The organism is Lactobacillus sp. WILCCON 0059, assembly GCF_057197985.1.
Genome location: NZ_JBUBHN010000001.1, coordinates 453,451 through 567,689, shown reverse-complemented (window position 1 = coordinate 567,689; position 114,239 = coordinate 453,451). Strand labels below are relative to the sequence as shown.

Annotated in this window: 106 protein-coding genes, 1 tRNA gene, 2 pseudogenes and 1 riboswitch (2 of these 110 only partly in view); of the genes and pseudogenes, 18 read left to right on the top strand and 91 right to left on the bottom strand. The window is 49.6% G+C overall.

Annotated features, from left to right (window positions below):
• From ACYVUT_RS02775 to ACYVUT_RS02675, 21 genes are all read right to left on the bottom strand, one after another.
• A protein-coding gene (locus tag ACYVUT_RS02775; RefSeq protein ID WP_484501442.1) for a class C sortase crosses the window boundary here: on the bottom strand, positions 1 to 160 show its beginning. Its footprint begins 749 nt before the window's first position; only the first 160 of its 909 coding nucleotides appear in the window; it begins with the start codon at positions 158 to 160; the stop codon falls past the left edge of the window.
• Positions 161 to 171: 11 nt separating this feature from the next.
• Positions 172 to 1,173 carry an MSCRAMM family protein gene (locus ACYVUT_RS02770; protein ID WP_484501441.1) on the bottom strand — a complete coding sequence of 334 codons (1,002 nt, stop codon included), beginning with the start codon at positions 1,171 to 1,173 and terminating at the stop codon, positions 172 to 174.
• 223 nt (positions 1,174 to 1,396) lie between these two features.
• Complete coding sequence (locus ACYVUT_RS02765) at positions 1,397 to 2,998, bottom strand: SpaH/EbpB family LPXTG-anchored major pilin (RefSeq protein ID WP_484499890.1); 1,602 nt, start codon at positions 2,996 to 2,998, stop codon at positions 1,397 to 1,399.
• A gap of 384 nt (positions 2,999 to 3,382) precedes the next feature.
• On the bottom strand, positions 3,383 to 7,684 hold the full coding sequence (locus ACYVUT_RS02760) for a prealbumin-like fold domain-containing protein (RefSeq protein ID WP_484499889.1): 4,302 nt from the start codon (positions 7,682 to 7,684) through the stop codon (positions 3,383 to 3,385).
• Between the two features lie 238 nt (positions 7,685 to 7,922).
• Positions 7,923 to 10,325 carry a phosphoketolase family protein gene (locus ACYVUT_RS02755; protein WP_484501440.1) on the bottom strand — a complete coding sequence of 801 codons (2,403 nt, stop codon included), beginning with the start codon at positions 10,323 to 10,325 and terminating at the stop codon, positions 7,923 to 7,925.
• A gap of 206 nt (positions 10,326 to 10,531) precedes the next feature.
• Positions 10,532 to 11,254: a GntR family transcriptional regulator gene (locus ACYVUT_RS02750; RefSeq protein WP_439775759.1), complete on the bottom strand. Its 723-nt coding sequence runs from the start codon at positions 11,252 to 11,254 to the stop codon at positions 10,532 to 10,534.
• Between the two features lie 9 nt (positions 11,255 to 11,263).
• Positions 11,264 to 12,199, bottom strand: a complete 936-nt coding sequence (locus ACYVUT_RS02745; RefSeq protein WP_484501439.1) for a nucleoside hydrolase — start codon at positions 12,197 to 12,199, stop codon at positions 11,264 to 11,266.
• Positions 12,200 to 12,294: 95 nt separating this feature from the next.
• A complete protein-coding gene (gene rpiA / locus ACYVUT_RS02740; protein WP_484501438.1) occupies positions 12,295 to 12,987 on the bottom strand; it encodes a ribose-5-phosphate isomerase RpiA in 693 nt (230 codons plus the stop codon).
• A gap of 11 nt (positions 12,988 to 12,998) precedes the next feature.
• Positions 12,999 to 13,649: a ribulose-phosphate 3-epimerase gene (gene rpe, locus ACYVUT_RS02735; RefSeq protein ID WP_484501437.1), complete on the bottom strand. Its 651-nt coding sequence runs from the start codon at positions 13,647 to 13,649 to the stop codon at positions 12,999 to 13,001.
• Between the two features lie 15 nt (positions 13,650 to 13,664).
• Positions 13,665 to 14,585 carry a ribokinase gene (rbsK, locus tag ACYVUT_RS02730; protein WP_484501436.1) on the bottom strand — a complete coding sequence of 307 codons (921 nt, stop codon included), beginning with the start codon at positions 14,583 to 14,585 and terminating at the stop codon, positions 13,665 to 13,667.
• A gap of 66 nt (positions 14,586 to 14,651) precedes the next feature.
• The gene (locus tag ACYVUT_RS02725) at positions 14,652 to 15,149 is read right to left on the bottom strand and encodes a hypothetical protein (RefSeq protein WP_484501435.1); all 498 of its coding nucleotides are present in this window, start codon (positions 15,147 to 15,149) and stop codon (positions 14,652 to 14,654) included.
• A gap of 145 nt (positions 15,150 to 15,294) precedes the next feature.
• Positions 15,295 to 15,540 carry a hypothetical protein gene (locus tag ACYVUT_RS02720; protein ID WP_439775765.1) on the bottom strand — a complete coding sequence of 82 codons (246 nt, stop codon included), beginning with the start codon at positions 15,538 to 15,540 and terminating at the stop codon, positions 15,295 to 15,297.
• 146 nt (positions 15,541 to 15,686) lie between these two features.
• Complete coding sequence (locus ACYVUT_RS02715; RefSeq protein ID WP_484501434.1) at positions 15,687 to 16,604, bottom strand: hypothetical protein; 918 nt, start codon at positions 16,602 to 16,604, stop codon at positions 15,687 to 15,689.
• Entirely contained in the window at positions 16,601 to 17,998 is a 1,398-nt protein-coding gene (locus tag ACYVUT_RS02710; protein WP_484501433.1) for a DUF2252 domain-containing protein, read from the bottom strand. Before ACYVUT_RS02710 ends, ACYVUT_RS02715 begins: the two co-directional genes overlap by 4 nt.
• A gap of 8 nt (positions 17,999 to 18,006) precedes the next feature.
• Positions 18,007 to 20,172 carry an RNA degradosome polyphosphate kinase gene (locus ACYVUT_RS02705; RefSeq protein ID WP_484501432.1) on the bottom strand — a complete coding sequence of 722 codons (2,166 nt, stop codon included), beginning with the start codon at positions 20,170 to 20,172 and terminating at the stop codon, positions 18,007 to 18,009.
• A gap of 3 nt (positions 20,173 to 20,175) precedes the next feature.
• On the bottom strand, positions 20,176 to 21,687 hold the full coding sequence (locus tag ACYVUT_RS02700; protein WP_484501431.1) for an exopolyphosphatase: 1,512 nt from the start codon (positions 21,685 to 21,687) through the stop codon (positions 20,176 to 20,178).
• 207 nt (positions 21,688 to 21,894) lie between these two features.
• Entirely contained in the window at positions 21,895 to 22,740 is an 846-nt protein-coding gene (locus tag ACYVUT_RS02695) for a transporter substrate-binding domain-containing protein (protein ID WP_439774731.1), read from the bottom strand.
• A gap of 24 nt (positions 22,741 to 22,764) precedes the next feature.
• On the bottom strand, positions 22,765 to 23,433 hold the full coding sequence (locus ACYVUT_RS02690) for an amino acid ABC transporter permease (RefSeq protein ID WP_439774730.1): 669 nt from the start codon (positions 23,431 to 23,433) through the stop codon (positions 22,765 to 22,767).
• An 11-nt stretch (positions 23,434 to 23,444) separates the two neighbouring features.
• Positions 23,445 to 24,086, bottom strand: coding sequence for an amino acid ABC transporter permease (locus ACYVUT_RS02685; protein ID WP_439774729.1), 642 nt, complete (start codon positions 24,084 to 24,086; stop codon positions 23,445 to 23,447).
• A complete protein-coding gene (locus tag ACYVUT_RS02680; protein WP_484499872.1) occupies positions 24,086 to 24,925 on the bottom strand; it encodes a glutamate ABC transporter substrate-binding protein in 840 nt (279 codons plus the stop codon). Before ACYVUT_RS02680 ends, ACYVUT_RS02685 begins: the two co-directional genes overlap by 1 nt.
• Before the next feature lie 21 nt (positions 24,926 to 24,946).
• Positions 24,947 to 25,687, bottom strand: a complete 741-nt coding sequence (locus ACYVUT_RS02675) for an amino acid ABC transporter ATP-binding protein (protein ID WP_439774727.1) — start codon at positions 25,685 to 25,687, stop codon at positions 24,947 to 24,949.
• A 546-nt stretch (positions 25,688 to 26,233) separates the two neighbouring features.
• Between ACYVUT_RS02675 and udk (ACYVUT_RS02670) the strand changes: the two genes are divergently transcribed.
• Both udk (ACYVUT_RS02670) and udk (ACYVUT_RS02665) read left to right on the top strand, forming a co-directional pair.
• Positions 26,234 to 26,890: a uridine kinase gene (gene udk, locus ACYVUT_RS02670; RefSeq protein WP_484501430.1), complete on the top strand. Its 657-nt coding sequence runs from the start codon at positions 26,234 to 26,236 to the stop codon at positions 26,888 to 26,890.
• Complete coding sequence (gene udk / locus ACYVUT_RS02665) at positions 26,890 to 27,516, top strand: uridine kinase (protein WP_484501429.1); 627 nt, start codon at positions 26,890 to 26,892, stop codon at positions 27,514 to 27,516. The genes udk (ACYVUT_RS02670) and udk (ACYVUT_RS02665) overlap by 1 nt, the downstream gene beginning before the upstream one ends.
• Before the next feature lie 131 nt (positions 27,517 to 27,647).
• Here the strand turns inward: udk (ACYVUT_RS02665) and ACYVUT_RS02660 are convergent, their stop codons facing one another.
• From ACYVUT_RS02660 to murI, 4 genes are all read right to left on the bottom strand, one after another.
• Positions 27,648 to 28,217: an ECF transporter S component gene (locus ACYVUT_RS02660; RefSeq protein ID WP_439774724.1), complete on the bottom strand. Its 570-nt coding sequence runs from the start codon at positions 28,215 to 28,217 to the stop codon at positions 27,648 to 27,650.
• 45 nt (positions 28,218 to 28,262) lie between these two features.
• A riboswitch (TPP riboswitch) is annotated at positions 28,263 to 28,359 on the bottom strand.
• Positions 28,360 to 28,425: 66 nt separating this feature from the next.
• Positions 28,426 to 29,511, bottom strand: a complete 1,086-nt coding sequence (locus tag ACYVUT_RS02655; protein ID WP_439774723.1) for a M42 family metallopeptidase — start codon at positions 29,509 to 29,511, stop codon at positions 28,426 to 28,428.
• 12 nt (positions 29,512 to 29,523) lie between these two features.
• The gene (locus ACYVUT_RS02650; protein ID WP_439774722.1) at positions 29,524 to 30,945 is read right to left on the bottom strand and encodes a C69 family dipeptidase; all 1,422 of its coding nucleotides are present in this window, start codon (positions 30,943 to 30,945) and stop codon (positions 29,524 to 29,526) included.
• A 77-nt stretch (positions 30,946 to 31,022) separates the two neighbouring features.
• Positions 31,023 to 31,808, bottom strand: coding sequence for a glutamate racemase (gene murI / locus ACYVUT_RS02645; RefSeq protein WP_484499870.1), 786 nt, complete (start codon positions 31,806 to 31,808; stop codon positions 31,023 to 31,025).
• A 256-nt stretch (positions 31,809 to 32,064) separates the two neighbouring features.
• On the opposite strand from murI, the gene ACYVUT_RS02640 reads away from it, so the two are divergent.
• The 3 genes from ACYVUT_RS02640 (at position 32,065) to ACYVUT_RS02630 (ending at position 35,836) form a co-directional block, all read left to right on the top strand.
• Positions 32,065 to 32,778, top strand: a complete 714-nt coding sequence (locus ACYVUT_RS02640) for a Bax inhibitor-1/YccA family protein (protein ID WP_484501428.1) — start codon at positions 32,065 to 32,067, stop codon at positions 32,776 to 32,778.
• Positions 32,779 to 32,995: 217 nt separating this feature from the next.
• Positions 32,996 to 34,363: an IS4 family transposase gene (locus ACYVUT_RS02635; RefSeq protein ID WP_484499632.1), complete on the top strand. Its 1,368-nt coding sequence runs from the start codon at positions 32,996 to 32,998 to the stop codon at positions 34,361 to 34,363.
• A 273-nt stretch (positions 34,364 to 34,636) separates the two neighbouring features.
• Positions 34,637 to 35,836 (top strand): MFS transporter, encoded by a 1,200-nt coding sequence (locus ACYVUT_RS02630; protein ID WP_439774719.1) that lies wholly within the window; start codon positions 34,637 to 34,639, stop codon positions 35,834 to 35,836.
• 54 nt (positions 35,837 to 35,890) lie between these two features.
• On the opposite strand, the gene ACYVUT_RS02625 is transcribed toward ACYVUT_RS02630, so the two are convergent.
• Positions 35,891 to 36,469, bottom strand: coding sequence for a hypothetical protein (locus ACYVUT_RS02625; protein ID WP_484501427.1), 579 nt, complete (start codon positions 36,467 to 36,469; stop codon positions 35,891 to 35,893).
• Positions 36,470 to 36,576: 107 nt separating this feature from the next.
• Entirely contained in the window at positions 36,577 to 37,272 is a 696-nt protein-coding gene (locus ACYVUT_RS02620; protein WP_484501426.1) for a hypothetical protein, read from the bottom strand.
• 240 nt (positions 37,273 to 37,512) lie between these two features.
• On the opposite strand from ACYVUT_RS02620, the gene ACYVUT_RS02615 reads away from it, so the two are divergent.
• On the top strand, positions 37,513 to 37,878 hold the full coding sequence (locus tag ACYVUT_RS02615) for a hypothetical protein (RefSeq protein ID WP_484499866.1): 366 nt from the start codon (positions 37,513 to 37,515) through the stop codon (positions 37,876 to 37,878).
• Between the two features lie 56 nt (positions 37,879 to 37,934).
• Here the strand turns inward: ACYVUT_RS02615 and ACYVUT_RS02610 are convergent, their stop codons facing one another.
• The gene (locus tag ACYVUT_RS02610) at positions 37,935 to 39,698 is read right to left on the bottom strand and encodes a sensor domain-containing diguanylate cyclase (protein ID WP_484499865.1); all 1,764 of its coding nucleotides are present in this window, start codon (positions 39,696 to 39,698) and stop codon (positions 37,935 to 37,937) included.
• Between the two features lie 370 nt (positions 39,699 to 40,068).
• On the opposite strand from ACYVUT_RS02610, the gene ACYVUT_RS02605 reads away from it, so the two are divergent.
• Positions 40,069 to 41,376, top strand: coding sequence for an MFS transporter (locus ACYVUT_RS02605; RefSeq protein WP_484499864.1), 1,308 nt, complete (start codon positions 40,069 to 40,071; stop codon positions 41,374 to 41,376).
• A gap of 71 nt (positions 41,377 to 41,447) precedes the next feature.
• Here the strand turns inward: ACYVUT_RS02605 and ACYVUT_RS02600 are convergent, their stop codons facing one another.
• The gene (locus tag ACYVUT_RS02600) at positions 41,448 to 43,070 is read right to left on the bottom strand and encodes an ABC-F family ATP-binding cassette domain-containing protein (protein WP_439775520.1); all 1,623 of its coding nucleotides are present in this window, start codon (positions 43,068 to 43,070) and stop codon (positions 41,448 to 41,450) included.
• Between the two features lie 181 nt (positions 43,071 to 43,251).
• Here ACYVUT_RS02600 and ACYVUT_RS02595 point away from each other — a divergent pair, with 181 nt between their 5' ends.
• Both ACYVUT_RS02595 and ppc read left to right on the top strand, forming a co-directional pair.
• Positions 43,252 to 44,196: an AEC family transporter gene (locus ACYVUT_RS02595; protein ID WP_484499863.1), complete on the top strand. Its 945-nt coding sequence runs from the start codon at positions 43,252 to 43,254 to the stop codon at positions 44,194 to 44,196.
• A 170-nt stretch (positions 44,197 to 44,366) separates the two neighbouring features.
• Positions 44,367 to 47,096: a phosphoenolpyruvate carboxylase gene (gene ppc, locus ACYVUT_RS02590; protein WP_484501425.1), complete on the top strand. Its 2,730-nt coding sequence runs from the start codon at positions 44,367 to 44,369 to the stop codon at positions 47,094 to 47,096.
• A gap of 129 nt (positions 47,097 to 47,225) precedes the next feature.
• Here the strand turns inward: ppc and ACYVUT_RS02585 are convergent, their stop codons facing one another.
• From ACYVUT_RS02585 to ACYVUT_RS02535, 11 genes are all read right to left on the bottom strand, one after another.
• Positions 47,226 to 48,371, bottom strand: a complete 1,146-nt coding sequence (locus tag ACYVUT_RS02585; protein WP_439776219.1) for a mannitol-1-phosphate 5-dehydrogenase — start codon at positions 48,369 to 48,371, stop codon at positions 47,226 to 47,228.
• Between the two features lie 2 nt (positions 48,372 to 48,373).
• Complete coding sequence (locus tag ACYVUT_RS02580) at positions 48,374 to 48,823, bottom strand: PTS mannitol transporter subunit IIA (protein WP_439776218.1); 450 nt, start codon at positions 48,821 to 48,823, stop codon at positions 48,374 to 48,376.
• Between the two features lie 13 nt (positions 48,824 to 48,836).
• Positions 48,837 to 50,708, bottom strand: coding sequence for a PTS mannitol transporter subunit IIBC (locus tag ACYVUT_RS02575; RefSeq protein ID WP_484499861.1), 1,872 nt, complete (start codon positions 50,706 to 50,708; stop codon positions 48,837 to 48,839).
• Positions 50,709 to 50,873: 165 nt separating this feature from the next.
• Positions 50,874 to 52,940, bottom strand: a complete 2,067-nt coding sequence (locus ACYVUT_RS02570) for a BglG family transcription antiterminator (protein ID WP_484501424.1) — start codon at positions 52,938 to 52,940, stop codon at positions 50,874 to 50,876.
• 148 nt (positions 52,941 to 53,088) lie between these two features.
• Complete coding sequence (gene glmS / locus ACYVUT_RS02565; RefSeq protein ID WP_484499859.1) at positions 53,089 to 54,900, bottom strand: glutamine--fructose-6-phosphate transaminase (isomerizing); 1,812 nt, start codon at positions 54,898 to 54,900, stop codon at positions 53,089 to 53,091.
• Positions 54,901 to 55,109: 209 nt separating this feature from the next.
• A complete protein-coding gene (locus ACYVUT_RS02560; RefSeq protein WP_439775698.1) occupies positions 55,110 to 55,595 on the bottom strand; it encodes an Lrp/AsnC family transcriptional regulator in 486 nt (161 codons plus the stop codon).
• Positions 55,596 to 55,721: 126 nt separating this feature from the next.
• Positions 55,722 to 56,078: a DUF1304 domain-containing protein gene (locus ACYVUT_RS02555; RefSeq protein ID WP_484499858.1), complete on the bottom strand. Its 357-nt coding sequence runs from the start codon at positions 56,076 to 56,078 to the stop codon at positions 55,722 to 55,724.
• Between the two features lie 89 nt (positions 56,079 to 56,167).
• On the bottom strand, positions 56,168 to 56,734 hold the full coding sequence (locus tag ACYVUT_RS02550) for a DapH/DapD/GlmU-related protein (RefSeq protein ID WP_484499857.1): 567 nt from the start codon (positions 56,732 to 56,734) through the stop codon (positions 56,168 to 56,170).
• 91 nt (positions 56,735 to 56,825) lie between these two features.
• Positions 56,826 to 58,982, bottom strand: coding sequence for a sensor domain-containing diguanylate cyclase (locus ACYVUT_RS02545; protein ID WP_484501423.1), 2,157 nt, complete (start codon positions 58,980 to 58,982; stop codon positions 56,826 to 56,828).
• 284 nt (positions 58,983 to 59,266) lie between these two features.
• Positions 59,267 to 59,779 carry an NAD(+) diphosphatase gene (locus ACYVUT_RS02540; RefSeq protein WP_484501422.1) on the bottom strand — a complete coding sequence of 171 codons (513 nt, stop codon included), beginning with the start codon at positions 59,777 to 59,779 and terminating at the stop codon, positions 59,267 to 59,269.
• 54 nt (positions 59,780 to 59,833) lie between these two features.
• The gene (locus tag ACYVUT_RS02535) at positions 59,834 to 60,505 is read right to left on the bottom strand and encodes a DNA alkylation repair protein (RefSeq protein ID WP_484501421.1); all 672 of its coding nucleotides are present in this window, start codon (positions 60,503 to 60,505) and stop codon (positions 59,834 to 59,836) included.
• Positions 60,506 to 60,647: 142 nt separating this feature from the next.
• Between ACYVUT_RS02535 and brnQ the strand changes: the two genes are divergently transcribed.
• The gene (gene brnQ / locus ACYVUT_RS02530) at positions 60,648 to 61,988 is read left to right on the top strand and encodes a branched-chain amino acid transport system II carrier protein (RefSeq protein ID WP_484501420.1); all 1,341 of its coding nucleotides are present in this window, start codon (positions 60,648 to 60,650) and stop codon (positions 61,986 to 61,988) included.
• Between the two features lie 43 nt (positions 61,989 to 62,031).
• Here the strand turns inward: brnQ and ACYVUT_RS02525 are convergent, their stop codons facing one another.
• Positions 62,032 to 62,358, bottom strand: coding sequence for a putative quinol monooxygenase (locus ACYVUT_RS02525; protein ID WP_484501419.1), 327 nt, complete (start codon positions 62,356 to 62,358; stop codon positions 62,032 to 62,034).
• 31 nt (positions 62,359 to 62,389) lie between these two features.
• On the bottom strand, positions 62,390 to 62,821 hold the full coding sequence (locus tag ACYVUT_RS02520; RefSeq protein ID WP_484501418.1) for a winged helix-turn-helix transcriptional regulator: 432 nt from the start codon (positions 62,819 to 62,821) through the stop codon (positions 62,390 to 62,392).
• Between the two features lie 154 nt (positions 62,822 to 62,975).
• On the opposite strand from ACYVUT_RS02520, the gene ACYVUT_RS02515 reads away from it, so the two are divergent.
• A complete protein-coding gene (locus ACYVUT_RS02515) occupies positions 62,976 to 63,626 on the top strand; it encodes a nitroreductase (RefSeq protein WP_484501417.1) in 651 nt (216 codons plus the stop codon).
• Between the two features lie 73 nt (positions 63,627 to 63,699).
• Here ACYVUT_RS02515 and ACYVUT_RS02510 read toward each other — a convergent pair whose 3' ends face one another.
• Positions 63,700 to 64,257: a DNA-3-methyladenine glycosylase I gene (locus ACYVUT_RS02510; protein WP_484499849.1), complete on the bottom strand. Its 558-nt coding sequence runs from the start codon at positions 64,255 to 64,257 to the stop codon at positions 63,700 to 63,702.
• Positions 64,258 to 64,305: 48 nt separating this feature from the next.
• Complete coding sequence (locus tag ACYVUT_RS02505; RefSeq protein WP_439775707.1) at positions 64,306 to 65,424, bottom strand: helix-turn-helix transcriptional regulator; 1,119 nt, start codon at positions 65,422 to 65,424, stop codon at positions 64,306 to 64,308.
• A 143-nt stretch (positions 65,425 to 65,567) separates the two neighbouring features.
• Between ACYVUT_RS02505 and ACYVUT_RS02500 the strand changes: the two genes are divergently transcribed.
• Genes ACYVUT_RS02500 through ACYVUT_RS02480 form a run of 5 tightly spaced genes read left to right on the top strand, consistent with a single transcriptional unit; the run spans position 65,568 to position 71,604 of the window.
• Entirely contained in the window at positions 65,568 to 68,330 is a 2,763-nt protein-coding gene (locus ACYVUT_RS02500) for a family 78 glycoside hydrolase catalytic domain (protein WP_484499848.1), read from the top strand.
• Positions 68,327 to 69,553, top strand: coding sequence for an MFS transporter (locus ACYVUT_RS02495; protein WP_439775709.1), 1,227 nt, complete (start codon positions 68,327 to 68,329; stop codon positions 69,551 to 69,553). The genes ACYVUT_RS02500 and ACYVUT_RS02495 overlap by 4 nt, the downstream gene beginning before the upstream one ends.
• Entirely contained in the window at positions 69,546 to 70,421 is an 876-nt protein-coding gene (locus tag ACYVUT_RS02490; protein ID WP_484501416.1) for an alpha/beta hydrolase, read from the top strand. The genes ACYVUT_RS02495 and ACYVUT_RS02490 overlap by 8 nt, the downstream gene beginning before the upstream one ends.
• 9 nt (positions 70,422 to 70,430) lie before the next feature.
• The gene (locus tag ACYVUT_RS02485; RefSeq protein ID WP_439775711.1) at positions 70,431 to 71,354 is read left to right on the top strand and encodes an ROK family protein; all 924 of its coding nucleotides are present in this window, start codon (positions 70,431 to 70,433) and stop codon (positions 71,352 to 71,354) included.
• On the top strand, positions 71,344 to 71,604 hold the full coding sequence (locus tag ACYVUT_RS02480) for a SemiSWEET family transporter (RefSeq protein WP_439775712.1): 261 nt from the start codon (positions 71,344 to 71,346) through the stop codon (positions 71,602 to 71,604). Before ACYVUT_RS02485 ends, ACYVUT_RS02480 begins: the two co-directional genes overlap by 11 nt.
• A gap of 104 nt (positions 71,605 to 71,708) precedes the next feature.
• Here ACYVUT_RS02480 and ACYVUT_RS02475 read toward each other — a convergent pair whose 3' ends face one another.
• From ACYVUT_RS02475 to ACYVUT_RS02430, 10 genes are all read right to left on the bottom strand, one after another.
• Complete coding sequence (locus ACYVUT_RS02475; protein WP_484499846.1) at positions 71,709 to 72,359, bottom strand: Crp/Fnr family transcriptional regulator; 651 nt, start codon at positions 72,357 to 72,359, stop codon at positions 71,709 to 71,711.
• A gap of 24 nt (positions 72,360 to 72,383) precedes the next feature.
• Positions 72,384 to 72,665: an iron-sulfur cluster repair di-iron protein, ric gene (locus ACYVUT_RS02470; RefSeq protein ID WP_484499845.1), complete on the bottom strand. Its 282-nt coding sequence runs from the start codon at positions 72,663 to 72,665 to the stop codon at positions 72,384 to 72,386.
• A 66-nt stretch (positions 72,666 to 72,731) separates the two neighbouring features.
• The gene (locus tag ACYVUT_RS02465) at positions 72,732 to 72,959 is read right to left on the bottom strand and encodes a heavy-metal-associated domain-containing protein (protein WP_484499844.1); all 228 of its coding nucleotides are present in this window, start codon (positions 72,957 to 72,959) and stop codon (positions 72,732 to 72,734) included.
• A gap of 20 nt (positions 72,960 to 72,979) precedes the next feature.
• The gene (locus ACYVUT_RS02460) at positions 72,980 to 74,908 is read right to left on the bottom strand and encodes a heavy metal translocating P-type ATPase (protein WP_484499843.1); all 1,929 of its coding nucleotides are present in this window, start codon (positions 74,906 to 74,908) and stop codon (positions 72,980 to 72,982) included.
• A gap of 146 nt (positions 74,909 to 75,054) precedes the next feature.
• On the bottom strand, positions 75,055 to 75,807 hold the full coding sequence (locus ACYVUT_RS02455; RefSeq protein WP_484499842.1) for a carboxymuconolactone decarboxylase family protein: 753 nt from the start codon (positions 75,805 to 75,807) through the stop codon (positions 75,055 to 75,057).
• A gap of 20 nt (positions 75,808 to 75,827) precedes the next feature.
• The gene (locus ACYVUT_RS02450; protein ID WP_484499841.1) at positions 75,828 to 76,175 is read right to left on the bottom strand and encodes a cyclophilin-like fold protein; all 348 of its coding nucleotides are present in this window, start codon (positions 76,173 to 76,175) and stop codon (positions 75,828 to 75,830) included.
• 83 nt (positions 76,176 to 76,258) lie between these two features.
• A complete protein-coding gene (locus ACYVUT_RS02445; protein ID WP_484499840.1) occupies positions 76,259 to 77,128 on the bottom strand; it encodes a LysR family transcriptional regulator in 870 nt (289 codons plus the stop codon).
• Positions 77,129 to 77,329: 201 nt separating this feature from the next.
• Entirely contained in the window at positions 77,330 to 77,890 is a 561-nt protein-coding gene (locus tag ACYVUT_RS02440; protein WP_484499839.1) for a hypothetical protein, read from the bottom strand.
• A 166-nt stretch (positions 77,891 to 78,056) separates the two neighbouring features.
• Positions 78,057 to 78,608, bottom strand: a complete 552-nt coding sequence (locus ACYVUT_RS02435) for a GNAT family N-acetyltransferase (protein WP_484499838.1) — start codon at positions 78,606 to 78,608, stop codon at positions 78,057 to 78,059.
• A gap of 27 nt (positions 78,609 to 78,635) precedes the next feature.
• Positions 78,636 to 79,697, bottom strand: coding sequence for a Fic family protein (locus ACYVUT_RS02430; RefSeq protein WP_484499837.1), 1,062 nt, complete (start codon positions 79,695 to 79,697; stop codon positions 78,636 to 78,638).
• A gap of 89 nt (positions 79,698 to 79,786) precedes the next feature.
• On the opposite strand from ACYVUT_RS02430, the pseudogene ACYVUT_RS02425 reads away from it, so the two are divergent.
• Positions 79,787 to 80,564 (top strand): annotated as a pseudogene (locus ACYVUT_RS02425) (IS30 family transposase); the annotation flags it as partial.
• Between the two features lie 66 nt (positions 80,565 to 80,630).
• Here ACYVUT_RS02425 and ACYVUT_RS02420 read toward each other — a convergent pair.
• The 6 genes from ACYVUT_RS02420 to ACYVUT_RS02395 all read right to left on the bottom strand — a co-directional run bounded on the left by ACYVUT_RS02420 (position 80,631) and on the right by ACYVUT_RS02395 (position 84,295).
• Entirely contained in the window at positions 80,631 to 81,164 is a 534-nt protein-coding gene (locus ACYVUT_RS02420) for an ImmA/IrrE family metallo-endopeptidase (protein ID WP_484501415.1), read from the bottom strand.
• Positions 81,148 to 81,510 (bottom strand): helix-turn-helix domain-containing protein, encoded by a 363-nt coding sequence (locus ACYVUT_RS02415; RefSeq protein ID WP_484499833.1) that lies wholly within the window; start codon positions 81,508 to 81,510, stop codon positions 81,148 to 81,150. The genes ACYVUT_RS02420 and ACYVUT_RS02415 overlap by 17 nt, the downstream gene beginning before the upstream one ends.
• 45 nt (positions 81,511 to 81,555) lie before the next feature.
• Positions 81,556 to 81,936, bottom strand: coding sequence for a hypothetical protein (locus ACYVUT_RS02410; RefSeq protein WP_484499832.1), 381 nt, complete (start codon positions 81,934 to 81,936; stop codon positions 81,556 to 81,558).
• On the bottom strand, positions 81,936 to 82,349 hold the full coding sequence (locus ACYVUT_RS02405) for a hypothetical protein (protein WP_484499831.1): 414 nt from the start codon (positions 82,347 to 82,349) through the stop codon (positions 81,936 to 81,938). The genes ACYVUT_RS02410 and ACYVUT_RS02405 overlap by 1 nt, the downstream gene beginning before the upstream one ends.
• Entirely contained in the window at positions 82,349 to 82,975 is a 627-nt protein-coding gene (locus ACYVUT_RS02400) for a DUF4417 domain-containing protein (protein WP_484499830.1), read from the bottom strand. Before ACYVUT_RS02400 ends, ACYVUT_RS02405 begins: the two co-directional genes overlap by 1 nt.
• Positions 82,976 to 83,428: 453 nt before the next feature.
• Positions 83,429 to 84,295: an ATP-grasp domain-containing protein gene (locus tag ACYVUT_RS02395; RefSeq protein WP_484499829.1), complete on the bottom strand. Its 867-nt coding sequence runs from the start codon at positions 84,293 to 84,295 to the stop codon at positions 83,429 to 83,431.
• 111 nt (positions 84,296 to 84,406) lie between these two features.
• On the opposite strand from ACYVUT_RS02395, the gene ACYVUT_RS02390 reads away from it, so the two are divergent.
• Positions 84,407 to 84,721: a hypothetical protein gene (locus ACYVUT_RS02390; RefSeq protein ID WP_484499828.1), complete on the top strand. Its 315-nt coding sequence runs from the start codon at positions 84,407 to 84,409 to the stop codon at positions 84,719 to 84,721.
• Between the two features lie 95 nt (positions 84,722 to 84,816).
• Here the strand turns inward: ACYVUT_RS02390 and ACYVUT_RS02385 are convergent, their stop codons facing one another.
• The 31 genes and pseudogenes from ACYVUT_RS02385 to ACYVUT_RS02235 all read right to left on the bottom strand — a co-directional run.
• The gene (locus ACYVUT_RS02385; protein ID WP_484499780.1) at positions 84,817 to 86,160 is read right to left on the bottom strand and encodes an IS66-like element short variant transposase; all 1,344 of its coding nucleotides are present in this window, start codon (positions 86,158 to 86,160) and stop codon (positions 84,817 to 84,819) included.
• Positions 86,117 to 86,371, bottom strand: coding sequence for a transposase domain-containing protein (locus ACYVUT_RS02380; RefSeq protein ID WP_484499045.1), 255 nt, complete (start codon positions 86,369 to 86,371; stop codon positions 86,117 to 86,119). Before ACYVUT_RS02380 ends, ACYVUT_RS02385 begins: the two co-directional genes overlap by 44 nt.
• A gap of 55 nt (positions 86,372 to 86,426) precedes the next feature.
• Positions 86,427 to 86,774 carry an IS66 family insertion sequence element accessory protein TnpB gene (tnpB, locus tag ACYVUT_RS02375; protein WP_484499044.1) on the bottom strand — a complete coding sequence of 116 codons (348 nt, stop codon included), beginning with the start codon at positions 86,772 to 86,774 and terminating at the stop codon, positions 86,427 to 86,429.
• Complete coding sequence (locus tag ACYVUT_RS02370; protein ID WP_484499779.1) at positions 86,767 to 86,949, bottom strand: hypothetical protein; 183 nt, start codon at positions 86,947 to 86,949, stop codon at positions 86,767 to 86,769. The genes tnpB and ACYVUT_RS02370 overlap by 8 nt, the downstream gene beginning before the upstream one ends.
• 273 nt (positions 86,950 to 87,222) lie before the next feature.
• Positions 87,223 to 87,288: pseudogene (locus tag ACYVUT_RS02365) on the bottom strand (Fic family protein); the annotation flags it as partial.
• A 375-nt stretch (positions 87,289 to 87,663) separates the two neighbouring features.
• Positions 87,664 to 89,262, bottom strand: coding sequence for an RNA-guided endonuclease TnpB family protein (locus tag ACYVUT_RS02360; RefSeq protein ID WP_484499827.1), 1,599 nt, complete (start codon positions 89,260 to 89,262; stop codon positions 87,664 to 87,666).
• A complete protein-coding gene (locus tag ACYVUT_RS02355; RefSeq protein WP_484499261.1) occupies positions 89,186 to 89,845 on the bottom strand; it encodes an IS607 family transposase in 660 nt (219 codons plus the stop codon). Before ACYVUT_RS02355 ends, ACYVUT_RS02360 begins: the two co-directional genes overlap by 77 nt.
• Before the next feature lie 90 nt (positions 89,846 to 89,935).
• On the bottom strand, positions 89,936 to 90,865 hold the full coding sequence (locus tag ACYVUT_RS02350) for a Fic family protein (RefSeq protein ID WP_484499826.1): 930 nt from the start codon (positions 90,863 to 90,865) through the stop codon (positions 89,936 to 89,938).
• Between the two features lie 67 nt (positions 90,866 to 90,932).
• Positions 90,933 to 92,279: a 23S rRNA (uracil(1939)-C(5))-methyltransferase RlmD gene (gene rlmD / locus ACYVUT_RS02345; RefSeq protein WP_484499825.1), complete on the bottom strand. Its 1,347-nt coding sequence runs from the start codon at positions 92,277 to 92,279 to the stop codon at positions 90,933 to 90,935.
• A 2-nt stretch (positions 92,280 to 92,281) separates the two neighbouring features.
• Positions 92,282 to 93,004 (bottom strand): TMEM175 family protein, encoded by a 723-nt coding sequence (locus tag ACYVUT_RS02340; RefSeq protein WP_484499824.1) that lies wholly within the window; start codon positions 93,002 to 93,004, stop codon positions 92,282 to 92,284.
• A gap of 60 nt (positions 93,005 to 93,064) precedes the next feature.
• Entirely contained in the window at positions 93,065 to 93,991 is a 927-nt protein-coding gene (locus ACYVUT_RS02335; protein WP_439774761.1) for a diacylglycerol kinase family lipid kinase, read from the bottom strand.
• A gap of 35 nt (positions 93,992 to 94,026) precedes the next feature.
• Positions 94,027 to 95,457 (bottom strand): Asp-tRNA(Asn)/Glu-tRNA(Gln) amidotransferase subunit GatB, encoded by a 1,431-nt coding sequence (gene gatB / locus ACYVUT_RS02330; protein WP_439774762.1) that lies wholly within the window; start codon positions 95,455 to 95,457, stop codon positions 94,027 to 94,029.
• Positions 95,458 to 95,462: 5 nt separating this feature from the next.
• Complete coding sequence (gatA, locus tag ACYVUT_RS02325; protein WP_484499823.1) at positions 95,463 to 96,905, bottom strand: Asp-tRNA(Asn)/Glu-tRNA(Gln) amidotransferase subunit GatA; 1,443 nt, start codon at positions 96,903 to 96,905, stop codon at positions 95,463 to 95,465.
• Positions 96,905 to 97,210 carry an Asp-tRNA(Asn)/Glu-tRNA(Gln) amidotransferase subunit GatC gene (gene gatC / locus ACYVUT_RS02320; RefSeq protein WP_003620937.1) on the bottom strand — a complete coding sequence of 102 codons (306 nt, stop codon included), beginning with the start codon at positions 97,208 to 97,210 and terminating at the stop codon, positions 96,905 to 96,907. Before gatC ends, gatA begins: the two co-directional genes overlap by 1 nt.
• A gap of 12 nt (positions 97,211 to 97,222) precedes the next feature.
• Positions 97,223 to 98,368 (bottom strand): CamS family sex pheromone protein, encoded by a 1,146-nt coding sequence (locus ACYVUT_RS02315; RefSeq protein ID WP_439774764.1) that lies wholly within the window; start codon positions 98,366 to 98,368, stop codon positions 97,223 to 97,225.
• The gene (gene ligA / locus ACYVUT_RS02310; protein WP_484499822.1) at positions 98,365 to 100,380 is read right to left on the bottom strand and encodes an NAD-dependent DNA ligase LigA; all 2,016 of its coding nucleotides are present in this window, start codon (positions 100,378 to 100,380) and stop codon (positions 98,365 to 98,367) included. Before ligA ends, ACYVUT_RS02315 begins: the two co-directional genes overlap by 4 nt.
• A gap of 10 nt (positions 100,381 to 100,390) precedes the next feature.
• On the bottom strand, positions 100,391 to 102,646 hold the full coding sequence (pcrA, locus tag ACYVUT_RS02305) for a DNA helicase PcrA (protein ID WP_484499821.1): 2,256 nt from the start codon (positions 102,644 to 102,646) through the stop codon (positions 100,391 to 100,393).
• 90 nt (positions 102,647 to 102,736) lie between these two features.
• Positions 102,737 to 103,390, bottom strand: coding sequence for a glycoside hydrolase family 73 protein (locus ACYVUT_RS02300; protein WP_439774767.1), 654 nt, complete (start codon positions 103,388 to 103,390; stop codon positions 102,737 to 102,739).
• 13 nt (positions 103,391 to 103,403) lie between these two features.
• On the bottom strand, positions 103,404 to 104,021 hold the full coding sequence (locus tag ACYVUT_RS02295; RefSeq protein WP_484499820.1) for an ECF transporter S component: 618 nt from the start codon (positions 104,019 to 104,021) through the stop codon (positions 103,404 to 103,406).
• Between the two features lie 117 nt (positions 104,022 to 104,138).
• A tRNA-Leu gene (locus tag ACYVUT_RS02290) sits at positions 104,139 to 104,224 on the bottom strand.
• 31 nt (positions 104,225 to 104,255) lie between these two features.
• Positions 104,256 to 104,717 (bottom strand): SprT family protein, encoded by a 462-nt coding sequence (locus tag ACYVUT_RS02285; protein ID WP_484499374.1) that lies wholly within the window; start codon positions 104,715 to 104,717, stop codon positions 104,256 to 104,258.
• A 39-nt stretch (positions 104,718 to 104,756) separates the two neighbouring features.
• Positions 104,757 to 105,359 carry an ABC transporter ATP-binding protein gene (locus ACYVUT_RS02280; protein WP_439776338.1) on the bottom strand — a complete coding sequence of 201 codons (603 nt, stop codon included), beginning with the start codon at positions 105,357 to 105,359 and terminating at the stop codon, positions 104,757 to 104,759.
• Positions 105,360 to 105,376: 17 nt separating this feature from the next.
• Positions 105,377 to 105,847 (bottom strand): hypothetical protein, encoded by a 471-nt coding sequence (locus tag ACYVUT_RS02275; protein ID WP_439776354.1) that lies wholly within the window; start codon positions 105,845 to 105,847, stop codon positions 105,377 to 105,379.
• Positions 105,848 to 105,958: 111 nt separating this feature from the next.
• Entirely contained in the window at positions 105,959 to 106,774 is an 816-nt protein-coding gene (locus ACYVUT_RS02270; protein ID WP_484499819.1) for a hypothetical protein, read from the bottom strand.
• Positions 106,775 to 106,842: 68 nt separating this feature from the next.
• Entirely contained in the window at positions 106,843 to 107,253 is a 411-nt protein-coding gene (locus tag ACYVUT_RS02265; RefSeq protein ID WP_439776340.1) for a choline-binding protein, read from the bottom strand.
• A 198-nt stretch (positions 107,254 to 107,451) separates the two neighbouring features.
• Positions 107,452 to 108,267: a hypothetical protein gene (locus tag ACYVUT_RS02260; RefSeq protein ID WP_484499818.1), complete on the bottom strand. Its 816-nt coding sequence runs from the start codon at positions 108,265 to 108,267 to the stop codon at positions 107,452 to 107,454.
• 327 nt (positions 108,268 to 108,594) lie between these two features.
• Positions 108,595 to 111,279, bottom strand: a complete 2,685-nt coding sequence (locus tag ACYVUT_RS02255) for a calcium-translocating P-type ATPase, PMCA-type (RefSeq protein ID WP_484499817.1) — start codon at positions 111,277 to 111,279, stop codon at positions 108,595 to 108,597.
• A gap of 188 nt (positions 111,280 to 111,467) precedes the next feature.
• Positions 111,468 to 112,298: an ammonia-dependent NAD(+) synthetase gene (nadE, locus tag ACYVUT_RS02250; RefSeq protein WP_439776344.1), complete on the bottom strand. Its 831-nt coding sequence runs from the start codon at positions 112,296 to 112,298 to the stop codon at positions 111,468 to 111,470.
• 104 nt (positions 112,299 to 112,402) lie between these two features.
• On the bottom strand, positions 112,403 to 113,104 hold the full coding sequence (locus ACYVUT_RS02245; RefSeq protein WP_484499816.1) for a glycosyltransferase family 32 protein: 702 nt from the start codon (positions 113,102 to 113,104) through the stop codon (positions 112,403 to 112,405).
• Complete coding sequence (locus tag ACYVUT_RS02240; protein ID WP_484499815.1) at positions 113,101 to 114,201, bottom strand: glycosyltransferase; 1,101 nt, start codon at positions 114,199 to 114,201, stop codon at positions 113,101 to 113,103. Before ACYVUT_RS02240 ends, ACYVUT_RS02245 begins: the two co-directional genes overlap by 4 nt.
• Positions 114,201 to 114,239: the final stretch of a WecB/TagA/CpsF family glycosyltransferase gene (locus ACYVUT_RS02235; protein ID WP_484499814.1), read on the bottom strand. It continues 696 nt past the right edge of the window; only the last 39 of its 735 coding nucleotides appear in the window; its start codon lies beyond the right edge, outside the window — the gene reads right to left on this strand; it ends in the stop codon at positions 114,201 to 114,203. The genes ACYVUT_RS02240 and ACYVUT_RS02235 overlap by 1 nt, the downstream gene beginning before the upstream one ends.

The window sequence follows — 114,239 nt, the reverse complement described above, 5'->3', positions numbered from 1 at the left end:
CCTTCTGGTGAGACAGCCAAAAGTTGTAGACCTGAGTCGACAAAGGATAAGCCAAAAGACCCAAGCCGACCAGTAAAAGCAAAATAAAGGGCCAGATTGGCCCCTTTTTCTTATTTTGCTGCTTTTGTTTATTTGCCTGCTTTTTTGCTTCTTTTTTCATTTCCGTAAATCCTATTGGTCATTTTTCCGCCGGCTCTTCACAGCTAAGAAGAGGCCAAAGACGAGGAGGACCAGGCCGGCAAAGACGGCCAGCCAGCTGACGATTTCCCCGGTCTGCGGCAGGAAGCCCTTCTTCTTTTGGCTAGGAACGTTAGGCTTTTGCGGCTGAGTCGGTACCCTTGGCTTGCTTGAGCTTGAGCTGGAACTTGAACTAGAGCTCGAGCTAGAGCTGGAACTCTTTGGCACGGTCGGCTTCTGCGGCTGAGTCGGCACGGTCGGCCGGTAGTTCTTTACAGTCACGTAGGCCGTTTCCCCGGCTTTGACCGTAAAGTGCTGCGGGCTGGAATTTTTCACGTATCCAGACAGGGTCGCCTGTTCAACGAAGTAGTAGTTGCCGGCTGGCAGGCCGGTCACCTTGATCAGCCCATTTTTGTCAGTCAAAAGGAGGCGGGAATCCCGGTCGTCTGTTGACAATTTGCCTAAAGCATCAACTCGCAAGGGAAGATTATTGCCTTCTTGATAAAGGTAGAAACTAACTCCGGCCAGGGCCTTGCCTTTGGCTGAAGCGCTGGCATAGCCCAGCTTGGTCAGCTGGACCTGGCCAGTGATGGCTTCAGTCTTTAAGTAGACCGTTAGCTGGTTACTGCCGTTTCTAGGTAAAGTCAAAAGAAGCGGCTGGACCGTCACCCCTGGCTTGGTCAATTCTCTTATGTAGTAGCGGCCGGGATCCAGGGAAAGCTTTAATTGGCTCTGGCCGGCAGTCATTTTTTCCTGGAAAACGGCCTGGCTGGACTGGTCCAGTTCTTCGCTGGTCTGCTTGTTTAGGTCCGCCAGCTTAGCCTGGTCATCAACCTTCCAGCCTTTAAAGACGAAACTGGTCGCTTGGTTTGGACTAGGGTTGACCAAGGTCAGGTCTTGGCTGGCGGCCTGAGCCCGGCCAGCCGTAAATAGCAGACTGAGCAAAGCCAAAAGCCAGGCAAAAGCCAAGTGGCCGCGCCGTAAATGAGTCGCCATAAGTTGTTCTCCCTTCTCGCCCTTCTTATACTCTACACTCTGCACTGTTTTTCTTCCACAATGCAGCCATTTATTATTTTTAAAGACTAACCTTTCTAAAGCAGGCAAGCTCAGGGCCAGCTCCCCTGCTTTAGAAAAGCGGAAAGCCAATTGAATTTCCAATTGACTTTCCCGCTTCAAAAAGTAACAAATTGTGATCAACAAATCAACTAAGTTTAGTCAATTAGGCTTGACGACGCTTCTTGATTTCGTAGAAGGCGAAGCCTACAGCTGCCAAACCAGTCAGAGCGAAGATCAGGGCACCGATGCCACCAGTCATTGGCAGGTTTGGAGTCTTGTTGTTCAGGATTTCTACAGGATCAGCTGCTACAGCATCAACTGCAGTTGGGTCCTTGTAGTAGGAAGTTGCGTTGACAGTCACAGTAGTAGTGGCATTGTCTGGCAGGTTGTAGCCTTCTGGGGCTTGAACTTCCTTAAGAACGTACTTAGTTGCAGAATCATCGTTGTTCTTGCCAGTTTCGCCGTACTTCAGGCCCTTGATTTCAAAAGTGCCGTCTTTCTTTGAAACAAGCTTAACTTGGTTGCCAACTGCTTGGTCCTTGAAGCCAGTTGAACCGTTGGCATCGATCATGGCTTGAGTCCACTTAACTGGAGTAGTGCCGTCTGCTTCGTACAGTTCGAATACTGCGCCTTCCAGAACGTTCTTGTTAACGGCGTCCTTCTTAACGAAGCGGATACCACCGGTGTGAACTTCTGGAGTGTCAGATTCTGGCTTGCCAGAAACGCTGCCGCCGTTGTGGTAGTTCAAGACAACCTTGTTGTCGATGGTCTTGCCCATTACGGCCTTTTCGTTGATAGTAGTTGCAAATTCAACTTCGATGAATGGGTTTTCGGCAGTGTTCTTGGCGATGTCCTTGATTTCTTCAGCGCTTGGAGTTTGGCCAGCTGCTTGGTAAGCTTCGTAGGCCATCTTCTTACCTGATTCAGTCAAGGTAACCTTGAAGACATTGCTGTCAGCAGTTGGTTCAGTTACCGTGTAATCTTCGCCGGCAGTCAAAGTCTTAGTGCCGACAGTAACTACTGGAGTGAAGGACTTGTCGTAAGTCAAAGCTGAATCCAAAGTATCGATAAATTCGTAAGTTTGGTAAGTGTCGATATCGGCAGGAATAGTACCCTTCAAGTACCACTTAACTTGGTCGCCGACCTTGGCTGAGTCGTCGTTGTTGCCCAGGCTGCTGACGTCCTTGCCCGGAGTTGGGGTGGTAACCTTGTTCTTCGGGTAAACGTTCATGGTCTTAGCGTAACCCTTGCCGGAAATGTATGATGGAACTTCCAGCAGGAATGGTGCAGTTTCAAAGGCTGAGTCAGTCTTGGTTACTTCGACAAAGTAGTACTTGCCGTAGTCAGCTTCTGGAATAACCTTAGTTGCCAAACCAGAAGCGTCAGTAGTCATCTCGCCGTTAGTTGAGTAAGCTGCTTCCAGTTCCTTAACTGACTTCTTGGCCAAGTCTGCCAGCTTGTCGCTGTCATTGACCTTGAAGTATTTAAACTTGACATTAGCCATTGGCTCCAGGTTGTCACTGTCGCTAAGGCCCAGCAAGTTCTTCAAGTCGCTGGTTGACTTGGTGTCAAAGTCAGCGTTTTGCTTGGTCTTGCCTGACAAGTCACTGGTGGTCTTGTACTTGTGGATGGCCACAGTTACTTCGTTAGGCTTAGTAGTCGTATAGTTGTCTTCGGCGGCGCTTACCAGGCCAGCGCTAGACAGGATAGGTGCGGCTGCCAAAGTAAAGGCAGCCAGCAAAGTTGCTAATTTTCCTCTTTTCATGGTCTTTTCTCCGTCTCTTTTAATTCACACTAATTATCAGCAATCTCCGTCTTTTTCCTAAAAGTCCTGTCACCTCCTAAAAGTGGCTTAGTGCTTGGTCTAGCGCGGGCGTGTGATGGAAAATACCCGCCAATGGCATCTCGTTTTCGTGAACAAGTTGGATCAGCAATTCTGCTTACCTGCGATTGCAGGCCGAAAGCCACCAGCTAGATCTTTCGCTAATTGTTCTTTTGTTATTTCTTCATTTCCTTGAATCTATCATAATTATATCATCGGGTTATAAAAAGTTCAATATAAGATCATTAGTTTTTCTATACTTCTTTACTAATAGGGCAAAAAAGCGTTGCGCCTTAGAGGAACAACGCTTTCAGTCCATTTTGTACATTAGTGTTTTGTAATACTATAATTTCTTAAGCCCAAACCAGCCAGCAAGAGCATGATCAAACCTAACAAGATAAAGATCAAAGCACCTGGTCCACCGGTTTGCGGCAGAATTGGCTGCTTTTGGTTGTATACCGTGACAGCCGCTTGACTGGTCTGGTAGCTGGCCTTTACCGCGTGCGGGGTAGAATCCAGCTGGTAGCCGTCTAACGCCTTCGTTTCTACTGCATAGTAGGTCTGGCCGCTCTTAAGGCCGGTGAAGAGCAATTGCCCGTTGTCATCACTCTTTAAGACATAGTCCTGGCCGGAAGAGTAGTTAGAATCACTTGGCGCGACAACCTTGCCGTCTACCAGACGGAGGAACTTGCCTGCCTTGGCGTTAGCTTCACTGTCCGCCAGCTTAAATTCAACGCCCGACAGAGTCTTGCCGGAAGCAGCGTCCTTCTTGATGATCGCCGCTGACGCGTCCTCAAGTACCACCCCAACTCTGGCTGGTTCAACTGGAAGCAGGTTGTTGGTAGTGACCGCAAAACTATTCCAGGCTGCCCGGCTGCTTTCATCCGTATTTGGATTAAGCAAAGTCTGCAGCTGACTTGCTGTTAAGTCAGTCCGCTTTGGCGCCTGCATGGTGAACTCGATGGTTGTGGTTTGGCCTGCCTTGATCATTTGCCCGCTCTTCAAGCTGATCGTAAAGGACCGGATCTTGGACCAGTCAGTCACTTGATCTTGTGTCAGCCAAGTTGGGCTTTCAGCCCCGGATGGGTCCTGCAGCTTTTGGGCGCCAGATGGCCAGTTAGCTACTGAGTTGTTCAAAAGCTCCCGGCTTGGCTTACTGGAAGTTGAGTACTTGATCTCTAGGTTGGAGTTGCTCAAGGTAATTGGGCCGGTCAATACCGGAGTAAATTGGCTGCCCCGGTCAACATTGTCAGTAATGCCTAAGTCGCCAGTAGTTGGCAAAACGTCCAACAGGGTCAGCTTGGTGATGGCTTGGCCATCAGTATTGCTAAACTTGAGCCGGTAGGAAATCTGCCCGCCCAAGCTGGCATGAGCCATGCTGGAGTAGTCTGAGTCCAAGTCACCCTTGACTTCTTTTTGAGTCTTCAACTCATCATAGTTTGACACGCTGTAAGATTGCTGACTGGCAACAGCCACCTTCAAGTTGCCATCCCCAAAGAGGTCGGCGACTTCTCTGTAGGCTTCGCCGTCTTTGACCTTATCAGAACCCTTGTCCGTGATCAGGGAGTAACCCGTTGGAGCCAGCAGCTTCTGGCTATAGGAAGCACCGTAAGCCTTCAAGGTTACTGGTCCACTGACATCTCCAACATTGACGTTGAATTCACCACGGATGTGGTAACCCGGCTGCAGGCCCCCTTGTCCTTCACCCATAACAAACTTAACGTATTGCTGGCCAGTATCAACGCTGTCCGCATTTTTCAAGGTCTGCTTGTAATTGAAAGCGCCAGACCAGTTGCCGGCTGAACCCCATCTCTCTAAGAGCGTCTCTTGGCCGGTGGCGTCATTGACCAGGTACATCTTGACATCGGTATTGGCGTTGTCAACCGTCACCCCTTTTGGCAAAAGAACTGACAAAACCGTTGGTGACTTCGTAGCGATCGGGGAGTTGGTCACATTGTAGAAGTCAGCAATAACCCGGTTGGAGGAGTTCTTCTGAATAACAGTTTCTCCGTCTTTAGCATGTTGAGCAAAGGAAACGTCAGTCCGACCGATCGGCGTACTGCTTGGCTTTTCAATGACTTGAACTGACCGTGGACCAATCGGGCTGAATTCGCCGCTGCTGGTCTTCTGGTTAGTCGTTGACTCGTGGACATACTTGGTCCCGTCTTTGGTTACGATGTAGGCTTGGGTAGTTATCGTAGCCTTGCCAACATAGCCTTCCTCAACGCCGCCACGCATGTAGACCGCCCCAGACGTTTTGGTATTGATCAGCTGGCTGGTATCTTCGTACTGAATGCTGAAATCTGCGCTAACCAGGCGTTCATTGTCTTTAACGCCAAAGTCTGACAGTGGAATCTGGCCGTTTTTAGTCACATACTTGGTGATCGTTCTAAGAGCCCCAGTTTCCATATTTCTGACATACAAAGTTGCCAGAGTCCCCGGAGCCGTCCCGCTTGGGTAGCTGGTTGAACCTTCAGAAACATAAAGTTGCAGCCATGGGGTAGCGAATTCCAAGGTCTTGATGATAATGTGGGAATCAATGTCGTAGTGAACGACTGACTTTTGCAAGCCAGTGTTAAGCAGACCATTGATAATTGAACCGTTAAAAGTTCCAGAATCGATATTGCTTTTAATTTTTCTGCCGTTGCTGTTGTATTGGTCAGTAGTTGCAATCCCATCAGTTCCAGTAAAGTACTGGCTGGCAAAAAGCAGGCTGGCCGTGTCATAAACAGTCGTTAGGGCATTAAGGCCCATATTGCCTTCACCATCGCTTGGCCCGTAGAAGTTCGGGTAAAGAACATCACCGTTAGAATTTACATTACCGTTGATGACTTGGCCGATTTGACCAGTTGCGCTGCTTTGAACCGAAATCGTATTATTCTGCAGATTTTTCGCTGTCAGTGTTGCCGTATTAGTAATTACTTCATTGGCAGTCCATCTGGAAAAAATACTATTGCCAGGCTTGGTGTAAACAATAAAGGACCCTGACACCAGTGGCTGGCCGCTGGCTAGGCTGGCTGCCTGTTCCTCAATAGATGGCGTTGGTATTTCCCAGGTAATAGTTTTTCCGTTAGTGCCAACATATGTCACATTGCCATCCGGATCCGTAATGCCGGCATAAACGCCATCCTGCATCAAATAGCTGATTTGCAGTTTTTGGGTTGGGTCTAAGAAGTTGAGACCAGTCTTATTCGGAATCGAGTAGCTGATCCGCCAAGCCAGAGTGTCCCCTCTGCCAGGAGCAGTGTTCAATGAGCCATTCTTTGCACCCAAAAAGGTCGTGCTGATTGAGGCACTGGTAGTTGCGGCAACTTGGGTGTAGGCACTGGCTTTTGTTTCATAGCCAGTGTTGTCCTTGAAGCTGCCGGCGAGTTCTAATGAAGTAGCATGATTGATGTAGCCGTTGTCAGTGTTGACAGCCAGTTTGAAGCTGTAGGACTGACCTGCCTTAAGGTCGGACTTTTGGAAAGTATAGATGACCTTGCCGTCAGAAACAGTCGGCTTAACGCCAGCAACTTCTGGCAGGACATCAGTTTTCAGCTTCAAGTGACCATTGGCATTGCCCGTCAAATTAAAGGTCAGCGTGGCCGGCCAGCGGTCAGCCTCATCATAGCGTGAGCCAGAAACCTTGAAGTTGATCGTAAACAAAGCCGTATCGCCTGACCAAACCATGTACCCGTTGTTATCAGACGAAATTGCCAAGTCAGCGTTAGCCTTGCTTGTTACCGTAGTGCTGGCCAGCAGATTGCTGGTAAACAGACGAGCGTTGATAGCGCTGAAGGCAGACTTCGCCTGGCTCAGGTTGGTAGTCAGCGTATTAGTAGAGTCAGTGACTGTTTTTTCAGAATTAATTGAACTAGTTGCAGATTTTTCTGAACTGGATGTACTAGTTGCTGTCTTTGCTGAAGAAACTGAGCTGCTAGAAGTACTTGCAGAACTCTTTGAACTGTCTTTTGCAGAAGACTGCGTGCTTGAGCTCTGAGTTTGTGAGCTTTGTTTTTCTTCTGCAGAACTAGCTGAAGAAGTACTTACTGAAGTATTACCTGCTGCTGATGATGAAGAAGCAGAAGATGACGTAGATGAAGAAGATGATGATTCTTCAGTATCTTCATTCTCCACCTTGACCACCAGCGGATAGCTGGAATAGTCCTTGCCATCTTCCTGGTAAGTCGCGATCAGCTGACCGCTGCCGACTTCTTTGCCAGTCAGCGTAAACTTCAGCTCGCTCTGCCCTTTGGCAAAGTGCAGCAAAAGGTGCCGGCTTTCTTTTTCAGAAGCGGCTACTTCTTTGACAGCCTCTTCCGGCTTGTCAATCTTCAATTCTTTATTGGCCTTGTCCGTGGCGGTTTTATCCAAATCTACCAAGTCTGGCAGACTGACTTTTACCTCCAGGTCGGCCTCATCTTTGCTCCGCTTGAGCGTGAGTGTTTCTTGACCACTCAGCTTCAAATTTAAGGGATCATTTTTATCTTTACCAGTCAGCTCTTTCTGTCCTTGCATGAAGACGAGCTGGTCACTGACCTCACTGGCAGCGGCCTGACTCACTCCCGCAAAGGAAGGCAAAATAAGCTGCAGAATCAACACTGCAGCCAGCAAAAAAGCTCTGGATTTTTTCATAATCTGCATCATGTTAGGTTCTCCCGTTGCAATTTAATATTTCCTGTACCAATTGGCACGTATTAATTGCATCCTTCCATCGAGATGCCAGATCCGTTTGCCTATCCTTATTAAAGTTTAAAAATAAGAATATAGCTATCTTGTTCAAACTACATTTTATCACATTTAATCCTTTTCAGCTAGTAAAAATAAAAATATCGTCCCTTTTGGAACGATATCTGCTAATTCTGTAATTATTATTTTTCTCTTCTTACTTGTCCAGGCCAGTCCACTTCCAAGAAGTTACTTCTGGAATGTCTTCACCGTGGTCCCGGATGTAAGCGTGGTGCTTAGACAGCAGGCTGTCCATCTTGTCAATGAAGGCCGCGCTCTTGTCCTTCAAGGCTGGAATTTGCTCAACCGCGTCCTTGGCCAGGTCGAAGCGGTCAAGGTGGTTCAAGACCCGCATGTCAAATGGCGTGGTAATATCACCATTTTCTTCATAGCAGTGAATTGAAACATTGTAACGCTTGCGGGCAAACCAGATGGATTCCATCATGGTCTTGTAGCCGTGCCATGCGAAGATGGTCGGTACGTCAGTTGGGAAGAGGCGGTCAAATTCTTCTTGAGAAATAGCGGCCGGGTTATCCTTCGGTGCCATCAGCTTCATCACGTCAACCACGTTGATATAGCGGATCTTCAAGTCTGGGAAGTTCTGGTGCAGGATGTCGATAGCTGCCAAAGTTTCCATGGTCGGTTCAGTTTCAGTTGAAGCGAAGACCACGTCCGGCTTGGCATCCTTGTCAGTTGAAGCCCAGTCGATGTAGCCCAGGCCATTGTCAACCAGCTTGGCTGCTTCTTCAGGAGTGAACCATTGCGGCCGTTCCTGCTTGGAAGTTACCAAAAGGTTGATCCCTTCCCGGTCGCGGAAGGCCTTGTCAGCAACAGCCAGCAAGGTGTTGGTGTCACTTGGCAGGTATTCGTGGATCATGTCCGGCCGGTTCTTTTCAAACAGGTGGGTCAAAAGACCTGGATCCTGGTGAGTGTAGCCGTTGTGGTCCTGCTGGAAGACAGTTGAAGTAGCAACGAAGTTCAATGACGGGTAATCGCGGCGCCAGTATTGTTCCTTAGCCTTCCGCAGCCACTTCATGTGCTGGGTCAGCATAGAGTCAACCACCCGGCCAAAGGCTTCGTAAGTCGCGAAGAAGCCGTGGCGGCCAGTCAATACGTAGCCTTCCAGCATCCCTTCGTCTTGGTGCTCTGACAATTGCGAGTCAATCAAGCGCCCTTGCGCAGCCAGGTTTTCATCATTTGGCTCATGGATTTCGCTTTCCCATTGCCGCTTTTCGCTGTCCAGGAAGTCAAAGAGCCGGTTGGACTTGGATTCATCCGGACCAAAGCCGCGGAAAGTAGTCGGGTTCAGTTCTGCCACCTTGGTCAAGTACTTGGCCCATTCCACCATGTCCTGGGCATTCTTTGAACCAGGCTTGCCAACTTCAAAGGCAAAGTCGCGCCAGTCTGGCAGGTTCAAGCGCTTAGGGTTGATCCCGCCGTTGGTGACCGGGTTCATGGCCATTCTCTGATCGCCGTGAACCGCGTTTTCCAGAACCAGTTCAGTTGGGTAGCCGTTTTCGTCAAACAGTTCTTCTGGCTTGTAGCTCTTCAGCCAGTCAAGCAAAAGTTCCTTGTGGTCCATGTGCTTCTGGTCAACCGGAAGCGGAATCTGGTGGGCCCGGAAGGAGTTTTCAATCGGGTTGCCATCCAGATCGGCCTTAGGACCAGTCCAGCCCTTCGGGCATTGGAAGATCAAGAGCGGCCAGTGGGCAAATGATTCATCACCGTTTTCACGGGCGTTCTTTTGAATGGCCTTGATGTCTTCAATGATAGCGTCCAGAGTCTTGGCCATTTCTTCGTGAATCTGGTCAATGTCCTTCATCCCGTCAAAGCGTCCGCCCTTGAAGGTTGAAACGAAGTAAGGCTTCCAGCCCATGCCTTCAAAGTACTTGGTCAGTTCTTCATCGCTCATGCGGGAAGTGATGGTCGGGTTGGAGATCTTAAAGCCGTTGACTTGCAAGATTGGCAAAACAGCCCCGTCCTTAACCGGGTTGATGAAGCGGTTGGAGAACCAGCCAGCTGCCAGCGGGCCAGTTTCAGCTTCCCCGTCGCCGATTTCCGTAGCCGCGATTACATCCGGGTTGTCCAAGATCGCGCCAGTCGCATGGGAAAGTGAGTAGCCCAGTTCCCCGCCTTCGTGGATTGAACCTGGGGTTTCTGGAGCCGCGTGGGATGCCACCCCGCCCGGGAAGCTGAAGCGCTTGAAAAGCTTGGTCATCCCGGCTTCATCTTGAGTAATTTCCGGGTAGATTTCAGTGTAGGATCCGTCCAGGTATGAGTTGGAAACCATAACCTGGCCGCCGTGGCCTGAACCTTCAATGTAGAACATGTTCAAGTCATACTTCTTGATGACCCGGTTTAAGTGGGCGTAGATGAAGTTTTGCGGCGCGATCGTACCCCAGTGACCAACTGGCTTGATCTTAACGTCATCAGCCGTCAGTTCTTCCTTAAGCAAAGGGTTCTTAAGCAAAAAGAGTTGCCCAACTGATAAGTAATTTGCGGCCCGCCACCAAGCATCAACACTCTTTAAGTATTCTTTTGAATCGTAATCTACTGCCATCTTTTTACTCCTTTGAGGAAACTTGTTTTCTTTATTTGCTTTAATCATACCATTTGCCAAAAATAAGTCAACTAATTTATTAATTGGATCCTACCAATTTTACAAATCCTTAAAATACTTTGCAAAGAGGAAGAATAGATAGGAATGATAGAAATAGTGAAAAATAAAACGGACAGGTATCACCTGTCCGCATATATCTTTTGCTCTTAATTCAAATTGACAAAGCTGTTGAAGCGCATGTACTTGTAGTGAACCCGCATGCTGGAGACTTCAAATGGCGTTCCGTCATCCAAAAAGAAGATCCCGTCCATCACGCCGACTGGCTCTGTAGCCTTGAGCTGCAGCTCTTCTTGGTCTTCTTTGCTTGACGGGGAAACCGTAATAGTCAAATAGGACCGGGTAACCGCCTTATTTTGCGCGTCTTCCAAGTAGTTGAACAAGGACCCCTGCAGAATCTCTTCTTTAAGCTCCGGCAGGATCTTGATCGGCACGAAGCCTTCTTCAATCAAGAAGGGCTGGCCATCCAAAAGGCGGAGGCGCTTAAACTGGTAGACGAAGTCATTTTCACTCAAGAAGAGGTCCTGGGCAGTTTCAGGACTGGCCTTAACCACTTTAAATTCCAGCAGCTTGATCCCCTGCTTCTTGCCTGGAACCAAAAAGCTGTCCGTAAGGCCCAGATTGGACCCTTCATAGCGAAACATCGCCTGGTTCTTCAGGTACAAAGGATTGATAAAAGTCCCGCTGCCCCGCTTCTTAAACACAATGCCCTGCTGGGCAAGGAGTTCCAGGGCCCGCTTCATCGACGACCGGCTGACCTGGTACTGTTCGGCCAGGCTGCGCTCGTCGGGCAGCCGCATCCCCTCATATTCGCCCGCTAAAATCCGGCGCTTGATGTCATGCATGACCGTCTTGTAAACATAATCAGCCATTCAGTTCACCTACTTTGCCTGGGCAATCGCGGCCAGGAACCAGTCCTTGAAGGCTTGGCGGTCAACCTTGACCGCGATCTTGGCATTGGCCTTTTGCCCAAAGAAGCCATCAAAGTCCATGACTGAAGCCCCATAAGTGTATGGGCCCTTGGTGTCTACTGCCACATAAGCTTCCTTGATTTCAAACAGGTCTGGAGCCAGCAGCATGGCCGCCGTCAAGGCGTCATAGATCCGCTTGCCCTTGTCCGCGTCAGCATCGTTTAATTCGTATTGAGAGTTAAGGCCGTAGATCATTTCCCCAACCCGGCCCAAAGCCTTGATTTCTTCCAGGCTGGCCGCGTCAACGAAGGCCTGGTTGCCGACTTCCAGAGGAGCCACATAGATGTCCAGGCCCTTGGCGCCTAAGTCAAAGACGATCTTAGCTGCTTCCGGGTCCCCGGAAACGTTGTATTCGTCGTAAGGACCGTAGTTGCCCCGGCCCAAGGCCCCGCCCATGATGTAGAGGCGGTCGATCTTATCCAGGTCTTCTGGATATTGGCGGAAGTAAAGGGCAAAGTCCGTAGCTGGCCCGATCTGCATCAAGGTCACCTTTTCTGAACTTTGACTGACTACTTCGTGGATCTTGGTTGCAGCCAGGCCCTCTACCAAAAGGCTCCGGTCAGCTTCCGGGAAGTCAAAGCCGTCCATCCCGCTTGCCCCGTGCACTTCAGAAGCATCGATGGCTTCCTTGACCAAAGGCAGCTTGGCCCCAGCCACAACCGGCACCTTGGTGCCCAGGAAGGCTTGCAGGCGCAGGGTGTTGTTCAAAGTCTTCTCCAAAGAAACGTTGCCCCAGGTTGGCACGATCATCTTTACGTCCAGTTCCTTGGCGAACAGGGCGATCGTTAAGCAGACCGCGTCGTCGATCCCGGGATCAGTTGAAATAATTAAGGGTTTCTTGTTCATTAATCGTTCTCCATTTTTCAGAATAGCTTTATTCTATCATTTCGCCCAGCAAATAAAAAGAAAAGAAGCGGTTGCTTCTTTTCTAAAAAAATTTCTTACCGGCTGCGGACTTCGATCTCCCCGTTGTCACGGGCAATGATGACCTGATCGCAGATGTTCAAAAAGAGCCCGTGCTCAACTACCCCGACCGTGTGATCCAGGTAGTCAGCCAGACCACTTGGCACTGGAATCCGGTCCAGCTTGAGGTCCAGAATGTAGTTTCCATAGTGGGTCTTAAGGCGCTGGCCGTCAGCTTCTAAGCGGAATTCCGGCTTAAGGCCTTCGTCTTCCAGGCGCTTTTTAACCTGCATGCAGGAGATTGGCAAAACTTCTACTGGCAGGGCAAAACCGCTGAGGTGGTCAACGACCTTGCTTTCATCCACGATCCAGACATTCTTCTTGGAGTTGACGGCCACGTTCTTTTCCAAAGTCAAGGCGGCCCCGCCTCCCTTGATTCCGTTTAACTGGCTGTCCACCCTGTCTGCCCCGTCAACCGTCAGGTCGACCTGGTCAACTTCGCTGAGGGGGCTGACGGTAAAGCCATAGCCTTCCAGCTGCTTTTGGCTGCGGCTGGAGGTGGTCACGACCGCCTTGAGAGTCAAACCTTCTTCTTTCTTCTTGCCCAGTTCATCGATGAAAAACTTCACCGTTGACCCAGTGCCAACGCCCAAAACCATGCCGTCTTCCACCAAAGCAGCTGCCTTCTTGGCAGCAGCCTTTTTCAATTCATCTTGCTTTGCTTGGTCCATTTTTGCCTCCGCTATTTTTCCAAAATGCTTGTCAGTTCAGCTACCTGCTTAGCCACTGAGTCACGGCCGAAGATATAAGAGCCAGCGACAAAGACATCAGCTCCGGCATCTTTAGCAAGCTTAGCTGTCTGATCATTAATCCCGCCATCTACTTCGATTGGAAGATCCGGCAGAATTGCCCGGGCGGCCTTGATCCGCTCTGGCGCTTCTTCCATAAACTTCTGCCCGCCAAAGCCCGGGTAAACCGTCATCAAAAGAACTTGGTCAACCTTGTCTTTGTAGCGCTCCAGCACCTTAATATCAGTATCCGGGCTAAGGACTAACCCGCGGGAGACGCCCTGCTCCTTTAAGTAGCCCAGCCAGTGGTCAATTCTGTTTGGATAGTCGGCTTCATAGTGAATTTCAATCAAGTCGCTGCCTGCTTTGACAAAAGCCGGCAAAAGGTCGGGCAGGTTGTTGCTCATCAAGTGCACTTCCGCGGTCAAGTCCGGGAACTGCTTTTTAAAATCACTCACCAGCTGGGGGCCATATGACAAGTTAGGCACGAAATGCCCGTCCATCACGTCGATGTGGAAACGGCGGATTCCGCTGTCGGCTGCTTCTTGAATCTGCTGGCCCAAGTGCAGGTTGTCGGCGTTGAGAATTGATGGTGCAATAATCATTTTTTCACCCATCCTTTACTCAGCTAAAGCAGCTGCAACGCTGGCCCGGTCCGGAATTGACGGCTGAGCCCCCATCTTCTGTACGGCCAAAGATGAGGCCCGGTTGGCAAAGCGGGCTGCCTCATGCAGGTTGCTGAAGTCGCTGGCCAATTCCCCAGCCAAAAAGCCTAAGAAGGTGTCGCCAGCCGCCGTCGTGTCCACCGCCTTGACCTTGAAGGCTGGTACTAAGCCCGTAAAGACTGGGGAAGACAGGTAAGCCCCCTTGCTGCCGTAGGTGATGATTACGTGCTCAACGCCTAATTCATGCAGCTTGGCCGCGTTTTTTTCCAAATCAGCCTCTTCTTCAACTGGCAAAGAAGTCAGCAAAGCACTTTCCGTTTCGTTTGGCGTGATCAAGTCAGTCACGGCTAAAAGATCAGCTGGCAGGTCCTTGATAGCGGGAGCCGGATTCAAGATGGTCACCTTGCCAGCCGCCTTGGCCAGTTTGAAGGCAGCGATAGTTGCTTCAAGCGGTGTTTCCAGCTGGGCGATGACGCAGTCGGCACCTTCAATAACGTCTTTAGCCGCCAAAACATCAGCTTCAGTCAAGCTGTAGTTGGCCCCGTGGTCGATGATAATGTCATTTTGCCCTTCAGCGTTCAAGGTAATGTAGGCATGGCCTGTCTTAACGCCAGCGGTTGGCAAAACATAGTCTGTCTTGACCCCGTAGCCGGCCAGTTGCTCCTTCATCCAGCTTCCGTATGAGTCTTCGCCGACTCTAGAGATGAAGATGGTCTCCGCCCCGCTCTTAGCAGCCGCGACTGCTTGGTTGGCCCCCTTGCCGCCGCCAGCCTCGCTGACCTTGTTGGCGTTGATAGTTTCGCCTGGCTTTGGGAAGTTTTCTACATGCAGGGTCGTGTCCACGTTGCTGGACCCGATTACTACGATTTTTTTCATGTAAGTTTTCTCCTTGCTTTAATCCTAAGTCAATTATAACTATTCCCGCTCTTTTAAAAAAGCGCTTTAGCCGACCAGCTGGTAGGCAATCTTGAAGCGGCTGAGATTATAGCGGTCATACAGATCAGCCAGGACAACGTTAAAGTTCTGGATCCTGGTATTTGGGTCTGGATTCTTTGAGTCAAAACGCTCTGCCAAAGAAGCTAAGGCCTGGCTTCTGACCGCCTCGTAGTCGCTCAGCTGGTCCACCCGGCCGCGCAAGTCCCGGCAAAGGGCGCTGAGGGTGAAGTCTGACTCCGCCGCTAAAAAATTCAGCTGGCTGTCAAAGACTAACTTGTAACGGTAAGCCTTCCGGCCGGGGAAGTCCTGGGAATTGAACAAGTCCAAATACAAGACCAGTTTCTGCTTTGCCAGGCTGGCCAGGTCCTTACCTTGACTGAGGCACTTAAACTTTAGAAAGTTGACAAAATAGTCGTAAAAGTCCCCGTAAAAATCTTCCTCAAAATGTTCGATGCTTGGGTCTTCCGCCAGCAGCTGCTTTTCCAGCACTTCTTCAATCGTCATTTGCAATGCCCCTCTTCTAATTTTTTGCCTTCTGCTACGTTTACAGTCATCTAAGAAAAATTATACCCGGGCTGCTGCTTGAAATATAGTTCCAATTTACTAACAAAAAAGCGCGTCAACTGACGCGCCTTTTTGATCAACTGTTTTATGGATTTAACTTAATGTAGATGCATAAGCCGGCAACTAAGAGTAAAAAGCCAACACAGGACAGGAAAATCACCTTTTGCCAGCCTTTGGCAAGGTGGTCACTTGCAAAGGAAAACAGCCACCAAGCTAATGTCGCAACGGCTGACATCCATAAATTGTGCTGGCCGCTCGCAAGATCAATAATCATGAATACTGCCACTAAAAGTACCGGTGGAAGCAGGTACCAAGTCAACTTTTTACTCATTCAAATCCCTCCCTAATTAAAAATTCTTTCATTGTAGCTCCTCCATATCATTTTTATTAAAAAAATAATAACGGCAAAATGTGAAGACGTCAACCCTTTAGTTACAAAAAAGCGCGTCAACTGACGCGCCTTTTTGATCAACTGTTTTATTGTTCTTGATCATCTTTTGACTTTTTGTCTTGCTCATTGAAGTCTTGCAAAAAGCTGTGGTTAAACAATTCTTCCTTAATCTGTTCCATCCGCTGCTCAGACTGCTTCTGCCAGTCCGTCTGCAGGTTCCGGTGATACCTCAAGTAATTGGCCATCCGACCGGTCCGGCTCAAAAAAGCCTGCTGCATTTTGCTGGAATCCAGGAAACGCTGGTCAACTTCTTTTTCAAGCAAATTCCCTTGGTCGTCAAAGCGGTAGCCGCCCCACATGTGCTGCTTGATGGGGTTCATGGGCAGGCTGTCAACATAGTGCAGCTTGCCAACCATCCGCTTGCTGGCCGTATAACCCAAGGTCACCGGGTCATAGATGTCAACATAGCTGTTGATTTTGCCCCGCAACTGAGCCACTAGCTGCCGCTCTTTATGAGTCAAGAGCCGCCAGATGTTGGTGCCTTCATAAAGATATGCTCCGGCGATCTGATCTGGAAAGCGGCAATTGGCCAAGGCGTATTCAGCATTGATCGCCCCCAGGGAATGCCCGTAGATGTAGAAACGCCCATCTGGGAATTCCTCCAGCCAGCGGTTAAGATAGCGGCTGGCCGTTATCAAAGCGCTGGGCACCTGCCGTTGATCCGTCAGCATGGCCAGAAAAATCGGCCAGTTGGTCTTCAGCCACTCGTCGCGCCAGGTAGTCGCGTTGCCTTTTTTAAAGCCATAAGAGCCCTTGAACAAGACTGTGATCTCGTTTCCGTTTTCGATCAAAAAAGCCTGCATCCCGTCCTTGGCATAAACGTCCCGGGTTAATTGCCCGATCGTCTTACCAGCGACTTTGACTGTCTCGCCCACGTTCAGCGCCTCATAAGACAGCTTGGTCAGCTCGACCCGGTCCCGGTCGGTCAATTCTTCATTGATCATTCTTCGTCTTCCTCGCCTTGCAAGTACTTGGCAAAGCGGGCATAATCGGCTTCCATTTGGTCGGCATACTTGACGGCCCACTGAGCCAGACCGGTGTCCAGCTCTTTTTGCTTATGAACATAGCCATAGATCATCGGTGCCGTCGGGCTTTGGTAGTGGGCAACGGCCAAAATGAAGGAGCACATCTGACAATAGGCGGAAAAGCTTTCCTGGTCCAGCTTGAGCGGGTCAATCGAGTCTTTCATATCCCGGAACTGGCGGACGTAAAAGCTTCTGCCGCCAGCTTCCATGGCCCCTAAGAAAGGATCATGGTAGGTCTGCAGAACCCGCTGGGCAGTGATGATTCGCTTGCCTTCGCCCTTGCCTTGAGCCTGGCTTTCTTCAACCGTCAAGGCCGACAGGTTGTAGCGAAGCGGCAGGGCTTCTTTAATCTGCAAGACCAGGTGGCTGCCATCCTTGCCGGTGAGCAGGGCCAGGTAGCAGCGGGTTCCCCAGCTGCCGACGCCCACGCTGTAGCGAATGATGTCAGTCACTTCATAATTGATCAAAAGGACACGGACATCGTCATTTACGCTCTTCTGGTACTCTTCCAGACCAGCCAAAAGCTCGTCATAGATTTTTTGAGTGACATGCCGGGCCCGGGGCGGATTGTCCTTGAAGCGCAGGCGCCCGTCTTCCGTCTTTTCCGTGAACTTCTTGACCACAGCATCAGAATTGTTCTTCGGTGCCCGGTTAGCCACCTTCAAAAGAACCCGCTTCATTTGTTCGTTATCCGTCATTTGGCCTAAAAGGTCATCAACGTTGTAAGACAAGTTGAAACGTTCAAGCAAGGTCAAGGAATTAGCGTACTTGATCCCCCGCCGGTAAGCGTGGACGCTCTCCGCCAAAATGCTATCCAGCTGCTCTTTTGGGTAGCCATTGATCCGGCCAGTCAAAACCACGCTGGTTAAAAGGCGCTTAAGGTCAAATTCCCAGTTGCCGATCCGGGCTTCGTCAAAATCGTTCAAGCCAAAAAGAAGCTGACGCTCCGGAGAAGCAAAAAAGCCAAAATTGGTCAAGTGGGAGTCCCCGCAGATGATCACTGGAATATGGGACTGGCCTTCTGGAAACTGGCGCAGGTCCTTTTCCATGATCCCGGCCGTGGCCCGGAAATAGGAAAAGGGGTTCTGCATCATCCGCTTGTGCCGCATGCCGAGCAGCTCAGGGATCATTTTCTCCTCAGTCAGCTTGATCAGCTGGACCACGTCCCGCTTGACCGGGTTGAAGGTACTGATCGCCGCGATTGGATGTTCCTTAAGACGGCCTTCTCCCTGCTTGATCAGCTCTTCCTGGCTGTCGCCGATAAACATTTGATCGATTTTAAAAGTTTCGATTTCGTGGCGGTCTTTTTCCATTTTTCAGCCTACTTTTCTTCGTCTTCCAATTCGCTTTCCTGCGGCTTCATGGCCTCAAAAGCGTCTTTCTTCTTAGCCTTCTCTTCTTCTTCCTCTTCTTCAACGATCCGCACCTTTTCAGCTGCTTCAGCGATGAAGTATTCCTGGCTGTTAAATGGCGTCTGCCCCCGCCGGTCGGCATGAACCCACTCGGTCTTGTGCAGGATCCGGGCCTGGACATTGTCCTGCCACATCTTGGCAAAAATGTCCAAAACTCTTTCCTTCAAGTCTTCTTGCAAAACCGGGAAGAGAGTTTCCACCCGCCGGTTCAAGTTCCGCCGCATCATGTCGGCGCTGGCCAGGTAGACTTCTTCCTTGCCGTCATTGTAGAAGTAGTAGATCCGGCTGTGTTCCAGGAAGCGGCCGACAATCGAGTGCACCTCGATGTTGTCGCTGACGCCTGGGATTTCCGTCTTCAAGCAGCAGATCCCCCGGACGATCAAGTGGATCTTGACCCCGGCAGCGGAAGCTTCATAAAGCTTGGCGATCACATCCGGGTCAGACAGGGAGTTCATCTTCATGTGAATTTCAGCATGCCGGCCAGCCTTGGCAATAGCAATTTCATTGTCGATCTTTTCGTAAATAAACTGCCGGATCAACTTTGGTGAAATCCGCAGCTTGCTGAAGTAAGGCGGCTTGGAGTAGCCAGACAGCATGTTGAAGAGATTGGTGGCGTCAACGCCCAGGTCCCGGTCACAGGTGAAGAGGCCCAGGTCGGTGTAGAAGTGAGCAGTAACATCGTTGTAGTTACCAGTCCCCAAGTGCAGGTAGCGGCGGATCCCGTCTTCATCGCGGCGAATGACCAGGGTTACCTTGGTGTGAGTCTTCAGGCCCACCAGCCCGTAGATAACGTGACAGCCCATCTGTTCCAGGGTTCTGGCCCAGTGAACGTTGTTTGACTCGTCAAAACGGGCCTTGACTTCCACCAGAACCGTAACTTGCTTGCCGGCTTTAGCCGCCTGGCCCAGGTACTTGATGATCGGAGAATTGCCGGAAACCCGGTACAGGGTCATCTTGATAGCCAGTACATCTGGGTCCTTGGCGGCCTGCTTGACGAAGTTCAAGACAGCATCAAAGCTGTCGTAAGGGTGCTGAACCAGGTAGTCCTTTTCCCGGATTGAGTCAAAAATATTGTGGTCGCTTCTCAAAGCCGGGTCAATAAAGGCCTGCATCGGCTTGTAGCGGAGGTCTTCGTGGCCTTCAACCATCCCTGGCAGCTTCTTGAGGAAGGTCAAGTCGATCGGACCGTTGATGCTGAAGACGCTGCTTTCTTCCACGTTCAGCCGTTTCATCAAGTGCTTGAGCAGCTTGGTGTTCATGCTGCTTTCAACTTCCAGCCGGGTCACGTGCCCGTGCTCGCGGTCTTCCAGCTGCTTTTTAACCGCCAAAAGGAAGTCGGAAGTGTCGCTTTCTGAAACGTCAAGGTCCATGTCCCGGGTAACCCGGTAGCAGGCAGCCTGACGGATTTCGTAGCCATCAAAAAGCCGGTCGGCGAAAATCTTGATAATGTCTTCCAGCATGATGAAGTCGTTGTCGCCATCAGGCAATTTGACCAAGCGCGGGAAAATGTTCGGCACTCTGAGCGTGGCAAACTTGTGCTCGCCGCTTTCCCGGTCCTTAAGACGCAAAGCGATGTTCAAGGAGTTGTTGTTGATAAATGGGAATGGCCGGGACTGGTCGTCAGCCATCGGGGTCAAAACCGGGTAAAGTTCATTTGCAAAGTAGCGGCGAATGTATTCTTCCTGGTCTTCAGAAAGTTCGTCGCCTTCCAAGATGTTGATGCCATTCTTGCGCAAAAGCGGCATCAAGGACCGGGAGTAAGTTGAGTAGCGCTTTTCAACTACCTCGTGTTCCTTTTGGTTGATGGCCGTCAATTGTTCAAGTGGTGTCAAGCCGCTGGCATCGTGGCTCTTAACGCCGGCTGCCACCAGCTTGCTCAAGGAAGCCACCCGGACCATGTAGAATTCATCAACGTTGGACTGGGTGATCCCCAGGAAGTTGGCTCTTTCCAAAAGCGGTTCATCGGGGTTTCTGGCCTCATCCAGGCAGCGGTCGTTGAAGTCCAACCAGCTCAGTTCCCGGTTGGCATAATAACTAGGATCGGTGAATTTATTTTTGTTCTTAGCAATCGTCATTTTTTACTTTCCCCTCTTCTGCTTCATGGCAATCTTCATGCCGAAGACGGCTTCAGCCAAATTGACATTCTTTTCAAAAACCCAGCGTTCCAGGGTCAGGTCCCGCTTGCTGGTCACCGTGATCAGCATCTGGTCATCCTTGATGGAAACCACAATCTTGCTGATCTTCTGCTTGCGAGAAGCATCCAGGCTGTTGGCCAGGCGCAGGATAGCGGCCAATTTGGCTACCCGGACCTGCAAGGCTGGATCAAGGTGGCGGTATTCACGTTCATCAGCATTCAGGTTGGTAATGTCCTGGTGCTTCAAAATGCTCAAGAGCATTTCATTTTCCCGGTCAGACAAGCCGATGATCTGGTTGGCCCCCACAATGTAAGCAGCATGCTCATAGTGGTTGTGGAAGTTGATGAAGTTGCCGATATCATGCAAGCGGGCCGCAATTTCCAAAAGCTGCCGGTCATCACGGTCAACCATGCCGGCGTGGGCCAGGCGGTCAAAAATATGCAGGGCAAACTTGTTGGACAAGTTGCTGTGCTTGCCGCCTGATTCGTAGCGGCGGGCGATGTTTTTGGTCGCCGTCAAAACGATAGTTGAGTATTCGTCCGGCCGGTACTTCAATTTGGCAGCTTCCTGGATCATCAAACCGGTGATGGCTGAAGACTGAGTCAGTGTCATCATGTGCGGCTTGATGATCTTGACCAGCTGGTTGATCAAAACGATAGTTGGCTTCATCCGGGCCAGGGAGTCAGTATCCAGCTGGTACTTTTCCATCAAGTACTGGTCTGGGGCTTCTCTGAAGTCATCATAAACACCGGCAAACTGCTTAAGGTCGATGAGCCGGGCCTTTTCTTGCGGCCGCAGGCTCTGCTCGCCTCTGCCGGAGACATGCTGGATGATGATCCGGGCCCTGCCAGTCGGCTTTTCAATTGTCTTGAAGCTGACCAGCTTGCGGGAAATATAGTCGCCGATGATGTCGATCGGATCGCTTGGCGTGTCCCGGGTCATGGCTGACATTTCTTCAATTTCTTCCGGACCCAGGGCAAAGTTCCAGGTTGACAGGTAGTGCTGGCCCTTGAACAAGGTGAGGTTGAGCATGGCGCTGCCCATGCTGAGCAAGTAAGTAAATTCATCATCCTTCAGTTCTGAGAACTGCGGCAGGGCCATCCCGGCAATGATCTTGTAGTAAGCGATCTGGGCCCCGTTCAGCCATTCGATTTCCAGACCAGTTCTGACCTTGATCTGGTCGGCCAGATAGCGGGCGGAAATTTTGTCCAAAAGCTGCCGGTTGCCGTAAACCTTGTAGTTGTCGATCCCGTATTCCGCGATCTTCCGCTTGAAACCGATCAAGGCGTCAGTCAAGCGGGGCAGTTCGCTTTCATAAACTTCAAACTTCTTGCCGCCTTGGACAAACTGGGCAGAGCTCAGCTGCTCAATGATTGACAGTTTCTTCAAGTCAACGATAAACAGACGGGCTTGATATGATGATATGTAAATTAGACCAAATTGTCTTTTGCTCATATGTCTCTCCTCTGGTTGTTTTCACATAGTTTTCAAAATGAGCTTTAAAATTCAGCTGTAAGCGCTGAGTCACCTATTTCAATTGTACAAAAAATCTGCCCCTTCGGCGTGTTTTTCCAGGTAAAAATCCATTTTTTAACACAATTTAACCTGGAAGTAAAAAAACAGTGCGTTCAAAAACGAACGCACTGCTTAAGTTGCTTTAAATTATTCGCTTGCCTTCAAGCGGGAAGAAGCTTTGATGTTGAAGCCTGGAACGCCGCTGAACCATTTCTTCATCAAACGGGCGTAAGTCCCGTTCTTGCGGAGTTCTTTCAAGGCCTGGTTGACCTCAGCCGTAAACTTGTCTTCCCCCTTCTTGATGCCGATCCCGTACGGCTCAACCGTAAAGGTGTCGCTCAGCATCTTGAACTTGTCCTTGTCATTGGAAATCAAGCCGGCCAAAACGGCATTGTCGCTGACCATGGCATTGGCCTTGCCGGCCTTTAAGGCATTGTAGCAAGAGCCATAGTCATCATAGAAAATGACCCGGGCTTTTGGGGCATACTTGTGGACGTCACTGTCAGCAGTTGACCCCTTGACGGCCGCGATGGAGTACTTAGAAGTATTGAAGTCCTTGATGGAATTCAGCTTGCTCTTTTTCGGCACGATCAAAGTTTCCCCGGCCATGAAGTAAGTGTCGGAAAAATTAATGATCTTGCGCCGGTCAGCCGTGTTGGTCATGGTAGCCATAACGGCATCGACGTTGCCGATCTTGAGGTCCATGATCCGGGACTTTTCACTGATGTATTCAATCTTCATCTTGCCTTTAGGGCCAAGAATCTGCTTGGTAATGGCCCGGGCCAGGTCGACTTCAAAGCCGGTGGCCTTGCCGCTGTCCACGTCCATCATGCTGAACAGGCGGGTGTCGGCCCGCATCCCCCAGGTGATGGTGTTTGTTTGCTTAACCCGGTCATAGGTGCTGCTGGATTGACTATGCGAACAAGCGGTAAAAACTAATGATAACAGCAAAACCGCCATAAAGGCGGTCAGCTTCCTCAGTTTGCGTGCCATTTTTCCTCCTTGGCAAAAAAGCTGCTAATACTTGATTCTCTTGCTCAAGTAGTTGGCAAAGCTGGACAAGGCGAAGCAGATGATAAAGTACATCACTGCCACGGCCAGGTACATTGGAATCATGTAATTGGTGTTTTGGTTGTAGATGATTTCAGCGTGGTAGAGCAGTTCCGGCAAAACGATGATCGTCGCCAGGGAAGTATCCTTGATCAAGGACACGAACTGTGACAAAAGGGCCGGAATCATTTTGGTCAAGGCCTGGGGCAAAACGACGTGGGTCATGGCCTGCATGTAGGTCATCCCGTTTGACCGGGCCCCTTCCATCTGGCCAGGGTCAACGGCCATGATCCCTGAGCGGACAACTTCCGCGATCATGGCTGATTCAAAGACCACCATGGCGATTACTGAAGCCTGGAAGGCGTCAACTCTGATCCCCATGACCGGCAGGCCAAAGTAGGAGAAAAAGATGATCAGCAAAAGGGGCAGGTTTCTGATGATGTCGATGATTACCCCAACCACCTTGGAAATCCGCGTGGTCTTGGCGTCAATTCTGGTAAAGCGGATCAAGCCCAGGGCCAGGCCGATTACAAAGCTCAAGATGATTGAAATCACTGAAACTTCGATCGTGACCCAGAATCCCTGCAACAAAAAGCGGAGGTTGATCCAGGATAATGCTTCTGTAAGATTTTCCATTTATGTGCCTCCTAAACGCCCTTCTTTTCCAAGTACTGCATGTAGTAGCTCAGCGGCAGGGTCAAAATCAAGTAGAACAGGCCAACCAAGACATAGCTTGGAATAGTCTGGAAAGTGTTGGATGCCACGATGTCCCCTTGGTACATCAAGTCAAAACCGGCAACAAAGGCCAGGATACTGGAGTTCTTGATCAAGTTGACAAACTGGTTGCCCAATGGCGGAATCACGATTCTGAAGGCCTGGGGCAGGATAACGTAGCGCATGGCCTGCCAGTAGGTCATCCCGTTTGACCGGGCCCCTTCCATCTGGCCGGTGCCGACAGATTGGATCCCGGAGCGGACAGTTTCAGCGATGAAGGCTGATGAATAGATGGACAAGCCGATTGTCCCTGCTTGAAAGCCAGTCAGCTTCAGCGGCGTGTAGGTCGGCAAGACCAGGTAAAAGACCATGGTGACAACCAGGAGGGGAATGTTCCGGAAAATTTCGACATAAACCTTGGCTACCCCGCGCCAGAACTTGTTAGGCACGGTTTCCAGGATGGCAAAGCCGGATCCGATAATCAAACTGAAAAACAAGGAAATCAGACTGCAGAGAATCGTATTCCAAAAACCGAGCAAAAAGGTGGACCAGTTTGCTCCAAGTAAACTCAACATTAATATTCAGCCTCCTTAACACTGAATCCTGGAATGTTGCCAAACCATTTCTTGACAAGCTTGTGGTAGCTGCCGTCTGCCTTGGCTTCCTTCAAAGCCTTGTTGATGGCTTCCAGCATCTTGGTCTGCCCCTTTTCAACGGCAATCCCGTAAGGTTCAACGGCAATCGTGCCGCCAACCAGGTGCAGGTTCTTGTGCTGCTTGGCGATCCCGGCCAAAATCCCGTTGTCTGTGGCTACCGCGTCCCCCTGCCCGGCTAAGAGGGCATTGGTGCAAGAGCCATAGTCATTGTATTGGCGGATCGTGGCCTTTGGCGCCAGACGCGCGATATCGGCTGCCGCGGTCGTGCCCTTAGCGACAATGACCACCCGGCCCTTGTGGTTAAGGTCTTTGATCGACTTGATAGAACTGCTGGTCTTGGTCATAAGGGAAGTCCCCGCCTTAAAGTAAGGGGTGGAGAAGTCAACTGACTTCTTTCTTTCGTCAGTGATGGTCATGGTCGCCAGAACTGCATCAAGGTTGTTGTTCTTGAGCTGCGGGATCTTGGTCTGGGCCGTGACCTCAATAAATTTTGCCTTGCCGTCCTTGCCCAGGATCTTCTTGGTCAAAAGGCGAGCCAGATCAATTTCAAAGCCTTCCAGCTTGTTGGTCTTGACGCTCTTGATCCCAAACAGAGCCGTGTCATATTTGACGCCCCAGGTAATTGTCTTGCTGCTCTTGACGTGGTTGTAAACGCGCACGGAGTCGTCACTTTCAACCGCGCAGGCAGAAAGCGAAACAGTGGTCAGCAGCAGAAAAAGCAGGGCGGCAACTTTGCGGAATAGTTTCTTGCTTTTCATGTAACCGCTCCCTTCTTCTCATTAGTGGTCAATTACCTTGCTGAGGAATTCCTGGGCCCGCAGGTTGCGCGGGTGTTCGAAGAAGTCCTTCGGGTTGTGGGAGTCTTCCAGGACTTGCCCCTGGTCAAAGAAAATAACCCGGTCGCTCACTTCTCTGGCAAAGCCCATTTCGTGGGTAACGACCACCATGGTCATCCCTTCAGCGGCAATGGTCTGCATGACGTCCAAGACGTCCTGGATCATTTCCGGGTCAAGGGCACTGGTTGGTTCGTCAAACAAAAGCACCTTTGGCTTCATGGCCAAAGATCTGGCGATGGCCACCCGCTGCTTTTGCCCACCGGACAATTGTCTTGGGTAAGAGTCTTCCTTGTCCAAAAGGCCGACTTGCTTGAGCAGCTTTTCAGCGATTTCCCGGTTTTCCTTTTCGTCCCGGTGCAAAACGATTCTTGGGGCCAGCATGACATTCTCCAAGACAGTGTGGTTTTCGTAGAGGTTGAAGTGCTGGAAAACCATGCCGACGTCCCGGCGGATCTTGTTCAAGTCAGTCTTCTTGTCCCCCAGGTCATAGCCGTCCACGTCCAAGACGCCGGAAGAAATGCCTTCCAAACCGTTCATGGTTCTGATCAAGGTACTCTTGCCCGCGCCAGAAGGGCCGATGATGGAAACGACTTCGCCTTCGTCAATGCTTAAGTTGACGTCTTTCAAGGCATGGTAGTCGCCGTAGAACTTGTTGACTTTCTTGAACTCAATAATTGCTGCCATAGTGGTCCTCCTTGTTTTTATTAATGCTTAATTAAATAGCCACCTGTTTGACTCAGTATCTGCACTTTAAGGCCTGTCTGCCAAGCTGGTCCTCTCACGCGAAAAAGGTTCGATTATTAGTCGGTAGTTTGGTAAAAAAACCGGGATTATTTCCTCTTTCAAAGCGAGAACCGAATCATCTCAAAAGTGCCATTGCTTTTTTCTTTCCAGGACGCTTGTTTTTTATTTAAGTATGATTAATTTTTTATTAAATTTACCAGAAAACAAGCTTTCACGCAAGCATTTTGTCAGTTCTAGCTCAGTTTTTTATCTTTTTTTTAATAAAAGGGGCAAGAACTGCCTTGCTTATCTTAACCAGCTGCCAGTTTTCACTTCATTTTCTTTTGTTTCATTTGACATATTCTTAATTATATTAGATCTTACCCCAATTAGCAACAACTGTTTCTGAGCCAGGCACGCGTAACCGCTTTAAAGCCCGTTTTTTCACACTTTGACTAGACCAGGCCCTTGCTGGCCTCTATAATTAATAACTAAAGGAGTTTTACAATGTCAAAAAAGCAACATCCCATCATTATTGGTATCGCCGGCGGCTCCGGCTCTGGCAAGACGACCATTGCCCACGAATTATATGACCAGTTCAAAAACGACCGGATCCGGATCATTACGGAAGATTCTTATTATAAGAACCACCCGGAAATGACCATGGCCGAAAGAAACAAAATTAACTTCGACCACCCGGATGCTTTTGATACCGAGCTCTTGATCAACCAGCTGCAGGACCTGCTAGCCGGCAAGGCCATCGAGATGCCGATTTACGACTTCACCACCCACCTGCGCAGCCCGGAAACCGTCCACGTTGAGCCAGCCGACATCATCATCCTGGAAGGGATCCTGGTCCTGGCTTCAGAAGAATTGCGGAACTTGATGGACATCAAGATCTTCGTTGACACTGACGACGACATCCGCTTGATCCGCCGCCAGCGCCGGGACATGGCTGAACGGGGCCGGTCCTTTGACTCAATCATCGACCAGTACCTGGCAACGGTTAAGCCAAGCTACCACCAATTTGTTGAGCCAAGCAAGCGTTACGCCAACATCATCGTGCCAGAAGGCGGAGCCAACGACGTCGCTTTGGACATGCTGACCACGAAAGTCCGCGACATTCTCCGCCGCAATGATTTAGCAGAAAAAGAGGCGGAATAATGGCTAAGCAGAAACCACTTGTTATTGGGATTGCCGGCGGGTCCGGCTCTGGCAAGACGACTGTCTCCAAGGAAATCAGCCGGCGCCTGCCAGCTGACCGGGTGCTCATTCTGACTGAAGATGCCTACTATAACGACAACTCAGCCCTCAGCATGGATGAACGCAAAAAGATCAACTACGACCACCCCAATGCTTACGACACTGACCTTTTGATTGAGCAGCTGCAGGATTTGCTGGAGGGCAAGGCAATTGAAATGCCGACCTACAACTTCAACATCCTCTCCCGGGCTAAAGACACCATTCATGTTGAACCAGCCGATATCATCATCCTGGAAGGAATCCTGGTTTTGGCTTCAGAAGAATTGCGGAAGTTCATGGACATCAAGCTTTTCGTCGATGCTGACGACGATATCCGCTTCATCCGCCGCTTGCAGCGGGACACCCAGGAACGGGGCCGGTCAATTGACTGGATCATCTCCCAATACCTGGCAACGGTTAAGCCGAGCTACAACCAGTTCGTTGAACCAAGCAAGAAGTATGCCGACATCATCATTCCACAGGGCGGGGAAAACCAGGTCGCCATCGATATGGTTTCCTCCAAGCTCCTGTCAATTATCAACGTCTAAGAGAGCAAACTAGAGATAAAAAGTCCAGACTGAAACGAATAAGCGTGAACCAAGTGGTTCACGCTTATTTCTTTGGCATATTTTGATTTAGAGATTCATGTAAGCAAAAACAGATAATAAATGATGGTTAACTACTTGGCCATGACCCGGTCAAAAAGCTTGGTGATCAGCTTGACCAAGACCGCGTCAAAGACAACGGATGAGATCAAACCGGCAATGAACATTTCGATCAAAAGAGCCGGCTTGTAGGCGCTCCAGCCGTAAGTGAAGTAACACATCACAAAAGCTGCCACGTGGCAGCAGATGGCCCCGATGATCAGGCTCCCCCAGCCAAAACGTTCATAGTTTTCCTTCTTCGGGAAAAAGCCGATTTCATTGAAGGCCCCTTGCACCAGCCCTTGCAGGATGGTCATTGCCCCCCACTGGCCGCCAAAGGCCATTTCAACCGTGGCGGCCAGGGTTTCACCGACAATGCCGGAGCCAAAGGTCGGCACGAAGTACATGGCCAAAGGCGCGGCCATGTACCAAAGGCCAGAATAGATTTCATCAGCCAAAGGCCCCAGACCGACAAAGTTCAAAGCAAACTTGGTCGAGTTGTAGAGGGGGTTGAAGACGTAGGTGTAGATAACCCCCATGATAATCCCAATCAAAGCCATCAAGATAATGGCTTTCACATTCCACTTGCTCTCTCTTTTAAGCATTAAAAAACTCCTATCCAACAAAATTGCCGGCTAGGAGTTTGAATTCATGTTAAAGAAACACTTCCCTTGCGCAAGAATTACCTTGGTCAGGTTCAAAGGGTCGACTTTCGTCATCTCAGCTTTCGCTCCCCTAGTGGCATTTATTCAATTTGACTTAATCTAGTTTAGCAGATCCTTCAAACGCTAACAAGGCAAAAAAGTCCTTTAATTAATTAAAGCTTTTAAAGGATTCCAGTTTTTCCTTATCGATATCTCTAATAATTGCTAAAGCCAGGTCAACGGCTGCCTTATAGTCCTTGTAGCTGCTGAAGCAGTATGGAGAGTGCTCATAACGGACCGGAATCCCGATCACGATGGTTGGGGCCCCGTTTTCATAGTAGATGGCAGCCCCGTCCTGTCCGCCCCCGGTTCTGACTGACCGGGTGTAAGGAATGCCGTTTTTGTCAGCCAAGTCACAGGCATATTGCTGGAACTTCGGGTTTGGCAGGAAGGTGACGTCCATGTCCCGCAGCATTGGTCCCCGCTTAAGGCCAGTTTGAGACAGCCAGTCCGGTTCAAAAGTGTCATCAGCCGGGCAGCTTTCCAGAACCAGGCAGAGGTCTGGTTTGATCTTGCGGGCCGTGACATAGGCCCCCCGCAGGCCGACTTCTTCCTGGCTGGACAAGGCGGCAACCAGGTCAAAGTTGACTTCTTCATCCTTCAGATTTTCCAGGATGTCTGCCATGGCAGCGGCGCCGAAGCGGTCGTCAAAGTCCTTGCCGAAGAAAAGACCGGTCTTTTCATTGTACTGACAATCCACGTCGACGAAAATCGGGCAGCCGGTGTCGATCTTGTAGTCGTTGATCGTTTCTTCCCGGCTGGAGGAGCCGACGTCGATGGACAAGTCAGCGACCTGCGGGACAGACTTTCTTTCAGCTTCTGACATGAAGTGAGGCGGCTTTAAGGCCACAACGCCGGGGATGTATTCCCCGTCCCGGTTTCTGACCTTGACCTTGAGGGCCGGCAGAACGACATTGTTCCAGCCGCCCAGGGTCACGAACTTGATCAAGCCGTTTGGCCGGATAGCCTGGGTCAAGAAACCAACGGCGTCTGAGTGGGCGTCCAGCTGGATCACTGGCCGCTTGCCAGTGTTTTGCTTCTTGGAAGCATAGACGTTCAGCATCCCGTCGACTTCAAGGTCGGCATAGTCTTTGACCGTCTTGGTGAAGAGGTCAACGAATTCATTTTCAAAGCCGGAAGTGGCGTTGGCGTTTGAAAAATCCTTCAGCATTTGAATTTCAGCGGCTTTTTCCATCAGTAATCTCCGTTAATCCAGCAAATCGTACTTCAGCTTCATCAAGGTGTGGCCGTCCTTGACCATTTCCCCAGTCAAGGCCACCGTCTGCTCGTAAGCCAGGTCAGCCATCTTCTGGTTGGCTTCTTCCAGCTTCTCTTGCAAGTCGCGGCCAGTTAGGCCCTTAACGGCCCGGTCGGTTTCGTTTTCGATCTGGCGCAATTTAGCCATGGTCTTTTCTTCAAAAGCCTGTTCCAAAGCGCTGTAGACCTTGTAGTTGGTGTCGCCAAGCTGGGCGTTCAGCTTGTTAAGCCAGAAGATCTTGGTCAAGTCAAAGTCCGGACCGGTCTGGAAGCTGGCTGGAGTAGTCGTGACATTGGTGTAGAAAGGCACGAAAACGTTGAAAGTGTTCGGGCCAAAGGCCAGCCATTGCACGCCGGCAAGGCCTTCTTCAACATCATTTCTGATCTGCAGGATGTGGGTTTCGAAGTTCCGGTTGATCCCGATTGGGCGGAAGAGCTTCTTTTCAGCTTCTGTGTTGGTCGTGCTGTAGACATCGTACTTGGTGTCCTGGTAGTGGGAACTTTCCAGGAACTTGATGTCTTCCGGGCTGATCTTCTTCTTGGCGTAAGTGATGAAAGGCTGGTCCTGGTCCCCTGGCTCGCCTTCCCATTCAGGGTCAAAATAGCGGTGGATGTACCAGGCCCGCGGGTTGTTGTAGTGGGCGTCCTTGATAGTGGATGAACCGAAGATGTGGCGCAGGTTGTAGCCTTGGTAGTCCGGGTTCAAGTGGTATTCATTGATGATGTCCAGCAAGTCGCTTGAGCACATGAAGTTTTCTTCATCGTTAAAGTCGAAGAAGTCGATGTTCAAGCGGTTTGGCGCTGCCACGTAGGCATCGTCTGGAATCCGGCGGGCAGCCCAGTGGTGGCCGCCAATGGTTTCGATGTACCAGACTTCGTCATGGTCGGCAAAGGCTGACCCGTTCATTTCGTAGGTCCCGTACTTTTCCACCAGGTAGCCCAGGCGCTTAACCCCTTCTCTGGCTGAATGGATGTATGGCAAAGTCAAAGTGACAAAGTCTTCTTCACCCAAGCCGCCCTTTTCAACTAAGGGGTCAATCCCTTGGATCCGGCTGTTGGTGGTGATGGTTTCCGTGGCCGTCATGGCTACCGTGGCATCGTTGATCCCGGCAGCTGCCCAGATCCCGTTCTTGCCGGAAGCATCTGGCGCGCTAGTATAGCGCAAGGGGTTTGGCAACAGGTCTTCGTCATCGATTTCCTGGCCGCTGATCACAGCCTTGTAGTGCTTTGGCTGCTCTTCCGGGTTTACCGCGATAAAGGCTTCAGGAATAATGGTGCTGCCGCCGTCTTCGCTGCGGGCAATCATCGTGGAGCCATCAATAGTGGCATCCTTGCCGACTAAAATGGTCGTGCATTCTGCTGGCTTTTGCATAAGTCCTCCTCTAATAATCTAAAACTAATTGTCTGCTTTCTTACTATTATTCTAGCTGAAAAAATGCCTTTTGCCAGCTACTGCTTTTGCCGGTAAAGGGCATAGAGGCGCTTGCTCAAATCGACGCCGCCCGGCGCGCTGTTTTCAAACAGGATTTTGCCTGGCTCAGTGCCGGTATTTAATTCATCCCGGCTGGCCAGTTGCCGCTTGACTTCAGCGGCTGCCCCGATGGCCCCGTCGTAGACCTTGGTCTGGGGACCTAAGATCTCTTGAATGGCCTGCTTGGCAAAAGGAAAGTGGGTGCAGCCCAGAACCACTCCGGCAGCCTTGCCGGCATAAGGGGCCAGCAAGTCTTCCAGGTACTGGTAGATGGCCGGGCTGTCGGTTTCACCTTTTTCAATTAATTCGACCAGTTTCGGGGCGGGCACCTTGACCACCTGGCCAGGTTCAGCGCAGTCTTTAACCAGCTGCTTAAACTTTTCCTGCTCCAAGGTCAAAGGCGTGGCCATGGCAACTACCTGCCCGCCGGGATTTTCTTCCGCTGCCGGTTTAATGGCCGGTTCGATCCCGATGATCGGCAGGGAGTATTCCTGGCGCAGGCGGTCAGCCGCCGCGCTGGTTGCCGTGTTGCAGGCAATCATGACGGCCTTGACATGGTGTTTGTCAATCAGTTCATCAACTACCCGCTTGGCCAGCTGGTAGACTTCTTCCTTGCTCTTTACACCGTAAGGAGCATTGGCTGAGTCGCCATAGAAGACATAATCTTCGTTTGGCATCAGATCAACCAGACGGCTGAGGACCGTGAGGCCCCCCTGGCCGGAATCAAAAACGCCGATTGGCCGATCAGCATATTCTTTTGGCATATTATGACCTCCTCTAGCTATTAATTTTGAACTTTTTATCCGCTTTCTTCAATCGATACGCCACTTTATTTTTGCCCAAGGCGGACTTTCTTGATTTTTTCTTTAGATTTTTGCCGGAAAAACCGTCCGGCTTGCTTTTTTTAAGGGCTATGTTATTGTTATATCTAAACCCTGGATATCACGTTGATTACCGGAATAAAACGGCAATCTGGGAATAATTCTGTACACAGTTTTTTTAGAAAGAGCAAAAGAAATTATGTTTAACGTTTCGCCTGAACAAGAGCGCCGCCACATCGTTGACGACTCAGCACTCAATGGCTTTTTAACGAAAATGTATTCCATCATGGGCCTGGCAGTTCTGGTCTCAGCCTTGACCGCCTACTTGACCTTAACGGTCTTCTCTGGCAGCTTGCTGCCGCTACTCACCAACCGGGTCTTCCTCTGGGTCCTGCTTTTACTGCCGCTGATCTTGAGCGTGGGCATCAGCTTTAGAGCTAACCGCAAGCCTACGACGGCTTTCTTCATGTTGATGGCTATCGCTGTTATCTACGGGCTGGAATTCTCCCTCCTGGCTTTTGCCTACACGGGCGCCCAAATCGGCGGGGCCTTCATCTCAGCTTCAGCCGTCTTCATTGGGATGGCGGCTTACGGCAGCGTGACTAAGAAGAACCTGGACACCATCGGGGCTTACGCTTCAGCTGCTGTTTGGGGCTTGATCGTGGCCAGCCTGGTCAACATGTTCTTGAAGAGCACGCCAGCCAGCTTCATCTTCTCCATCATCGGGGTCATCATCTTCACGATCTTGACTGCCTGGGATGCCCAGAAGATGAAGGCCATCTACGCTAACTACGGCGACCAGTTGCCAGAACTTGGCCTGGCCGTTAACGGGGCTTTGCTGCTGTACTTGGACTTCATCAACCTCTTCCTGCAATTCCTGCAGATCTTCGGGATCGCTGACAACGACCGGTAAAGCAAAGTTTAAGATATGTCTTTTAAAAAGGCTTTCTTCTTATTCAATGTCATTAAGTTAAGGGATTGACAACAAGAAAGAACCGTATTATCCAAAATTTGGGTAGTACGGTTCTTTTGACTTTTGTAGGATTCGGAATAAAAATAAACGTGGAAGTGTCATTAGCACTCCCACGTTTTTCGTAAACAGTAGAAATATATTGAAAGCTGTGTAAACTATGAAATCTCAATCTCTACCTGTAAATATTTTAGCTCTACTTGATTCTATTATCAATGAAGCGGTATCCAAAATTTCGGAATTTACCACCAAACCAACTGCTTTTAGCAGACACCGTGTGATTGACGTTTCTAAGCTGATTATGTTGATCATCAATATGCAGTCCGAGAGCATTCAGAAGGAGCTGTTCAAGAACATATCGCTTTCTGGCTGTAGTATTACAGCTTCCGCTTTTGTACAAGCCAAAGCTAAGCTTAAACCTGACATATTCAGATACATTTTTGACCAGCTTAATATGAATCTTACGAGTCTAAAACTATACAATGATGAATATAGACTGTTTGCCATTGACGGCTCAGACTTTAATCAAGTATGGAATCCTAAATCTGAAAATATCGTCCGTTTTGAAGGCGCCAATCGCAAACCTTACTGCCAGGTTCATCTTAATGCCCTGTACGATCTTGAAAATAAGATCTATCAAGATTGTGTGATTCAACCTAAGAACAGGATGGATGAACGAAAGGCAGCCGTTGAGATGCTTTCTAGGCTTGATTGCGGAAAATATATCGTCTTGATGGATCGCGGATATCTATCCTTCAATATGATTCAGCACTGCAACGTAAACAAAGACTGCTACTACGTGATAAGGTCAAAAACGGGTTTCACTGCGATCAAGGAAATCAGCCAGCTGCCCGATGAAGAATATGACGGTATCCTTGACTGCTGGGTAACTACATCTAACCATTTCTATACCCAAAACAAAGATCATCTCAATATACATCTGGTAAACCATGTAAATCATCAGTACAAGAAGTTCAAATCCAAGAATAGTAAGGACAACAGCTGGGACTTTAAACAGTTTTGTCATGTGAGATTCCGTGTATGCAAGTTCAGAATCAACCCTGATGATGCTCCGAATAAGGAGCAGTGGGAAGTCCTGGTAACTAATCTTGACGCAGATAAGTTTCCGCTCGACAGAATGAAAGAACTATACAATTTACGCTGGGGAATTGAGAAGTCTTTCAAGACACTTAAGTACGATGACTGCGGAATCCAGTTCCATTCCAAGAAAGACGAGTTTGTAAAGATGGAGCTGTATGCCCATCTGATTGCCTACAATGTGATAATGACCATGGTGAACCAGGCTTATGCTCCGCATCCTAAGTCAAAATCTGACAGCCCATACCAGATAAACCTATCCATGGCGTTCTTTTTAGCACATTATTTACTAGGTGCTGGATGGCTAAAGAAGAATTATGAGGAGTTACTGTATATGATTTCGATGTATATCGGGATGATTAGGCCAAACCGAAGTTACAATCGAAATATACATCCAAGAAGTGCAGTAGTTTTCAATTACCGGCTCTAATTTTGTAAGGTTTGCATAGCTTTCAAGTCCTACTAAGGACTATTTTGTCATGCGTAGAAACAAAAAAACTTGTTCAAGGATCACACCAAAACGGCGTGATATTGAACAAGTTTTTATTTAGAACCGATCTATGGTCAATGTCAATCCCTTAACTTAATGACATTGCTTCTTATTAGAAAGCCTTTTTTTCTTGACTATTTTTTTTGCAAGAGTAAGGTAAAAGATATGTAAAGTTTTTTATCAGTAGAGCTTAGAAAAAAAGAAGGTCAAACATTGCAAAAGAAACCGGTATGGAAAAGAAACCTGCAAGTCTCGGCAGTCAGCGTCTTTTTGGCGGGGATCGCCTTTTCAGAAGTCACGCCTTTTTTATCCCTGTACATTGACACCTTGGGCAAGTTCAGCCACCAGCAGCTGAGTTTTTGGTCCGGGATCGTCTTTTCAGCGGTTTACGTTGTAGCGGCCCTGGTTTCACCGATCTGGGGCAAGCTGGCTGACAAGAAGGGACGCAAGCCAATGATCCTGCGGGCTTCTTTGGGGATGGCGGTTGTCTTTACCTGCATGGGGTTGGCGCAAAATGTCTGGCAGCTGCTCTTCCTGAGAGGGATGCAGGGGGTTTTTGCCGGCTTCATCTCCAACTCTAACGCTCTTATCGCGGCAGAGACGCCAAAGAACAAGTCTGGCAAGGCGCTGGGGATCATGATTTCCGCCCAGACCGGGGGACAATTGCTGGGGCCCTTTGCCGGCGGGGCACTGTCGCAGGCTTTTAGCTACCGGGTAACCTTCTTTATTACCGGGGCCCTGCTTTTCACCTGCTTCGTCTTGTCTGTCTTCTTTATCCATGAAGATGACTTCGTGCCGGTTAAGAGCGAGCAGCGGGCCAGCTTTAAGGATACGATGAAGCAATTTAAGAGCGGGCAATTGATTCTGGGGCTGCTGCTGACGACCTTGATCATTCAAGCGGCCAACAACTCCATCAACCCAATCGTTTCCCTGTATGTCAGAAGCTTGATGCACAATTCAGGGCAGGTTGTCTTCGTCAGCGGGATCATCGCTGCTTTGCCAGGGATTGCCACGGTAGCTGCAGCTTCCTACTTTGGGGGCCTGGGTGACCGGATCGGGACCCACAAGATCATCTTAGGTGGCTTGATCGGTTCGATCATTCTCTTCTTCTTGACGGCTTTTGTCCGCAATACGATTGAGCTGGGTGTTTGCCGCTTCTTGATTGGTTTTACCGACGCCTGCCTCTTCCCGCAGGTGCAGACCATGCTGACCAAGTACAGCCCGAAACAATTGACCAGCCGGGTCTTCAGCTGGAACCAAAGCGCCATGTACGTCGGCAATATTTTTGGGCCGCTATTGGGCTCAACGGTTTCGGCCCACCTCGGCTACAGCGCCGTCTTCCTGGTAACCAGCGGGATCGTCGTGATCAACCTGCTTCTTTACCGGACCAACATTTTGAAAAACATTGCCTAGTTTAGGCGCGAAAAAAGCTCCAAGATTCATTCTTGGGGCTTTTTGCTTGGAAGATTAGTAATCATCGCTACTGTAATCTTCGTTGGTATCGACTGAATCAGAGTAATCATCTTGGCTGTCTTCACTGTAGTCTGAACTTGAATCATAATCCGCGTCAGAACTACTATCATCACTCTCATTATAGTCTGAGCTTGAGTCATAGTCTGAACTGCTGTCATCAGTATTGTAGTCTGAATCTTCATCCGTGTTGCCGTTGGATTGATGTTTTTTAGCCCAGTCAATTTGTCCTTGGACCCAAGGATCTGGATTGCCGTAAACATCGCTCCCAGGGGCATGATCTTGACCAGGCATAACGCGATTTCCTTTGGGATCATAACCGCGTTCTCGGTTGATTTCACCCTGGCTCTTAGCGGTTGACTGACTGCTTGCCTCTTGCTGGCTTGTCTGGCTGGAACTCTGCTTTGCTTTTAAGGCAGTCTTTTTTGAACTAGTTGATGCTGCCTTTTCAGATGATGACTTTGCTTGCTCCTTCTTAGCTTTGCTTGCAACTTTAGATGATTTAGCTGAACTCGAACTGCTTTTGGCTGAACTGGCAGTACTGTTGGAACAGGCAGTGAGCATCAGACCTGCCAACAAAACAACCCCTATCACATTTATTCTCATAAAAACACTCCACAAACATTCCTAATTTTTCCATTACTAACTAAAAGGCTCCATAAGATGGGGCCTTTTTGCTTGATTTACTTGTCGATTTTAATTGGCTTTAAGAATCCGTATCCACCATAAGTATTCATCGAAGAGTGGTAGGTGATGTAAACCTTGTTCCCTTTAACAATGAATTCCAATTTACTTGGATTTAATTCTTTATAGGTCATGACACTCTTAATGTCTTTAGATTGTACCTTGTAGATCTTCTTTTGAATGGTCTTCTTGTTTCCCTTTACCAAGTCAGTTAACTTGAGCTTCTTGCCAGTTTTCAGCGAATAAGTTGCAGCTTCAGCCCATTCATGAGCAACACCATAGGCAGAGTCTTCTTTGTGATAACCTACAGAAAAATATTTCTTGTTGGTGTAAACGTGCGTAAGAGTATACTCGCCTAATTGATTGGCCTTTTCATAGTCATACATATCAGAATCGTCATAATACCAGTCTGAAACGCTTTTGGCCATCTCATAGCCACCCTTTTTGTAGTTCTTCAAGTCCTTCTTGTAAGCACTGGCTAAAGACTTGTTAATCTTTTTAACCGTAGCAGATTTCCCTTGTAAAACCGGCTGCTGGTAAGAATAGCTGATCTTTGCATGCGGGTAGTACTTGGTCTGCTTATGCTTAACGATCTTGTATTTCACATTGGCAGCTTGAACTTTGGCAGCTGGAGCACCTAAAGTAAGCAGCATCCCGGCCGCGGCCAATGCAGGAACTAATTTCTTCAGTTTCATTTTAAATCCTCTTATAAATTCAAATAGAACAAACACTTTATAAACTATATTCTATTCTTGACTATCTCAAAGGGCAAGCGCTTCTTTGTCTGTGTTTCTATCCATATTTACCCCAATTTTACAAAAATAAGGATGTCATTAAGCGAAAATAACAATTTTCAACAATTCCTATGCGTTTGCTCAAAAAAATTCTTCGCATTATACTGAAGAAAAATATTCTTTGAAAATCGAGGTGTTACTTTGAAAGTCATTACCAAAATTTTGCAAGCTGTCAGCTTCCTGCTCAGTCTCATTCTCCTCTGGGTCTCCCTGGCCAGCTTGATTGATGTCTGCAACTCTGCCAGACTAATGGGCTGGTCTTCCTTTATCCCTTCAATCGCCGCTGGTCTGGTCTTCATCATCATGCTGGTCTGTGAGGCCTGGCTCAGCTTGCGGATAGACAAGCTGGATGACCGCGGAATCTTCTTTTTCCTGGCTGCTCTCCTACTTTTGACAGCCGGTGAAATGATCTCGCCCATCGCCTTGGGCTCTGGCTTTCTCTGGCTGAACCTCCTGCAGTTGCTTCTGATCCTTTTAGCCCGCTTTGCCATCGACTTTCATGAGTAGCAGGTCAAAAATTGTACGAAAAAATGGTGAAACTCGTTTTCTCGAGCTTCACCATTTTATTTTTTTCGTTTCATGGACAAGTCATCCGGCAAGACAAAGACGACAAAAACATCGCCGTAATAATTGTCTTCCACATACCGGCCTAAAGTGCTGAGCTTGAGGAGCTCCCCGCTCTTAGCCTTGACCCGGTAGTTCAGCAGCAGGCTCTTGTCTGGATCCGTCACTTTTTTCTGTCGCTGCAGCTTGATGGCCTTTTCCGCTTCCGCAAAGTCGGCCTGATAGACAAAGTTATTATAGCTGGACTTGGTATATGCCAAAAAGTCCTCGTAGCTCTGGCAGCCCAGCAAATGAACGAGATAGTCGTTGGCGAAAAGTATCTCCCGCTCATTATCGTCAGCCCGGTAGATCAAAATCCCGCCTGGCAGGCCCTGAGCGACGTTCTTGACGTTGAAGCCCAGCTGGGCCCGCTTGACCCGCTCCATTTCCGGCTCATAACGCTTAGCCGCGTGCTTGCCGTGCATCTTAGCCGCGTAAAGTGCCTCATCAGCAAAAGTCACCAGTTCTTTGATGCTGGCCGCCTGGCTTGGGTAAGCAGCATAGCCGGCTGAAATCGTATATCTGACCGTCGTTTCGCCGCTCTTGAATTCTTGCACGCCATCAATCGCGTCTTCAACCACTTGCTTAATATAGTCCGGCCTGCCGGTCACCGCGACGCAGAACTCGTCCCCGCCTGTCCGGCCAACCAAAGCATCAGGCGGAAACTTTTTCAGTAAATGATCAGCCAAATGCTTCAAGGCCAAGTCGCCAATCACGTGTCCATAAACGTCATTGACGAACTTAAAGTCATCCAGGTCAATAAAGGCCAAAGTCAGCGGCTCTTTCCCCTTTATTTCTGCTAATTTTTTTAACTGTTCAAAAAATCCCCGCCGGTTGTCCAGTCCCGTCAATGGATCTTTAAAAGCCAGCTGGTCCAGCTCCACTTTCTGCTGCCGGGTACCGAGGAAAAGATACAAGAGGCAGCTCAGTGATATGTCGATCAATACGGCAAAAATCAGCAAAAGTACTGTTTCGCCGCTGCACCAGCCTGCTTTAGGAACGATGTTTAAAGTCCACCAGCAAGAACCATAATTAAAAGTATAGCCAACCGCGTCCTTAAGCTTCTCTCCTTTCCCTAAAGACGACTCGACCTGGGTCTTCTTCTGGGTTAAAGGCGACTTGTTGGTATTAATGCAATAGTCATAGCCCATGGTCGTCAAGTTCTTCAAGGTGTGCTGGTAGACGTCCGGCAATTTGACCGTCATGATAACATAGCCCCAGAACTTGCCATTTTTCAAGGTTACCGGAGTCATGACTACGACGCATCTCTTGGCATTGAGCAGGGGCATTGGGCCATATAAGACGGCCTTGTCTTTCTGCTTGACGAAATTGAGAACCTGCTTAGCCTCTTTAACCTGCATTAAGTCATTATTCTTTTTCTGCTTTGACTGATATGGATAGGTATTAGTGACTACTCCATTAGGCACCAGTTCAATCAAGCTGATGTAATCTTTCTTTAACAGCTTGGCAGCATTCGTGAATTCTTCTTTTTCTACCTTGCCGTTTTTGGCAACCACCAGCTTTTCCATGGCCGCGTTGCTGCTGGCCGCGTATTGGAAGTCTCTCTTCAGCTCAATAGCATAGGCTTCAGCAATCTGGTATGCCTTGTCCTTTCTGCTGGCAAGACTCTGCGAGTAAAAAACAGCTGCAATGAGAAATGACGCAACGACAAAAAATATGGTTAAAGTCGCCCAAACCGCTTTATTTTTCAGATTCAGTTTCATTGCATTCCGCCACCTTCCAAGGCCATTTCTATATAACCATACCTATATGTTTTAGTTTAACACGCTTACTTCGTATAGCCTATAAGAAAAGGCTTTTTGTTTAAAAAAGGCTGCTTAATATGCAGCTAGCGCCCCAACAACTTAATTTAGTAAAGTGTAGCTCCCGTTATCCCCCTAAGTGCAAGAGAATAAGCTTAAGAATATTAAGCAAAGGCGGTATTTTTCCTATTTTTCGCTATTTGCCTTCCCTTTATCGCTTATTTTCTATCTTGTTATAGCTTACCCCTTGTCAACCCTTTCCAAAGCTCCTATAGTTACAGTCATCAGCAAGAGCTGATCCATTATTTATCTTTTAGAAACGGAGGGAAACATGATGGAAGTTCCTGGTAAAAAAGTTGGCATGTTGTCTGGCGAATGGCAGATCGCCTCAAATATCTTCAAAGGTTCACTGGGAAACATGATCGAGTGGTTCGACTGGTACGTTTACGCCTCATTCTCAATCTACTTCTCAGCCGCCTTTTTCCCGGCCAGCAATCAGACCGCTGAACTTCTTTCAACGGCTGCCGTCTTTGCGATCGGCTTCTTGATGCGGCCCCTGGGTTCCTTGATCATGGGCCAGTTCGCTGACAAAAAAGGGCGTAAGGCAGCCTTGACCTTGTCAGTCACAATCATGGCCGCCGGCTCCTTGATCATCGCTTTTGCCCCAACCTACGCGCAAGTTGGGATCATCAGCCCCATCATCCTGGTCGTCACCCGGATGATTCAAGGCCTCTCCCTTGGCGGGGAATACGGCACCAGCGCCACCTACATGTCAGAAATGGCCAGCCGGGGCCGGCGGGGCTTCTACTCATCTTTCCAATACGTGACCCTGATCGCTGGCCAGCTCTTCTCCTTGCTGGTCCAAATCATCCTGCAGCAGGTCTTGACCGACGCCCAGCTCTACGCTTTTGGCTGGCGCATCCCCTTCATCATTGGTGCCCTGGGCGCCGTAGCCGTCCTTTGGCTGCGCCTGTCTATGGATGAATCTGCCCAGTTCACTGCCAAAAACAAGCAAAACAAGCAGGCCGGCAGCTTCACCCTTTTGATGAAATATCCTAAGCAAGTTGCCATCGTCGTTGGCATGACCCTGGGCGGCACGATCAGCTTCTATTCCTACACCACCTACATGCAGCAGTTCATGATCAACACAGCTGGCCTGGACAAGGAAACGGTCGCCATGATCAACTTCTTGGTTCTCTTGGTCATGGTCGCCCTGCAGCCAATCTTTGGCCACTTGTCTGATAAAATCGGCCGCCGGCCCCTCTTGATCTTCTTTGGTATCGGCGGGACCCTCTTGACCGTTCCAATCTTTACCCTGCTCTCTCATGTCACTACTGCCCTGCAGGCATTTCTGCTAATGCTGACCGGCGTGGTTATCGTCTCTGGCTATACCTCAATCAACGCCATTGTCAAAGCTGAACTTTTCCCAAGTGAAATCCGGGCTTTAGGCGTTGGCCTGCCATACGGTTTGACCGTCGCACTTTTTGGCGGCACTTCCCAATACGTCGCCTTGTACATGCGGTCAGCGGGCCACGAAAGTCTCTTCTTCTACTACGTTTCATTAGCGGTCTTCATTTCTCTTATGGTCTATGTCTTTGCCTTGAAAGGTCACCGGTCAGCACTTGACGAAGAAGCATAGGCATATATAAAGGAGATATGCAAAAAAGCTTATCCAGGACGGATAAGCTTTTTCTTTGGAATTTTCTGCTTTTAGTAGATCTTTGCGACTTGTTCTTGAACAGTCGGGTGGGCCAGGAAGTCGTCGTAACTGATGTCGGCCCGGGCCACCACACCCTTTGGACCAACTTCAATAATGTGGTTGGCAATGGTCTGGATGAACTCGTGGTCGTGGGAAGTAAAGAGAATTGAGCCTGGGTAGTTTTCCATGGCTTCGTTCAAGGCCGTGATGGATTCCAGGTCCAAGTGGTTGGTCGGATCGTCCATGACCAATACATTGGCTGCTTCCAGCATCATTCTGGACAGCTGGCAGCGGACCTTTTCACCCCCGGACAGGACCTTGATCTGCTTGTTGATCTCGTCGCCGCTGAAGAGCATTCTGCCCAAAAAGCCCCGCAAGAAGGTGTTGTCGTCGTGCTCCTTGTCAGCGTATTGGCGCAGCCAGTCCAGGATCGTCAATTCGTCATTGTCGAAGTTGGCGTTAAGGTCTCTGGACATGTAGTTAAAGGAAGTCGTCTGCCCCCAGGTAACAGTCCCGGAGTCTGGCTCCAGGCGGCCAGCGATGATTTCCATCAAAGCGGTCGTAGCCCGGGTGTTTCTGGACAAGAAGGCTACCTTGTCACCCGGCCGAACGATAAAGGAGACATTGTCCAAAAGCTGTTCGTCGCCAGACTTGTAGGACACATTGTCCACTCTGAGCAAGTCGTTGCCCAAATCCCGGTTCATCTCAAACTTGATGTAAGGGTACTTGCGGCTGGATGGCTTGATGTCGTCCAAGCTGATCTTGTCCAGCTGCTTCTTTCTGGAAGTGGCCTGCTTGGACTTGGAAGCATTGGCTGAGAAGCGGGCGATGAATTCTTGCAGCTGCTTGATCTGTTCTTCCTTCTTGGCATTTTGCTGGCGGGCCAGTTCCGTGGCCAGCTTGCTTGATTCGTACCAGAAGTCGTAGTTGCCGACGTAAAGCTTGATCTGCCCGCGGTCAACGTCACACATCTGGGTGCAGACCTGGTTCAGGAAGTGACGGTCGTGGGAAACGACCAAAACGATGTTTTCATAGTCAGCCAGAAAGTTTTCCAGCCAGGCCGTGGTGTGCACGTCCAGACCGTTGGTCGGTTCGTCCAAAAGGAGGATGTCCGGGTTGCCGAACAGTGCCTGGGCCAAAAGGACCTTAACCTTGTCGCTTTCCGCCAGCTCGCTCATCTGCTTTTGGTGCATGTCTTCCGGGATGCTCATGGACTGCAAAAGCTGGGAAGCGTCAGCTTCAGCGTTCCAGCCGTCCAGTTCCGCAAATTCAGTTTCCAGTTCAGCCGCCTTGACCCCGTCTTCTTCACTGAAGTCGGCCTTGGCGTAAAGGGCGTCGCGCTCCTTCATGACCTGGTAGAGCTTTTGGTGGCCTTGAATCACAGTTTCCATAACGGAAAAATCTTCAAAGGCAAAGTGGTCCTGGTTCAGGCTGGACATTCTTTCGTTAGGGCCCATGCTGATTGAGCCCGTGGTCGGTTCCATTTTTCCTTCCAGCAGCTTTAAGAAAGTCGACTTGCCGGCCCCGTTGGCCCCAATGATGCCGTAGCAGTTGCCCGGCGTGAACTTAAGGTTGACGTCGCTGTAAAGGGTGCGACTGCCGATTTGCAAACTTAAATCTGTTACTGTGATCAATAGATTTTCCTCTGTTTCTTAAATTTTCTACTGCAATTATGACTAAATCAGTATAACAGGTTTGGCCTTTGCCCACCAAGCTTTTCACCCATTTTCTCCCCCCTTTTTTAAAGTTCTTTCTTTTTAAAGAATAAATTGGCTTATAATCTGTTAAAAAGAACTGATTGATAGGAGTATTTTTATGGCATTTTTCATCTCACTGGAGCAGATCTGCATCATGTTCATCCTCATGGCCATCGGCTTCCTCTGCCGGAAGAAGGGCATGATCCATGAAGAAACCGGCAAGGACTTAACCGCCATCCTGGTCTACATCGTCGGCCCCTGCCTGATCATCAACGCCTTTGAGCGCCCGGCCAGCGCCAGCCTGGTCAAGGACTTTGGCTTAACCTTCCTGGCGGGATCGCTCAACTACCTCTTCCCCATCGCCTTCAGCAGTCTCCTGCTCCGCCTGCCTCGGTTAAAAAATGACCCGGACAAGCAGCTGATTGCTTTTGGCGCGGTCTACAACAACTGCGGCTTTATCGGCATCCCCCTGATTCAAGCTCTTTTAGGCAGTAAGGGGACCTTCTTCGCCGTGCCCATCCTGGTTTTGAACAACATCTTCATTTGGTCTCACGGCATCGGCACCTTTAAGAAGCGGCAGCCTTTGGCCGATACCCTCAGAACCGTCCTCTTAAACCCAAATATCATCGCCACGGCCATTGGCTTCATCCTTTTTATCACCGGCGTCAGCCTCAAGTTTCCTGCCGTGATCTCCCGGTCAGTCAGCTACGTGGCTTCTTTGAACACTCCCTTAAGCATGATCGTCATCGGCTCCAACCTGGGAACAATTTCGGGGGACTTCTATAAAGATGGCAAAGCCTGGCTGATCTGCTTCTTGCGGAACTTCCTTATGCCGGCCTGCATGAGCGTGATCCTGCTCCTGGTTCCCTTGTCAATGACCGCTTACCTGGCCGTAGTCATCATGGCGGCCGCCCCGGTTGCCGGCTTTATTGTCATGCTCAGCCTCCTGGCCAACCGCCCTGTTGCCTTCCCTATGCGCTGTCTGTGCCTGTCGACTCTGATGTCGGTGGTCAGCGTGCCCTTGATTATCATGCTGGCCAGCTGGCTCAAGCAGCTGGTATAGTTCACCCTTACCCGAAATGTATCATTTTTGTCAAGAAAATTGTTCGACTTTTTAGAAAAAGTTACGGAAAAAGAGCCCAAGCTAATTCAATTTTCAGCAAAAAAGGCGTATGATAGATAAAAAGCATAAGCAAGCATAAAGCATTAGTTAAAAGAAAGAGGAAGTTAAGCGTGACTGCCAAGAAATTAGAGAACAACAGTAACCACGCGGTTATTGCTGAAGAGGTCAAGATCCTGACTGACTTGCTTGACGAAAGCACCCGCCACCTGGTTGGCGACGAAGAATTCGCCAAGATCAAGGGCCTGGTCAAAATCGCTGCCAGCAACGACCACAGCCAACTGGAAAGCCAGATTGCCTGCTTGAGCAATCAAGAAATGATCGTTGTTGCCCGCTACTTCGCGACCCTGCCGCTTTTGATCAACATTTCAGAAGACGTCGACCTGGCCAGTGAAGTCAACCTGCTCAACAACACGGACAAGGACTACCTGGGCAAGCTGGAATCAACGGTTGACCTGGTGGCAAGCAAGGACAATGCCGCTGAAATTCTGAGCTATGTCAACGTCGTTCCTGTTTTGACCGCCCACCCAACCCAGGTGCAGCGCAAGACCATTCTGGAACTTACCAATAAGATCCATGATCTGCTCCGCCGCTACCGGGACGTCAAGGCCGGCACCATCAACCGGGAAGAATGGACTGGGGAACTGCGCCGCTACATTGAAATCATCATGCAGACGGACATCATCCGGGAAAAGAAGCTGAAGGTCTCAAACGAAATCAAGAACGTCATGGTCTACTACCCTGACTCCTTGATTCCGGCCATCACCAAGCTCACTGCCCGCTACAAGGAACTGGCCCGGGAAAAGGGCCTCAACGTTGCCGGGGCAACGCCGATCACCATGGGCATGTGGATCGGCGGGGACCGGGACGGCAACCCTTATGTAACGGCGGAAACCCTCCGCTTGAGCGCGACGATTCAAAGTGAAGTCATTTTTGAATACTACATCAAGGCCCTCAACGACCTCTACCGGACGGTAGCTGTCTCAACTTCTTACGTGCAGCCCACGCCGGAAGTTGCGGAACTGGCCAAATTGTCCGCCGACAACTCCCCATTCAGAGAAAATGAACCTTACCGCCGGGCCTTCTACTACCTGGAAAGCCGCCTGGCCCACACTGAAATGGAACTTTTGGACGTCTTCTCCAAGGAAGCCGTAGTTAAGAAAGAAGCTGCTTTAAAGGCCCCAGTCTACAAGGATGCCTACGAATTCAAGGAAGACCTGGAAGCCATCAAGCGGTCATTGATCCAAAACCATGACCGGGCAGTAACCGGCGGCCACTTTGATGACCTGCTGGAAGCTATCGATGTCTTTGGCTTCCACCTGGCCACGATCGACATGCGGCAAGACTCCAGCGTCAACGAAGCCTGCGTGGCAGAACTCTTAAAGAGCGCCCGGATCTGCGACAACTACAGTGACTTGAGCGAAGAAGAAAAGATTCAGATCCTGCTCAGCGAATTAAACAATGACCCGCGCAGCCTCCACTCATCCAACTCACCGAAGTCAGAGCTTTTGCAAAAGGAACTGAAGATCTACCACACCGCCCGGATTCTCAAGGACACTTTGGGCGAGAACGTGATCAAGCAGCACATTATTTCCCACACCGAAAGCATCTCCGACATGCTGGAACAAGCCATCATGCTGAAGGAATACGGCCTGCTTGATTCTGAAAAAGCCCGGGTACAAGTCGTGCCTTTGTTTGAAACGGTGGAAGACCTGCAGAACTCCCGGGAAATCATGAAGCGCTACCTCAGCTTCGATATCGTCAAGCGCTGGATTGCTTCCAAGGGCAACTACCAGGAAATCATGCTGGGCTACTCCGACTCCAACAAGGACGGCGGCTACCTGGCGTCCTGCTGGAGTTTGTACAAGGCCCAAAAGGAACTGACGGCCATCGGCGAAGAACGTGGCATCAAGATCACCTTCATGCACGGCCGGGGCGGTACGGTTGGCCGGGGCGGCGGCCCATCATATGAAGCCATCACCTCCCAGCCATTCGGCTCTATCAAGGACCGGATCCGGACTACTGAACAAGGGGAAATCATCCAGAACAAGTACGGCAACAAGGACGCTGCCTACTACAACCTGGAAATGCTGGTTTCCGCCGCGGTTGACCGGATGGTCTCCAAACAAGCCGTCAGCCAGGACCACATCCAGGACTTCACGGCCTCAATGGACGGCATCGTTGCAGACAGCAACCGGGTTTACCGGGAACTTGTTTTTGACAACCCGCACTTCCACGACTACTTCTTCCAGGCGACGCCGATTAAGGAAGTCTCCAGCTTGAATATCGGCTCCCGGCCGGCAGCCAGAAAGAAGATTACTGAACTGTCCGGCTTGCGGGCTATTCCTTGGGTCTTCTCCTGGTCACAGAGCCGGGTCATGTTCCCAGGCTGGTACGGGGTTGGTTCAGCCTTCAAGCACTTCATCGATGCTGATCCTAACAATTTGAAGGAATTGCAGGAAATGTACCAGGGCTGGCCATTCTTCCACTCCCTGCTTTCCAACGTTGACATGGTTTTGTCCAAGTCCAACATGGAAATCGCTGAAAAGTACGCTGGGCTCTGTGAAGACGAAGCTACCCGGTCAGTCTTTGACATCATCAAGAAGGAATGGGAACTGACCAAGGAAGTCATCTTGCAGATCGAAGGCCACAGCAAACTTTTGGAAGACAACCCGTCTTTGGAAAGCAGCTTGGACTACCGCCTACCTTACTTCAACGTCTTGAACTACGTCCAGCTGGAAATGATCAAGCGGGGCCGGCAAGAAAAGCTCAGCGGCATCTACGAATCGATCATCCACATCACCATCAACGGGGTCGCTTCAGGCCTGCGTAATTCGGGCTAATCGCCACGGGTTTACACTTTAATAAGAAGCAAAAAAGCATGTTTTTTCAAACATGCTTTTTCTTCTTGCTTTTGCTTCGTGTTGTTTTAGTTTTTGATTCGGATTTTAATTTGCTTTAGTTTTTTAGCCTTAATCAGCCGCCTTGATTGAAGCGATGATTTCTTCAACCAGGTCAGGGTCATCCTTGAGGCCGGTCGTTTCCAAAACGACTTCCTTGACCGGTTCATCCTTGAGCATCTGTTGCAGCTTTTGGCTTTCAGCGTCTGCCGGCTCGTCAAAGTGGTAGATCTTGCCAACCGTTTCCAAGAGGGCGCTGTAGTCCAAGCCCCGGGCCTTCAGTTCTCTGATCGGCCGGATGAAGCGTTCATTGTAGCCCAGCTTGCGGATAGGCGTCCGGCCTACCCGGGCGATGTCGTCGGAAATGTAAGGGTTCTTGAAGCGGTTGATGACTTGGGCGTGGTATTCTTCCAGTTCTTCCTTAGTGAAGTCCCACTTGGCCAAAAGGAGGGAACGGGTTTCAGCCAATACGCGGGTTACCTGGTCAACGACCCGGTCATCCTTAACGGCTTCCCCAATCGTTTCATAGCCCAGAGCCTTGCCAGTGTAAGCAACAGTGGCGTGACCGGTGTTGACCGAGAACAGCTTCCTTTCAATGTATGGTTCAAGGTCTGGCGCGTAGTGAACGCCTTCCAAGCGAATCTTCGGATTCTTCATCTGGCTTTCGTCGATGACCCACTCCTTGAAGTCTTCAACTGAAACGAAGAGCGGGTCTTCATTGTGCTGAATTGGCACGATCCGGTCAACAGCGGCGTTCGGGAAGCCAACATACTTGTCAACTTCAGCCTTGTCTTCGTCGCTCAAGTGCTTGTAAACTTCTTCCTTCAAGAACTGGGAACCGCCGATCATGTTTTCACAGGCAATGACATCCAAAGGTTCGTGATTTTCCTTGACTCTCGCGCTCAAGCCTTGGGCGATCAGAGGAGCAATGATCTTCAATACCTTGGGGCCGATAGCCGTGGTGACCATGTTGGTCGTCTTGATGGCTTCGACAACCTTTTCAGGGTTTTTGGCGTTGTTGATCCCGGTCACGTTGCTGATGTGAATCTTCTTTTGCCCCGGGGCGGCCAGTTGAATATCGTATTCACCCCGCTCGACCAAGGCATCAATGATCGTTTCGTTAACGTCGACAAAATCAATTCCAAAACCGTTGGCTGCCAAAGTTTCGCCAATAAAGCCGCGGCCAATATTACCTGCACCAAAGTGTACTGCTCTCATTTTTATTTTTCTCCTACTTTGTCTAACAAACCGATAATTTCTTCTGGCGTTTGCGCGTCGGCTAATTTTGCTACGTTGGCAACGTCGCTGCAGAACAGGGCAATCTGGGACAAGAGCGCTAAGTGCTCATTGCCCAAGCCCGCGATTCCGAAGACGACAGTCACCAGCTTCTCCTGCTGGTCATCGGGTTCGCTGAAGTCGACCCCCATCGGGATCTGGACGACCGAAATTCCAGTTTTCTTGATGTACTTCTTGCCTTCATCAGTGCCATGCGGAATGGCAATAAAGTTGCCCATGTAGGTTGACACATCCGCGTTCCGGGCGAGCATGGCATCAATATATTCCGGCTCTACGCAGCCGTGGTCCACCAGAAGCTGCCCAGCCATGCGGATTGCCTCCTCACTGGTGGCAACATTCTGGTTCAACTTGATCATATCTTTTTCCAGTTTCATGCTTCTGCTCTCCTTACTTCAGCTTGTCAATCAGACCGCTGACTTCGCCGGCCTTGAGCAAGTCGTCAACCGTGATGACTTGAATCTGGTCATAGCGGATAGCCAGGTTCTTGCCAGCCATTGGCGTAACGATGACCAAGTGGCTTGGATCATTGTCCAGTTCATTGATTCTTACGGCCTTGACCGGAGTTTCCTTGCCGGCCTTCTGCATCTGGTCCTTGAACAGGCTGGAAGCCATCGTTACCGTACCCAGGTGCTGGTCGTGCCGGATGAAGTCGACTTCCTTGACCTTGCTGAAGTCGATAGCTGCCAAGCCGTCGCTCTTAGCGGCTGCCTTTTCATTCTTCTTGACCTGGTCTGCTTCTGGCAGGGTTTCACCGGCTGCCTTCAAGCGGGCAACGACCTGGTCGTATTTTGGCGTGCTGAGGAAGTTGCCGACTGATACGTGAAGCGCGTTTGGCGTCTTTTCCTTAGCCCGTTCTGCCAATTCTTCTTGGGTGATAACCAAAAGTCCTGGTTCATCCTTCAAGTTGCGGACAGCAGTGTTAGTAACTGGCAGCTTCAAGCCCGCCTTCTTCACCTTGTCTCTCAAAAGCGATGCCCCCATAGCGGATGAACCCATGCCGGCGTCGCAGGCAAAGATGATTCTTTGTACGTCCTTGTAGCTTTCAACTGTTTCAACAGCTGAAGCACCGTTTTCTTCTTCAGTCAAGCCCTTGGATTCTGCCTTCATGGCTGCCATTTGCCCTTGAGCAGCAGCCAGGTCGCCATCGCCACTCTTGTCCATCTTGTAGATGACAGCAGCTACGATAAAGGAAACGGCAGCTGAGCCAAGAACACCAACAATGTTGCCGAAGTAAGCATCCTTAGCTGAAACCAGCAAGATGGCGATAATTGAGCCAGGGCTGGCAGCAGCAGTCAAGCCACCGCCCAAGACACTGAAGAGGAAGGTCCCGGTAATCCCGCCGGCCATGGCGGCCAGGATCAAGATTGGCTTCATCAGAACATACGGGAAGTAAATTTCGTGCACCCCACCGAGGAAGTGAACGATAATGGCACCCGGAGCAGAACTCTTGGCTGAACCTTTGCCAAAGATTGAGCAGGCCAGCAGGATCCCCAGACCAGGGCCAGGGTTTGATTCCATCAAGAAGAGGACCGACTTGCCGATCTTAGCGGCTTGCTGGATCCCCAAAGGCACCAGGACACCGTTGCCGATCGCGTTGTTCAAGAACAAGACCTTAGCTGGTTCAATCACCAGGTTGGCCAGTGGCAGCAGGTGGTGGGCGATGATCCAGTCAACCCCGTTGGCGATCCAAATCGTGGATACAACCAAAATAGGTCCGATCAAGAAGTAGCTGATGGCTACAAAGATCATCCCCATGATCCCCTGGGAGAAGTTGTTGTAGATCATTTCAAAGCCGGCCTTGACCTTGCTTTGGAAGGCCTGGTCAAACTTCTTAAGGCACCAGGCGCTGAGCGGCCCCATGATCATGGCCCCCAGGAACATTGGAATCCCCGTAGCCTTGTTGGCAGCGTATGGGTAAAGAGCCGGATAAACGATGCCTTGCGCTACCGGGTTGGCCCAAGGGAAGGCCAGGACGATGGTCCCGACAACGGAGATGGCACCAACTACGCCCCCTCTTTCCTCATAAACGCTCTTGCCGCCCGTGTAGGCGATCAAGATTGGAATCATGAAGTACAGCATCGAGCTGGTAAAGCTGTTGATGTACTTGTTCGGGAACCAGCCATTTGGCGACATGAAGATCGCGGTCATGAAGCCCCAGGCAATAATCGCGCCGATGTTTGGCATGATCATGCCTGACAGGAAGGTCCCGAATTTTTGGATCTTTGCCTTAGCTGAGCTCTTGCTCTGAGTTTCAGACATTACTTTTCCTCCTAAACACTAAAAACTACTAAAAACAATAAAACTTACTCTACTTAACTTTTACTTACATTTTTATCTTATTATCAATTGTTTCCGCTTTCAACGGAAAGAAAATAGAACTCTGGCACTGAAAACGGTGCCAGAGTTCCATTTGTGATTTTTGCATTATCGTTGGCCGCGAGCCTGGTTCAACTGCTGGGTCACTTGCCCCAAATACTGCTGGGCAATGCCAGCCGCGATTTCCGGGCAGTTGCCTTCTTCAAACAAGCGAAGCGTCTGATCGCTCATAACCAAAAAGCTGCTGATCATTCCCAGGATATTGGCGCTGGCTTCTGGCAAATCCTCCGGTGCCAAAAGCAGCAGCTGCCGCTTGACCATGATCTGGCTTTGATCCATCGCCACCATAGAAATTGGCTCTGCCAGCTCATAAATGGCAAAGAAGCATTTTTTGACAGCCGGCGTCCTTGTGTGCAAGAGGGCCAGATGACTGCCGGGCAGGCCCAACGGGGCCAGGTCCATCCGTGACTTCAGCCGGCGGGTAACTTCCAGCCGGTCTTTAACATACTCGCTTGGCACGGCGTTGACAATGGCGGCCAGAATGTCTTCCATATCCATCCCTTGGCTGGCCAGCGGCTGCAAGGTCATCTCCCGCAAGAGCTGCTGGCAAAATGAACTTTCCTGGGCCAGCTTGGTCAGCATGGCTGAAGGATTTTTGAAGCGGCGCGGCTGTTCGACTTCGTTTTTTTCCGGATATTTGGCTACGTAGGCAGCCACCTCGCTTTTAACCCGGTCCAGTTCCCCGCCTAAAAGCAAGGGACTGACCAGGTGGTACTCACGGGGGAAGCCAGGCAAATCTAAAGTAGAAAAGATGATGTCATAGTCTTCCAGTTTTAATTGAGCCAGGCCAGAAGCCCGGGCGGTCTTGACCTGCTTGATTTCCGGAAGCTCTTTTTGCAAGCGGGTCGCCAGAATGGCTGATGTTCCCAAGCCGTTGTCACAAATCACCAGAGCCGACAGGTTGCGGCGTGGTTGCCGGTTGCCGTATTCATTAGCAAAATACAAAAGCAGCAGCTGCAGCTCCGCGACATTTAGTTCCTCTGAAAAGTCCAGCTTCCAAGCAGCTGTGATTGCTTCGTAGAGCTTTGGAAAGTGCATGGTCAACTGGCTTAAGGTCTCAATTCGCACGTTAGGCAGCCGCTTGACCTGGTGCTGGAGCAAACCGGAAATGTGTTTTTGCAGCCGGCGGGCAAAGGCCGGGTTCTTGCTAAAGTCAAAATGTACCTGGTCAGAAACATCTTGAATAAATTGGCCAACCCGCAAATTGACAAAGACCTCCTGGTCGTCATTGGCAAAAGGCACCCGTTGGCCAGCATAAGCTTGCAGCTGGTTGGCCAAAAATGCCACTTCATTTTGTGTCAATGTGACTTCTTCATCATCCAGCTTGGCGAAAATTTGGTAAACATAACTTTGGTATTTCAAAGAATCTGGCTTAGCCGCCGTGTTTTCCACGCTTTTGCCCTGCCGCTGGCGGTCCAGGCTGATGGTAAACAGAAGGATCATTTCAATCAACTGGTAGTCGGTTTCAAAATTGAAAGACGGCAGCAGCCCTTTGACAGCCTGCCAACATTTCTGTAAGTCCTTTTTTGGTAAAAGATCGATGAAAAAATTGCCTGACTTTTCCTGGCCCGGCTTATTGAGGTAGGCAAAAAAGACATAGTCATTGCTTTCACTGAGCAAAATACTGTTAAGAATTCTCCGCCGCTGGCTTTCCTTGCCGCTGATCTGAACCCCCAGACCCTTGGTCCGCTTGAGCAGCACTTGATACTTGGCCAAGGACCCATCTACCGAGTCCAAGTCGGTTTGAACGGTAGCTTCGCTAACACCCAATTGACCAGCCAAGGCAATGATTTTTTCCGGTTCGTCTTTCAATAAAAGCATGGCGGCCAGAGCATTGCCCCGGTCTTCGGCCTTCATCTCTCCTTGACTCTTGCTTTCTTGCACTTCAGCGCGCAGGTCGGCAATCGCCTCAGTCGGCCCAGTCAGCTGCAGATAGCCCTTCTTGTTGGTCAAGGTCAAGTCTGATTTAGCTAGTTCTGGCCTCAGCAAGCCAAATTCCCGGTAGAGGGTCCGTCGGCTGGTCGCCAGCCTTTTTTCCACTTCCGCCAAACTGATGCCGTCTTCGTTTTCTAGCAGAATCTGTAAAATCCTTTTCTGCCGGTCGGTCACAATCATTGCTCTGCCCCCTCTGTCAAAATTACGCCACTATTGTAGCAAAAGTAAATTACTTTTGCTAATGAATAATAATTACTTGCTTTTTTCAATAAAAATAGACAGACGCCTAAGCGCCTGTCTGTTTTGCGTATTTGCCTGTTACTAAAAATTATTCAACCGTGACGCTCTTAGCCAGGTTACGTGGCTTGTCAACGTCCAGGCCCTTGTTCTTGGAAGCGTAGTAAGCCAAAAGCTGAGTCGGCACTACTGACAGCAAAGCTGACAGGTAGTAGTCGATTTCCGGCAAAACGATGTTGTCGCCTTCCTTGGCAAATTGCTTGCCAACAATAGTGATCACGTTGGCCCCGCGGGAAGCTACTTCCTGGATGTTGCCCCGGGTGAGGTCAGCCGTTACCGGGTCGTTGATCAAGGCGATAACCGGCGTGCCGTCTTCGATCAAGGAAATCGTCCCGTGCTTCAGTTCAGCAGCGGCGAAGCCTTCAGTTTGAATGTAGGAAACTTCCTTCAGCTTCAAGGCTCCTTCCAAGGCAACGGCGTGGTCAATCCCCCGGCCGATGTAGAAGGCGTTTCTTGATGGAACCAGGTACTTCTTGGCCAGTTCTTCGATCTTTTCCTTACCGTCAACGATTTCCTGGATGCCTTCAGCAGCCAGGCTCAAGCCTTGCTTCAAGTTCCAGTCCTTAGCTTCCTGGTCGCCCAGCTTTTCACCAACGGCCTTGGCTAAAATTGCCTGCAGGGCAACTTGAGCGGTGTAAGCCTTGGTTGAAGCAACGGCAATTTCCGGACCAGCATTTAAGAGCATGGTATAAGTTGCTTCTCTTGACAAGGTTGACCCTTCAACGTTGGTCATGGTCAAGCTTGGAATCCCCCGCTTGTTGGCTTCAGTCAAGACCACGCGGGAGTCGGCAGTTTCACCAGATTGGGTCAGGAAGATGAAGAATGGGTGCTTGGACATCATTGGGAAGTGGTAGCCAGCTTCTGAAGCATAGCCAACTTCAGTTGGGATGCCCGTAAACTTCTCAAAGATCTGCTGGCCAACCAGACCTGCATGGTAGGAAGTACCAGCCGCGAAGATGTAGATCCGGTCAGCCTGGCTGACAGCGTCGACGATCTTTTCGTCAACAACTGGCTTGCCTGCTTCATCCAGGTAGTCAGTTGACAGGCGGCGCATTACAGCTGGCTGTTCATCAATTTCCTTGAGCATGTAGAATTCGTAAGTGCCCTTAGAAGCGGCATTCGGGTCGATGTCCAAAACGTGAGCTTCTCTTTCAACCTTGTTGCCGTCGTAGTCTTGGATTTCGATTGAGTCCTTGGTTACGTCAGCACAGTCGCCGTCGTTCAAGGCGATAAAGGTCTTGGTTTGGTCCAGAACGGAAATCGCGTCTGACGCGATAATGTTGAAGCCATCACCCAGGCCCAGCATCATCGGGCTCTTGTTCTTAGCAATGTAAATGTGGTCTGGCTTGGTGTTGTCTACCAGCAAGAAGGCGTATGAGCCCTTGACCAGCTTCAAAGCCTTCTTGAAGGCGGTAAAAGCATCCAGATTGTCGTCCTTGGCAAACTTAGCTACCAATTGCACGATAACTTCAGTGTCGGTTTCAGACTTGAAGTGAACGCCTGCCAAATACTTTTCCTTCAATTCCAGGTAATTTTCAATAACGCCGTTGTGGACCAGGTAGAAGCGGCCGTCTTCTGAGTAATGCGGGTGGGCGTTTTCTACTGTCGGATGGCCGTGGGTTGCCCAGCGGGTGTGGCCGATCCCGGTCGTCCCTTCTTCTTCTGGCGTCAGCTTCTCTTCCAGATTGGCGATCCGGCCGACTGCCTTGGTCAAGTATTCATGCCCTTGTAAATCATTGAGGTAGATACCGGCTGAGTCGTAGCCGCGGTATTCCAAGTTCTTCAAACCGTTCAAAACAACTTCTCTAGCTGGCTTGCCAACTACACCGACAATTCCGCACATATGTCTTCTCCTTTGGTCTAGTTCAATTTAAGTGATTGGACTAATTTGTATTTTTGCGCTTGCAATAGGAATCATAGCTGTTTTTTTGGCCCGGGTCAAGTCTTTACTCTCAAATTGGTATAATTGTAAGCGGTAAATTGGCCAGCTTAACTTTTTCTTTGCAAAAAGGTCTAAAAAAAGCCCCCATCTTGCCAGATGGAGGCTTAAAATCAATCTTCTTTCTTGTCTTCTTCCTCGTTGCTCTCCGCGCTGACCGGGATTGGCCGGTGCTCAATCGGAGTTGAGAAGGCGATTTCGGTCTTGGTGCGGCCGAATTTCTGCAGCTCGTTGACTAAGTGGTCCAGTTCTTCTGGCCGCCGGTAGGCCGCCTGGATCAGCATGGAGTAGTCCCCCGTCACGCAGTCGCACTGGATGACGTTTGGGATCTTCTCGATGAAGGGGTAGAACTCGCTCTTGTCTTCCGGCTTGACTTCCAGATTGATGAAGGCCTTGACCACGTAACCCATGGACGAGTAGTCGATGTCCGCATAGTAGTGCTTGATAAGATCGTTGGCCTCCATCCGTCTGATGCGGTTGGCTACGGCCGGAGAAGACATGAAATTGGCTTCCGCGATATCCTTGACGGAAATGCGGGCATTCTTTTCCAACATTTGTAAAATGCGTCGGTCGGTTTTATCGATTTTGTATTCAACCATTTCGTTCTCCCACCTATTCAACAGCTGCACTGGTTATTTTAATCGTTTTATTAAAAATATTATATTCCTACAAGAACTCAGTGCAAGACTTTTTCTGAAAAAAGACTTATAGCTTGCATCCCGCCATTAAGCAAAGAAGCTGACGATCAAGGTCAAGATCGGCAGTCCCCCTTGCATCAAAAGGATCTTCGGCTGGCTGGTCACGGCCCCGTAGGCCGCAACCAGAATCATGTAAGCCAAGAGCAGCTGCAAAACGATCTTGCTCAAGGCGAAGGCGGCAATCAAGGTCAAGACTGCCAACAAGCCGTTGTAAATCCCCTGGTTCTTAAAAAGGACGTTCAAAGCCGGACGGCGCAGTTCCTCTTGGCTGATCTGAAAGACTTCCGCGGTTTTCTTGGAAGTCGTTGCAAAAGTTTCCAAATACATGATATAGAAGAACTCCGCCGCCACCAGGCAGGCTAAAATTTGTAAAGCTATTTTCATTGTTAACTCCTCACTTTGTCAAATCAGCATAAGCTGATAGTGACATTTTACTTAAAACTGAATGATAAAGTCAAACCATATGTTGCCGATCATTCACAGTCGTTGCTTAAATCCGCGATTTTCCTGGCCGGTATGCCGGCAAATACCCCATTGGCTGGCAGATCCTGGTCAACCACGGCTCCAGCTTCCACGACAACGTTGTCGCCGATTTTGACCCCGGCTAAAACCGTGACTCTTGCCCCAAGGCAGACGTCATTGCCAATTTCAACCCCCTTGGCCTGGGCCAGGCGCTGGCGGCGCTGGTGGGTTGACCGGGGATGGGCAATTGTCGTTAGCAGGCAGTTGGGGCCAAAAGTCACGTAGTCGCCAATGTGGACCTCGCCGGCATCTTCGATGGTTAAACCGCTGGCCGCAAAAAAGTGGTGGCCGATATAGATGTTGGGCCCATTCAGGCAGCTGAAGCTGGTTCCAAAGACGGCCTGGTCCCCCAAAGCTCCCAGGTGCATCTTTAAGCGCAAGAGCTGGGCCGGCCGGTCCAGGTTGTTGCCCTGCCTCAGTTCATCGTTCCAGATGATCCCGGCTTCTTGATAATACTCAACTTCCGGGGCGGTCAACTGGTAGAAGCCGCCAGCGCGCATTTTTTCTAATTCATTCATGGTCTTTTTCCTTTAAGCTTTTTCTCAACAGTTAATTATAAGCGAAAACGTTTATTAAAAAAGCTTTCAACAGAAAAAATGCTCTGAAAAATCAAACCATATTCGTGCTGGTCACATAGGCCCGCTGGCCTGGCATCTCTGCTACCAGCTGCAGGCGGAGGCGACCAGAATAATTCTTAATCCGGAAATTCTCTTCAACGATTTCGCCATCAGCTTGGCTGCCCAGACGCCTCAAGAGGGCATAAAATTCCTTCTTATAGATGGTCTCAAAAGCTTCGCCCTCCAAGCGCAAAGACTTGATCAAATTCTGGGAGGCCTTGTTGGCATAAATGAGCTCAAGTTTTCCCTTCCGATCCAGGACAACCATGACCGGAACAGTTTCCACCAGCTCTTGGTTATTTCTCCCGCTGAAAGGATACAAGGCGTTCAAAACATTGACCTGGCCGATCTTTTGGTAAAAGTCGTGCTCAGCCTGGCTTTCAAATTCCAGGCCACGCTCCTTCCTTTTGGCCGCAATCTTGTCTTTTGGCAGGGGCTGGGAGAAGTAGAAGCCTTGAGCTAAAACGCAACCGATAGAATGGAGGAAGTCGTATTCGTCCTTGGTCTCCACCCCTTCTGACAAGGTCTCAATGCCCAGCCGCTTGGCCATGTCGATCACGTCCATCAAGATAGTTGGCGTTTTTTCATTGGCGTGACGAAGAAAGGCCATGTCGATCTTGAGCAGGTCAAAGTCAAAGTTCTGCAGACTGTTTAAAGATGAGAAGCCGCTGCCGAAGTCGTCCAGCCAGACTTGGTAGCCGTCTTCGTGGAAGCGGCTGATGTGTTCCTTGATAATGGCTTCGGTATTGCTGAGCAAGGCTGACTCGGTAATTTCAATTCTGATCTGATTGCTCTTTACTCCATGCTGGTTCAAAATGGCGTTGATTTTTTCATGCAGGTCGGGCAGCTCCAGGTCATAACGGGACAGGTTGACTGAAACCATTGGATAATTTTCGTCTTTTTGCATGGCTTCTGCCAAGTCCTGGCAGACCAGGTCCAAAATGTGCAGGTCCAGCTTGTGGATAAGGTGCCCCCGCTCCAGGACTTCAATGAATTCGCCAGGGTTCAAAAAGCCATACTTGGGGTCGACCCAGCGGGCCAACGCCTCATAAGTACTGATCTTGGAGCTGAAGGTGTCCACGATTGGCTGGTAGTAGACCTTGATCCAGCCCTTGGCCACAGCTTCATCAATGTGACTGAGGAGGTAGTTTGCCAAAGTCAGGTCAGCTTCCATTTTCGGATCATAACGGCAATAGTAGTTCCGGTAGTTGCCGACGGCATTGTTGGCCGCGATTCTGGCCCGGTCCATGACAAAAGAAACCTGCTGGTCATTGGCCGACAGCGGGTAGATCCCGGCTCTGATCGAAGCCCCGAAGGCTTCATCCCCGATAATGGCGTCATGAATATTCCTAATGGCTTGATCTACTTTGTTATCGGGAACCAAAGCGTAAAAGTGGTCAGCAACCGGCCGGACCAGCCAGGGGCTGCCCACTTCCTGGCCAATTACTTGAGCCAGCCGCTTTAAAAGCTCATCGCCGGCTTTCAGCCCATGCTCTTTGTTAAAAAACTTGAAATTGCTGATGTCAAAGTGGACCAGGTCCAGTTTCATACCAGGATCAGCCTTGATTTCGGCTAATTCATAGGCAACATGGTGGCGGAAGGCCGTCACGCTGCACAGGCCAGTCACGCTGTCAGCTGAAGAGCCTTTTTCCACGTAAAAGGACTTTTGCAAAAGCCCTGACATGTGGCTGGAAACAATCTGCATGACCGGAAGGGCCAGATCCATGTCTTTAGGTTGGTCTGCCCCGACAAAGCCGACCAGGTCATTTTCAAAGTAAAATGGGCACAAGACCAGACTGCTGATCTCCTGGCGGGAAAATATCCCATATAACACGGGATCAGCCTCCTTGAAAGCAGCCATGTCGCTGATATAGTAACCAGAATTTTCCCTAAAGGCCTGGGCAAAAGGCGAGCCAAGATCAGCCCGCGGCATGTCCTGCAAGGTTGCCCGCTCGGAAACAACTCCCGGCGCGCACCATTCATAGGTGTTGTCATAGAGCTGCTTGTCATTCAGCTGGAAGATATAAGTCCGGGCAGCCCCTAGTTTTTCCCCGATTTCACCGAGGAAGATCATGATCGCGTCGCTAGGATCCCCATCCTGCATGGCCCGGTCCATACAGTGGTTCATCATTCCTACATAGCCCATCATTTTATTTGCTTCCGCGGGAGAAAGACTGCTGAAATCAAAATTCCTCTTAAAAGCACCAAATTTTTCCAAGCTTTACCTCACAAGCAAAACACGAATTTCCTAGTCAAAACACCGTTAACTGAAGAAGGCACTCGCGGCTTGGCCGGAGTGTCTACCTTTTAAAGCAAAAAATACTATAAAGCATTCGATTAGTAAAATCAAGTTATTAGCGTGAGATAATAAAATACTTATTAACCAAGCGGAGAAACGCTGCTATTTATTGTTTTCATATGATATTTCATAAATTATTTATTATCGGATTTGCTTTTTTTCTCCAGGTATTCCAGCAAAAAAGTCCGGGCTAAAGAGTTTGGCCGGATCTGCAGGCGGGCTTCTTCTATGCTCAGCCAGTTCCAGGCATCAATTTCTTCGTTGGGGATAACCCTTTCCTTCTGGTCAACGGTCACCGTATAGTTGAGCATCAGGGTGTTTGAGGGGGCAAAATACTGGCTGCGGTTGAAGTGGAGGCTTTTGGCCCTTAAATGGAGCTCCTCCATTAATTCTCTTTGGCAGGTAGCTTCAGCGTTTTCCCCTTTATTAACGTAGCCAGCCACCAGGATATAGGAGTCCTTCCCGTACTGCTTGATTAAGAGGACCTGGTCGCCTGCCTCATTCATGACGATCATGCTGACGGCAACAGAAAATACCGGAAAGCGGAAGTCCCCGCATTGTTCGCAATATGGGATCAAGCCATCCAGAGGCAACTCCTTTTTAGTCAATTTTTGCCCGCATTGGGGGCAGTAGTTCAGTTCAAACATTTTTTAGTCACTCGCTTATCTACTCAATCTGTTATCTGCTTCAGTAGTTAACATTTAAATATACTTGCTGCCTTCCCGCCGGCTCAAAGGACTAAGTTGGCGGGAAGCGATATAGCTTCTGACCCAGGCCGGGTTGGTCTTCGAGTAGTCCCTTAAGGCCCAGCCGATAGCCTTGTTGACAAAAAACTCCTGGCTGCCCAGGTTGAGGTCGATGATTTGCCCCAAAAGGTCTGGGTCCGTTGCCTCTTTTAAGCCTAGCTGGAATTCTATTGCCGTCCGCCGGACCCAAAAGTCGGGATCTTGCGCCCAGGCCAGCATGAGGGCGGCCGTCTTTTCCCTGTTTTCCTCATCTCTGACAAAAACCTGCCCCACCAGTTTGACCAGACCATCGACGCTGTCCCACCAGAACTTGGTCTCAGCCAGCTGCTTGATTTTTCCTAAATCCTTAAAAGTCAGCTGCCTTTCTACTCTTTTCAAGTAGTCCAAGGCAAAGTACTGCATTTCCCGGTAGTCGTCCTTAAAGCAGAGGTCAACCAGGTCCCAATCTATTTCTTCTTTAGTCACGCCTTTTAAAAAAGGTCTGGATAGGTCCCGGCGCAAGGGACTCTTGATCCCGTAGAAAGGAAAAAGATTCCGCATGTACTTGCTCATGGCCTGGGCGTTTTCTTCATTGGCGGCAGCTGCATAAGCCTTTTTAACTGCCTGGTACTTTGAAAAAGAAGTCATTTTTTCACCGAGCTTTCATCTTTATGTCAGTCTGTATGGTAAAATATAAGCTATTGTGTGCTCTAGCACAATAGTTTCTAATTTATATTTTCTAGTTTTTACTTTCTATTTGTTATTTTAACTTGATTTATGGAGGATCAACATGAAAGAAAAGTTGACGCATGCTGAATCGCTGACGATTTCCAGCATGCTCTTCGGCCTCTTCTTCGGGGCCGGGAACCTGATTTTTCCTGCCTACCTGGGGGAAGCCAGCGGGGCCAATCTCTGGATCTCCCTCCTGGGCTTCTTGATCACCGGGGTGGGCCTGCCCCTTTTGGCCATCGCCTCTTTGGGGATGACCAGGTCAGAAGGCTTATTAGACCTCTCAAGCCGGGTCAGCCACAAGTACAGCTACTTCTTTACCTGCCTTCTGTATCTGACCATCGGGCCCTTCTTCGCCATTCCCCGCTGCTTCACGGTTCCTTTTGAAACCGGGATTTCTGCCCTTTTGCCAAGCGGGATGAGCAAAAGCACCGGCCTCTTTATTTTCTCACTGATCTTCTTTTCGATCATGCTTTTCTTCTCTTTGAGACCAGGCCGGATCATGGACTGGATCGGCAAGTTTCTGACTCCGGCCTTCTTGCTCTTTTTCTTCTTTATCATGATCACCGCGCTTCTTCATCCCTTGGGCAGCTACCAGGCAGTCAAGCCGGTTGGCGAATACGCCAGCGCCCCACTAATCAGCGGGGTCTTGGCCGGCTACAATACCATGGATGCTTTAGCGGGCCTGGCCTTTGGCATTATCGTCATCTCCAGCATCCGGACCTTCGGGATCACCAAGCCGGAAAAAGTTGCTTCCGCGACCTTAAAAACCGGTATCCTCACCTGCCTTTTGATGGCGGTGATCTATGCCATTACCGCCCTGGTCGGGGCCCAGAGCCGGAGCAGCCTGGGTCTGGCCGCTAACGGCGGGGAAGCCCTGTCCGCGATTGCCCGCCACTACTTCCCAGGTCTGGGGGCAGTAATTTTTGCCTTGATGATCTTCGTGGCCTGCCTTAAGACGGCGATCGGCCTCATCACGGCCTGCAGCGAGACTTTTGTGGAAATGTTCCCCAAAACCCTGTCTTACAACAAGTGGGCCATCATCTTCAGCCTCCTGGCCTTTGGGATTGCCAACATCGGCCTAACCACCATCATTTCCTTCTCTCTGCCAGTCTTGATGCTGCTCTATCCGCTGGCGATTTCCTTGATCCTGCTGGCCTTGACCAGTAAGCTCTTTGACTTTAAGCAGGTCGACTACCAGATCATGACGGCTGTTACCTTCCTCTGCGCCCTGGGCGACTTCTTCAAGGCTTTGCCGGCAGGGATGCAGGTCAAGGCAGTTACCAGCCTTTACGGCCGCCTCCTGCCCCTTTACCAGGACGGGCTTGGCTGGCTGGTTCCAGTCGCTGTTACCTTTGTCATTTTGGCCATTAAGGCTTCAATCAGCAAAAAACGCGCCTAACGCAAAAACAGAGTTTCCAATTAAGAAGGAAACTCTGTTTTTTCTATTTTCTGATGAATTGCTCATCGCCGGCCGCCTCTTCAGCTGAGACGTAGCGTTCAACGCTCATGTGCAGGTCATACTTCTCACGAAGCTTGGCCAATTGGCCCATCATCGGCGAAGCGTGGTGGGCATCCAGCGCTGCCTGGCTTTCCCAGCTGTCGATCAAAAGGATTGTTTCCGGGTCATCCAGGGGCTGGAAGTATTCATAGCGGAGGTTGCCAGCTTCTTCCCGGATGGCCTTGGCCACCCCGCTTGCTTCCATTTCCGCCGCGAACTTGCGGGCGCTGCCGTTTTGGCCGCGGTAGTAAAGGTTGACTGTTAAACTCATTTTTTCTCCTGCTTTCTGCTTAAGTATCCGCTTACATATCTAGCTTACCAAATTTTTCCTCTTCTGACCGGTCTGGAATTCTCAGCCAGTGCTTGCCCGGCTCATGAATGTTGAAGCGTTTGGCCAAGTAGTCCGGGTCACTGCTTTTGATGAAAGCAATGCCCCAGTTCTCCAAGGCTTCAGCCACTGGATACAGGCTCTGCCCCAAGCCGCTTAAGCTGTATTCCACGTGCGGCGGCACTTCAGGGTAGACCTTCCGGTCGACCAGCTGGTCTGCCTGCATCTCTTTCAAGCTCTGCGTCAGCATCTTCTGACTGACGCCAACGACCCCCTTTTTCAATTCGCCATAGCGCTTGGGCCCCTGCAGCAGCTCCCGCAAAATCAGAATCTTCCACTTGCTGTCCAGCAAGGAAATGGTCACCGCGCAGGGGCAAACGTCAAATCTGCTGATATCTTCAGCCATAATCATCACCTCTAATGCCCATGATAGCACAATACTAACTTTTAGTAACCAACCTTACAAAAAAGTGGCTACTTACAAAAAGTTAGCTGCAGTAGTAAGCTGAGAACCGTAGAGAGAAAAAACTGTTGTTTAAAGAATGAGAGGTTTGAGATTTATGGAATTTTTAGACGCGGTTAAAAGCCGTCACTCAGTCAGAGACTTTAGCAAGCGGGAGGTCAGCCGCGAAGATTTGCTGGCCATTGTTAACGTAGCCAAGCTGACCCCCTCTTGGGCCAACAGCCAAACTTGGAAGCTGGTGATTGCCAGCGGTGAGACCTTGGAAAAGATCCGTCGCCATCACGAGTCTGCCGCCGGCCAAGAAAACCAGGACACCCCGGAAGTGCCGCCGCTGCACCGGGATACCATGGGCCCGGCAGGGATGAAGAACGTGAGCGGCTGGATGAGCGGCATCAATGATTTTATGAGCAAGGACCCGCAGGCCATGGCTAAAGACGCGGCCAGTCTGTACAATGCCCCGGCTGTAGCTTACCTGCTGATGCCGCGCACTACTGCCCCGTATTCAGCATACGACCTGGGGGCATTTGGTCAGACCTTGATGCTGGCCGCCACCGACCGGGGGATCGATTCAATCCCGGCCATGGAATACGTTCTCTACCCTAAGTTTCTGCATGAAGCACTGGATGTGGACAATGATTACGTTTTTGCCTTGGGCATCGGCCTTGGCTACGAAAAAGAAGACTCCTTGATCAACCATTTCCGGGCAAGCAGAATGGACAATGACGAATTCTTGACATTTAAAGACTAAAAATATAGATCCGCTCCAAAAGTTTTGGGAGCGGATCTTTCGCGTTTTCAGTATTCAGAGTTTTTTAAAAAAACTACCGGTATTCACAGTCCGCCAAATGGTCGTTGACGATACCGATGCTTTGCAAAAAAGAGTGGGTGATCACCGGGCCAACGAACTTGAAGCCGCGCTTCTTGAGGTCCTTGCTGACTTCTTTTGACAAGTCGCTTTGGGCCGGAACTTCTTCAAGCTTTTCGTAATGCCGGTCGACCTGCTGGCCCGCCGTAAAATGCCAGAGATAGGCATCAAAGCTGCCGTATTCTTCCTGCACTTTCAAAGCCGCCTGGGCATTGCTTCTGACGCTGAAAATCTTGCTCCGGTTGCGGATCAGCTTTCTATCTTTCAAAAGAGCTTCCAGCTCTTCGTCAGTCATCGCCGCGCAGGCCGCGATTTCAAAGTCATGAAAGGCTTCCTTATAAGCCTCCCGCTTGTGCATAATTGTCCGCCAAGACAAGCCTACGCTGGCGCCTTCCAAGCAGAGCAATTCAAACTCGAAGCGGTCGCTGCGCTTGATCTTGCACCACTCATGGTCATGGTATTCTTCCAGCAGCTTGTCGCCTTCCGCCCACCGGCGGCAAATATTTTCGCTCATTTGGTCCTCCTTGACAAAAATCTTTTGCTTACTATTGAAGTATCTTTCCTACCAATCGGCAGTTTCTTTCTCATACACCTGCTTGCGGAACTGCTGGGGCGACTTGCCTGTCAGCCGCTTGAAAAACTGGGAAAACTGGCTGGGACTAGAGTAGCCCAGCTGCTGGGCTAAAGCGGTCACCGACTCATCGCTGAAGCGAAGCAACTGCTTGGCCTTCAAGAGCCTCTGCTGGTCGATGTAATTTTTGATCCCTTGGCCAGTCTCTTCCTTAAACACATGCTGCAGATAAGACTGGCTGACGTGCAGCTGGCCGGCAATTTCCGCCAAATCCGGGGGCGGATTCAAGTTCTCACTTATATACTGCTGGGCCCGATAGACCAAGGGACTGACTGCCTGCCGCTTTTGCTGGCACAAACGGTTGATAAAAATCTCCCCGATCGCCCGGGTGTATTCGTACAGGTTGGAAATCTGCACGTCGCTCTCGATTCCCTTGATGATCTCATCGCTGAGCTGGTAGGCTTCTTGAATGCTCAAACCACCTTCGATCGCCGCCCGGGTATAAAGGGTCGTGGCCGAAATCGCCAGATCCTTCTTGCTTCTAAGCGAGGAAGGATTGAAGCGGCCAAAATTCCCGACTTGGACGAAGTGGCGGAAATCATGATTGTAGCGGTCAAGGTCGCCGCGGCGGACATCAGTCATGATTTTCTCTTCAGCCAGGCGCCCTTCCAATGTCGGCTGGTTATCTTGCAAATTCATTCCCAAATTGTCCCCGGTCGCAATCTGCCCGATATTTTCATTAAAAACCGGCTCTCTTTGATAAAGCATCCAGTACAGGCAAAAGACCAAGTGGCGGAAACGCTCCACGCTCAAAAGGGGAACCTGCCGATCATAGTTTCCCTTCCCCTTCAAAGAATAACTGGTGCTCCAGGCCACGATGAGCTCCTGCTCATAAGGAAAAGCGGCCAGCAGGCTGAGATACTTTTCCTGCTTCAGCTGGACCTCTTTGCCCTGCTCCTTGGCCAAATTCCGCAAAAGCTGCTTTTTGGGCAAAACCGCCAAGGGCCGGGTATAGCTCTCAATGATTTTTTCTTCTTTAACCGAATACAGGCACAGGTCCAAATCCGTGGCCTGCTGAAATTCGCTTAACAGTTTTGTCGTCTCTAGCATTTGTAATCGCTCTCTTTTTAACGCTTTATCTAAAATTATAGCACGAATTATAAAAAAGCGTTCTGGAAATCCCGCATAATAGTAACCGTTAAGAGATGAAGCGGTTACAAATGTCCGCGATACCATGTCTGAGGTGACAACAAGTGAAGATAAGCAATATTCAAATCAACCACATGACTGAGCCGGTTGGCTTTCAGCTGGCCAGCCCCCTCTGGATCTCTGCCGAGCTGACCGGGGCAGCCGTCAAGACCGTCAGCTGCCGCCTGGTTATCAAGACCGCCGGCGAAACCGTCTACGACACGGGCCTTGCAGAAGGCAGCAGCCTTATTTTCCAGACTGACATCGACTTACAGCCCCGCAGCCGCTACGAAGTCGAAATTTTTGCCGCTAGCGGCGAAGAAAAAATTTCTGCCTCCAGCTTCTTTGAAACTGGCTACATGAAAGAAAACCTGCTGGGCAAGTGGATCGGCGACCCGCAAAAAGACCGTCACGGGGTGATCTTCCGCCGCCGCTTCACCAGCCGCAATGTCCAACAAGCCCGCCTCTACGTAACCGCCCTTGGTCTTTACGAGGTCTGGCTGGACGGGCAAAAATTAGGCGACGAATACCTGGCTCCCGGCTTTACCGACTACAACTACTATTTGCAAAGAGCCGTCTACGATGCCAGCCCCCTTTTAGCCAAAAATGGCAGCCACGAGCTGGAAATCATGGTGGCTGACGGCTGGTACCGGGGCAAATTGGGACTTAAAGAACACGGCGGGATCGCCAACAACTATGGCGACCAATTGATGGCTGTCTGCGACTTGCGGATGCTGGACGAGGATGGCCAAGAAGAAATCATCACGACCGATGAAAACTGGGACCTGGTCCAGTCCCCGGTGCCGCACTCCGGCATCTACTACGGGGAAGACTTTGACCCGACCCTACCTAAACGAAAGTTAGGTCAAGCAGTTCTGGTTAAGCCAGTCAGCCGCTACATCATCGACCGGCTCAGCCTGCCAATTACCGGGCATGAAGTTTTTTCAGCCAAATTGCTTAACACGCCAAGCGGGGACTGCGTCCTGGACTTTGGCCAAAACCTGGCTGGCTGGGTTGAATTCTACAACCGCCTGCCAAGAGGCGAGAAAGTCGACCTGCAGTTTGGCGAAATCCTGCAAAATGGAGAATTCTACCGGGACAACCTCCGCTCAGCCCGGGCCAGCTTCACTTATGTCAGTGACGGAGAGGCCGCTTGGGTCCGCCCCCACTTCAGCTACTTCGGCTTCCGCTATGCCAAGTTGACCGGCTTTGGCCAAATCGACCCAGCTGACTTTAAGGCTGTGGCCCTGTACTCCGACATGCAAGAAACTGGCTGGCTGAAGAGCAGCCGGAAAGAAGTCAACCGCCTCTTTGAGAACGTAAAATGGGGGCAGAAGTCCAACTTCATCGATGTTCCAACCGACTGCCCGCAGCGCGATGAGCGCCTGGGCTGGACCGGGGACGCGGCAGTTTTTGCCAAGACGGCTTCCTACAACATGGACACATACGAATTTTTCAAAAAATTCAGCTATGACATGGCCGTCGAACAAAGCCAATATGAAGGCAAGCTTCCCCTCTACGTGCCGAGCGTCGGTGAAAAAGACGGGGGCAAGGCCGTCTGGAGCGACGCCAGCGTCATCATTCCTTGGCAGGCCTACTCCCGCAGCCAGGACCCGGCCATTTTGAAGCAAAACATCGGAGCCATGATGTCCTGGGTCGACTGGGTCCATGACCGGGCGCAAGCCGCCGGCAACGAATACCTCTGGCTGGGCGACGACCAGCTGGGCGACTGGCTTGCCCTGGACACCGAAGACATCATGCACTTAAAGGGCAAGACCGACGACGACCTGATCGCCAGCGCCTTTTACTACCACTCAGCCAGTCTGCTGGCCCAAAGCGCCCAAGTGCTGAAAATGAAGCATGAACAGCAGTACTACCGGCAGCTGGCCAAATTGATCAAGCAGGCCTTCTTGGAAGAATTCTTCACCAAGTCCGGCCGGCCTTTAGCCGACACGCAAACCGGCTTAGCCATCTGCCTCAGCTTCGGCCTTTACCCGGATCAGGAAAAAGACCGCTTAGTCCGCCGCTTGGTTGACATTATCGAAAAGAACCATAAGCACTTAAGCACCGGCTTTGTGGGCACGCCCCTTTTATTGCCGGCCCTGTCCAGAAACGGGGAGCACAAGCTGGCCGTCCGCCTCTTTTTGAACAACGATTTCCCTAGTTGGCTCTACGAAGTTGAGCACGGAGCCACGACCATCTGGGAAAGATGGGATTCCGTTGATTCCTCCGGCAAGATCGCCCAAAATGGGATGAACTCCCTCAACCACTACTCAAGCGGCGCTGTCATGCAGTGGGCTTATGAAGACCTGCTGGGCTTAAAGCAAGATGGCAATCTGGTCAGCTGGCAGCCGCGGATCAGTCCGGAATTTCCGGAATTTGCTGGGCAGATTTCCCTGCCGGCCGGCAGCTTGCAAGCGGGCTGGGAAATCATCAGTCCAAACGAAGTCAAGCTGCACTTAACCGTGCCTTTTGGCGGCCAGGTCAACCTGGACCTAGCAGAAATGCAAAAAATGCTGGGGCCGGGCACTTACGAATTTACCATCGTCCCCGACCAGCCCCTGCTTACCTCCTTTGACGTGCACACGCCGCTGAAGGACTACTGCCAAATCGAAAGCTTGGCCGACCAGCTGCAGGACCTGGTGCCTTTCTGGGGTTTTTTGACCACGCCGGGCAACCTGGACCACTTTCAAGACTTCTCCTTATACCAGCTCAGCCAGGAGATGCGGGGCATCGGCTTCAAGCCATTAGATAAAAACGAAATCAAGCAAATCAACCAATTATTCCAAAATTATTCTTTGCAAAAAGCAAGCGAGGTAGCAAAATGAAACGCTTTTTCTCAAAATTGGCCATTCTTCTATTGAATGTCTTCGTGGTCGCTTCTGGCGCCACGGCCGCCACTGTTCCTTTGATGACCAAGTCCTTCAGCAATGTCAGCCCAACCATGATCGAGCTCTTGATGACGGTGCCGGCCTTGGGGATCATCTTTTTTACGCCATTGAGCAACTTCATCGTTGACCGGATCGGGGTCAAGAAAGACATCATGCTTGGTCTTTTGATCATCTTGATCTCCGGGGTTACGCCAGCTTTGACCACCAACTTTGCCTTGATCTTCATCTCCAGAATCGGGATCGGGGTCGGGACCGGGATGCTGGCTTCCTACGCTTTAGCCTTGATCATCGCCCTTTACCAGGGCCAGGAACAAGGACAAATGATGGGTCTTTCCAGCGTCGTTCAAGGGCTGGGGATGTTCCTCATGACCTACTTTGCCGGCTCTTTGATGCGCTACGGCTGGCAGGCTTCCTACTGGGTTAACGCTTTTGCCCTCCTGGTCTTCTTGCTCGTCCTCTTCTTTATTCCAAGCAGCATTGACCAAAAGTTCGCGGCCAGCCAAAACCCGCAAAAGCAAGTCAAGACTGACAAGCACGTTGACGGTCCTGTCTGGCTCTTGGCCATCTTCATGTTCTGCTTCAACGCTACTTTCGCCTTCATCACCATCCGCTTTGCCAGCCTGGTTGTTGCTAAGGGCTACGGCACTGTCCAAGACGCCAGCACCTTGCTGGGGGTAATGTCTTTTGCTATGGCCGCTGGCGGCTTCATCTTCATGGCCTTGAAGGGGGGCATCAAGCACTTCTCCATGGCGATTGCCCTGGCTTGCGGGACCTTAGCCTTTGTCATCCTGCCTTTGTCAAACTCCTTAGTCCTCAGCGGTCTGGCTGTCGTTTTGGTCGGCATCGCCGTTTCCATGTCCATGGTTTCCATGGGTTCCTACGTGGGTGACTTCACCAGCCCTTCCCGGGTGCCATTCTCAACTTCCGTGGCCATGTCAGCCGCCAACATCGGGACCTTGGTCTCACCATACATTGCCCAGGCAGTAAGCAAGATTTTTGGCAGCAATTCTCCAGCAACCACCTTCGTCTTTGGGGCCTTCGTCTTCGCCATCCTCTTGGTCGTAGCCATCTTGATCGGAGTCAACTACAATAAGCTGGCCCAAGGTTCAAAAGCAAAGAAAGTAGACAACACTAACAATTTGGAGGGACAAAATGCTTAGTCAAGCAGCTGAAAAAGCAATCGAATTTTCAAGAAAATACATCAAGCCGGCCCAAAGAGAGCCGCTTACGCCAGACGTAGTCCAAGGGGCCCGCAAGTCAGCTGATGACGGCAACCCCTTCAGCTTCCCGGCTGGGGTAACTTTAGAAGAAATAACCAGTCCGGTTAAAGGCGAATTTTACCGGCTGGAAGAAAAAACTTCGCCTGACACGGTCCTCCTTTTTTTGCATGGGGGTGCCTACACTACCGGGACGGTCAAGTCCCGCCGCCGGCTGGCGGTAACTTTGGGCCAATTAGTCTCCTGCGACGTCTTTGCGGCTGACTACACCCAATACCCGGAAGGCCGGCATCCCGCGGCCCAAAACGATGTTGAAGCCGCCTACGCTTACTTGAGAGGACGCTTTAGCCACATCCTGGTCTTCGGCGAATCCGCCGGGGCCAGCCTGGCCTTGACCTTGACCTTGTCCTTAAAGGCAAAAGGTGAAAAATTGCCAGACCGCCTGGCTCTCTTTTCCCCGGTTATTTCCCAGCTCAGTATTCTGACTTCAGAATACTTGAACGATGACCGGGACCCGATGCTGGTTGGGGCCGGCGACCCCGTTCCGTATTTCACCGAGCCGGCCAAGAAGGATCCCTTGATTTCACCGATTTACGGCGACTACCAGGGCTTTCCGCCAATGATGATCAATTGCGGCAGCGAAGAGGTCAAGCTGGACCACTCCTTGATTTTGAACTACCTCGCCACTAAGGCCGGCGTTGACACGACCTTGAAGGTCTGGCCAGGACTTTTCCACGTCTTTGTCCTTTTTGACATGCCGGAAAGCGACCAGGCTTTAAAGGAGATCTCGGCTTTTTTGAGAAAGGACTAACGCTTCAGCATGACAACATTTCTTTGCTTAGACATCGGAGGCACCAAGTTAAAAAGCGCCCTGGCCGACGAAGAGGGCAACTTGACTGACAAGCAGACCAGCCCCACCCCGGCGGTAGCTGAAGCCTTTACCGGCAAGATCCAGTCTTTGGTCGGCCAATATAAAGAGCAGATCAGCGGGATCGCCATTAGTACGCCTGGTACGGTTGATCCTGTGACCCAGCGCCTGCGCTTTGGAGGGATGCTGCCTTTTCTGGACGGAATCAGTTTTAGTAACTTGCTCTGCGATTTTGACCTGCCAATTCATGTCGAAAATGACGGCAAGGCCGCGGCTTTAGCTGAAGTCTGGCAGGGCAGCTTAAAAGGCACCGATACTGGCGCCGTTATCGTCTTAGGGACGGCGGTTGGCGGCGGGATTATCATCAACCATCGCCTCCACTATGGCCTGCATGCTCAAGCCGGGGAATTCAGCTTCATGATGACCCGGGATCCAGCTGGCGGCGATGAAAAAATGGTGGCCCACAACAGCTCAGCTGTAGAAATGGTCCAAGCTATGAACCAAGCAGCTGGGAACGTCGACCTCTTAGACGGACAGGCAGCTTTTGCCAGCGCGGCCAGCGGCAACCAGGCGGCTCTGGCGGTGTTGGACCAGTGTAGCCTCAACCTTGCCCAGCTGATCTTGAACATCCAGACCATCATTGACGGCGACCGGGTAGCCATCGGCGGCGGTGTTTCCGCCCAGCCCCTCCTGCTTGACCGGATCAAGGCAGCTTATGAGCGGCTGACCAAAAGTCCGGCCATCATCGGCGAAACTTTGACCAAACCGGAGATCGTGGCCGCCAAATTCCGCAATGATGCCAACTTGCTGGGGGCCTTATACGGTCTTTTGCAAAATACCAATTTTGACTTAAAGGAGGCAGCCGATGAATTCTAAAAAAGCCATGCTCGTCGGCCGGATTGCCAGCATCATGTCAATTCTGATGTACGTTTCCTATTTTCCGCAGATCATGAACAACCTGCACGGTCAATACGGCAACCCCGTTCAGCCGCTTGTGGCCTGCATCAACAGCACTTTTTGGTGCAGCTACGCCCTATTGCAAAAGTACAAGGACTGGCCGGTCTTTATTGCCAATGTTCCAGGCATTATTTTTGGCCTAATCACTTTCCTAACGGCCCTGCACTGATTCTGATATTTTCCATCTTCTATCTTATATATTTAGCTTTTTAAAAATTCGGTAAAAAACTCCCTCTGGCAAATCAGTAATGCCAGAGGGAGTTTTGTTCTCTATTATAAGTCCAGCAGGCCGTCTTCATCAAGAATTTGCACCTGCTTGCCATTCCTTTTAACCAAAGTCATTTTTTCGAGGAGTTTAAATTTGCGAGAGAGAGTTTCGGGGGTAGTTCCGAGGTATAATGCGATATCTTTCATCTTCATGGACAGCTGGACCTGGTCGCTTCCAGCCACCTTAGCTAAGTCAAGCAGGTAGCTGGCCAGTCTTTCTTCGACTCTTTCCATAGCCAAAAACTGGGTCTGTCTCTCTGTTTCCAGCAGCTTCTGGGCGCTGAGTTCCAGCAATTTGAGGGAGAGCTGGGGATTTTCCAAGAGAACCCGGTTGAAGTCTGCCTTGCTCAAGCTGCAGATCTCCGTGTTCTCCATGGCCTGACCGAAGAAGCTGTCATTTTCCAGGCCAAAAAGCTGCTTTTCCCCTTCATAGCCGCCCGGCTCCACGACCCTGAGCAGCTGCTCACGGCCACTGGCAGAGAGCTGGTAGACCTTCATGTTCCCCCGGGCCACGATCTGCAGCTTTTCATCCCCTGGCTGAAAAATCATCTCACCTTTTTGATAGCGCCGGTGGCTGGCCAGGGAATTAATCTTAAGCTGGTCTTTTTCTGGCAGGTCCGCGAACAGCGGGACCAGGCTGACACATATATGCTGCATTTTGCTCTCCTCTGCTGGTAAAAATTAGCCCTGGACCAAGTGGTCGAATTCTTCCAGGGTCTGGTAGGTCTTGGTCATCGCCCCGCAGGCATCAGCCGGGATAGCGTAATCCGCGGTCAATTCCCGCAGCTTGGCAAAGTCGGCAGTCAAGTCTTCCTGGCCACTCTTGACCTCTTTTTGAATATTTTCGTAAACCTTGCGAACCTCAAAGACTTCCGGGTGGTGATCGCCGTGGGCCTTGGTAATTGCCTGCGTATACAAGTCTAACATTTCATCGTTCTTTGCGAAAAATTCCTTGATCATCATTTTCTCCTTTTTTCAATCAGTCGTTTTATTGTTTCTTTTTTTACTTTTGCTTTTCTTGTTTTACTTTTATTTAGCGCTAGCCTTTAAAACGTCATAGCCGATGTTTTTCACGGCCTGGCTGATCGTGTCCAAATTGGTTTTGTCCGGGTCAAAGCTGGCCTTGGCCTTGCTGGCGTTGAAGAGGACCTTGACGCTGGTCTTTTCAACCCCGTCAACGCTGGCGATCGCTCCCGCGATCTTCTGCATGCAGGTCGGGCAGGCCAGGGTTTCCAGTTGCAAAATTGCTTTTTGCATGATTTTTCGTCCTTTCTTTTTTATTGGATGCTCTCAATGCCCTTAGTATACGGGCCTTCTGCTTGAGAAAAATTGTTTTCTATCAACTTTTGCGCTTTTTGCAATTTTGACCGGTAGGCTAGCAGCCGCATGGCGTTCAGGATCACGACCAGGATGCTGCCTTCGTGGACAAACATCCCGATGGCCATGTTCATCCAGGAACTGGCCAAAAGGCTGACCAATAAGACCGCTACGACAGCCAGGGCGATGGTAATGTTTTCGATCATGTTCCGCCGGGTAGCCTTAGCCAGGGCCAGAGCCCGCGGAATCCGGTCAAAGCTGCCGTTCATGAGGACCACGTTTGAAGTTTCAATCGCCACGTCGGTTCCGCTGCCCATGGCAATCCCGATATCGGCCCGGGCCAAGGACGGGCTGTCGTTGATCCCGTCGCCGACAAAGGCCACGATCTCGCCGGCTTCCTGCCGCTTTTGGACAAAGTCTGCCTTGTCTTCTGGCAAAAGCTGGCCATATGCCTCAGTGAGGCCCAATTCTTCAGCCACCAGGTCAACCGTCTGCTGGTTGTCACCGGACAAAAGGAGCAGGTTCTTCACGCCCAGCTTTTTTAAAGCGGACAGGTCTTCTTTGACCCCGGCCCGGATCTCATCCTTTAAGCCTAAGGCAAGCTCTAATTGGCCATTGACGGCGACCAGAACCAGGGAATTGCCAGCTGCTGCCAGCTCTTTTAAGTCCTTTTCCATTTCTTCCGTGACTGGAACATGGTACTGGTCAAGCAAATAGCGGTTGCCGACTAAAACCTGCCGGCCAGCCACCTGGGCAATAATCCCGCCGCCTTGGAGAGTCCGGGAAGCTTCAACTTCTTTTGCTTCCAGGTCCTGGTAGTAGCTCGTAATCGCCTTGGCCAAGGGGTGGGCAGATTCTTTTTCCACGCTGACTAAAAGCTCTTCAGCCTCCTTGCCTTGACCATATTTTTTCACCTGGCTGACCCGGGGGTCGCCGTAAGTCAAGGTCCCGGTCTTGTCGAACATGATCGTATCGACCTTGCTGAACTTGGTGATGACTTCACTGCCTTTAAAAAGGATCCCCTGCTTGGCCCCGTTGCCGATCCCGGCCACGTTGGAAACCGGAACCCCGATGACCAGGGCGTCTGGACAGCCGAGAACCAGGATGGTTACGGCCAGTTCCAGGTCTTGGCTGATGAGGCCAACAATGATGGCCAGGATCAGGACGACTGGAGTGTAGTACTTGGAGAAGCGGTCAATCAAGCGCTCAGCCTGGGACTTGGAGTCCTGGGCTTCTTCGACCAGTTCGATGATCTTGCCAAAAGTCGTCTCGTCGCCAACTTTTTCTGCCTTGATCCGGATAGTCCCATTTTCTAAAATAGTGCCGGCGTAGACCGAGTCACCAGGATTTTTGCCTAAAGGCATGGACTCACCAGTGATGCTGGCCTCGTTGACCGTTCCAGAGCCGGCGGCAACTTCCCCGTCGACCGGGATCTTGCCGCCGGTCTTAACCAAAAGGATATCCCCTTCGTTCAAGTCATCTAAGTCAACTTCTTCAAAGTCGCCGGATTCAGTCTGCCGGAGGGCGGTTTCCGGCACCATCTCCACCAGTTCCTTGATGGCTGACCGGGTCTTGGCCAGGGTCTTTTGCTCAAGGTAAGCTCCAAACAAGAAGAGGAAGGCCACGATGGCGGATTCTTCAAATTCCTGGATGATGAAGGCGCCTAAGATGGCCAGGGTCACCAATAAGTCGATGCTGATGACTTTGACCTTTAAGGCCTGCCAAGCGGATGCGGCGATCGGAAAGCCGCCGATAAGAGAGGCGGCCAGAAGCAGGCCGGACGCCCCTGTTTCACTTTTAAATAACCATTTAGCGGCAAAGGCCAGGGCGATTAAGACGCCGGTGATTGCCGTCAGCCGGTTGCGATTTTGCATTAACCATTTTTGCATTGATCTTTCGACCTCCTTGATTTGCTGCTTTTAATATACTGGGAAAGCAGAATTCCCCAATTGATTTCTATCAAGATCGGGATTTTTCACGCAAAAAAAACACGTACTGATTTGCCATCAGTACGTGTTTGCTAATTATTATCGCTTTACAGCTTGCCGTATTCTTCGTCATCAACCGGTTCCAGCCATTCGTTGCTCATGTTTTCGCCTGGAATCATGAAGGCCAGGTGGGAGAACCAGCTGTCCTTGGCTGCCCCGTGCCAGTGCTTGGTGTTGGCTGGAACGATGACTGCCTTGCCCGGGGTCATCTTTACTGGCTCTTGGCCTTCAATCTGGCACCAGCCTTCCCCGCCAACACAGATCAATACTTGACCGCCGCCCTTGTCAGCGTGGTGGATGTGCCAGTTGTTCCGGCAGCCCGGTTCAAAGGTAACGTTGTGAATCGGGAATGGAGCATCAGTTACCGGTGCAAGGTAGCTGTTTCCAATAAAGTACTTAGCATAGGCATCATTTGGCTCGCCGATTGGGAAGAAGATCGTCTTCTCGTAGGCTTCCTTTGACAGGTCGGCTGCTTCATCTTCAGCCCAGATATCCTTGGCCATGTTAAAGACGGCCCAGGCTACCGGCCAGCCGGCGTAAAAGGCCGCGTGCGTGATGATGGCGGCGATTTCCTTCTTGGTAACCCCGTTCTTCTTGGCAGTCTGCAGGTGGTACTTCAAGGATTCGTCCACCAGCCCGCGGCCCATGAAGACTGAGATTACGACAATGCTTCTGGTCTTGGGATCGATGTCCGGGTTGTTCCAGTTTTCGCCAAAAAGCACATCGTCGTTAAAATGCGCGAATTCCGGCGCGAAATCGCCTAATTGGTCTCTGCCTGCAGTTTGAATGATCTTTGCCATTGTTTTGCCTCCTGATTTTACTATGCTTTTTTCCAGATAACGTCTGTGTCGGCCATCTCGGCAAAAAACGAGATGTCGTCCTCAGTGTGGCCGATCGGCTGCTGGTCAAACACTTCGCCATTCTGTTCATACAGAATGACCAGGCTGCCGGCCGGCGGCCAGTATGAAATGTCACCAATCTTATAGCCGGTGGCCGCGGCCTCAGTGGCCGGCAGGCTGCCTGCCCCCATCCGGCAGCACATTTCCCTGCCGTAGAGGTTCAGCATGGGCCATGTCGCCGGCAGTTTTTCATAAAGCTGCCTGGCCGCGGCATTGTCGTAAAGCTCCGCGTAAACCGTGTGCTTGCCGGCTGTAATGCTGACTTTCATCTTTATCACCTCGTCTATGCTTTCTATTATAAGAGCAATAAACGAGTATGTTAAATGCTTATGTTTTATAAATTGATATACCTTTAAAGCATACTTTTAAAATAATTCAAGAAGGCGCCAGCCGCGCCAAATTCCGGCAGGGGCTTTTTCCAGGCAAAAACCGAGGTCATGGAAAGCTCCGGCTTGAGTGGCCGGAAGACCAGGCGGTCAGTCGGATACATGTTTACCGCTCCTTCGATCGTCAAGGCTGATGCCAAGCCGGCGTCCACGATATTTACCGCCTGGGTGATCAAGTTGAAGGTGCAGAAGATATCCAGTTCTGCTTTTGGCCGGCCGATCCAGGTCAAGAGTTCCTTTTGAACCGGCAGGCGGTCAGAAGTAATGAGCGGCTCATTCCACAGGTCTTCACGGGTGATGAATTCTTTCTTGGCCAGCGGGTGGCTTTTTCTTAAAAGCAGGCCCCAGCGCTCCTTGTCCTTCATCCTGACATAGTCAAATTTCGTCACGTCGACCGGTTCCAGCAAAAGGCCGAAATCAAGCAAGCCTTGTTCCAGCTGCTGCTTGACGTATTCCGCGCTGTTGGTGTACAAGCGATAGCTGACGTTAGGGTGGTCTTTGCGAAAATTGGCCATGATTTCCGGGAAAACCCGGGAGGAGTACAGGCCGCCGCTGCCAATCGAAATGACGCCGCCAATTTCTTTAGCATCAGCGAAGTCATCTTCGATTTTTTCAACCAGCGCCGTCACTTCTTCAGCCCGCCGCTGCAGCATGATGCCAGCGTTCGTCAGCTTCAGCCGCCGCCCCCGGATAAACAGCTGCGTGCCAAGCTCTTCTTCCAATTGGGCGATCTGCCGGCTCAAGGCTGGCTGGGTCACGTGCAGCACTTCTGCCGCTCTTGAGATATTTCCTTCTCTGACTACTGCCAGATAATATTGCAAGGCCTTGATTTCCATTTAAGTTGCTCCATCTCCATCTTTATTTTAAAAGACACCACGCCAGCAGACAGATTAAATTCAGCCAACTTGCTCAAAGATGGCAATCTCTCCAGCCTGGATTTTCTCTTCTACTTAATTTTACCGATTTCTCCGCCTTTTGCGGGCAAAAAAACATGACTCCGCTGCTTGGGCGGAATCATGTTTTGAATGGATTTTGTTTTAATCGATGCGGTTGATTTTACCAGCCGCGATTGGAAGAGTAACGTGTTGGTCGTAATGGTCGTTGATCTTGCCACCAACGCTTTCTGGCAGTTCCAAGTCGGCTGGCACGCCGTGGATGTAGACCACCCGCTTGTCCAATGCCAGGTCCTGGTCATTGAAGACTTCCTTGAACTTGGCTTCCAGCTTGGCTAAGTCGACGTCTTTTTCATAGCTGTAGTAGCCGTTTGCGTCGGCAACTGGGTAGTTGTCGTGAGGGATGCACATTTCATGAGGTGCTGCATCCAGGGGCACCATAGTCGTGCCGGAGACTGGTTCGGTTTCCAAGAGGTCGATAAAGCCGTCCTGGTTGGTATCCTGGGCAAGGGTTGGCACTTGGGCATCCCTGCCGTCCGGGAAGCCATGGAAGTGTTCCCAGTGCTGGATGTTAGCCGGGGTGTCGAACATCTCCAGCTTGATGTGGAGCTTGCCAGCCTCAGTCGTGAATTCTACATAGCCATGAGCCTGGCTGCCAATTTTTTCTGCGTTAAGTGCCGTAATGTCGGCGCGGTATTTAGTCATATTTTTTCCTCAACAAATCATGGTTATCGCTTTAACGTTAAAGGGAGTTTTAACTACTTAAAAATAACTATATCACGTCATGACTATATCGAGTATACCATATAATAAGCTTGCTTACTATTTATAAAATAACGAATTAGCGGAATAATCTTTATATAAGAAATCATCAATTTCCTTTCAGCTTGCGCCAGTCATCTTCTAAGATAGCCATCAAAATGTCGTCAGCGTATTGGCCCCTGTCAAAAACTGCATCCCGCAAAACTCCCTCCCGCTTAAAGCCCGCCCGCAGGTAAGCTTTTTCCGCGCGGGGATTAAAAGAGAAGACATCCAGTTCAAGCCGGTGCAGGTGCAGCTGGTCAAAGGCGAAATCCCGGCTCACTTCAACCGCCCAGCTGCCAATGCCCTGCCCTCTTTCCGCCGGATGAAAGATGCAGATGCGGAAGTTAGCCCGGCGCAGGTCCCAGTCGATTTCGTTGATCACGCTCTCGCCAATGATTTTACCGTTGGGATCTAAGATCAAGAAGAAGTATCTGTCCGTTTCTTCGATAGCTTTTAGGAAAAAAGACGTCACTTCTTCCTTGGTAAAATGCTCCTTGCAGCCGGTCAGTCTGGCTACTTCCTTGTCCAAGGGGCAGTAATTCTGGAAATAATAATCGTCCACATCGCTGGCTTGTGCCAGGCGGATCGTAAAGCCATCTTTTTGCCAAGTTGTCTTCATGTGACTGTTGCCTCTTCATTCTAAAAACTATCTGCTGTCAGCTTTCACGTAGAAAGTGCCCCGGCCAGATCCCTTCCGGATGACAAGCCCCTCTTCAGTGAGCTTCTTTAACGCGGCAAGTGCTGATGACCGGCTGACGCTTGGGCAGTGGGCCAGCACGTCCGCGCTAGTGAATTTGCCAATTTTTTCCAGGGCATAGTGCTTCACGATATCATATGCCGTACTGCCTTGGCCATGCTCAGACATTAATCCGACGCGATCTTCAAACTCAGTGTAGCAAGCCAAGATCACCTGCAGCATGTAGCGGATGAAAGGCGTAGGATCATTTTTTTCTTCATGCCAGCCCAAGTCAATCTGCTGCAAAACATCGTAGTAACGTTCCTTAGTTTTTTCAATCTGCTTTTCGATACTGATGTACTTTCCGACATTGTAGCCACTCTTGTACAAAAGGAGCAGGGTCAACAGCCGGCTCATTCGGCCGTTGCCATCATTGAAAGGGTGAATGCAGAGAAAATCACAGATAAAAGCAGGAATCAGGATTAATGCATCAATTTGCTCGGTCGCGCTAGCCTGCTCATAAGCATTGCACAGTCTTTCCACAGCTTCCGGCGTATCGGCAGGCGAAACCGGGATAAATCTAGTAACCGACATTCCATCTGGCCTGGTTTCATTGATATAATTCTGGACACTCTTAAAGTGGCCGCCATAAGAGAAGCCAGCTCTTTTTAACAGATCCCGGTGGAGCTGAAGAATGTAAGACGGCCTGACGGGGATATACTCATAGCTCTCGTGGATTGTGTTCAGAACATCTCGGTAGCCCATGATTTCATCTTCATCCCGGTTCCTTGGTCGCGTTTTTTCGGCAAAAAGTTGCTTCATCCGTGTGCTTGTCATCACGATCCCCTCAATTTTGTTTGAGGCTTCCGTACTTTGGATCTTGGCTATTTCAACCAAGCGGTCAAGTTTCACGGGCTTTTGCCGGACAAACAAGTCCTGTCTGCCCTTGTATTCATGAATCTTGGCCACGAGATTGACTATGTCCATGTCCCAGGCTTTTTCAGCAAGTTTGCTGTAATCAAATGACCTCATAAGTTTCCTTTCGTCCAACCAGCTCTTTTTTTGCCCGATTTTGGACGAAAAAGCAAATAATTGGACTAAAAAAGTCCCTTCACGCTTAAAGAAAGTGCATGTTCATTCGTAGACATGAGTTTATCAGCTACGTTTCCCACTGTTTCCATAATCGAGGCTGATCTCTTGACGCCTGCTTGGATCATAATTTGGCCGAAGGGATCTTCCCAAAAGATCAGATCGTATCTACCAAAACCTTATATAACTATGTTGATTTGGTGCTTATGGATATCATGAACATTGATCTTCCCGAGAAGGTCAAATGCAATACTACGGCTCATCGTGCCCGCATAAGCCAGCGCATCCTAGGACGAAGCATTGATGAACGTAGCCCTAGAATCGATGCCCGTAAGGACTTTGGTCACTGGGAATGCGACTTGGTTCTTGAACGTAAGACTAAGGATGACGATGTGCTACTTACTCTGTACGAACGAAAGACACGTCAATTCTTTATTGATCAAGATTGAGGATAAGACATCAGCCAGTGTCATGAAGCAGTTGATAAACTTGGAAAGTTGTTTGGAACCAAATGGAATCAAATCTTTAAGTCCATCACAACTGACAACGGATCTGAATTCGTAGATTTATCCGATCTTGAGCAAGTCACTAAGACGCTTGTGTACTACTCTCACCCTTATATATATCCTGCGATAAAGGAAGCATAGAACAGGCTTTCAAGTGCTATATTCCCAAAGGAGACCGTATGGACAAGTACAGTGTAGAAATCATTGCTAAAATCGAAGTCCTCTTCCCCGGAAGATATTAAACTACAAGACTCCAGATGAATGCTATGACGCTGAACTTGACCGCATTCACCAACGCAGATAATCAAAATCTACTAGATCTTATGGTAAGTGTTCAATTTGTTCTTGCAATTGGAGAATTTCATATTTTCTAGATATGCGCCTTCTGATAGTGAGCAGCTCGTTTAGAGACTTTGCATTGTTCTACAATTTCTTCTTCCGTCATATCTTTAATCTGATCATAGGGCATCAATAATTCGCCAGCAAAACACTCAGCTTGCCATTCAGGATTTTTATAAACTGGTAAATCATCAGTGCGGCGATACAAAGTTAATGCTACTGGTTGGTGCAAAATGAGATGAAGTATTTCATGAGCAATCGTCATACGATCACGACCGTTGTTTTGAATTGCACCTTCATACACAGACTCTTTAATATATATAGTATCCTTTAAAATATCAGTTTGTGCTTGCACTGCCGCTCCTAATTCATCATCATCGACTATTTCATATGAATACTCTGAATCAAGTACATCCAATCTTTCCAAAATCCAAGTAACATCAACATATTTTTTATCAAGGGCGATACCAAGCTCTTTACGAATTAATTTCGCTAAATATCGTAAATCTTCTCGAGATTCTGGTTTAGCTTCAAATGCAGTTTTATAGCTAATGATTGTCCCCATCTCCTTCTAAAATATTCCTAATCTGATCAATTTGTTCGTCAGTTAATTCATCAAACTTTCTTGCAAACATTAAAGTGGCTTCCTGCTTTTGTGGTGAGAATTGTGAGATATCAATCTTATGCTCGCTAAGGCTCACTGCGTCTTTCAACTGTTCTTGCTGCTCCATATTCAAGTTATAGACATCAATAATATTATTAATTAAAGTAGTTGATGCTTTCTTATGGCCATTTTCAACACTAGAAAGAAAAGCAGAACTAACTCCTAAATGTTTTGCCATATCATATAATCGCTCATCACGATCTATCCGTATCTTTCTTAAAAATTTTCCTAATGCTGTTGTAGCCATAATAATTCCTCCATGTGATTCATTTTGTCTGCCAAAAGTGGCATTTTATAATGTCCTATCATTTATTACATTATTAACTGAGAGTAAATCATATCTTTTTACTATCAAGTTAATTTGACTACCAATCTTTACATCTGTGGTGGCTGGCAAATAAAAATTATCACCGTCTGAATTTGATACCTTAAATAAGTTCATCTTACCAACCTTTTCCCGAGATAAAACATAAAATTTTTTTCCAGAGCGATTTACTTCATACAGTATGCCTATCTTACAATCATAGATTTCTTGCTCTTTCATAAAAGAGAATTGATCATTTCCAATTAAATCTGAATCATCAAATACTGTATATTGCTGTTTAGATTCTTGACTTTCAACAATGATGTCTCGCGTAAATTCATATTCTTTTATTGCGATTACCTTATACATCAATATTTCCCTTCCTCATATGGATAAAAGCTAACAATATAACCATTGTCACCATAAGCGACCAAATAATGCTTCGAATTTTTCTTATACAGATAGACGTCAGATAGTCTCTTCCCCTTTCCCCTACTAAAGCGTTTTACTGGTTTTAACGGTAGGATCTTCATTAATAGGTCCTTAATATCAGTATTTTCGCCAAATTCTTTTTGATGTCGTATTTCGATATGCTTCAGACCAGATGATTCATTTCCCTTCTCTAGCCATAAAAGCTTACCATAATAATTTTTAGCTACTAATACTACATCTTTTTCAGTATACTTAACTCCACTGTTCTTCAGCTCATCCATGAGCTTTTGTGATTTAAATCGTTCTGTAGCCCCTTGAGTGTGAGAATAACCTCGGTAACCGCTGCCCATCAAATCACCTTCTTATCAAATGCGTTATTACGCCAATCTTGATATTGATAAAAAGGAACCACACTTTGGTATTGTCCAAAAATATCAATAGGCATGGGCCCGTAAACAAGAACCTCTCTAGGTTCTGTTTGAACTAACGCTCGCTCAAGGCCTAACTCAAATAGCCTCCGTTTCTCTTTATCACGAATTTGTCCATAAGTACCAACAGCGCAGATTTGATGCTTAGGTATACCTGCAAAGGCAAATTCAAATGATCTTTCATCCCCCCAACGTAAATTGGGAATAATTTCAATTCCACATGACTGCAATTCGCAAGCAACTCGGTTCCGATTAAAAACTGCCATTTTTTGCAGAATTAATGGATCATCAGCATAAATACTGTAATCTGGTTGTACTACGGATCCCGCTCGTCTAAAATCTCCGATTAACCTATTCAGATGATTCTCCGCCAACTGACGCTTAAATTTTTCATCCCATTCATAAAAGCAAATAGCATCATTTAAAGACACATCTTTTCGGTCAGAAAATCTTACCATTTGGAAAGGACGTTGAAAATTATTGTTCTGTGACTGTAATACAGGGAATTCATCTTTACCTGTAAAATAGCCATTTTTTAAGTTTAGCATTCACTGCCTCCTTATTTATTATTAGGTGTCAAATATGGAGAAGTGTGCTAAACTTAAATTGCTAGTTGAAGTATTAGCACTTCTCTATTTAGTGGCTGCGCCAACAGCCACTTTTATTTTACGCCTTCAGTAAATATTATTAACCATATCAGTTAATTTGTCAACCCCTGGCAACTTCCTTGTCCAAAATACGATAGTTCTGAAAACAATAATCTTCTACAACGTTGGCCTTTGCCAAGCAGAGGTAAAACAATCTTTTTTGCCAAGTTGGCTTCATATGACTGTTGCTCCTTTCGTCTAACTAAGTAATTTTTTGGCCAATTTCATCCGATTTTGAAAGAAAAAGGTCCTCCCACAACCTGTTGTGAGAGGACCTAATTTTAACTTAGTCGCTTATCTTGGTCGCTTGACCGACCAAGTTATTTTCGCCGATATAACGCCGATCAAGTCTTTTTAATCTGTTAATTCTACAAACGCATGATAGATTGCCCGGTAATATTCTAACGCACCTTGGCCGGCTGAGAGGCCAGACACACTGCCATCCCCTGCTTCAATGATCTTCCACGATCCGTCCGCTAATTCTGCGTAATCGATTGTGTAGTATGGGCTATTTAATCCAAGATATTTTTCGGCCAATTCCATCGGCAACTTATTCACAGACTCTGGCTGCTTCGAATTTTTGCTTACGCTAATGATCTTTCCATTTGCGTAAAATACGCGGAATTCATTTGTCATGCCACCATAACGTTTTAGGTCTAGATATTCTTTGACGCAAATACCCCCAGTCAGAAGATCGCCCCGGTATTTGTAAAAAATCTTCATTGCCTCATCGAATTCTGCTTGGCTTGTCGACTGGTCAAAAAAGGCTGGGAATTCAGTCCCTTTCACCGATTTAACACTGTCCTTGACCATGAAGCGGTTAAAATGACTCTTCACATTTTCCAGATCTACCTTTCGATCTGGAAAATAGATCATCTTCGCCGCGTCATCTTTAATCAACGGATAAACATTTTGAAAGAGATGCATGTTCGAGTAAGCTTCTGGCTTTGTCAACAAGTGAATTCCATTAGCATCAAGCTCCTCGTACAGCCGCTGATATTCCTCCGGTTTTAGCATCCAGCCCCGGTAAATAACCGGATTTGAAATGTTGCCGTGATCGGTCAGCTTGAGTTTGTCTCCAGCCAGCCAATCATCGTAGTTAAACAAGACCGTGTTAAAAAGCTCTGTTTTTTCAGTAGCTTGAAATTCTTCACTCATATCATCGTCTATGACACGATAATTCATGTAACTGCCAGGAAATAAAATCGTCATCTTTTTCATCGTCGTTACATCCCCAAAAATACTTCTATGAGATAGTTTACGCTTTTCTTGATAACTCTGGTATATTAAGGGTATTCAAAAAGCAAAACATCTAACTTGGGAGAAAAAAGAATGAAGACAAACAAAGATCACGTAGAAGAAGATAAGCCTTTCACTTGGGAAAGTTTTATGTTATCTGAATCATGGAATGAATTTCCGGAAAGAAAGGACGATCCGCCTTTAACAATGGATTTTCTTTTCTGGTATCACGGTATTAGATATATCATTACCGCCGCCTACGGTGACGGTGGCTACATGATTGCCGAAGAACTCAGTGGAAAAGTCATAATTCAAAATAAAAATTTCCGTAAGTTGGTAGAAGACGTTCCTTTGTTTGAAGGCAAAACTTTCAAGGAACTTTTACCCGATTTAGACGTAGAATATTAACTCATCAACCAAAACAAGCGTAAGCACCCAATAGCAGAGTATATTAAAATCCCATCCTAGCAATGCTAAGATGGGATTAATCAGTTTATGGGACTTTACTTGCAGTGGAGCTGAACATTCTCAGCCCATGGTAAATAGGCTTCCAGACGTTGATTGTCTAATAACGACAGCTCATTGGGCAGCTTGTCTAGAAGATAGTTGATATATTTGAATTGATCCAAGCCATTTTGCTTGGCAGTTTCGAGTATGCTCATAATGATAGCCATGGACTTGGCGCCGGAACTGCTCTGTGAAAAGAGCCAGTTCTTGCGTCCCATGACGATCTCTTTGACTGCTCGTTCTGCTCTGTTGTTGGACAGTTCAAGGCGACCATCTTTTAGAACGTTCATGAACTTGTCCATGTGCTTTATGCAATACTGGAAGGCCGTCCCCAGCTTGCCGGAAGGCAACACGGAGATTGATTTCTTGGAGCACCAGTCGGAAAACTTCTCTAGCAGAGGCTTTAATTCAGACTGACGCTTCTCGTATCTCTCTTCAGCGGAAAGATCTTCCCAAGCGTGCTCCAGGCTAAACATTTGATTACAGTAGTGGATCCCTTGATTAGCCACTGAAGTTGCGTCTGATTCTCTAGCCTTGTCTTTAGGCAAGGAATCATGGAATTTGCGTCTTGCATGAGCCATACAGCCTACAAGAGTCACATCCTGTTGGCTTAATCGTAAATAGCCAGGATATTGATCACAATGAAGGTATCCGCTGAAGCCTGTGAGGAAATCCCACGCTTCGGCACCTTTTCGTGATCCATGGTGATACAGGACAATCGGCTTCTCGGCATGCTTGCCTGATAAGAAGGTCCAGACGTAGTCTTTAGCTCTTTCGCTGTCTAAGACTCGATATGGCGTCTCATCTGCGTGAATGACATCCAGCTTTAGCAGCTCTTTTCTCAAGAGCTCGTAAAGGCTGGAGAGGTAGTACTCGCAGACTTTGATATGCCAATTCGAAACCGTCTTGTGATCAAGCGGAAGGCCCATGCGCCGCAAGTCTTTCTCCTGTCGGTAGGCAGGAACCTTGAGAACATACTTCTGATAGATCGTATCAGCGATCAAAGAAGCTGAGCCAAGACTGTTGGTTAACGGTGCCTTGGGTACAGGAGCTTTGATAATCTTGTCAGCCGGTGCCTCATCACTGCAGTGCTGGCACTTGTAAGAGTGTTGGATGTGATCGATTCTCTTAACTTGGGCTGGAATGTACAGCAGCTCTTGTCTAGCACAGAAGCTGCCGATCTCTTTCAGTTCGTGCTGGCAGTCTGGACAGGTAAGATCATCCAAACGATGATGAACTTCCTCGCCCGGCAGAGAATCTAAGATATCTTTCTTTCTGCCGACTTGCTTGCGTCTCTTATAGGTAATAGTTTCGGTAACGCGAGGGTAAGTCCTCGTCATCTTGAGAGGCGTTGTCTTCCTCAAAAAGGCTCAGCTGATCTGGGTTGACAGCTCTCTTCTCGGAGGACTTGCCATAAAGCTTATTAGTCAAATAAGCAACTTGTTCAGTAAGAAGGGCAACCTGCTTGAGCAATTCTTCGTTATTTGCTTTGAGCGCTTCGATATTAGCTTTAAGCGTTTCAATTAAAGCTAAAGTTTCTTTTTCGGTCATGATCGCTGTCCCTCCTTGATTCATAATCATAAGAATACCAGAAAAGCTCGTGAAATCAATAGAATTCACGAGCTCTTGCGGTATTAATTTTAGGATCAATGGTAAAGCCTTGCATCAAGCGCATGACTTGTTCATCAGACAACTCTCGAACTTCGTCTTCATTGTTTGGCCAGGCCAGCTTCCCGTTCTCAAAGCGTTTATAGAGCAGCCAGAATCCCTGGCCGTCCCAATAAAGTGCTTTGAAGCGATCTCTTCGGCTGCCGCAGAAGAGAAAGACACTTCCAGAGAAGGGATCGAGATGGAAGCTCTTCTTAACTATGTAAGCAAGCGAATCGATTCCCCGGCGCATGTCGGTCTTACCGCAAACAATGAACACTCGACCTAATTCAGCCAGATTAATCATGGCTCAAGAACCTGCCCACGACTTCGAGCATAAGCTCGTTAGTGGCATCACTGTAAAATGACAGCTCAACTCCATTGGACTTCAGATTGAGAACGAGCCTGTTCTTTGGAAGCTTATTCCTAGGTCTGGGTTTGCCCTTCGGCAGCTCGAGCGGTACGATTGGATGTTCAGTCATAATATCGTGTTCCTCCGTATTCAATTGTTAAGAACAGTATATGACTATTGCCCGGGGGTTGATAGATACCGCGCTATTGGGTGCTTACAAACAAGCATCCCTGGCAGGATAACTTTCTTGCTAGAGATGCTTTTTTCGTCCAATTTTGCCCGATTTTGGACGAAAGAGCAAATAATTGGACTAAAAAAGTCCCCTCACGATTAAACATGAAGGGACTCTTCTTTATCTTGGTCGGTAACTTAGTCGCTTATCTTGGTCGCTCAACCGACTAAGTTATTTTCTTCGGTATTTTTGATTTCTGCTTTTCGGCTTCTCCGGAATGGTCATTTCTATAAATCCGAATCATAAAACTTACTAAATCTTGATAATCGCATCAGTATTGGTAAGTTTTTCTGATATTCCTTTCTAGTTAAATCTATGGGTAGATTCAACTTGGAAAAAGAAATCAGATTTTTAACCTTTTGAAGTTAAGGTCAGTGAGTACGGTTGGCTGTCAAACAACGCCGGATGGCGTCATCCAATAGCTTTTTATCTGCCCCACTGAAAACTTTTAGCATGGCAGTCTTGAAGGCATCTTGCCCGCAAAAAAGCAGGCAAGCATATCGTGATGCCTTCTCGAAGCAGTCAAGCCGCGATTTTAATACCCCGAACTGAGTTCGTTAAAGCTGACTGCTCTTACATGCTAGAGCCTTCAACTTTGTAGTATTACTAGGCTTATGCTTCTTTTATCCGACTGTCAAGAATTTCCTTAACTCGCTTGTAAGGCGTGTAAAGCGTGATTTCTTCGTCAGTTAATCTACTCAATATATTTTTTGCTGCGGCGATATTCGCATTCATCTCGCCGCATTTCTTGCATTTGGTCAGTTCATGATGACTGCCGTATCTTTCCTCAAAATGCTGCCCACAGATCGGACAATACTGAGAAGTATATGCCGGATTGACATCATGAGTTTCAATCGAATTCTTGCTTGAAAGATATTCAATGCGTTCATCCAGTTGGCCCTTAGTCCATGAATTCAAGCGCTTGCGCATCTTTCTTGCGAATCTGCTGTTATCTGATTTGATGCCTTTTTCTTTTACGAACGTCAAGTCTTCCTTGGCAATGACCGCCGGATACTCTTTCTCAATCATCCTGTTTATCGCACAGTTGATAAAGCTTCGGACGGTTTCTTGAGCTGAGCGGTAGCTCTTGTCATACGACTTTCTTCCGATATTGTTTTGCTCCAGATTCTTAAGCTTGCCAAGCAGTTTTCTTTTCTTCTTCGAAGCTGTCTTGGATAAAGGCTTGTCTGCCTTTTCCAGTTGCTCAAGCTGCTGATTGAGCAGCCAGCGCAAACTCATATAAGGCTGCCGATTTGCGTTTCGTTTGCCATATTTGTCAACGATGGCATTGGCAAGCTTGCTGAAGTTTTTACCATATTCATTGCCGCTGCTGCAGGAAAGCAAGGTGGCAAGCCCCTTGTCAATGCCGATCGCCTTCTTTGAATTGTTACTGTAACGCTTGCTAGTGATCAGCTTATGAACTTCGAGGCGCTGCTTGACGCGGTCAAGCACCACTGTGATATCGCCGGTACGTGGATAACTCCACGGACTGGTCATCTCCACAGAAAACTGCTTTCTAGGCACATCTGAACTGAATAAAAAAGTATTTCCTTCAAATGCCCAATTCAAGTCACACTTCATGCTAGAGCCAAGCTTGCCCGACTTGCGTGCCCGGTAGTGATAGCGATACGTAATCCGGCGTAAGTAGCTGTATGCTTGCTTGATTTGCTTATCCGTCAGCTTGGCTTCTATTTCAGTTAAAGCTTCAGTGTATTCTTCCGGCAGCTCAATTGGCTTGTGAAGAAGAACGGATTGCCATGCACTTTTAAATTTTAAGATAAAGAACAAAAGGTGGCGCTGATCTGCAGAAAGATTTTCATTTCCTTGGATCACTTTCTTCAAGCGGTTAGCCAGATTCGACCACATACTTTTTATGTTGGCGCATGCTTCACGGAGAGCGCCTACCCAGTGCTTGGTCTGAAAGTTGTAGACTGTTTCCAGCTTTCCTTTTGCGCCTTTAACCGGTTTGTCCCATTTGCGAACTTGGTTACGCAGAGTCTGCCAGTTATTAACCGCAAGCATCGACTTGATACCGCAGTAGCGGTTCAAAAAGAAATGCCGGCACCTGCCGTATCTTTCAAAGAAGTCGGACATTCTGGCAAATTCTTCATCGCTTAACTTTTTGGAGTAGACTCTAATCGTCTTGGGCTGAGTCTTTGTCACTGTCTGCTTGATTGAAGAGCTTTTTGCTTTCTTGGATGACTCTTGCATTCTGATGCGACCTCTTTCCATACAGCTTAGCTGAGAAAACAGTGATTATAGATAAAACATCTTCTACAAGTTCTGAATTTGGATCAACGTTGTCTGTCTGATTGATGACAACCAGCTCTACATCGTTTGCCTGACAGATTGTCTCAATTATTTCAAAGCCAAAACGAACAAGCCGGTCTTGGTAATTTACCACGACTCGTTCGCACTGCTTCTTGCAGATCATGTTGATCAGCTCTGTCAGGCCCTTTTTCTTATAGTTGAGACCAGATCCAACGTCTTGAATGATCTTAAACTGATAGCCATTGACTTCGCAATATCTAGACACTACATCCTTCTGCCTTTGGAGGTCTTCTTTTTGATGACCAGAAGAAACCCGGCAATAGCCGATGGTCAGTAGCTTCTTAGGCTTAGATGCCTTCACATTTCCTTGCAGAACTTCATCTAGCATTTCTTTAGTGTAGCGGCGTTGGTTGGAGGCAGTTCTAAGCGGTGTAATCAATCCCTCAGCTTCCCAATTGCGGAGAGTTGACTTGGCAACGTTAAGGTACTCAGCTGCTTTTGATATGGACATGTATTCGCTCATCGTTTCTTCCTTCCAATCTTTCGATATAGATATTATATCAAGAATTGGTAAGAAACGTTGCTATTTAGCATCGGATGAAATGAATAATTTTTAGCAGTCACACCCTTCTTCCAACGCCGGATTTAAGTAGTTTCTCCGGAAAGTTGGTCTGTGAGAAAGCCCCAACCGTTCCATTAATTCCGCCGTTGATAGCTCTTCACCATCAAGAACTTCCAACAGTTTTTGAACCTGGGGATTTTCTGCTTTCTTTGTTTTACCAACAACTGTGGTTTCCTTCAGCGTGTCCAAGATGACTTTTAGCATGAATTCCACAAAAGGACTGCTTTCTCCCTGTTCATCAGACTTGCCAAGTGCCTGGTAGTATTCTTCCTGTCTGGACCGAATCAGTTCCTCTATCGGCAGCCAGAAAAAGATTTCATTCCAGTTACCTAGCAGCAAACTATGCCAGAGCCGGCCCATTCTCCCGTTACCATCGGCAAAAGGATGGATGAACTCAAACTCATAATGGAAAATCGCGCTCTTAATCAAGGGATGGGCCTTAGAATTACGGTACCAAGTGATCAGATTTTGAATCTCACCTGGGACAAGTTTGGCTGGCGGAGCCATGTGAATGACTTGGTCACCGGCAAAAACTCCCACCCCACTGGTCCGGAACCTGCCATTTTCAGAAATCAGCCCGGCCATCATCTGCTTGTGCGCCTCTAACAAGTCATCCACAGAATATGGGTTGAGTTCAAGCATCATCTCATAAGTGGCGTATGCATTCTTCACTTCCCGGATTTCATTGGGATTGCCAAGGATTCGCTTGCCGTCTAAGATAGCCGTAACCTGTTCAAGCGTTAGAGAATTCTGCTCAATCGCCAAAGATGAGTGAATCGTCCGGATTCTGTTTTCCTTCCGCAAATGCGGGTTCAGATTGCCATGCGACAAAACTTTGATCCGGCCAATCTGCTCACTGGTTTCCGCCAGCAGGTTCATTATGTTGTCGGTCATCTGAAATGGCGGTACATATTCACTCATCTCTGCCTCCTCTTCTTTATCTTGGTCGGTAACTTAGTCGCTTATCTTGGTCGCTCGACCGACTAAGTTATTCCTTCGTCAGCACGGTCACGCATTCCACATGTGGCGTCTGCGGGAACATGTCGACTGGTGATACCAGGTCAGTCGTATAACCAGCCTCCATCAAGAGCTGCATGTCCCGCACTAACGTTGCCGGGTTGCATGAGATGTAGACAACCTTCTTTGGACCCGTCTTAACCGCGGCATCGATAAATTCCTTGGTCAAGCCTTTACGTGGCGGGTCGACAAAAATTACATCCGTCTTCAAACCTTCAGCCGCCCACTTCGGCATCAAGTCTTCCGCCTTGCCGGCATAGTACTTGGCATTGTGAATCTGGTTGAGCCGGGCGTTGTTCTTGGCGTCCTTGACCGCAGCCTTAACCACTTCAACCCCGCGAACTTCCTTAACGTACTTGGCCGCGGACAGACCGATCGTCCCGATCCCGGAGTAAGCGTCAACAATCAAATCGTCCTTAGTCAAGCCCGCCTGGTCAATGGCCAGCTTGTAGAGGCGCGGCGTCTGCAGGGAGTTGATCTGGAAGAAGGACTGCGGCGAAATTTCAAAGGTCAAATCGCCAATCTTGTCATCAATGTATCTCTTCCCCCACAAATGGTAGTCGTGTTCACCCAAGATGACGTTGGTTCTCTTTGGGTTGTGGTTGAGGAAGATCGACTTCACCCCGTCGATTTCCTTGATCTCGTCAACGACCGCGTGCAGGCCTGGGAAGTCCCGGTCCAAGCAGACCAGGACGACCATCATGTCGCCCGTAGCCGTTCCCCGGCGGACTTCCAGGTATTTTACCTGCCCTTGATGCTTTTCTTCGTCATAAGCCGGAATCCGCTTTTCCCGCAAGATATCTCTGACCGCTACCAGGACCCGGTCAATTTCCGGATCATTGGTGAAAAAGTCTTCCAGCGGCACCAGGTCGTGTGAGTGCCGGCGGAAAAAGCCGATCTCTAGCTGCCCCTTGACCATTCTGACCGGTACCTGGGCCTTGTTTCTGTAGCCAGTTTCCAAGGGACTTGGCAAAGTTTCCGCTACCTTGATCTGATCCAGGTGGGCCTTGCTCAAAAGCTCCTTAACCTGCTTTTGCTTGAATTCCAATTGCTTGTCATACTTGAGGTGAGCCAAGCTGGCTAAACCAGTCTGCACGTACTGGCGGAGAGGCACCTTGACCCGGTCCGGGCTTTCCTTGACGATCTCAGAAATTCTGGCAAAAGCATAGCTCTTCTTGTCCTTCAAGATCTGCGCCTTGACCACTTCACCTGGCAAGGCGTTGTTGACAAAGACCGTTTCGCCATTGACATGGCCAACCCCCATGGCTTCATATGACAAGTCGGTGATTTCGACTTCGACGATTTCGTTTTTCTTCATGATTATTTATCTCCTTTGCGGGCCCGCTGGCTCCGGTTATCTGGCGTGACAAAGTTGATGATTGGGAAGGCCAGATACAAAATCATCCCCAACCTTGGCTGGACGAAAGATATCAAAATAAAGACTAAATTGAGCAGGAAGAGCCAGATGAAGCGCAGCCAGGAAACCCGGCCCCAGAGCTTCCGGAAGGTCTTAATATGCGGCAGTGAGCTCCGCATCCCCACCATTTCCGTTGCCAGTTCAAAAATCTGGACCAAAAAGTAGACGATCCCATAACAGACCACGCTCAAGACCGACAAATCCCCCATGATCCACTTGGTCATGACCGGAATCAAGGACAGACTGGCCAAAAAAGCGAAGTCGCAGACCATGGTCATCTTTCCTGCCCGCATAATATGAAAACTGAAGGCATGGTGGATTTCATACCAGAAATTGGCTACCACGAAAAATGAAATCAAATAGATCAAAATCTGGCTGAAAAAGTCATGGTAGGCGCTCTTGGTCAAAGGCGCCCCGATCTCCAGCACCACAATAGTGATGATGATGGCGATTACCCCGTCGTTAAAAGTCATCAGGTGTTCTGCCAATTTGGCCCCGGACTCCTTAACAGCCTTCTCCCGGTACCGGCGCAGCTGGTCCCACTCGCTCTGCTCTTCTGGCGACAGAGGCGGCAGAGACCGTTCGGCCCGCTTTCTTGCTAATTCTTTCTTTTTATTGGTTATCATGCTTTTCCTCTAAACACAAAAATAGAGTCTGACAAAAGTGTCAAACTCTATTATAACAGTCTAGCCGACGTAGAATTCGATCCGTTCCCGCAAGTTTTCAAAAGTTACCGGGAACATGCCGCCTTCTTCCCCGTCCAGGTTGACGGAGAGCTTGTCATCGCGGTTGTGACCGATCAGTTCAGCCTTCAGACTGGTCGTCTTGGTGTAGATGATGTTCGGGTCATCCACGTGCTTGCCGTTCAAGGCCAGAGCCATCAGCCGGAGCAGGTTGCCCGGGTCGCTTGGCTTGACCACGATCAGCTGGAAGAGGCCATCTGAAAGCTCGGCGTTTGGCATGATCTTTTCAAAACCGCCGATGGAGTTGGTCATTCCCAATAAAAGCAGAGACAGCTTGCCTTCGTAAACGCCCTTGTCAAAAGTCAGCCGCATTTCACATTCGCTGAGGTTTGGCAGCATTTCCGCCCCCTTGATCAAGTAGGCAGCGTAGCCCAAGGCGGACTTGACGTCTGAAGAAACCCCGTAGGTCAGTTCAGCCAAAGAACCGGCAGCAGCGATGTTGACAAAGTACTTCTGGCTGCCATCGCCGAAGTCGGCCCGGCCCACGTCCATCTTTTGGACATTGTCCTTGAGGATCACTCTGGCTGCTTCAACCACGTCGTCACGCGGAATCTTCAAGGCTCTGGCGTAGTCGTTGGTCGTCCCCGCCGGGATGATGGCCATGCGCGGGCGCTCTTCCTTAGGCAAAAAGGCGATCCCGCTCACGACCTCGTTGATCGTGCCGTCCCCGCCAGCTGCCACGACCAGTGAAAAACCGTCCTTGGCTGCCCGGGTTGCTTCATTTTGAGCACTGAGCGGAGCTGGCGTGGTTCTGAATGCACTGGCTTCATAACCCGCTTGTTCCAAAATATCCAAAATATCAGAAACGTTCTTAGGCATCTGTTCATGCCCGGAAACCGGATTGTAAATCAAGCGCGCGCGCTTAGTCATCTGCTTCACCTTTTTCTAAAAAATTTTCTCCTGCCTTAACGGCTGGCCAGGTCGGCCAAGAGGAGCTTGTTGATCACCTTAGGGTTGGCCTTGCCCCGGGTCTGCTTCATGATTTGCCCAACCAGGAAGCCGATAGCCCGGTCCTTACCGTTCTTGTAGTCTTCAACAGACTGCGGGTTGGCGTCGACAACTTCCTTGACCATTGGTGCCAGGACGCTTTCATCTGAAAGCTGGGCCATGCCGTTTTCTTCAACGTACTTCTTCGGATCAGTGCCGTTAGCAACAGTTTCCGCGAAGACCTTCTTGGCAATCTTGGATGAGATCGTCCCGTCAGAAATCAGTTTGATCATGGCAGCCAGGTTTTCTGGAGTCAAGGCGATGTCCTTGAGTTCAGCATGCTTTTCGTTCAAGTAGCCGTTAACCTGGGTGTTCATCCAGTTGGCTGCCTGCTTTGGATCAGCACCAGCTGCTACAGTAGCGTCAAAGAAGTCTGAGCTTTCCTTGTTTTGCAGCAAAACATTTGCGTCGTATGGCTTCAAACCGTATTCATCAACGTAGATCTTCCGCCGTTCGTCAGCCGTCTTTGGCAAGTTGGCCGCGATTTCGTCAACCCATTCCTGCTTGATGTGGTATGGAGCCAGGTCTGGTTCTGGGAAGTAACGGTAGTCCGCATCCCCTTCCTTGACACGTTCCAGGACAGTCTTGCCCGTGTTGGTGTCAAAACGGCGGGTGGACAGGCGAACCCGGCCACCGGAGAGGAGGATTTCCTGCTGACGCTTTTGTTCATACGCCAGGGACAGACGGACGTGTTCAAAGGAGTTCAAGTTCTTCATTTCGACCTTGGTCCCGAATTCCTTCTGGCCAGCTGGACGGATGGAAATGTTGGTGTCAATTCTCATTGACCCTTCTTCCATCTTAACGTCGGAAGCCCCGGTAAATTGCACGATTTCCCGCAGCTTTTCCAGGTAGGCAACAGCTTCGTCCGGGTCAGTCATTTCTGGTTCAGAAACGACTTCCAAAAGCGGTACCCCTTGCCGGTTGTAGTCAACGTAGGAGAAGCCGTTGGTCCCGTGAGTGTTCTTACCGGCGTCTTCTTCGATGTGCATTTCGTGAATGTGGATCTTCTTCTTCTTGCCGTGAACTTCGACTTCAACATAGCCGTTTTCAGCCAATGGCTTGAAGAATTGGGTGATTTGGTAAGCCTTCGGGTTGTCCGGGTAGAAGTAGTTCTTCCGGTCAAAGTGTGTTACCGGGTTGACGTGGGAGTGGGTGGCCAAAGCGACCATCAAGCCCAGGCGGTAGACTTCCTTGTTGACCATTGGCAAGGTACCTGGGTAACCCCAGTCAATAACGTTGGTTTCGGTGTTTGGCTTGGCCCCGTAAGTTACTGGTGAAGGTGAAAAGATCTTGCTCTTGGTCTTCAACTCAAAGTGGACTTCCAGACCGATAGTTGACGTAAAATTCATTTAAATTAATCCTCCAATCCAGCTGGTGTTTGTTCGTAGAACTTGTTGCTGCGTTCGATGAAGTCAGCTACTTGGAAGACATGGCCTTCGTCAAAGCGCTTGGCCATGATTTGGAAGCCGACCGGCATCCCCGTCGTTTCGCTCAAGCCGGCTGGCACGCTGGCTGCCGGAATCCCGGCCATGTTGGCGGAAATCGTCAAAATGTCGTTGTTGTACATCTTGATCGGGTCAGAAATTTCTGAGTTCAAGTCAAAAGCAGTTTCGGTAGAAACCGGCCCGACAATAACGTCGTTGTCTTCGAAGATCTTGTCGAAGTCTTGGCAGATCAAGGTTCTTACCTTGGCAGCCTGCAGGAAGAACTTGTCATAAGCGCCGGCTGACAGGGCGAAAGAACCCAGCATGATTCTCCGCTTTACTTCGTCGCCGAAGCCTTCTGACCGGGACTTGAGGAAGACTTCATCCAGGTTCTTGGCTTCTGCCCGGTAGCCGTAACGGATCCCGTCGTAACGTTCCAGGTTGGCCGAAGCTTCACTGGAAGCGATGATGTAGTAAGTTGGCACCACGTACTTGGTGTGCGGCAGGGATACTTCGTTGATGATAGCCCCGTTTGCCCGCAGAAGTTCGATTTGCGCTTCAACTGCCTTGCGGACGCCTTCTTCAACAGCATCGCTCATGTATTCCTTAGGAACGGCAACCCGCAGGCCCTTGACGTCCTTGCCCAAGAAGCTGGTGTAGTCTGGTACTTCCTTTTCTGAAACAGTGGCGTCGCGGTCATCAGCCCCGGCGATCACGTTCAGAACTTCAGCTGAGTCCTTGACCCGCTTGCTCATCACCCCGATTTGGTCCAGTGATGAGGCAAAAGCGATCAAGCCCCAACGAGATACCCGGCCGTAAGTTGGCTTGATCCCGAAGATACCGTTGAAGGATGCTGGCTGGCGGATTGAACCACCGGTGTCACTACCCAAGGCAGCAACAACTTCACCGCTGGCAACAGCAGCTGCTGAACCACCGGATGAACCGCCTGGCACCTTGTTCAGGTTCCATGGGTTCTTGGTGTCACCGAAGTAAGAAGTTTCAGTGGATGACCCCATGGCGAATTCGTCCATGTTGGTCTTGCCGATGATGGTGGCTTGGGCGGCCTTCAGCTTAGCAACAACAGTTGATTCGTAAACCGGTTCAAAGTTGTACAAAATGTGGCTGGCTGCCGTCGTCTTCAAGCCGTTGGTGATGATGTTGTCCTTGATGGCAATCGGCACGCCGGCCAGTTTGTTGTTAAAGTCAAGGTCTTCGGCTGGCTTAACGTCTTCGTTTACAGTGATGAAGGCATTGATCTTTTCGTCAGTCTTCTTGATGTTGGCGATGGTGTCCTGGGCCAATTGGTCAGCAGAAACAGCGCCGCTCTTCAGCTTGTCGTTTAAAGAATCGATCGTTTCGTTTAAGTAGTTCATTATTGGTTATCATCCTTATCGATAATTACAGGTACCTTGACAAAACCGTTGCTCTTGTCAGGAACGTTCTTCATCATTTCTTCGCGGGTCTGCCACTTTTCAGGAACGTCTTCTCTGAAGACAGTGTCGCGATCAACTACTTGTACCGTTTCTTCAACGCCAGTCGTGTCAACGGCTTGAAGTTCTTCTGCCATTTCCAGAATCTTCCCCATTTGCGGGGTGAACTTGGCCAGTTCTTCTTCGCTGAATTCAAGCTGGGCTAATGCCGCAACGTGCTTGATGGTATCATTTGTTACCTTTTCCACTTAATGTACCTCCTAATTACCGCCATAGATGTGCATCCGATAAGACCCGGTAGCCGTTTCCTTGGCAACGACCGCTTGGGTGTCGTTGACCGAGGAAATGGTTATTTCAACCGGTGAGCTGGTTCCCAGATACTTCTTCGCCCGGCTCATAACCGTTTGGGCAAAGCTCTGCACCTGCAGATAGCCATAGAACTGCGTGGTGATGGCAATGCTTTCGTAAGCCAGCTTGCCATCGTAGTAGCGCAGAGTTGCCGTGACCCCGGAAACGTTCGGGAAGTAGTTCTCAATTTCATCCTTAAAACTGGTGAACTTGGATTCGTCACTGGAACTGACCGCGCTGGCCCCATCGACCGTCGGCAGAACCTGGGTCTTTTCGTTCACGGAATTCCATTTAGATATTTTACTACTATTTGCGCTGGCTGTCCCATATGAGAAGTAAGTTCCCCCGACTAATGAGTCGGTGTCAGTCTTAGAGAACAGGCCGACCATGATCGGGATATTCTTGAGCTTCTTCTTGGCATGCAGGCGGGAGACGATCGTGTTGGCCGTTTTCTGCCCGAAGGCCCGCCGCTTGGCCAGGGAAATCTTAGTGCTGTATTCCGCCCCGTCAGTCGTCTTGGTGTAGTAGTCGACCGAGTTGAGGCCCAGGCTGATGCTGATGCCGGCCAGCTTGTAGCTGGACCCGCTCTTGACATAGAAGTCTTCTTCCATGATCTGCTGCAGGATGATCGGGTTTCTGGTCGCCTCCCCGGTCTTGCCATTGTTCTTGAGGTTCAGCCCCTCTTTATTGCTCTTTGAATACCGGCCCAGCCAGTTGGTAACCGTCGTTTCGTCGAGCTGCTGGCCTTCCTGGATGACATAGTCCTTGGTTGAGAAGACCTTCTTGGACACCCGGATCAGGCCCCGTTCCATGGCTGACTCGTCCACGCTGTTGTCATAGTTGGTGGCTTCCAGGCCGGAAATCGGGCTGGTCTTGTAGACCCCCTTTTTCAAAAGGACTGAGTAGCCGCCGTCAGTGCTGGAAGTCGTCTCGTACTTCTTGGTCTTGCTGGTCGTCGTCGTTGAGTTGCTGGCCAGGTCGGAATTCTTCAAGTTGCCGCAAGCCGCCAGCAGGAGGCTGCAGCTTGCCAAAGTTATTGCCTGTAAAAATCTCTTCACTTTTCCGTGTCCTTCTCTTCGATCTTAGAGATTGCTTCTGCCTCCGTTAAGCGCGGAATGTCCAGGGCTTCTGCCTTGGCCAGTTTGCTGCCGGCGTCTTCCCCGTAAACCAGGCAGTCAGTCTTCTTGGAGACTGACCCGGTCACCTTGGCTCCCAGGGCCTGCAGCTTCTTGGTAAACTCAGCCCGGCTATAGTGGGCCAATTTCCCGGTCAAGACCACGGTCTTGCCCTTGAAGAAGTTGTCTTCAGCTTCCCCGTCTTCACCCAGGTAGTCCATGTTGACCCCGGCCTCTTCCAGCCGGGTCAGCAGCTTCTTGGCTTCTTCCTGCTGGAAGTAAGCCGTCAAAGACTCAGCAATCGTCATTCCTATTGTATCGATTGCAGTCAGTTCTTGCACGCTTGCTGAAGCGATTTTAGACATATTTTTAAATTTCTGGGCAATCAACTGAGCGGCTTTCGCGCCGACATTGTCGATCCCCAGGCCAAAGAGGACCAGCTCAACGGAATTCTTCCGGCTTTGGTCAATGGCCGCCAGGAGATTGTTGATGGACTTCTCTTTAAAATGGTCCAGCTGACTCAAGTCGTCGGCGGTCAGATAGTAAAGGTCAGCGACATTGTGCACCAGGTCCTTCTCAATCAGCTGCTTGACGATCTTTGGGCCAAGGCCAGCGATATTCATGGCCTGCCGGGAAGCGAAGTGGGCAATCCCTTCTTCGACTTGGGCCGGACAGGACGGGTTGATGCAGCGCAAGGCCACTTCTTCATCCAGGTGGACCAGGTCTTCCCCGCAGGAAGGACACTTAGTTGGCACCGCATAAGGAACTGAGTCTTCTGGCCGCTTGCTTAAAACGACTTCGGAAATTTCCGGAATGATGTCGCCGGCCTTGTGCAGCTTGACCGTGTCGCCCAAGCGGACGTCCAGTTTGGCCAAGAGGTCCGGATTGTGCAAAGAGGCCCGGGAAACCGTGGTCCCGGCCAATTGCACCGGATCCATTACGGCGGTCGGGGTCACGACCCCGGTTCTGCCCACGGTCCATTCAATCTCCCGGACAAGCGTTTCTTCTTCTTCCGGCGGGAACTTGTAGGCAATTTCCCAGCGGGGCACCTTGACGGTATTGCCAAGGTCTGCCTGCAAGGCCAGGTCATCGACTTTCAAGACGATGCCGTCGATCCCGTAAGGCAGGCTGTCGCGCTTTTTGGTAAATTCATCGATATAGTCGTAGACAGCTGACAGATTTTCCAGCCGGCGGCCGTTTTCATTGGTGTGAAAACCCAGCTTGGCCATTTCGCTGATCGCCTGGTGCTGGGAGTCGATGCCAGCTGGCGGATTGATCCAAGTATAGATAAAGGTGCTCAGCTGCCGCTTTTTGGTCACTTTCGGGTCCAGCTGGCGCAGAGAACCAGCCGCGGCGTTTCGTGGATTAGCGAAGATGCTCTCCCCTGCCTCGTCCCGCTCCTGGTTCAATTTGGCGAAAGCCTCCTTGCCCATGTAGCATTCTCCCCGCACTTCGGTGGTAATGGCTTCTGGCAATTTCTGGGGCACATCCTTGATATACTTGACATTCTTGGTCACGTCTTCGCCGACCTGGCCGTTGCCCCGGGTTGAAGCACGCTTTAAGCGCCCTTCTTCATATTCCAGAGACAGGGAAAGGCCATCGATTTTCAACTCGACATTGTAGGCAACAGGGTGACCGATAGCTTTTTGCACCCGCTGGTCAAATTCAGCCAGCTCTTCTTTGGAAAAAACATCCCCCATCGACAGCATGGGCACTGGGTGCTCAACTTTAGGCAGGTCGCTGCTCACCTCACCGCCGACCCTTTGGGTGATGGAGTAAGCTGCCTTTAATTCCGGATAGGCAGCTTCCAGTTCCAGCAGGCGGGCATATTTTTCATCATAAACGTGGTCTTCAACCACCGGAGCGTCTTGCTCGTAGTAGGCCTTGGCCCACTGGTCCAGCTGAGTGCGCAGCTCGCTGACTTCCTTTTTTGCTTCTTCTAAACTTTCAGCCATGCTTTTTCACCTAAATTTTCTTGATCGGGGCAAAAGCCGCCAGCAGGCGCTTTGTGCCCTTGCTTGCAAAAGCGATGTCCAGTTCCATGTCATCGCCAGAGCCTGTGACCTTGATGACCACGCCCTTGCCCCAGCTCTTGTGCTCTACCTGGTCGCCAGGGTGCCAGCCCTTCTTTTCAGCGCCGACGGCCCCGGCTGCCTTGCTAGCCCGGTGGACCGGCTTAGCAGCTTTAGCTTGGGACTTTTTGGCAAAAGGCAACCGGTCCAGGTCTAAGAAGGAAGTCCTGGACTTTGGGGCAGTTGAGGCCACGATATCCAGGTCCTCATCCTTGATTTCGCCGATAAAGCGTGACTGGGCGTTGTACTGCTTGCTGCCATACATCATCCGGGTGTAAGCCGAAGTCAGGTAAAGCTCCTCTCTGGCCCGGGTAATGCCCACGTAGGCCAGGCGGCGTTCTTCTTCCAGCTGGTTCGGGTCTTCGTCCTTGATGGCCCGGGAAAGCGGGAAGATGTTGTCTTCCATCCCAATCAAGAAGACGACTGGGAATTCCAAACCCTTAGCCGCGTGCAGGGTCATCAAAGTTACCCGGTCATCGCTTTCTTCCAGGTCATCCTGGTCGCTTAAGAGGGATACTTCCGCTAAGAAGTCGCTCAAGCGGCTGCTGTCCGGGTTTTCTTCTTCATTGTAATTGTCGTCAAAGCGCTTGGTAACCGTAGCGAATTCCTGCAGGTTTTCCAGGCGGGCAGCGGCTTCCAGGGACCCTTGAGCTTCTTCTTCCTTCAAGGCTTTGGTGTAGCCGAAGTCTTCCAGGATCTTGTCGGTCAGTTCACTGACCGTGTGGTCTTGGGCGTAAGCAATGGCGCTAGTCAGCTGGTCGCTGAAGGCCAGGAGCTTTTTGGCAGCGGCAGAAGAAATCGGAGCCAATTCGACATTGCGCATGGCTTCGTAGATCCCGCCCCCCATTTCGTCAGCGAAGGCAGCCAATTTGGTTGTCGTAGCCTGGCCTATCCCCCGCTTTGGAACGTTGATGATCCGGTTGAAGCTCATGGAATCGCTGGGGTTGGCCACCAGCTTAAGGTAGGCCATGATGTCCTTGATTTCCTTGCGGTCGTAGAACTTGTGCCCGCCAACGATCTGGTAAGGGACATTGGCTTCAACCAAAGTTTCTTCCATCCCACGGGACTGGGCGTTGGTCCGGTAAAGGACGGCGAAGTCCTGGTAATGACGCTTCTTTTTGTCGACTTCTTCCTTGATCTTGGAAAGAACGAAGCGGGTTTCGTCCCGGTCGCTCTGGGCCTGGTAGTAGTGGACCTTTTCCCCGTCGCCCTTGTCGGTCCACAGCTTCTTGGCCTTCCGGTTTTCATTGTGGTCGATAACCGAGTTGGCCGCCTTCAAGATGTGGCCGGTTGACCGGTAGTTCTGCTCCAATTTGACAGTTTGGGCATTCTTGTAGTCATGCTCAAAGTTGAGGATGTTTTCCATGTTGGCTCCCCGCCAGCCATAGATTGACTGGTCGGCATCCCCGACAACGCAAATATTGTGGTAGCCGTCAGCCAGCAGACGGCAGAGCTCGTACTGGGCCTCGTTGGTGTCCTGGTATTCGTCAACCAGAAGATAGCGGAACTTCTGCTGGTAGTAGGCCAGGGTATCAGGGCTGGCCTCAAAAAGGGTCAGCGTCTGCATGATCAAGTCGTCAAAGTCCAGGATCTGGTCTCTTTCCAAGCTGGCCTGGTATTTCTTGTAGACGTCGGCGACGACTTTTTCAAAAGGACCGACCGCGCTGGCCTCGTACTGCTTCGGGGTCTGCAGGCGGTTCTTGGCATTGGAGATCTGGCTCAAGATGTTGCGGGGCAGGTACTGCTTGGGATCCAGGTCCAGCTGGCGGAGAATGCGCTTGACCAGGGTCACCTGCTCTGAAGGGTCAGCGATGGAGAAGTCCCGGTCATAGCCGATCAAGTGGCCGTCCCGGCGGAGGATACGGACGCAGAGAGCGTGGAAGGTGGACATCCAGATGCTTTCGGCCTGGTCGCCCAGGAGCTTGACTTCTCTTTCCTTCATTTCTTTAGCGGCCTTGTTGGTGAAGGTGATGGCCAGGATGTTCCAGGGAGCAACCCGCTTTTCTTCCACCAAGTAGGCGATCCGCCTGGTCAGAACCGAGGTCTTCCCACTGCCGGCCCCGGCGATTACCAAAAGGGGCCCTTCAGTCGTCTTGACTGCCTGGACCTGTTGCGGATTCAAACCTTGTAAAATCGTTGCTTCAGACATGCTTTTCCCTTTCAATAAATCAAAAAACTTAGCTTATCCATTATAGCAAAAAAAGCTGCCAAAAAGCTCTGGCAGCCTGGTCAAACCTGCTTAATTATCGTACTTATTCAGGTTGTATTGTTCAATTAAATTGATGAGTTTGGTCGAGTAGTCCGGGTCGGTGGCATAGCCGTCGGTGACCAGGGCCTTGGCCTGGCTCTTGTAGTCCTTGGCCGCCAAAACATCCTTGTACTGGTCCTTGTTCCAGCTGGTTCCCTGCTGGAAGAGGCGGACGTGGGCCCGGATAGAGGCTTCATAAGAGTCATAAATCTGGAAGCGGGCCTTGACGGTCACCCACTTACCATTGGTGTACTCCTTGGTCGTCATCACGGCCGAAGTGTTAGGGTTAGTCCCTTTAACTCCGAAGAGGTTGTTGTACTTCTGGGACAAGTCGCTTTGCCCGTAGTTGCTTTCCAGGCAGGCCTGGGCGATGGTGATGCTTGGCAAAAGACCGGTCCCCTTGTCAACCTTTTGGGAGATCGGCCCCACCTTTTTGATAAAGGCCTTCTTTTGCCGCAAAAGCTTAGCGGCTGCTTCCTGCTTGGCCAGTTCAGCCTGGCGGATCTGCTCTTGCTCAAGGGCCTGGCGGCGGTAGTAGCGGAAGGCCACGAACAAGCCCAGGCACAAGAGGATGATGGCAAAAACGCGGACCACGAGGATGGTGGTCGTCTGCTTGCCCTTACGTGTTTTTCTGTGTCCAGCCATACTTATCACCTTTCTAGCGCCGCTTCAGTCGCTGCTTGAGGGGCGCGGTAATGAGCGGCGTGATCAAGCCGCTGAAGACTGCTTCCAAAACGCCATTGACGGCCAGGGCCGTAAAGAGGATGACCAGCAAAGACTGCCCGCTCTTGGCCCCCAGGGCTAAAGCCAGCTTCTGGGGATGGCTGAAGTAGACCAGGTCAGACAAAAGGATCACCATGAGCGTATTGACCGCTGAAGCTAAAAGGCCGCTTAAGGCGTAAGCCAGAGGCCGCTTGCCCTCCCATTTATCAGCCAATTGCCCGGCCATGCCCGCTGCCCAGCCGGCCGCGACCCGGGGCAATAAGGCAATCAAGGGGTTCTGGAAAAGGAGAATGGTAACCAGGCCGTTTGGAGCAGCATATGCCCTGATCAAGCTGGTTAAGCCCCAGACCAGGCCAAAGGCCGCGCCGGCTTTAGGTCCTCTTAAAGAGGCAAAGACCGCGACTGTCAACGGAATCGTGGTGATGGCCGGCAGGCCCGGCAAAATCGTGATGTAACCCACATTGGGAATAAAAGCTTCCAGCAGCAGAATGGCCACAAAGACCGCGCTGATCGTTAGGTTCAGGGTCTTCTGTCTGGCTTCAGAATCGTACATTTAGACATCCTTCTATTCATCTTGCATTGCGTTCTATCCATTATAACAGATTGGAGGAAAAGCAAGTTTAAAGAATCAACAAAAAAGGAGCCGTTTCACAACGACTCCTTATCTTAGTGCGGACGAGAAGACTTGAACTTCCACGACCAAAAGCGGTCACAAGATCCTTAGTCTTGCGCGTCTGCCAATTCCGCCACGCCCGCAAATACATTTAATATTTTAGCAAAGCTGCCCTCATTTGGCAAGGGGGCCAGCGATTTTTTCCAATTTTCCCCGGCAGCGGCCACAGAAATACTTCTTGACGTTGACCTGCCGCTGGCGCCAGTAGTCCTGCCCGCATTGCCGGCAGCGGTAGTGCCAGCGGCTTCTTTTGCTCTCCTCTAGTCTTGGCGCATAGCGGCTGCCGCCCACCTTTTTCAAGAGCAGCTTGAAGTCCCGGTCCCTGTGCTGATAGCCCAAACCTGCCAGGTGGAGGTGGTAGTGGACCAGTTCATGTTTGATGATGCCCGGCAGATAATGAAGGTTTTCTTCCTTAAGAAAGAGCGGGTTAAATTCCAGGTGATGGTCAGATAATTGGTAGCGGCCACCGGTAGTCTTCAGGCGGCGGTTGATTTTCGCTTGGTGGAGAAAGGGCCGGCCAAAGGATTCAAGGGAGATCCTTTCGACCAGCTGCTGCAGTTCTTGTTCATTAATCATGGGATTATTGTAGCTGGTCAGGGCAGAAAAAGCCAACTTTTACTCTTCGGCCAGCAAGATCCCGTCTTTCATTCTTAAGCGGCGGTCGTAGACCAGGCCGGGAATTTCGTCGTGGCTGGCCACGATGACGGTCTTGTTTTCGCTGCGCAAGTCTTCTAGAAGCTTAACGAACTGGTCGACCCCTTCCTTGTCGATCCCCCGAGTTGGTTCATCCAGGAGGATGATGTTCTGGTCTTCCATCACGGCCTGGGTGATCCCCAGCTTCTGCCGCATCCCGACTGAGTAGTTGCCGACGGCTTGCGGGTTGTCCGGGTCCAGGTCAAAGGCCTTGAGCAGGTCCCGGGTCTTTTCGGGCTGGAAGCGGTGGTTGAAGTGGCCTAAAAAGGTCAAGTTGTCCCAGGCAGTTTCATATTCAATAAAGCCAGGGTTTTCGATCAAGGCACCAAGGTAGTCATCCTTGTCAGTGTGGATCTCCCCGCTGTCAGCTTTTAAGAGGCCGACGATGATTTTGAACAGGGTGGACTTGCCGCAACCATTGACACCGGAGATGTGGACCAGTTCACCCGCTTTGGTTTCTAAAGAGATGTCCTTTAAAACGGCCAGTTTTTTAAAGCTCTTCTTAACATGTGACACTTTTAACATACAAACTCCTCCTCGACTTAGAGTATATACATGTGGTGGATGGCCCGCCAGAGTGGGTCATAAATATTAGCGTATTTTGGCAAAAGCCAGGCCTTCTCCAGCCAGTAATGATAAAGAATTGGCAAGGTGCTGCTGATGACAATGATAAAAAACGGAAATTTCGCCTTGATGCAGGACAGGACCAGCATGAAGCAGACAATGAAGAGCAGGTAGTGGGCCAGAAGCAATAGGCTGCCAGTTAGGGCTGATCCAAAGCGAAAGAGCGGATTTTTGCCAAAGAAATATGGAAATATAGAGAAAAACAGGTAGATTGCCAGATCCAAGGCTAAGAGCTGGGCCAGGCGCTGGTCAAAAAAGTTCATCTTTCCCCGGGGAGCCAGCAGGGGGCGGACCGAACGGAAAGAGAGGATTTGAATTGCCGCCATGACGGTCAAGGCTGGCTGGATGTACAGGCTGATCAAGTTGGCATTCAGGTAGTACATGGGCATTTCACCCTTCCCGCCGTCTAGGGCAAACTGCAGGCCGCACCATAAGCTGACCGCAAAGTCCAAAATGAGCGTCAAGGCGATTAAACGTTGATAACGCGCTTTTAACATAAGCTATCCCCTCTCCACATTCTTCAAGTACCAAAGTCTTAGTAATACAGCCGTCAGCGCGATGTAAAAAAACGCCGTCGTCACGTAATTCAGATAGAAGATTGCGGGGGTGGGCAAACCTGCTATTCCCTTTTCCAATGGATTAGTGATATTGGTAATATCCCAGATATTGGAAATATTGGTCAAAACTCTTCCCACATCTGGAGCAAATTTTTCTTGCAAAATAATCACGAAGCCAATAACCGGCCCCAAAGACAAAGCTATGCTTACTTTGTTGATAAAAAGAGCCACGCTCAAAATAAACAAAGCATAAATTCCCCAACCAATACCGTTTAGGATGATCTTAATTAGCAAGTTCGCCAAGCTGTTCAGCGAAAAGTAGCCATACCCACCTTGCAAAATATCATTGCTAAACGCTGTATAAATGAATGGATGATAAAAAGTGTTGATCATCAGAATTTCAAGCAAACATCCTAGCCAGTACAGGCCAGTTGCTCCCCAAAAAGTATATCCCATGCACTTTTTAAAGAAGCTTTTCCAACCTGTTCGTCCAATCACACTGTACAATTCATGATTGTTTTTGATGTAGATTGCTAAAGCTGAACCTATAATAGGCAAAAGCAAAAAAATCGCAATGGAGCCAATCATAGTTTCATCAGTTCCATAAGGTTGAACTGTGTCGAACAAGTAGTTAAAAGCGTAATTATCAGTTGCTGATACAGGAAGGTTATCATAGATCGCATACTCCACTTGCCCTGCTATGATTAACAGGTACGCAACAATTCCTGTGATGATTAATCTCTTAGTTTTAGTTAACATTTTCCTCGCAAAATATAAAAAGGCGAAAGAGCATCTCCACTCATTCGCCTTTTGCTCACACTAATTAGCTACTTGTAATCTGCACTAAAGTGAAACTTCACTCTTGTTGAATGTGGATCATCCTTTTCTGTTCGAGCATCTCCCCAATACTTACGGTCTCTTAATCCAGTATTGTTAGCTGCATGAACAGTCTTGTTTTTCTTTAAAACGACCGTATTCGATCTTCTTTGAGCCTTATTGTTGATCAACTTCACCTTAATAACTCTGTTTGAGCCAGGAAGTGCGTCACCATTGAATGAAGCATACGATGATTGAGTCTGCTTAACATTAGGATTTCCCCAACTGCTCCATCTCCCATAGGATGACACATCTTCGGCACTAATAGTCCAAGTTCCCGCAGCTTGTACAACAGCCGCACTGGCAAATGGCAGTAGCAACATTCCACATAAAGCAGCTTTGGTTAACACTTTATGTTTCATTTTCTTATCTCCTTTCTATATAGCACAGTTATTATACAAATCAGTGAACAAAAAATATTGTTCACATTTATGATTATATTACACTTCGCCACTCTGTCAATACTTTTCCCTAAAAAAACATAAATACTCACTTTTTGGCACTTTTTTAGTGTCATAGCCTGCATTTTTTAACCAAATTATTCTTGTTAAAAAACACACTTATCCTCTCTCAACATTCTTCACGTACCAAAGTCTTAATAATACAGCCGTCAACGCGATGTAAAACACCGCCGTCGTCACGTAGTTCAGATAGTAGATTGCGGGGAATTGGTTTTCTCCTACCCATCTTTCCAATGGATTAGTCAGATTGACGATATCCCAGATGTTAGAAATATTACTAAACGTTTCTCCGACATCAATTGACAAATTTTCTTGAAGAAAAATGAGATAGCCGACAACTGGCCCTAAAAACAGGCAAAGACTTGTCTTCTTGATAAATAAAGCCACTGCAAAGATAAAAGCGGCATAAATTCCCCAGCCGATACCGAAGAGCAACACTTTAATTAGCAGGTTGGCCAGGTTATTGAGTGAGAAATACCCGTCTCCTCGCATCAACATTATTTCCGCTCTGGGCATATACACAAATTGGCGGTAAAAAATACTGATTATCGGAGCTTCCAGTAGACAACCTAACCAATATAGGCCAGCCGCACCAATGAACGCGTAACTTAAACTTTTTTGAAAAATTTTTTTCCAGCCAGTTCTACCGATCACACTATAGAGTTCGTGATTATTCTTGATATAGATTGCTAGAGCTGAACCCACAATAGGAAGTAATAAATAAACGGCAATGTTCCCAGCCATCGTTTCTTCGACGCCTTCAGGCTGAACCGAATTAAACATATAATCAAAGCCATAGGAGTTGCTTTTCAAAGTTGGAAGGTTGCCATGTATCGCATATGCTAACTGACCAATAATAATCAACAAGTAGACAGCCACAACTCCTACATATATTTTTTTCGTCCTGGTTAACATTTTTCTCTCCTCCATTGTTTTACACTGCCGCACTCGTGAAAAAATGAGCTTTACACCTTGAATTATAGTCTACTTCAAAGTGTAGTCAATACTTTCCCTTTTAAAATCCGTATTTTTCCATTTTAAGCTGCTTTTTTCGTTTTTATAGCCAGTTCATACATTACAAAAGGGCTATCATCCTCGCCATTTCAAGGCGTTTGCCTTTGAATTCATATATCTATTTCCTTATATCTTTTCTTCTTACATCAGCTTATTTTACCTTCCTCGCCTTCTTGTTTTTCCACGCAAAAAAGCCTGGACTTTCGTCCAGGCTTCTTATTTAACTTTTTAGCTATTCCGTTGATCAGCTTTTCTCTCAAAGAACTTAACGATTTCGACGATCACGATCATCAAAACGCCCATCCCCAGCACAGTCAGCCATTGATCCAGATGCAATTCTGAAACTGCAAAGACTCTGGTCAAGAATGGCAATTCAACTGCCGCCATAATCAAGGCCGACAGAATAATCGCGCCATTGAACCACTTGTTGGCAAAAGTGCTCTTTTGGAAGATTGACTGCTTCACGTACTTAGAGTTGACCGCGTGGAAGAGCTGGATCAGACCCAAAGTGAGGAAAGCCATGGTCAGCGCGTCTTCATGCGGGTTGGTCCCCCGCGGCAAAACGTGCAGACCCAAACCATAAGCGATCAAGACCAGAACACCTTCCAAGATCCCCTGGTAGATAATCGAGCTGGCCACGCCACCTGAGAAGAAGTTGGAATTCTTCCCCCGCGGCTTCTTGTTCATGATCCCCTTTTCAATCGGTTCAACACCCAAGGCAATAGCCGGCAGGGTGTCAGTTACCAGGTTGATCCACAAAAGCTGCACTGGCTTCAAAACATCCCAGCCCAGCAAAGTCATCAAGAAGACCGTCAACACTTCGCCGACGTTGCAGCTCATCAGGTACAGAATTGCCTTCTGAATGTTGGCGAAGACCTTCCGCCCTTGCTTGACCGCTTCCACGATCGTTGCGAAGTTGTCGTCAGCCAGAACCATGTCGGCCGCGCCCTTGGAGACTTCCGTACCGGTAATCCCCATGCCGACCCCGATGTCGGCCTGCTTCAGACTCGGCGCGTCGTTGACCCCGTCACCAGTCATGGCCACGATCTTGCCATTTGCCTGCCAGGCCTTCACAATTCTAACCTTGTGTTCTGGTGAAACCCGGGCATAAACGCTGTAGTCACCGACATGCTTGGTGAAGTAGTCGTCGCTCAGCTTGTCCAATTGCGCCCCGGTAATCACGGCATCGTCACGGCCCTTTTCAACCAGGCCCAGCCGTTCGGCAATCGCCTGCGCCGTAACTTGGTGGTCACCAGTAATCATGATCGTTCTGATCCCGGCCCGGTGAGCTTCCGCGATCGCGTCCTTGGCTTCCGGCCGCTCTGGGTCGATCATGCCGACCAAACCGGCAAAGATCAGATCTTGTTCAACATTATCAGTCGTCGGGTCAGCGTATGGCTCAGCAACAACCTTGTAAGCCATCGCCAAAACCCGGAGGGCTTGCTTGGCCATTTCATTGTTGCTTGCCAAAATGGCCTGCTTTTGTTCAGCGCTGATTTCGCTCAGCTCGCCGTTGATGTTGACATACTTGACTCTTTCCAAAAGCATGTCCGGCGCACCCTTGACGGCAACCATGAACTGGCCGTCAAACTTGTTGACCGTACTCATCAGCTTCCGGTCAGAGTCAAATGGCACTTCCGCTACCCGCGGGTGTTCTGCCAAAAAGTCGCTCACTGGCAGGTCCTTGTGGAAGCCATATTGCACCAAGGCAGTTTCAGTCGGGTCACCCAAGAGCTCCCCGCCGTCTTGAATCTTGGTGTCGTTGGCCAAAAGCATGGTAATCATGGCCTGGTTGCTCAAGTCGATGTCATCGCTGGCATCATGCAGGATCCCGTCATAGTAGACCTTTTCCACCGTCATCCGGTTCTGGGTCAAGGTGCCAGTCTTATCAGAAGCAATGATATCCGTTGCCCCCAGGGTTTCAACGGCTGGCAGCTTTCTGACGATGGCCTTGTGGTCAGCCATGGTCTGGGTACCCAGGGCCAAAATGATCGTCACAATCGCCGGCAGCCCTTCCGGAATAGCGGCAACCGCCAGGGAAACCGCCGTCAAGAACATGTCGATCAGCAAAGCATTCATCGGTTCATGCTGCGGGTTCCGGATAACCCCGATAATGAAGACGACCACACAGATAGCCAGGATCATGTAAGTCAGGGTCTTGCCCAATTGGTTCAAGTTCTGCTTAAGAGGAGTGTCGGTTTCATCAGCTTCGTTCAGCATCTTGGCGATGTTGCCGACTTCCGTATTCATCCCCGTAGCGACAACTACACCTTCCCCGCGCCCATAGGTCACGTTGGTGCTGGAGTAAGCCATGTTGATCCGGTCACCCAGGGCAATGTCATCCCCTTGCAGGGTTTCATTACTCTTTTCCACCGGAACTGATTCCCCGGTCAAGGCAGCTTCTTCAATCTTCAAGCTTTCCGCTACCAAAAGACGCAGGTCGGCCGGGACCACGTCGCCTGCTTCCAGCAAGACCACGTCACCGGGCACGATTTCCGTTGACGGAACTTCAACTACCGCTCCGTCCCGGCGCACCTTGGCGCTCGGCGTGGACATGTCCTTCAAGGCTTCAATCGCTGCTTCTGAGCGAGCTTCCTGGATCACGCCCAAGATCGCGTTCAAAAGCACGACTACCAAAATAATCCCCGCGTCAGTCCATTCCTGGGCAACTACCCCGGACAAGACAGCGGCAACCAGCAGGACGATGATCATCAAGTCCTTGAACTGGTCCATGAAGCGGGCAAACATTGAACGTTTCTTCTTGCCGGCCAAAGCGTTCGGGCCGTATTGGTCCAGCCGCTTCTTGGCTTCAGCCGAACTGATCCCGTGGTTGGCGTCCGAGTCAAACTCGGCTAAAGTGCCTGGGATGTCCTGGCTGTAATACTTCTTAGCCACAGTATTTTCCTCCTTCAAAAAAGAAAAGAGACTTACGTGCCCCTTTACAAAAGCACATAAGTCTCACTAATTAAGACAAGCCCAGGAAACCAACGCGGCTCCCGGCTGTTGGGCTTGTCGCAAGCTATGCTTGCCGTTACTCCCTTATGACATGATTAATATAGCAAAAATTGGCGCTTGAAACAAGTAATTTACCAAATTCGCCGCTATTTTTTGTAATAATCGTCAAAAATCGTGACCGGCAAATGGCGCTTGTGCTCGCTCTTAGTCCACAATTCTTCGATTCTTTCAGCTGCCTTGTCGCTGACTTCCCGGCCTTCCAGGTAGTCATCGATTTCATCATAGGTCACGCCCAAGGCAACTTCATCTGGCAAGGATGGCTTTTCTTCTTCCAGGTCGGCCGTTGGGGCCTTCAAGTAAAGGTGTTCCGGGCAGCCCAAGGCAGCCAGAAGCTGCTTGCCCTGCCGCTTGTCCAAACGGAAGAGCGGAGTAAGGTCAGCCGCGCCGTCACCGTACTTGGTGTAGAAACCAGAGAAGTTTTCGGCCGCGTGGTCAGTACCCACAACCGCGCCCTGGTTGGCCCCGGCAATGGCATACTGCATGACCATTCTTTGCCGGGCCTTGATGTTGCCCTTGTTAAAGTCGGTCATTTCCACGCCCGTTTCCTTCAAGGTAGCCACCATGGCATCAGTGGCTGGCTTGATGTTTTCGATCAAGTCCACGTCCGGCTTGATGAAGGCTACCGCGTCAGCGGCATCAGCGGCATCGGCCTGGACGCCGTATGGCAGGCGGACGGCGATGAACTTGTAGCTGTCATCGCCGGTTTCTTCCCGCATTTCGGAAATTGCCATCTGGGTCAGCTTCCCGGTCAAGGTTGAGTCCTGGCCACCGGAAATACCCAAAACATATGACTTCAAGAAGGGGTTGGCCTTCAAGTAACCCTTTAAGAAGTCAACCGTCTTGCGGATTTCTTCCTGGGGATCGATTTCCGGCAAAACGTGCTCATATTCGACAATTTTCTTTTGCAACTCTCTCATTTGCTGCCTCGCAATCTTGTAGTTAATTTTTTCTATCTTTTATTATACTCAAAAAATGCAGTCTCTGTTTTCAGAAATGTATTTTCACGAGATTCTTTAAAAAATTAGCGTCTGAAGAGCTGATAGTAAATTTTCGCAGTTTTTTGACTACGGATATGTAATTTCAAAAAGGTCACCAGGTCGTGCTTCCAGGAATTTTTCCCTTCCAGCCAGGTCCCGGTAAAAAGGTGAATGGACCGGGACTGAGGCGAAGGGTTGCAAAGGATCCCGTCCGGGTAAACATGGATTCCTTCCTTTAATACTTGCTCTTGGTTGCCGGTCTTAAGGCCGTACTTTCCCTTGAGAATTTCCGTGACTGACAGGGAGTTGACCCCGGCCAGCTGGTCATTTTGGTCAAAGGCAAAATCCAGGTCATCATAATAGTGCAGAATATCGGCCATAAAAGGATGACCCTTCTCCGCCGCGATAATTGCGGCTGACAGGTAGTCATTATTTTCAAAGCCGATAAAAGCCCGGTCATTTAGCAAGTCGTCAAAATCTTTTAAGACCATGACGTCGGTGTCCAGGTAGATCCCGCCCATTTCATAGAGGGCCTTGGCCCGGACATAGTCGGAAACGAAAGCCCACTTCTTGGCCTGGTAGGCCTGCTTAACGTACCGGTTGGCATCAAGGTCCAGCTTATCTTCGTTCCATTCGATGATTTGGTAGTCCGGCAGGCGCTTTTGCCAAGAGGCCAGACAAGTTTGAATGGTCTTGGACTTAGGATTGCCGCCGACCCAGACATAGTGGATAATTTTGGGAATCATGCTTTTTCTCCTTGCAGGCAGGCCTGGTAGCCGGCCAGAACGTCAGCCAGTTGCCGGTCCAGGGAAAAGTGCTGGCTGGCATAGGCCTTTTCAGTTTGAGCAATGGCCGCTAATTCTTCTTTTGGCAAAGCCGCGATTGCTTTTAACTGATCGGCCATGGCTTTTTCTTCTTTGACCGGCACAACCCAGCCTTTTCCTTCTGGAATCAATTCCCTGGCCCCGCCCACGTCAGTGGATAAAAGCGAGACCAGGTTGTCGGCTGCTTCTAGCAAGACCAGGGGGAAGCTTTCTGAGTAAGAAGACAAGACGGCCAGGTCCATCTTCCGGTAGAGCTGCCTTAATTCTTCCTGGGTCAAAAAGCCGGTAAAGGTTACTTGGTCTGTTAAGGCCAAGTCCTGGCAGAGTTTTTTCAAATCCGCTTCCTGGCTGCCGCTGCCCGCAATATAGAGGTGAGCTTGCGGCAAATCGGCTGCTTTAAAAGCCTTGAGCAAGAGATCTTGCCCCTTGACCTTTTCCAGGCGGCCAACATTGATGATGTTGAAGCCGGCATGGTCTTCCTTGGCCAGTACATTTTTATTGTCCCTAAAGTTGATCCCATTGTAGATGACGTGAATCCGGCTTGGCTTTACTCCGTAATTCAGCAGGATTTTTTCAAAACGGGGGGTGATGGCGAAAACCCCATCGGCCTGCTTGATCGCCCGCAGGTTCAGCTTGGTAAAAATCTTCCCCGCGATTCCCCGCCCTTCAAAATCGATCGCGGGATCTGAGTGGACGGTGATCAGCCAGGGACAAGGCAAGGAAGACTTGATCAAGCTGACAAAAAGGTTGGCCCGAGCTCCGTGACTGTGGACCAGGTCATAATGTCCATCCTTGATTGTCTTTTTCAGCCGCTTGAGCAGGGCCAGGTCGTAGCGGCTGGACCCGCCTAAAACGATGGCCTTGATTCCTTTTTCCCGGGCCGCCTGGGCAACCGGTCCTTCAGCGAAGGTCAAGAGGTCAAAATCCTGCCCAGCTCTTTTGGCCTGGGAGAGCAGGTTCACGATATGGGTCAGCCCGCCCCCGCTTTCCAGGCCGGCGTTGATGTGCAGTACTTTCATTATTGCTTGTCCTGCTTCTTGCTCTTTTTAACTTCCAC

Coding starts and splice junctions, on each gene's coding strand:
- nadE (WP_439776344.1), bottom strand. CDS start 112,298: ATGAGAGAGTTGCAAAAGAAAATTGTCGAATATGAGCACGTTTTGCCG.
- ACYVUT_RS02240 (WP_484499815.1), bottom strand. CDS start 114,201: ATGAAAGTACTGCACATCAACGCCGGCCTGGAAAGCGGGGGCGGGCTG.
- ACYVUT_RS02505 (WP_439775707.1), bottom strand. CDS start 65,424: ATGCTAGAGACGACAAAACTGTTAAGCGAATTTCAGCAGGCCACGGAT.
- ACYVUT_RS02355 (WP_484499261.1), bottom strand. CDS start 89,845: ATGAGCGAATACATGTCCATATCAAAAGCAGCTGAGTACCTTAACGTT.
- udk (WP_484501430.1), top strand. CDS start 26,234: ATGTCAAAAAAGCAACATCCCATCATTATTGGTATCGCCGGCGGCTCC.
- ACYVUT_RS02535 (WP_484501421.1), bottom strand. CDS start 60,505: ATGACTTCTTTTTCAAAGTACCAGGCAGTTAAAAAGGCTTATGCAGCT.
- ACYVUT_RS02765 (WP_484499890.1), bottom strand. CDS start 2,998: ATGAAAAGAGGAAAATTAGCAACTTTGCTGGCTGCCTTTACTTTGGCA.
- ACYVUT_RS02440 (WP_484499839.1), bottom strand. CDS start 77,890: ATGACTAAATACCGCGCCGACATTACGGCACTTAACGCAGAAAAAATT.
- ACYVUT_RS02360 (WP_484499827.1), bottom strand. CDS start 89,262: ATGCAAGAGTCATCCAAGAAAGCAAAAAGCTCTTCAATCAAGCAGACA.
- ACYVUT_RS02270 (WP_484499819.1), bottom strand. CDS start 106,774: ATGTTAACTAAAACTAAGAGATTAATCATCACAGGAATTGTTGCGTAC.
- ACYVUT_RS02335 (WP_439774761.1), bottom strand. CDS start 93,991: ATGACTAAGCGCGCGCGCTTGATTTACAATCCGGTTTCCGGGCATGAA.
- ACYVUT_RS02260 (WP_484499818.1), bottom strand. CDS start 108,267: ATGTTAACCAGGACGAAAAAAATATATGTAGGAGTTGTGGCTGTCTAC.
- ACYVUT_RS02245 (WP_484499816.1), bottom strand. CDS start 113,104: ATGATTCCCAAAATTATCCACTATGTCTGGGTCGGCGGCAATCCTAAG.
- ACYVUT_RS02710 (WP_484501433.1), bottom strand. CDS start 17,998: ATGGAAAAAGACCGCCACGAAATCGAAACTTTTAAAATCGATCAAATG.
- ACYVUT_RS02435 (WP_484499838.1), bottom strand. CDS start 78,608: ATGAAGACAACTTGGCAAAAAGATGGCTTTACGATCCGCCTGGCACAA.
- ACYVUT_RS02265 (WP_439776340.1), bottom strand. CDS start 107,253: ATGAAACATAAAGTGTTAACCAAAGCTGCTTTATGTGGAATGTTGCTA.
- ACYVUT_RS02295 (WP_484499820.1), bottom strand. CDS start 104,021: ATGTACGATTCTGAAGCCAGACAGAAGACCCTGAACCTAACGATCAGC.
- rlmD (WP_484499825.1), bottom strand. CDS start 92,279: ATGAAGAAAAACGAAATCGTCGAAGTCGAAATCACCGACTTGTCATAT.
- ACYVUT_RS02400 (WP_484499830.1), bottom strand. CDS start 82,975: ATGCTAAACTTAAAAAATGGCTATTTTACAGGTAAAGATGAATTCCCT.
- ACYVUT_RS02755 (WP_484501440.1), bottom strand. CDS start 10,325: ATGGCAGTAGATTACGATTCAAAAGAATACTTAAAGAGTGTTGATGCT.
- ACYVUT_RS02745 (WP_484501439.1), bottom strand. CDS start 12,199: ATGAACAAGAAACCCTTAATTATTTCAACTGATCCCGGGATCGACGAC.
- ACYVUT_RS02585 (WP_439776219.1), bottom strand. CDS start 48,371: ATGAGAGCAGTACACTTTGGTGCAGGTAATATTGGCCGCGGCTTTATT.
- ACYVUT_RS02560 (WP_439775698.1), bottom strand. CDS start 55,595: ATGGTTGAATACAAAATCGATAAAACCGACCGACGCATTTTACAAATG.
- ACYVUT_RS02595 (WP_484499863.1), top strand. CDS start 43,252: ATGGCATTTTTCATCTCACTGGAGCAGATCTGCATCATGTTCATCCTC.
- ACYVUT_RS02650 (WP_439774722.1), bottom strand. CDS start 30,945: ATGCAAAAGCCAGCAGAATGCACGACCATTTTAGTCGGCAAGGATGCC.
- glmS (WP_484499859.1), bottom strand. CDS start 54,900: ATGTGCGGAATTGTCGGTGTAGTTGGCAAGCCAGCTAGAGAAGTTGTT.
- ACYVUT_RS02680 (WP_484499872.1), bottom strand. CDS start 24,925: ATGAAAAGCAAGAAACTATTCCGCAAAGTTGCCGCCCTGCTTTTTCTG.
- ACYVUT_RS02385 (WP_484499780.1), bottom strand. CDS start 86,160: ATGACGAGGACTTACCCTCGCGTTACCGAAACTATTACCTATAAGAGA.
- gatB (WP_439774762.1), bottom strand. CDS start 95,457: ATGAATTTTACGTCAACTATCGGTCTGGAAGTCCACTTTGAGTTGAAG.
- ACYVUT_RS02610 (WP_484499865.1), bottom strand. CDS start 39,698: ATGAAACTGAATCTGAAAAATAAAGCGGTTTGGGCGACTTTAACCATA.
- ACYVUT_RS02690 (WP_439774730.1), bottom strand. CDS start 23,433: ATGGAAAATCTTACAGAAGCATTATCCTGGATCAACCTCCGCTTTTTG.
- ACYVUT_RS02655 (WP_439774723.1), bottom strand. CDS start 29,511: ATGGAAAAAGCCGCTGAAATTCAAATGCTGAAGGATTTTTCAAACGCC.
- ACYVUT_RS02715 (WP_484501434.1), bottom strand. CDS start 16,604: ATGATCAATGAAGAATTGACCGACCGGGACCGGGTCGAGCTGACCAAG.
- ACYVUT_RS02275 (WP_439776354.1), bottom strand. CDS start 105,847: ATGCCCATGTACTACCTGAATGCCAACTTGATCAGCCTGTACATCCAG.
- rpe (WP_484501437.1), bottom strand. CDS start 13,649: ATGATTATTGCACCATCAATTCTCAACGCCGACAACCTGCACTTGGGC.
- rpiA (WP_484501438.1), bottom strand. CDS start 12,987: ATGGACCAAGCAAAGCAAGATGAATTGAAAAAGGCTGCTGCCAAGAAG.
- ACYVUT_RS02760 (WP_484499889.1), bottom strand. CDS start 7,684: ATGATGCAGATTATGAAAAAATCCAGAGCTTTTTTGCTGGCTGCAGTG.
- ACYVUT_RS02350 (WP_484499826.1), bottom strand. CDS start 90,865: ATGAGTGAATATGTACCGCCATTTCAGATGACCGACAACATAATGAAC.
- rbsK (WP_484501436.1), bottom strand. CDS start 14,585: ATGAAAAAAATCGTAGTAATCGGGTCCAGCAACGTGGACACGACCCTG.
- ACYVUT_RS02450 (WP_484499841.1), bottom strand. CDS start 76,175: ATGAAAGTCAGCATTACAGCCGGCAAGCACACGGTTTACGCGGAGCTT.
- ACYVUT_RS02570 (WP_484501424.1), bottom strand. CDS start 52,940: ATGATTGTGACCGACCGGCAGAAAAGGATTTTACAGATTCTGCTAGAA.
- ACYVUT_RS02410 (WP_484499832.1), bottom strand. CDS start 81,936: ATGTATAAGGTAATCGCAATAAAAGAATATGAATTTACGCGAGACATC.
- ACYVUT_RS02370 (WP_484499779.1), bottom strand. CDS start 86,949: ATGACTGAACATCCAATCGTACCGCTCGAGCTGCCGAAGGGCAAACCC.
- ACYVUT_RS02515 (WP_484501417.1), top strand. CDS start 62,976: ATGGAATTTTTAGACGCGGTTAAAAGCCGTCACTCAGTCAGAGACTTT.
- ACYVUT_RS02455 (WP_484499842.1), bottom strand. CDS start 75,807: ATGGCAAAGATCATTCAAACTGCAGGCAGAGACCAATTAGGCGATTTC.
- ACYVUT_RS02415 (WP_484499833.1), bottom strand. CDS start 81,510: ATGGCTACAACAGCATTAGGAAAATTTTTAAGAAAGATACGGATAGAT.
- ACYVUT_RS02640 (WP_484501428.1), top strand. CDS start 32,065: ATGTTTAACGTTTCGCCTGAACAAGAGCGCCGCCACATCGTTGACGAC.
- ligA (WP_484499822.1), bottom strand. CDS start 100,380: ATGGCTGAAAGTTTAGAAGAAGCAAAAAAGGAAGTCAGCGAGCTGCGC.
- ACYVUT_RS02540 (WP_484501422.1), bottom strand. CDS start 59,779: ATGTTTGAACTGAACTACTGCCCCCAATGCGGGCAAAAATTGACTAAA.
- ACYVUT_RS02635 (WP_484499632.1), top strand. CDS start 32,996: ATGAAATCTCAATCTCTACCTGTAAATATTTTAGCTCTACTTGATTCT.
- ACYVUT_RS02725 (WP_484501435.1), bottom strand. CDS start 15,149: ATGACGATTGAAGAAGTGCTGGAAAAGCAGCTGCTGGCGGAAGACCCA.
- ACYVUT_RS02770 (WP_484501441.1), bottom strand. CDS start 1,173: ATGGCGACTCATTTACGGCGCGGCCACTTGGCTTTTGCCTGGCTTTTG.
- ACYVUT_RS02495 (WP_439775709.1), top strand. CDS start 68,327: ATGAAACGCTTTTTCTCAAAATTGGCCATTCTTCTATTGAATGTCTTC.
- ACYVUT_RS02575 (WP_484499861.1), bottom strand. CDS start 50,708: ATGTCTGAAACTCAGAGCAAGAGCTCAGCTAAGGCAAAGATCCAAAAA.
- ACYVUT_RS02580 (WP_439776218.1), bottom strand. CDS start 48,823: ATGAAACTGGAAAAAGATATGATCAAGTTGAACCAGAATGTTGCCACC.
- ACYVUT_RS02340 (WP_484499824.1), bottom strand. CDS start 93,004: ATGATAACCAATAAAAAGAAAGAATTAGCAAGAAAGCGGGCCGAACGG.
- ACYVUT_RS02380 (WP_484499045.1), bottom strand. CDS start 86,371: ATGACCGAAAAAGAAACTTTAGCTTTAATTGAAACGCTTAAAGCTAAT.
- ACYVUT_RS02685 (WP_439774729.1), bottom strand. CDS start 24,086: ATGTTGAGTTTACTTGGAGCAAACTGGTCCACCTTTTTGCTCGGTTTT.
- ACYVUT_RS02695 (WP_439774731.1), bottom strand. CDS start 22,740: ATGGCACGCAAACTGAGGAAGCTGACCGCCTTTATGGCGGTTTTGCTG.
- ACYVUT_RS02285 (WP_484499374.1), bottom strand. CDS start 104,717: ATGATTAATGAACAAGAACTGCAGCAGCTGGTCGAAAGGATCTCCCTT.
- ACYVUT_RS02395 (WP_484499829.1), bottom strand. CDS start 84,295: ATGAAAAAGATGACGATTTTATTTCCTGGCAGTTACATGAATTATCGT.
- ACYVUT_RS02485 (WP_439775711.1), top strand. CDS start 70,431: ATGACAACATTTCTTTGCTTAGACATCGGAGGCACCAAGTTAAAAAGC.
- murI (WP_484499870.1), bottom strand. CDS start 31,808: ATGCCAAAAGAATATGCTGATCGGCCAATCGGCGTTTTTGATTCCGGC.
- ACYVUT_RS02660 (WP_439774724.1), bottom strand. CDS start 28,217: ATGCTTAAAAGAGAGAGCAAGTGGAATGTGAAAGCCATTATCTTGATG.
- ACYVUT_RS02430 (WP_484499837.1), bottom strand. CDS start 79,697: ATGAGGTCATTTGATTACAGCAAACTTGCTGAAAAAGCCTGGGACATG.
- ACYVUT_RS02700 (WP_484501431.1), bottom strand. CDS start 21,687: ATGAGCAAAAGACAATTTGGTCTAATTTACATATCATCATATCAAGCC.
- ACYVUT_RS02465 (WP_484499844.1), bottom strand. CDS start 72,959: ATGCAAAAAGCAATTTTGCAACTGGAAACCCTGGCCTGCCCGACCTGC.
- tnpB (WP_484499044.1), bottom strand. CDS start 86,774: ATGATTAATCTGGCTGAATTAGGTCGAGTGTTCATTGTTTGCGGTAAG.
- udk (WP_484501429.1), top strand. CDS start 26,890: ATGGCTAAGCAGAAACCACTTGTTATTGGGATTGCCGGCGGGTCCGGC.
- ACYVUT_RS02280 (WP_439776338.1), bottom strand. CDS start 105,359: ATGTTAAAAGTGTCACATGTTAAGAAGAGCTTTAAAAAACTGGCCGTT.
- ACYVUT_RS02510 (WP_484499849.1), bottom strand. CDS start 64,257: ATGAGCGAAAATATTTGCCGCCGGTGGGCGGAAGGCGACAAGCTGCTG.
- ACYVUT_RS02490 (WP_484501416.1), top strand. CDS start 69,546: ATGCTTAGTCAAGCAGCTGAAAAAGCAATCGAATTTTCAAGAAAATAC.
- brnQ (WP_484501420.1), top strand. CDS start 60,648: ATGAAAGAAAAGTTGACGCATGCTGAATCGCTGACGATTTCCAGCATG.
- ACYVUT_RS02405 (WP_484499831.1), bottom strand. CDS start 82,349: ATGGGCAGCGGTTACCGAGGTTATTCTCACACTCAAGGGGCTACAGAA.
- ACYVUT_RS02475 (WP_484499846.1), bottom strand. CDS start 72,359: ATGCAGCATATATGTGTCAGCCTGGTCCCGCTGTTCGCGGACCTGCCA.
- pcrA (WP_484499821.1), bottom strand. CDS start 102,646: ATGTCTGAAGCAACGATTTTACAAGGTTTGAATCCGCAACAGGTCCAG.
- ACYVUT_RS02705 (WP_484501432.1), bottom strand. CDS start 20,172: ATGACGATTGCTAAGAACAAAAATAAATTCACCGATCCTAGTTATTAT.
- ACYVUT_RS02605 (WP_484499864.1), top strand. CDS start 40,069: ATGATGGAAGTTCCTGGTAAAAAAGTTGGCATGTTGTCTGGCGAATGG.
- ACYVUT_RS02545 (WP_484501423.1), bottom strand. CDS start 58,982: ATGATGGGCTATGTAGGAATGATGAACCACTGTATGGACCGGGCCATG.
- ACYVUT_RS02445 (WP_484499840.1), bottom strand. CDS start 77,128: ATGGAAATCAAGGCCTTGCAATATTATCTGGCAGTAGTCAGAGAAGGA.
- ACYVUT_RS02520 (WP_484501418.1), bottom strand. CDS start 62,821: ATGGCTGAAGATATCAGCAGATTTGACGTTTGCCCCTGCGCGGTGACC.
- ACYVUT_RS02300 (WP_439774767.1), bottom strand. CDS start 103,390: ATGGCTGGACACAGAAAAACACGTAAGGGCAAGCAGACGACCACCATC.
- ACYVUT_RS02675 (WP_439774727.1), bottom strand. CDS start 25,687: ATGGCAGCAATTATTGAGTTCAAGAAAGTCAACAAGTTCTACGGCGAC.
- ACYVUT_RS02555 (WP_484499858.1), bottom strand. CDS start 56,078: ATGAAAATAGCTTTACAAATTTTAGCCTGCCTGGTGGCGGCGGAGTTC.
- ACYVUT_RS02750 (WP_439775759.1), bottom strand. CDS start 11,254: ATGGCTGATTATGTTTACAAGACGGTCATGCATGACATCAAGCGCCGG.
- ACYVUT_RS02525 (WP_484501419.1), bottom strand. CDS start 62,358: ATGAGTTTAACAGTCAACCTTTACTACCGCGGCCAAAACGGCAGCGCC.
- ACYVUT_RS02470 (WP_484499845.1), bottom strand. CDS start 72,665: ATGATGATCAAGGAATTTTTCGCAAAGAACGATGAAATGTTAGACTTG.
- ACYVUT_RS02720 (WP_439775765.1), bottom strand. CDS start 15,540: ATGAGTAAAAAGTTGACTTGGTACCTGCTTCCACCGGTACTTTTAGTG.
- ACYVUT_RS02390 (WP_484499828.1), top strand. CDS start 84,407: ATGAAGACAAACAAAGATCACGTAGAAGAAGATAAGCCTTTCACTTGG.
- ACYVUT_RS02480 (WP_439775712.1), top strand. CDS start 71,344: ATGAATTCTAAAAAAGCCATGCTCGTCGGCCGGATTGCCAGCATCATG.
- gatA (WP_484499823.1), bottom strand. CDS start 96,905: ATGAACTACTTAAACGAAACGATCGATTCTTTAAACGACAAGCTGAAG.
- ACYVUT_RS02550 (WP_484499857.1), bottom strand. CDS start 56,734: ATGAATGAATTAGAAAAAATGCGCGCTGGCGGCTTCTACCAGTTGACC.
- ACYVUT_RS02420 (WP_484501415.1), bottom strand. CDS start 81,164: ATGGGGACAATCATTAGCTATAAAACTGCATTTGAAGCTAAACCAGAA.
- ACYVUT_RS02460 (WP_484499843.1), bottom strand. CDS start 74,908: ATGCAAAAATGGTTAATGCAAAATCGCAACCGGCTGACGGCAATCACC.
- ACYVUT_RS02620 (WP_484501426.1), bottom strand. CDS start 37,272: ATGAAACTGAAGAAATTAGTTCCTGCATTGGCCGCGGCCGGGATGCTG.